Consider the following 113,360-nt stretch of genomic DNA (forward strand, 5'->3'; position numbering starts at 1 on the left):
CGGTGCCGTGCGCGCGCACCCGGCCGATCGCCTCGGCGTTGAGGCTGAGAATCCGGCGGGCATAACCGAGCAGCCCTTCGCCGGCCGCACTGAGGTCGACGCTGGAGGTGCTGCGGTGAAACAGCTCGGCCTGCAGCCGTTCTTCCAGCCGCTTCACCTGCATGCTGACGGCGGATTGGGTCCGGTCCAGCGCCGATGCCGCGCGGGTGAAGGAGCGATGGTCCGCCACCGCGACAAAGGCCTGCAGGAGATCCGGGTCCAGGGTGCTCATAACGATATGTGATTTGCTCGATCAAATATATTCCATTCCATGATTATGCCCTCGTCCCTAGATTGCGCAAGCAAAACAGGGGGATCGAGCGGGATGGGCGAAATCTGGGGGGTGCTGGCTGCGGTGCTGTCGAGTGCGATCGGTGGAACCTCGATCGGGGCGACGCGGTTCCTGGTCGGCGCGATCGATCCGCTGGCGATCGGCGCATTCCGTTTCGGCATCGGCGTGCTGCTGCTGCTGCCGCTGGCGCTGCTGCATCGTGGAAGCTGGCCGCCGCGGCGCGACTGGCCCGGCGTCGCCGGCCTCGGCCTGCTGTTCTTCGCGGCGTTTCCGATCCTGTTCAACGCCTCGCTGATCTTCACGACCGCGGCGCGCGGCGCACTCGCGCTCTCGACCCTGCCGCTGCTGACCATGCTGGTCGGCGCGGCGCTCGGCATCGAGCCGCTCACCGCGCGCAAGACCGTAGGCGTCCTGGTCACGATCCTCGGCGTCGCGATGGCGCTGCTCTCCGGCCTCGCCACGGCACCACCGGATGCCTGGCGCGGCGATCTGTTGATGGTCGCGGCCGCGCTGTGCATGGCGCTCTACAGCATCTGGTCGAAACCCTTCATCCGTCGCTCCGGCCCGATCCCGTTCACGACGCTCGCCATGGCGGCTGGTGCAGTGGTCCTGATAACGGCCTCGCTGCTGCGCGGCAGCTTTGCGCCGGTCGCGGAGTTCGGCGCGCCGCAATGGTTCGGCGCGACCTATCTCGGTGCTTTCGGCGCGGCGCTGACTTTCTATCTGTGGGCGTTCGCGCTGGAACGGACGACGCCGACCCGGGTGGCGATCTCGGTCACCGTCAATCCGATTGCAGCCTCGCTGGTCGGCGCAGCCCTGCTCGGCGAGCCGCTGAGCTGGAATCTGATGGCCGGCATCGTCACCGTGTTCGCCGGAATCTGGATCGCGACCACCCAGCCGCAACGGGCACACGCGACCGGACCCGCGGTCGCACCCGACGCGCACTGATCTGCGGGCAACGCTCGCCAGCCAAGACTTCAGCAAATCCGTGCTAGCCTGACCTCGGGTCCCTGCGAATCCGAGGCGGCACGCCATTGAACATTTCGCTTTACGACGTCTCCGTCTGGGTGCTGCCGCTGGTCATCGCCATCACGTTTCATGAGGCGGCGCACGGCTTTGTCGCGCACCGGCTCGGCGACGACACCGCCTGGAAGCTCGGCCGGGTCAGCTTCAACCCGCTGAAGCATATCGACCCATTCGGCACGCTGATCCTGCCGGCGATGCTGCTGTTCGCGCATTCGCCGTTCCTGTTCGGCTACGCCAAGCCGGTGCCGGTGAATTTCCGCAAGCTCAACCATCCCAAGCTCGACATGGTCTGGGTGGCGCTGGCCGGCCCGGTCACCAACATCCTGCTGGCGATGGCAGCGGCGCTGGCATTCCACGCGCTGCCATTGGTTCCCGCAGATGCGGCAAAATGGACCGCGGACAATTTGAAAAACGCGTTCCTGATCAACATCGTGCTCGCGATCTTCAACATGATGCCGATCCCGCCGCTGGACGGCGGAAGGGTCGCGGTCGGGCTGCTGCCGCGACCGCTGGCGATCCCGCTCGCCCGGCTGGAGCCTTACGGCATGCTGATTCTGATCGGACTCTTGATCCTGCTGCCGGTGATCGGCAGGCAGATCGGCCTAAATCTTGATGTTATTTCAACGATACTGCGAACTCTGACCGGCTATGTAATCAACGCCCTTCTCCTCATCACCGGAAACACATAGCTTTGATTTGCGCATGACCCGATCGGAAAACCGGAACCCAATCTTCCCGGGCGTGCGCAGGGACAGGAACGCTTCGAGGCCATGGTGATCAAAGCTGCCGATATGCTGATTGCACGACGCGCCGACACCCGCGCGCGAGCTGACTTTGCAACCTGGAAGATGATGGCCAAGCTGAACGGCGCCTCCGCCCTGCCGCCTGAGGCGCAGAATTTCCTGGCGATCCACAAGAAGCTGCTGGAACAGATGAGCGACGCCGAGGCCAGCGAGGCGACGATCCAGGAGATGTATCGCACCTACTATGCGGAGATGGGCGGCGCCGGCAAGGCGCCGGAGGTCCCGGCGCGCACGCGCGAACCGGTCGCCGACACCGGCAACGTCACCGCGTTCCGCCGCCTGCCCGCCAAGAAGACGACCACCTCCGGCCCGAACGCCAAGCGTCCGATGCCGGTGGCGCTGATCTTCGCCTGTCTCGTCGTGGTTTACGTCGCGATCCGCTACTACTGGAAATAGCGCCGTCCACGCTTCATCTCATTCCGGGCTTTCTTGAGCGACACGCCGATGCCGCGGCATCGCGCCGCGCACATCCGGCCATCCAATCGCCGCGGCGTGGAATATCACGCGCGATCGATCGAACCCGCGCCCTAGGCGATGCGCCCGATGCCGGGCATAATGCGGAACCAAAAGAACAAAATCATACTGGAGGGAAGATGAAGCGTTCCATTGCAGCCTTGGCTACGACAGCCTTGGTCATGACCACGAGCCTGGTTTTCGCCGGCGGTGCGTCGGCGCAGACGATGGACAAGGTCGCCAAGGTCGGCGCCCTCGGCGACCAGTCCGGTCTCTATCAGGACATCGGCGGACCCGGCTCGACGGTGGCGGCGCAGATGGCCATCGAGGACTCCGGGTTGCTGGCGAAAGGCTGGAAGATCGACCTGATCTCGGCCGACCACCAGAACAAGCCCGATGTCGCCGTCAACATCGGCAAGCAATGGATCGACGTCGAGAAGGTCGACGTGTTCGTCGATCTCGCAGCCTCCAATGTCGGCCTCGCGATCGCCAACCTCGCCAAGGACAAGAACGTCGTCAATTTGAACTCGGGCTCCGCCTCGTCCGACCTCACGGGCACGCAATGCTCGCCGAACACGGTGCACTGGGTCTACGACACCTACATGCTCGCCAACGGCACCGGCAAGGCGCTGGTGAAATCCGGCGGCGACACCTGGTTCTTCCTCACCGCGGACTATGCGTTCGGCCAGGCGCTCGAGCGCGACACTTCGGCGGTCGTCACCGCGAATGGCGGCAAGGTGCTCGGCAGCGTCAAGCATCCGCTCAACAACGCGGACTTCTCGTCCTTCCTGCTGCAGGCACAGAGCTCGAAGGCCAAGATTGTCGGCCTTGCCAATGCCGGCGGCGACACCACCAACGCGATCAAGCAGGCCGCCGAATTCGGCATCGTCTCGGGCGGCCAGCGGCTTGCCGGCATGCTGCTGTTCATCACCGACATCAACGCGCTCGGCCTCAACGTTGCGCAGGGCCTGAACTTCACCGAGACATTCTACTGGGACATGAATGATCAGACCCGCGCCTTCACCAAACGCTTCATGGAGCGGTTCAAGAAGAACCCGCCGACCATGGTGCAGGCCGGCGTCTATTCGTCACTGATCCACTATTTCAAGGCATTGGAGGCGCTCGGCGGCAATCCGCATGACGGCCGCGCTGTCGTCGCCAAGATGAAGGAGTTGCCGACCGACGATCCCTTGTTCGGCAAGGGTTCGATCCGCGTCGACGGCCGCAAGATCCATCCCGCCTATCTGTTCGAGGTGAAGAAGCCATCGGAGTCGAAATATCCGTGGGACTATTACAAGCTGATGGCGACGATCCCGGCGGATGAAGCCTTCCTGCCGCTCGAGAAGAGTGCCTGCCCGCTGGTGAAGAAGAGCTGAGGCGCCGTCATCCCCGTACAGGGCGGGTCAGCTTCGCTGGCCTGCCCTGTGCGGCTGTCTTGCCTTGGGGGCGAAGTCCAGCCGATAGCGCATCGGACTGGTGTCGAGGCGGGTCCGAAAATGGTGGCGCAGCGCATCCGCCGTGCCGAAACCAACCGCGGTCGCGACGTCCTCGACCGACATGGCGGTGGCTTCCAGCAGATCTCGTGCCTGTGTCATGCGCTCCTGCAGCACCCATTCGCCCGGTGACATGCCGGTTGCCGCCTCGAAGCGCCGAATGAAGGTTCGCCGGCTCATGCGGGCCCTGCCCGCCAGGCTCTCGATCGTCAGGTCGCGATCCAGATTCCTCCGCATCCATGCGCAGAGCTCGGCGAGAGGATCGCCCTCGGCAAGGACCACCGGATTTGGAATGAACTGCGCCTGCCCGCCCTCGCGATGCGCTGGGATCACCAGGCGCCGCGCGACATCATTGGCGATCTCGGGCCCGAAATCCTTGCGCACGATATGGATGCAGAGATCGAGTCCGGCGGCCCGCCCGGCCGAACTCATGATGTCCCCGTCATCGACGTAGAGAACCCTGGCATCGACCCGCAGCGAAGGATGCCGGCGCACCAGCGGCTCGGCATGAGCCCAATGCGCCGCGACGCGTCGTCCCTCCAGCAGTCCGGCGCCGGCGAGCACGAACACGCCGGAACAGATCGATGCGATGCGGACGCCGCGCGCATGCGCACGGCGAAGCGCAGCGAGCACCGCCTCGGGCGGTGATGCCTCGATATCCTGCCAACCCGGCACGATGATCGTGCCCGCTTGCGACAGGAACGAGAAGTCGGCATCGGCGACGATCTTGACGCCGGCCCCGGCCGTGAGCGGCACCCCGGGCCGCTCCGCGCAAACCGCGACCCGGTACCAGTCCGGTCTCATGTTCGGCAAGCCAAACACCTCGAGCGCCATGCCGAGCTCGAAGGCATTGACGCCGTCATAGGCCAGCACCGCGACCACCCTGTCGCGGGAACGATCCCGCCGGGCCCCGCCATCACCTGCCGGCTTCGTATGTCGCGATCTTGGCACGATATTCACGATATATGTCATTCGTGCCAATGGTCAAGAACGGCTTCCCGCACGCATGGTCGAGCCTCGCAATCGAACCGACATGCCTGGAGAAATCATGACCAACACTGCAACGTCGTCGCCGGGACCGTCGGCGTCCTCCCTCGAACACGGGAAGCACCGGGCCGCGCAAGGCGTGTATCTCAAGGGGACCTTGTATTGCCTCGCAGCGTCAGTCTCGTTCGGGTTGATGTTTCCCGTGATGGCAAGTGCGCTCACCCGCGTCGATCCCTTCACCTTCACATCCCTGCGTTATCTGATCGCGGCGGCCGTCTCGCTCGTGCTGCTCAGGATCACGGAGGGGCCAAATGCGCTGGACCTGCAAGGCGAGCCGATCGCGCTCGCCTGGCTGCTGGGCTCGGTCGGGTTCGCCGGCTTCGGCTTCCTGGTGTTTCTCGGCCAGCAACTGGCTGGACGCGACGGAGCGTTGACGACATCGATCATGGCCGCCACGCAGCCGTTGCTCGGCATCCTCATCATCTCAGTGGTCCGCCGGGTTCTTCCGCCGCTCGTGACGATGCTGCTGGTGCTGCTGTCGTTCGGCGGCGTCGCGCTCGTCATCACCAAGGGAGACGTCGGCGGGCTGCTGCGCGAACCGCAGAACTATTCGGCCAACGCGCTGATCGTGCTCGGAATGATCTTTTGGCTGATTTACACCTTCAGCGCGGCGCGCTTCGCAAGATGGTCGGCGCTCAAATACACCACCATGACGATGTCGCTCGGCCTGACCACGATCGTCGCGATCAACGCGATCCTCGCCCTGACGCGGGTGATCGCGCTGCCGGGCCCCGCCGATCTGCTCTTCATTGTTCCGCACCTGCTCTACATGAGCCTGATTGCCAGTGTCGTCGGCGTGCTGTGCTGGAATCTCGGCAACAAGATCCTGACGCCGCTCAACGGCGTGCTCTTCATGGACGTCGTGCCGATCACCGCATTCACCGTCTCGGCGATCGCCGGCGTCGTCCCGACGCGGATCCAGATCGCAGGCGCATGCATGACCGGCGTCGCCTTGATCCTGAACAATCTCTACCTGCGGCTCCGCGCGTGACGAAGTCGCCGGATTTGCGCAGCGATCGAACCCCGAAGGAGACGCTCAATGAGACTGCAACTGGTGCGTAACGCGACGTTGAAGCTCAGGGTCGCTGACCGGACGATACTGGTCGATCCCTTCCTTGCACCGAAGCACAGCCGGCCGTCGATCGGCGGGCGGTCACTCAATCCGCTGGTGGATCTGCCGATCCCCATCGACGACATCCTGGATGGCGTCGAGCTTGTCATCGTTTCGCACCTGCATTCCGATCATTTCGATCCCCTCGCCAAATCCTTGGTGCCGAAGCATCTGCCGCTGGTCTGCCAGCCCGGCGACGAGGACAAGATCCGATCGTTTGGGTTCGAGGACGTCATACCACTCGCAGACCGGATCGATTGGCGCGGCATCAGGCTGCTGCGGCGCGACGCCCGTCACGGCAATGGTCCGGTCGTCGAGAAGATGGGTTCGGTCATCGGCTTCAGCCTGGAAGCGCCTGGCGAGCCGACCCTGTACTGGTCGGGCGACACGGTCCTCTATCCGGCGGTCGAGGAAACGATCAGAAGCACCGCGCCCGATATCATTGTCATCCATCCTTGCGGCGCATTGTGGGAAGGCGATCCGATCGCGATGGATGCCGAGCAGGCGGTTGCCGTATGCGAGGCGGCTCCCCACGCCATCGTCGTCGCAACGCATCTCGATGCACTCGATCATGCGACCGTCAGTCGCGCCGATCTCCGGCAATACGCTCGATCACGCGGCATTCCGGCTGCCCGGTTGCGTATTCCCGACGACGGCGAGGTGCTCGCGTTCGATCGGTTCTGACCCGCGTACGAGATCCCCGGCTACCGCTGGTCGCGCGCCTTGGCTGGCTACTTCTTCGGCTTGCTGAACTTGAAGTCGAGGCTGAAGGAGAACTGATCGTCGCGCAGGTCCGCCGGCGGCGGTGGCACCGGATTGGAACGATGCACCGTCGAGACCGCCGCGTCGTCATAGGCGGCATCACCCGATGATTCCATCACGGCAACGGACAACACCTTGCCAACGCGGTTGATCACAAGGGCCAACTTCACCTTGGCATCCTTGGACCTGTTCTCCGGGAACTTCTTGTGCAGGTCGAAATAGGCGCTGATCTTCTTGCCCCATTTGGCCGTCAGCGCGAACTTGTCCTTGCCGATCCCGGGATTGGGCGCCTTGGTGGTCTCCGACTGACGCGTCGCGTCTTCTAGCTTGGTGGGCGATTGGTCGATGTGCTTCTCGGCGGCTTCGCTCGTCTCGGTCTGAACCTTGGCGACCTGCGCCTCGTCCTCCTTCGGCTTCTTGCTGTTGTCTTCCGTGACGAGGCGGTCGGCGTCCTCAGTCTCGGTCGGCTTGGCCTGCGGAAGGTCGGTCTCCTTGACCTCCGCCTTCTGCTGGGTCATTTCCGGCGACGCTTCCTGCGCTCGGTCCTCCGGTCCAGGGGGCGCCGGATTATCCTCGTCCGTCGCGGAGGCAAGCTCGACCGCGTACTCCGCGCCGGCGGCGCCAAGTCCCTCGTCGCCGTCATCGCTGCGCAAATTCGCCAGCGCCAGCGCCGCACCGCCGAGGTGCAGCCCGACCGCCGTCACCGCGGCGATCACCCAGAGCCGCTTCGACGTCCGCAGATCGAGATCGGGATTGGTGGACATCTCTGCTCGCCGTCAGGGTTTGGCCGGCTCGGCCTGCTGGGCCGCGGGCGCGCCCGGTACGCCCTCGAGCGTGACCAGCTTCACATGCGTGTAGCCGCCGGCGCGCAACAATTCCATGACGCCCATCAGCTCGCCATAGGGCACCATGCGATCGGCGCGAAGGAACACGTATTTGTCCCGGTTCATGTCGGGCACCGCATCCAGCGAATTGATCAGGTCGGCCCGCTTCACCGCGTTCTCCCCGATCGCTAGCGTCAGGTCCGGCTTGATGCTGAGATAGGTCGGTTTGTCAGGCTTCTTCTGCGGCGTCGCGCTGGAGGTCGGCAGATCGATCGGCAGATCGACGGTCGAGAGCGGAGCCGCCACCATGAAGATGATCAGCAGCACCAGCATCACGTCGATGAACGGCGTGACGTTGATCTCGTGGGATTCCGCGAAATCGTCGTCGCCGTCGTTCTCTGAGATCGAGACTGCCATCGCCTACTCCGCCGCGGCGGCGCGTGCATGCGCGTTGCGCGGAACGTCGCCGGGTATGCTGCCATGGGTGCGATCGAGATCACGCGACAGCAGCCGTCCCGCGGCGCCCGAGGCGCGGTTGACGAGCTCGAGATAGACCTTCGTGAGCCGCGAAAAATGGTTGTAGATGATGACCGCGGGGATCGCCGCGACGAGGCCGATCGCCGTTGCAAGCAGCGCCTCCGCGATACCCGGCGCCACCACGGCAAGGTTCGTCGTCTGCGACTTCGAGATGCCGATGAAGCTGTTCATGATGCCCCAGACCGTGCCGAACAGGCCGACGAAGGGTGACGTCGCGCCGATGCTCGCGAGCAGGCCCATGCCGACGCGGATCTTGCGCGCTTCGGCGCGCACGATCTCGGCAAAGCTCGACGCCGCGCGCTCCTTGATGCCGCTGTCGCTGGAGATGCCCGCCGACAGACGTCCTTCACGCATCGCGGCAGCAATGAACGCGGACAGCACGGTGCCCTTGGCGCCGAGCGCGAACTGCGCCTCGGCGAGCGACCGCGATTCAGCGATCTTGGCGAGCGCGCCGCGCAGCTTGCTCTGTGCGACGGTCAGCTCGATCGTCTTGGCGATGAACACCGTCCAGGTCACGAGCGATGCGAACGCGAGACCGAGCATCACCGCCTTCACGATGATGTCGGCGTTCATGAACATGTTCCACGGCGACAATTCGTGCAGGCCGGTGCTGGTCGATTTCAGCACCTTGCCGTCGCCGCCCGCGGGCGCGGCCGGCGACGCATCGAGCGCTGCCGGTGCTGGAGCCGGAGCCGCGGCGGGCGTCGGCGCCGCCTGCGCTTGCGGCGCCGCAACCGGCGCGGTCGGGACAGCCGCCACAGGCTGGGCCGCCTGCGGTTGAGCCGCGGCCGCAGGCTGGGCCCGGGTCACGGGCGCGGGCTGCGCGGCAGGCGCCGTTTGCTGCTGCGCCGAGCACGGCACGGCCAGCATCAGCACCGCCAGCGAGGCGACCAGGGCGGATGCAGCGGGGAACTTGAATGTCATCATCAGTTACACTTCAGCCCAGTGACGGATCAGGTTGTGATAAATCCCGGTCAATTTGACCGTTTCGGGGTCATCGCGGCCCAGCCGCTCAACCAGGGCCTGGATCGCAGTATCGAGATCAAAGATCAGGCTGCGCGCGTGGGCATCCCGTACCATGCTCTGCAGCCAGAAAAAAGACGCTACCCGCATTCCCCGCGTGACAGGCGTGACCAGATGCAAGCTGGAAGCAGGATAAACCACGAGATCGCCCGCCGGCAGCTTGATTTCATGCGATCCGTAGAGGTCTTCGATGACCAGCTCGCCGCCATCGTACTCTTCCGGCTCCGATAAAAACAGCGTGACCGACAAGTCGGTGCGGATCCGCAGGCCTGTCAGCCTGTCGCCCCGTACCGCATTGTCGACGTGTAGGCCGAAATGATGCCCGTCGCTTGCAGCGTAGCGGTTGAACAAGGGCGGAAAGATTCGGAGCGGGATCGCCGCCGAGATGAAACGCGGGCTCGCCGACAGCGCCGACAGGATGCGGTTGCCGAGCTGCCGCGCGACCTCGCTGTCGGGCGGCAACTGCTCGTTGCGCTTGACCATCGCGGAGGCAGCCCCCGCGGTCGAGCGGCCGTCTTCCCATTCGGCTTGCTCCATAATGCGGCGGAAATCCGCCACATCAGCCTTGCTCAATACGTTGGGAATGCAGACCAGCATCTTGTGCCGCGAGGCCTCCGTCAGTAACGCGCCGACACGACCAGATACGCGGCGCGCCCCGGTGCCTCGAGCACGAACGGTGCCGCGCTCTGGTACAACGCGTCGTAGTAGCGCTTGTCGAAGATGTTGTTGACGAACAGCTTCACGGTCCAATGCTTGTCGATCTTCGCCTCGGCAAAGGCGTCGAAGCGCCAATAGCTCGGGATCGAGGTGCCCTGGTTGGCGGCAAGGAAGGTGCCGCCATAGACCTTGGAGCGATACACCGCCTGCCCGCCAAGCTCCCAAATGTCGGTGAGCTGATACTTCGTCAGCATGCTGAACGACTGATGCGCCACGTTGGAAAGCGGCAAGCCGACATTCGTGGTGTACAGAGCTGTGTTCGCCGGCGGAATATTCGATTTGGTCACCTCCGACTGCATCAGCACCAGACCGCCGAACATGCTCCACTTGTCGGTGATCTTGCCACCCACTCCGAGATCGATGCCGCGGATGCGATAGGCCGCGCCGGCGCTGATGCAGGAGACGCTTCCGGTCGTACCGGCCGGATAAGGACATGCGGCGGTTGCGGTCGCCGCCGTGACGTTCATGGATTCGCGCGCGTTCTCCTTCTCGGTCTGGAACAGCGCAGCGGTCACCAGCAGATGGCGATCGAACAACTCCCACTTGGTGCCGACTTCAATCGCCTTGTTCTTTTCCGGCCCGAAGATCTGGCTTGGATTGCCATTGAGAACCGGCGCGAGGCCACCATACTGGATGCTCGAACCGTCAAACTCCGCGCCGACCGGGTTGGATGACGTGGCATAGGCGGCATAGACGCTCCCGTTCGGCAACGGCTTGAGTGTCAGACCGAGGTTGAAGTTCGGCATGCCGTAGTCTTGCTGCTGCTGACCGAAGACGCCGGCAACACCATTGACCGTGCCATAGCCGCTGGTCTTGATGTTGTAATCGTCATAGCGGACGCCGCCGTTGAGGATCACGAGATCGTTGTAATTGGCGCTGTCCATGACATAGACACTCTTGGTGTCGATGGTGAGTTTGGTTGGCAGCCCGGACAGTCCCGACGGAACCGAGAACGGAATGTTCGTGTATTGCGGATTGAACACGCTGACGCCGGCGAGCGATCCGCCGCCGCTGAACCCGCCCGGCAACGCTTCGGAGTTCAGACCAAGATACTTGTCGATCGAGGACCTTTCGTTGTCATACTCGAAGCCGGCCAGCGCTGTGTGCTTGAAGCCGGCGCCGTCGTTGAACTTGTAGGTCGCTTCGGTCTGATTGGCGAACACGTCGGTGACCTGGTAACGGCTCTGCGGATTCGCGGTCAATGTCGAGGCCGACAGCGGATTGGCCAACGCCGGCGATTCCGGCAGCGTGCCGATGTAGTTCTGGGTCGAGCGCGATTCCCGGATCTTGTTGCTGATCACGAGGTCCGGCGTGACCTGCACCTCGGCGTTGATCGTGCCGATGTCCTGCCCGGTCCTGAAGAAGTCGCGATTGACGAAGCCGTAGAAATTGTTGCGGTTGACGCCGAAATCCGGGAACGGGCCACCGGCCGTGCTCGCGGTGCTCGGCCGGTAGTAGGGCACGCCGAAGTCCGGGATGCCGGTGAGCTCGGTATGGATGTAGTTGCCGGTGATCTTCACCGCATCGACCGGCTTCCACGTTCCGGCGACGAACGCGCCATCGCGATTGTCGGTGACATAGCTGCGGCCGGCAACGCCGGCATCCTGGAACAAGCCGCCGGCGCGGATCGCCAGCGTCGGGCTGATCACCTGGTTGACATCGAGCGTCACCCGCTTGGTGCGATCGGTGCCGAACGAGGTGTCCATGTTGTAGAAGCTGTTCTCCGTCGTCGCCTGCTTGGTGACGATGTTGATCGCACCGCCGGTGGTGCCGCGGCCTGCAAACGTCGAGCCCGGGCCACGCAGGATCTCGACCTGCTCGGTGAAGAAGTTCTCGCGGACACTGACGCCGGCGTCGCGCACGCCGTCGATGAAGACATCATTGCGCGCATCGAAGCCGCGGATGAAGAAGCGGTCGCCGAACGCGTTGCCGCCCTCGCCCGTGCCGAGCGTAACGCCGGCCGTCGACAGGATCGCGGACTTCAGCGAGGTCGCGTTCTTGTCTTCGAGAATGTCCTTGGTCAGCACCGTGACCGTCTTCGGCGTGTTCAGGATCGGTTCGGGAAACTTGCCGGATGCCTGCAAACGGTCGCCCTTGTACGGCGCGGCCGGATCCGCGTAGCGATCGCGGTCGGCGGCAAGACCGCCGGCATTGGGAAACGGCACCGGCGCCTGCTGGGCCTGCTGGTTGCTGCGGCGCGCGGCGCGGCGCAGCGCGTCGCGGGCGCGGACCTGATCCGACGTGGGCTTCGAGCGAACGGGCCGCGGGCGAGCCACAGGTGCATCGACATTCACCGGCGGAAGGGTGGATTGCTGCGCCTCGGCTCCCGAAAACGACGCCACCGCGATCAAGCTCGCGACTGCGGAGACCTTCGTGGCTGAATATCCCGTACCATCGGCAGAACCGACCACCGCATCGAAGCGCAGCGATCTCGGCGCCCTCACATTGCTCATTTCTTCCACGCCCCCAAAAAGCACGTTCGTCGCGAAATCACGGTGCGACGAACTGTCTCTTTCGGTTATCGAGCGTGAGTTTTTTTATCAATGCGATCAGCGCCACAGTTTGCTTGAATCGCCCCAGTTCAAAGGGATTCTAATTTGTGGTTTGAAATCGTTCTAAACTCTAGTTTTTAAGCGTTCTAATAATCGTTCTAAACTGTTGCCGGCGCGCCGTCGGCGAGCTTTCGCGCTGCCGACGAATTCCACTCCGCGATCACTCGCCGCCTGGCGGCTTCATCAGCGAGAACAGCTCGTCGATGGTCCGCTGCGCGACCTGCCGCACGCGGTCGCTGTTCTCGAGGCCGGCGATATTGACACCGTCGACGACCGCTTTGATCTCGTCGCGGAAGTCGGAGAGAAAGCGCAGCGGATCACGCTGCTCGTTGGCGACGCGCGCGATCAATCCGGTGACCAGGATCTGGCATGCCATCATGCGCCCGTTCAACTCATCCATCGCTGCCCTCATCCTCTCGCATTGTCGCTGCGCGATATGAACGACATCCCGCGGCGATTCAACCGCGTCGCGCAAGCTGCGACAGCTGAACGAATCGAGGGCAGGTCCGCGAGCAACGAGACGCGCGCTATTTCGCGGCGATGTGCTCCGCGCCCTCACCGAGCGCCTTGATGCGATCCTTGACCTCGCGAAGCGTGGCGAGGCCACTCTCGATATGCCTGTCCGATACGTCGCGCAGTATGTCGCCTGCGATCGCGTCGCGCAGACTGTCGAGATCGTCGACCAGGCGGCGCCCGGTCCTGGTCAGGAACAGGCGATTGGCGCGGCGATCCCTGGGGTCGGGGCGGCGTTCGAGCAGGCCGTGCTCGACCAGGCGGTCAAGCAGCCGCACCAACGAGATCGGCTGCAATTCGAGGACGTCGGCGAGATCGACCTGGGAAAGCCCCTCCTGCTCGCGCAACCGGAACAGAACGATCCATTGGGCACGCGTGGTCCCTCGCGCCTTGGCGCGATGATCGATATAGTTGCGCAGCAGCCTCGAGCTCTCGACGAGCTGCGCGATGAACTGGCGTTTGAGATCGAGCGACATAGGGGTCCTCGGTGCGTTTCCCAGACGGAATATTTCTGCTCGTTTCTGACCTAAACCTTTCCAAATGTTTAGGATTCTCAAGCCTTGGTGTGTTTACACATTAAGTGCACGCATATTATATCCGCAAGCTCTGAGAGCCGTTTCGATCACCCTTTATCGTTTCGTCGAACCCAAGAGTCCGCATGTCCAAGTCACGCACCATCGGTTGGGTTCTTGTGATCGCTGCGGTTGGCGCCGCCGGTTATTTCGGCTGGCAAAAATATTCCGACAACAAGCTGGCCGCTGAGGCCTCGCAGAAGCGTGCCGCCCAGCAGCGCCCGGCTGTTCCGGTCAAGATCTCGCCGGTCGAAAAGGCAGACTTCCCGGTCTACCTGACCGGTCTCGGCACAGTGCAGGCGTTCAACACCGTCCAGGTCCGCACCCGGGTCGACGGCCAGATCACCAAGATCGCTTTCAAGGAAGGCCAGTTCGTCAAGGCTGGCGACACGCTGGTCGAGATCGACCCGCGGCCCTATCAGGCGACGCTCGACCAGGCCAAGGCCAAGAAGGCCCAAGACGAAGCCAACCTCGCCAACGCCAACCTCGATTTGCAGCGCTACACCAAGCTCGGCGAGTTCGCGACCCGCCAGCAGCTCGACACCCAGCGCTCCACCGTGGCCCAGCTCACGGCGCAGATCGCGGCCGACGAAGCCGCCATCTTCAACGCGCAGACCCAGGTCGACTACACCACCGTGAAGTCACCGATCGACGGCATCGTCGGCCTGCGGCTGGTCGATATCGGCAACATCGTCAATGCCTCGGCCCAGACCGGCATCGTGACGATCACCCAGATCGAGCCGATCACGGTGATCTTCACCGCGCCGGAGGACCAGCTGCCCGATATCAAGGCGGCGCTGGCCGTGGCGCCGCCCAAGACCATTGCCCTGACCACCGACGGCAAGCGGGTGCTCTCGACCGGAACCCTCGCGCTGATCAACAATCAGGTCGACACGACAAGCGGGACTGTCCGGCTGAAAGCGGTGTTTGATAATAAGGACCGTGCGCTGTGGCCCGGCCAGTCGGTCTCGACCCGGCTTCTGGTCCGCACATTGAAGGATGCCACCGTCGTGCCGGATGATGCGGTGCAACATGGCACCGAAGGCCTGTACGCATATTCTGTCAATCAGGAGAACAAGGCCGAGCTGCGCAAGATCAAGGTGACCCAATCGATCGACGGCAAATCGGTGATCGACGAGGGCCTGTCGCCGGGACAGCAGGTGATCACCGCGGGCCAGTACAAGGTCTCGCCGGGAACCCTGGTGACGACGGCGGTGGCGAGCTCTGACCAGTCCCAGTCGAAGGTTACGCAGGAATGAGCGCCGGAATTTCCGCACCATTCATTCGCTTTCCCATCGGCACCTCGCTGCTGATGGCGGGCATCCTGTTCGTCGGCCTCGTTGCCTACCCCCTGCTTCCGGTCGCGCCGCTGCCGCAAGTCGACTTCCCCACCATCCAGATCACCGCGTCCCTGCCCGGCGCAAGCCCGGAGACGATGGCGACCTCGGTGGCCCAGCCGCTGGAACGCCAGTTCGCGCAGATCCCCGGCATCGCGCAGATGACTTCGACGAGTTATCTCGGCACTGCGGCGGTCACCATCCAGTTCGACCTCAACCGCTCGATCGACGGCGCGGCCAACGACGTGCAGGCCGCGATCAACGCCGCCAGCGGCCAGCTGCCGAAGACCCTCCCCTCGCCGCCGACCTATCGCAAGGTCAACCCGGCCGACTCGCCGATCATGCTGCTGTCGGCGACCTCGGACACGCTGCCGCTGACGACCGTGAGCGATGCCGTCGACGCCCAGCTGGCCCAGCAGATCAGCCAGATCTCCGGCGTCGCGCAGGTCGTCATCGGCGGCCAGCAGAAGCCGTCGGTCCGCGTCCAGATCGACCCGGCCAAGCTGGTCGCGAAAGGCCTTTCGCTGGAGGACGTCCGCGCCGCGATCAACATCGCGACCGTCGACAGCCCGAAGGGCAATATCGACGGCGCCACCCGCGCCTACACCATCTACGCCAACGACCAGCTGCTCACCGCAGACCCCTGGAACGACGTCATCATCGCCTATCGCAACGGCGGGCCGCTGCGGATCCGCGACATCGGCCAGGCCGTCACCGGACCGGAGGATGCCAAGCAGGCTGCCTGGGCCAACGGCAAGCGCGGCGTGTTCCTCGTCGTCTTCAAGCAGCCCGGCGCCAACGTCATCGACACCGTCGACAAGATCAAGGCGACGCTGCCGCGACTGGTCGCGGCGATCCCGCCGGCGATCAAGATCGATGTCATCTCCGATCGCACCACCACGATCCGCGCCGCGGTAGAGGATGTCCAGTTCACCCTGCTCCTGACCATTTTCCTGGTCGTGATGGTGATCTTCGTCTTCCTGCGCAGCTTCTGGGCCACGGTGATCCCGACCGTCACGGTGCCATTGGCGTTGCTCGGCGCCTGCGCGCTGATGTGGGTGTTCGGCTACACGCTCGACAATCTGTCGCTGATGGCGCTGACGATCGCGGTCGGCTTCGTGGTCGACGACGCCATCGTGATGCTGGAGAACATCAGCCGCTACATCGAAGAGGGCGAGAAGCCGATGGCCGCCGCCTTCAAGGGGTCGCAGGAAATCGGCTTCACCATCGTGTCGATCAGCATCTCGCTGGTCGCGGTGCTGATCCCGTTGCTGCTGATGGGCGGCATCATCGGCCGCCTGTTCCGCGAATTCGCTGTCGTGCTGGCGATGACGATCTTCGTCTCGATGTTCGTGTCGCTGACGCTGACCCCGATGATGGCCTCGCGCTTCCTGCGCGCCCACGACGAGGAGAGGCACGGCCGCTTCTACCAGCTCAGCGAACGCGGCTTCGACGCGATGCTGCGCGGCTATCGGAGCGGGCTCGACCTCGCGCTGCGCTGGAAGTTCACCACGCTGATGATCTTCTTCGGCACGCTGGCGCTGTCGATCTACCTGTTCGTGGTCATTCCGAAGGGCTTCTTCCCGCAGCAGGACGTCGGCCTGATCTCCGCGACCTCGGAAGCCAACCAGGACATCTCCTTCGCCGACATGAAGCGGAAGCAGGAGGAGCTCGGCAAGATCGTGATGCAGGATCCCGCCGTCGCGACGGTGGCGATGGCGATCGGCGGCAGCGGCCGCGCCGGCAATAACGGCACGATGTTCATCACGCTCAAGCCGCTTAACGAGCGCGACGCCAATGCGCAGCAGATCATTGCCCGGCTGCGGCCGAAGCTGGAGAAGGTCCAGGGCGCCCGGCTGTTCATGCAGGCGGCGCAGGACGTCCGCCTCGGCGGCCGACCGACCCGGACCCAGTTCGAATTCACGCTGCAGGACGCCGATCTTGCCGAGCTGAATCAATGGGCGCCGAAAATCCTGGCCAAGATGCAGACGCTGCCGCAGCTGCGCGACGTCGCCACCGACCAGCAGACCAACGGCACCACGGTCGAGCTGAAGATCAACCGCGACACCGCCTCGCGCTACGGCATCCAGCCGCAGCTGATCGACGACACGCTCTATGACGCGTTCGGCCAGCGCCAGGTGACGCAGTACTTCACCCAGCTCAACAGCTACCACGTCATCCTCGAGGTGCTGCCGGAGCTGCAGGGCGCGATCGACACGCTGAACAACATCTACATCAAGTCGCCGCTGACCGGCGAACAGGTGCCGCTGTCGACCTTTGCGAAGTGGACCAGCACGCCGGTGCGGCCGCTGTCGATCAGCCATCAGGGTCAGTTCCCGGCGATCACCATTTCGTTCAACCTGGCGCAGGGTGTCGCGCTCGGCCAGGCGACCGATGCGGTGCAGAAGGCCATGGTCGACCTCGGCGCGCCGGCGACGCTGAGCTCGAGCTTCCAGGGCACCGCGCAGGCGTTCCAGCAATCGCTGTCGACCGTGCCGCTGCTGATCCTGGCGGCGCTCGTGGTCGTCTATCTGATCCTGGGTATCCTCTACGAGAGCTACATCCACCCGATCACCATCCTGTCGACGCTGCCGTCGGCCGGCGTCGGCGCGCTGGCGATCCTGATGGCCGCGGGCTTCGACTTCTCGCTGATCGCGCTGATCGGCATCATCCTCTTGATCGGCATCGTGAAGAAGAACGGCATCATGATGGTCGACTTCGCGATCGCCGCCGAGCGCGATCAGCACATGGAGCCGGTGGCGGCGATTCGTCAGGCCGCGCTGCTCCGCTTCCGCCCGATCATGATGACGACGATGGCCGCTATGCTCGGCGGCGTCCCGCTGATGCTCGGCACCGGCACCGGCTCCGAAATCCGCCAGCCGCTCGGCTACGCCATGGTCGGCGGCCTGATCGTCAGCCAGGCGCTGACGCTGTTCACGACGCCCGTCGTCTATCTCTATCTCGACCGGCTCTCCAACGCGTTTGCGAACTGGGGCCGCTCGCCGCGCGCCGGCCACGATGCCGACGATGGCGAGGACCGATCGGTCAAGCAGGCCGCCGAGTGACTTGACATTTGCCTCCATACCGGCACATCCGAAGATGTTCATTTCGGAGCCGGTATCGTGAAGATTGTCGCAAAGTCGCTTCTCGTCGTCCTGTTCACCGCGTTCGGCGCAGCCGGCCTTGGCCACGCCCAGACGCCCAAGGGCAAGACGGTGCCCGCCCCGGCTCCCGTAGCTGCGCCCGCCGCGCCGCAAGGCGATGCATCCGGCAACAATGCCGGCTGGGTCGCGCGCTGCACCAGCGCGAGCCGCGATGCGCCGCTCGAATGCGCGATGGAGCAGACCGCTGTTCTCAGCAAGACCGGCCAGCTCATCGTGCTGGTCAACATCCGCGTTCCCGGCGACACCCGTGCCCCGGTTGCGCTGATCCAGCTTCCGCTCGGCCTGAACCTGCCCGTCGGTGCCAAGCTGCAGGTCGACGACGGCAAGGCGGTCGACGTGCCGATCCAGACCTGCGAGGCGCGCGGCTGCTACATCAATGCGCCGATCGCCGCCGATGTCCTGACCCAGCTGAAATCGGGCAAGCAGCTCAAGGTCTCGTTCCAGAATCTCGGCAAGGAGACCATCTCGATCCCGATGCCGCTCGCCGACTTCGCGACGGTCTACGACAAGATCAAATAGCGCGGCGCGGATCGCCGCCTGCTATCGCTCGCGCTTGTAGAGAAACGCATTGTCGGGCTGCGGCATGCCGATGGTCTTGTAGAAGCCGATCGAGTCAGGCGCCGACAGCAACAGGCACATCGATTCAGGTCCGGCGAAGCGCCGCGTTTCCGCGATCAGGCGCTTGCCGATGCCATGCCCCTGATACTGGCGATCGACCGCAAGGTCGGACAAATAGCAGCAATAGGCGAAATCGGTCAGCGCGCGCGAGACGCCGACGAGTTGGTGCGCCTTGCGCGCCGTCACGATCAGGTTGGCATTGGCGATCATCCGCGCCATCCGCTCGGTATCCGCGAGCGGACGCCGCTCGCCGAGGCCCGATTGGCGCAACACCTCGATGAACTCGTCGACGCCGATCGACGCCTCGCGCGCATAAAGAATTTCGTCCATCACCCAAACCTCTGTCGCAACACCCAGGACCTCACGCGCGAGACCATGGTGGATTACGCCGGGCTAATCCAGCCTCGATGCCGTGGGCTGCTGTCTTGTCACGACCGGCGTCACCATCGGGAGCTGGTGGCCGCGGGCGATCATCGGAATTTTGGGGTATGGCTTCGCCGCTGTGGCAGATTGGCTGGGGAACCTGGATACTCTGCCAGAACGTCGCGGAAGCCCTAGAATGGCTTGTTTATAGATGTTTTCGCCAATAAGTCTAGGTGGGTCAGCTAGGTGGTTTGCCCAATGGACCGGAAGTATCTCGTCAAGCAGTACAACACATATTCGGTCGTGGTGGAGGTACCTAAGCCGCTACAGGCGAAGGCAGGCCGGAAGCGCTTCAAAAAGTCTCTGGGCACCGACAGCCTTGCTGAAGCGAACAAGCGCAAGCACTTCTATGTTGCTGACTTCCATCGGCGGATTGCTGAACTGGCTAAAGGCGCCAGCGATGAGGATGCGAAGCTGTCCCGGCTGGCGGCCGAGTTCCGCCAAGCGCTCGAAAGCTCCAAGAACGTGTGGCACGAGGACGAAGAGGACCACGAGTGGAACGAATACGAAGAAGAGCTTGACCGGCTGAAGGCTAAGGCGCGCGAGATACTCGACAAGGATGGCTCAGAGGCCGCTGCGCGCTTCTACAACGCTGCCACAGGTCAAGCCACGCTGCTGAAGGACCAGTACCCCCTCTGGCTGGCTGAGGTCCAGCACGCGGGCCAAACGAAGGCGCAGCACGAGAGCACCATTAAGCGCTTTATGGGCTGGGCCAGCGACAGCGTGTCCATTGAGGAGGTGACCCGGAAGAAGGCGGGGGAATACGTCACAGACCTTATGAACACCTCCGGCTTTGCCCGCGCTACCGCCAGACGGCACGTCTCCTCCCTCTCCTCTCTCTGGCGTTGGCTAAAAGGCCGTGGGGTGGCCGGGGACAATCCTTGGCTCGGCCAGCAACTTGGCAAGAAGCAGGAGCCTGACCGCAAGCGCCTCAGTGAGGACGCGCTTTTGAAGCTCCTCAAAGGCCGCTACAGCACACCCAAGTTCGCCCAGGTCCTTAGCGACCTTCTTAGGCTCGCCTTACTGCATGGCGCGCGCTTGGAGGAGTTGTGCGCCTTGAAGCGCTCTGACGTTCACAAGCGCGAGGATGGATATTGGTTGGTCATCACCAGCGGCAAAACGCGCGCGGCCAAACGTGAGATACCTGTCCATCCCCTAGCCGTGGGCATCATAGAGCGCCGCCAGAAGGACAAGGATGAGTATCTGTTCGCAGGTCTTGAGCCGGGCGGACCAGACGACAAACGCTCCTGGTACATCAGCAAGGCGTATGGCCGGTTCAGAGATCAGGCGGGGGTCACTGGAGATAAGCAGGACTTCCACGCCCTGCGGCATACCTTCATCACACGTATGGAAGGGCTGGAGGTGCCTGAGAGCACCGTCAAGCTACTCGTAGGACATAGCCGTAAGGGAAGCATGACCTATGGCCACTACTCCAAGGGAGACCTTGTGAACTTACGGAAGGCTATTGAAAAGGTGGACTACGGAACCGAAGTGATGAAAGCGATGGCTTCAGCTACGGTGCCTGACGCCGATTGAACGGGCAATCAAGGCGATTGCACCACTGGGCGTATGCAGCCCCGTCAAAGCCGTCTTCAGGAGGCCCGAACGCCTGCGCGCCGCTGGGGATGCCTTCGGGATCATCAACCCGCGCGGCTTCAGCGCCGTCAGCGAGCTTTATGACGCGCACGGCATCTGGCCACAGCGAAACGCCCCGCTTGGCCCCTTTCTCCCAAGCAGCGATGACGCCCGAAAGGCGAATAAGCGAGCCTCCATGGATGACAATGCCAGCCACAAGAGGATTGCCCTTGGCATCGCTAAGCTCCGGCCGCATCTTCGGAGACTTGAAGATGAAGGCAATCTCGCCCTCCCTCGTGTCCCTCCACGGAACGTGTACGTGCTTCTTACGAGGGAAGTTGGCCTCCGCGACCCTTTGGATTTCATCCTGCAAGCGCTCGGTGTAGTCGCTGCCAGCAGTCGCTTCCGTCTTGTACTTGCCGTCAGCGTACTCGCCCTGGGTGTCAGGCTCCGACAGCCTCGGATAGCGCGCGGTCATAACCTCCGTTACAAACGGGACGCATTTGAACTTCTTGTCAGCCATCGCGCTACCTCCGGAGCCTTCCACGGCTCTGTTGCGCACGTTCGCACGAGATGCAGACCTCGCCTAATGTAGGATTTTGCAGACTAAGTGCAGGAGCATTTGATTGCCTGATTAAGGAGCGGGTCGTCTAATCAGGTCCCGTACAATGTGCTCCAACGCGGCCAGCGCGGTTAAAGCCGTCGCGCGGTCGCAGCTCTCGCCCAACCGCTGCGCGCGCCCGGGATGCACAAGGTTTCGGAAATTCTTCGCCAATGTAGCCTGTTTCGCAGTATCGGCGTCGATGAGGGAAAGTGTTTCGGCTACGCCGATGTAGTCACCAAGACCCCACCGATCTGGCGCACCCTTCGGAGGTGATGGCAAGGTTTGTAGCTCGGACGAATCCGTGATTGCCCACAGAAGCAATGCTTCGGCGGCCGAGCCAGCCAACACTGTTGCGGCCTTCCACTCACCGTTGTGAAACGCGCTGGTGGCCGTGCTGATGTCTAGCCGTATGCTATCTTTGAGCTCTGCGTCTTCAATGAACGCCAAGTCTGCGGTAGAGGGCGACGGAATTTCATCCGGGCACTTGAGCAAGGCTGAGTGAATTAGATTCAGCGCTCTCCGATTAACTACCGTGGGTGCTCCGATAGAACCTACTCCCTTCTGCTGCCAGAAAGTGACGCTGCTTCGTATCGCCTCCATTCCGCAAATTAGATCATCGTAGTCGGATGCCCCCAAGGTGAGCAACTCTTGAGGAATCTCCTCAACCAGGCGCACAAGCGCTGAAAACATCCCTGCCGTGTTGTGACTGACGCCGACGGCATCGCTCTCGAACGCTTGATCGATAAAAGAAGCGACTTGCGAGGGAACTACGCGGGGCATGAATTGGCTCCTAACCGTCCTTAACCGCGTTTTCAGGTGCTACTTTCGCTAAGAACTCGTCCCAACTAGATGCGCGCGCGAGGACCCCTCGTGTCTCGAAAAGCTCCTTAAGTATGATCGGTTTCAAAGCGGGATTTTCCCGCGACTGCAAGACAAGCCCCAGCAATTGCGCTCCTGTTAGCGCGCAAATATCCGCCCGCTCTATCACTCGGACAACCGGCTCCGTGAAGCTTGGCGAGTCTCGTTCCGACAACGGAAGCTTACGATAGGTGCCCATAATCAGAAGGCCCTTGCAGTCACTTCCGTCTCGTTGGATCGGTAACTTAGCCAGTTGCGTTACGTACCGAGCCAAGTCAGGGTCGTTGTCGTCACCGTCGTCCGCCAGAGCGCTATCCACTTCGGCCATCCACTGGGCAACCTCTCGGACATCCTTCTCCTTCGTTGTGCCCTCGATACCCTTAGCCTCGACAGCCGCATATCGCGCTCCGTCCGATGCGAGGAGGTCTGCACGAGGGTGTGGGCCTTCAACAACGGACAATCCAAGTTCTTCTAGGGCGTCGGCAACGGCCTCAGCAAACCCAGTGCCGGTATCAAAAATCAGCTTCTTCAGGTCACGCGAACTCTGGATGAGGCCTTGCTGAACGTTCAACTGGCTCTGTAACTCTTCGAGACGGCTTGTTAAAGCTGCAACTTTGGCGAATAGCTCCTTATCGCCTGTTGATTGATATCGATCAATCCAGTGAGGAACTTCTGTCGGTGAGGGTGCGAGCATTCCAGGAAGCTGCGAAACATCGTCTATGAAGGCAGCGGTCTGAGCGCCCACGACTACTTTGGGCAAATAAACGATAAGTCCGCCTCCATAGCGACGATAGCCACGAACAATTTGCGGCTCTCCTCGCCCTCCAAGCGCCACTCGCAGAAGAGGCGCCAAGCCCTCTCCGCCAATTACCACATCGTACTTGAGGAGTGGTAAGTGGGGCTTGAACAGGTTCGAAGCGGACGCTGGACCACAATACTCGATGCGAGTACCGCCAGCGCTTTTGAATTCAATCTCATCAAGCGGAGGATGCCCTTCTAACGGCACAGGAACGACACGGCCTGACTGCGGGTCTTGAAAATTGTATTTGAGGGGAGCGTGTCCGATCAGTATGAGCGTGTGACCTTGCCTTATCCAATCAGCAAGGGAAGACAACCTATCTGAAAGAAGCATTGCAGTGTCCAAAGAGGCCACGGCGCGCCCGTGCTGCTGTGGATGAACTTCGCCGAACGCTGTCGAGGGCTGCCAAACGATCAGGCTTGCCTCATGGAAATTCTGGTTGCTTAAGAAATGAAGCGCGCTTTCGCCCGTACCAAAATCACTGCCGAACAATAAACGCTTGTCATTTGACACTTCGCGAGCCTCCCTGCTGCCATCGTCATCATCCGCCGTATTGATGCGCGCGCTAGCTGGGAGGCTGCACCTTCCTCCACGCTGTGGCTCGGCCTCGCTTTCCAGGAACTTGCTCCAGCACCCCCTTCTTTCTCAATAGGACGAAGATATCTTTCATCTGGACGTCTCGCCTCAAGCCCGTGATGCCGCGCCCGATTTCGTTGGTAATGGTCGGATTGGTCTCAAGATATTCCATGACCATCGAAGCAGGCGACGATAGGCGCTCATGGCGAATGAAGACTGTCACTGAGTTCGCGCCTTCAGCAATCTCTGGTTCCTTCAATCTTATGCGCCGCATAGCCGCGAAAGCAGTGTTTAGACCCTCCCCCACGTCCTTATTAGGAGGATCTGGGAATTTGTTGATCAGGCGCACCAGCTTCGGGTTGCGTGCGAATTGCTCTGTAAGGACATTGGCTGCTGTAATGTGTCCAGGAAAGCGGCCGGGGCTCTCAACCTCAATTCGATCATCATAGATGCGTATTTGAACATCGGTTTGGTGGCTGTAGTCCCGGTGGAGCACAGCGTTAGTTATGATCTCGTGCAGAGTCTCGTCTGGATAGCTGACTTCTTCCAACCCAGCTTCGCCCACGCGTTTGATGCCTTGAACGATCTCCTTCGTTGTAGAAACGGCCTTCGATATTAGATCGTAGATCGGACCTTCTATGCTGAGAGGATCAAATGCGAGCGTTTCTCGGTCTACTCCCTCCTCCCTGGTGGCATAGCGAAACACTTTGATGGCGCTTCGTTTCGGTAATGCGGCCTGCGGCTCGTCCGCAAACAACAGCACTCCAGCGACGGTGGGCTTATCATTCGTAAGAACGAACTGCGACTTCAGCCAAGCATCCGGCTCCGCACTCGGAACCTGTAACAGGACAAACTCAAGCGTCGTAACTGAATTGGTAATCGTGTCGCTAGGTACGTTAACGGTATCGTCCTCAAACGTCGAAAGCCCTTTGTCGAGATGGAGACGTTTCAGCGCATCCTCTCCTGTGACGGGCAAGTTTTGCGCGCCTCTCCTGACGTAGGCCGTGCCGTCGGTTGCGCTAATGACCTCGCGCGTCTTGCGGACAGCCAGATGAAGAACGAGTCCCTCCTTACCTGTCGCGCTCAAGAACTGCGCTGAATAGAGATTGCCCATTGGCGAAAGTGCCTCAAGCACTTGCACTAAGCCGTTTGCCGCTTCTATGTCCCCGAATCCGGCCCAGGTTCTCGTACCGTCGTCATGCTCCATAATGCCCACGAACAGTTCCCCGCCTGCGGTGTTGGCGAAAGCGGAAACGGCGCGCGAGAGCTTCGCAGGCGCAATTTCTTTTGCCTTCAAATCGCGGAAGTGGTTCTCATCGTAGGAAAGGATGATCTCCGCTTCGTCATTCGTAATTTGGCGCTTCTCCATTCAGAACCCCGACCGATTTCTACTTGCCCGCTGATTCGCTTGCGGTCCCCATTATAGTGATTCGACGTGCAAGGCGGGGTATTGCACACCCATTGCGAGTGCTCTCCCCAATTCCCACAGCCCGAACGGTTGAAGGCCAGCCATGCAAATCGGAATCCCTGGGATTCAAAAAGTCCTATGAGCGTTGTACACATTTTCATGTAACGTCGGTTACAGCAAAATGTGTTTCAGGGTGTTTGGACCATGGCCAGTGGAAAATTTATCTCCTACCTCCGGGTCAGCACCGATAGGCAGGGTCGTTCAGGACTTGGCATTGAAGCTCAGCGCGCCGCAGTCGATGCCTACCTCAATGGGGGACGTTGGACGCTGGTGGCGGAGTACGTGGAAACCGAGAGCGGCAAGAAGTCGGACCGGCCCAAGCTGGCGGCCGCCCTCTCCCACGCCAAGGCTATCGGGGCCAAGATCGTCTTCGCGAAGCTGGATCGCCTGACGCGCAACGTGGACCTCCTGCGGTCGCTTGTGAACTCTGGCGTCGATTTGGTTTTCTGCGACCTGCCCAGCGTCCCCCCTGGGCCGATGGGCCGCTTTCTGCTGACCCAGATGGCAGCGGTAGCGGAGTTGGAAGGCGGGATGATTAGCGAGCGAACCAAGAATGCTCTCGCCGCCGTAAAGGCCAGAGGGGTGAAGCTGGGCAACCCCAACGGCGCGCGCGCTCTCCGGGGCAAGCAGACCGGCAACGCTGAAGCAGTGGCGAGGATCAAAGAGAAGGCCGCACAGCGCGCAATGGACCTTCAGGGCATCGTTGAGGGCATCAAGCGCTCTGGCGTCACGAGCGTCCGTGGCATCACTGAGGAGCTAAACAACCAGGGCATCAATGCGCCTCGTGGGGGCTCTTGGCACGTTACGGCCGTGGCACGGCTGCTCAATCGCATTCCAGGGGCGGTGTGATTAGATGGTCCTCTATCATTGGATCACAGCGCACGGCGCTCAATGTCTCAGCTGGCTTAGTGCTGCCTTCGCATTGCTTGCTGCCATTCTTTGGGCTGCGTCAGCGCTCGTCAATCTCCCGGTCGTCAGATCGACTTACGAAGGCATCGACGGGCTTGAGCCTTTCCAAACCGCAATGAAGAAGGCTGCGCGCCTCAACATGTTCGCTGCGGCATTTGCGGCAGTGTCGGCTTTATGCCAAGCGCTCTCGCTTGCGGCATAGCTTGGCCCATTGTCGGGAAGCAACAGCCCGATTTCCGATAGCGTTAGCGAGAGCATGAAGACTTCATGCGTTCCGAAGCAGCGCTTGGCTCTCTCGCTGCCCTTCGCTTCCCTTGGCTGTCTCTTCGAGGCCTCTAGGGTCCCTGGCGACAGTCCGTACTGGCCCATTTCTTGCCAAATGCGACTTCAAAAATGGGACCTAAAGTCGCCGTTGTTGTTCGACCAAAGCGGCGCGTGAAAGCTCTGGGTCCCCCGGGGCCGTCGCGGAATGGCAAAGGGCCCCTCCTTCCGTCTGACAGTGAGAATGGGTCCCTCCGAACTGATACCGCTACCGGGGCGGGTAAGGTATCGGCTCCGCGAGCAACGCTGGAAGAAGCGCCTCAGCGGCGAGTGCAAACTGCTTCCAGTCTAGCCTACCTCCGATGTGGGTTCCCGCCGATGCACTGGCATCCGCTTTGAACTCCGGCGTCTCCTTCCACCAACGATGCTTGTCGCGGCCGACGCCCCTAAAGTAGTCCACGACGTGCTCCCTCATGTTCCTTAGATCGCGGATATCGGAAGCAGAGAATTGGTCAAGCATTGAGAAATCCACATTTGGGCACAGACCCAGGCCCCGAACCCATTCACGATGTTCGAGAACCTTGTAGGCGGCGATGGCAAAGTAGTGATGCTCTGTTCGCACTTGTGCCGCTAACAACCTGAAGTCTTCGCGTCTGTAGGGGCTCATAGTCGCGGTAGCGTCGGCAATGCGCTTGCCTTGCGCAATCGAGCTAGACACCCACTGAACAAGCCCCTCGAAGGCCATGTACCGCTGTTCATCATCGGTCATGATAGGCACGGGCGTTTGCCGTCTAGAAGCACTCATCTACTTTCTCTCTTGCTCAGCACCCATCGCAAGAAGCGCTCCGTGCGCTCTACATGAGCTTTGCTGGGTGGCGGTGAGAACTTCAAGGCTGACAGCGCCCCAACGGCTACAGGCACTCGCGGAGCCTTGTACGTGCCCGCATTGATCTTCGCACGCCTTCGCGCCCAAGCGCTCTTGGTGTTCCTGTTCTTAGGCAGCAGCGGTTCAATCCGCTGTCTAACGGTGGCACCGAAGAATGGAAGGGGACCTCTATAGCTCTCAACAGCCCCCAAGAGCTTCTGCACCATGTGCCACGCTGTCTTGTACGTCACACCTAACGCCTGCTCGATCTCTCGCGCTGTCACGACATGGGGCAATCTGTTGAGCATGTGTGCCGCCGAAACCCAGGCAGCAAGGGGAAGCTTAGAACCCTCTAGCGGTGTGCCCACGGTGACGGTGAATTGCCGTCTGCATTCTGAGCACAGGTAGAGGCCGGGACGATGGGATGCCCCGCCTATCAAGGTAATGGCGGTGCCCGATGCGGTGCAGTGCGGACACACGGGACCACTGGACCACCTAATTCCCTCCAGAGCAGCCCGGCAATCTTCCTCGCGCATAAGACCTCTAAGTGTTTCGTCTCGTATATACGAATGCGCCCAAAAGATCAACTTTCGGCAATGTTGTCAGGCGGTTCACCGTTTCAGAGTGTACCTATAGAGGGAGGGGGGCCTTCCCTGCCTGTGGGCCAAATCGTGGCACTTCGATGATTAAGGCCGTTATCCGCGCAAATTCAATTAGCACAGCGCGTTAGCGATTTAGTCGGACGCCTATACAGGGAGGCGCGCCGTCTACGGTGGAAATGGAAAGGGCGAAGCCTAGTGATAAGCCTCGCCCTCTACCTGATCTAATCGCCTAGCGCTCGTGGCGCGCTGTTCACAGCGGCGCGTCACACCCGAAAAGTAGGCGACGATAAGCACGAGGGCAAGGGGAGCTTACGCAGCCCCCTTCCGCGCACCGAAAGTGCTCCGCCATCCTTCAGCCCCCCACCACCATCAGAAATGAAGACCCCAACGCATACGACGATATCGCCCGAACGCGCTCTGGAGCTTCTTCCGCTCCTCAAAGCCTGCAAAGACGACGCAAAGCGCCGCCTGCTCCGAACAGTGATACGGGAAGGCAGAGCGCTCCACGAGTTCATTGAGGGCTTCGTGCCCCCTTACAACGTCACCGACCTCATCATGGTCGATGTTGCCAAGACCATGCGACGGCAACACTGAGGCAGAGCCATCGACACCTGCAAAGCCTTCAGGGCATTCTATGGGGCCTGTGAAAGCCCGGTAGAGCTTCAGAAGCTCACCAGCGTCATTGATGCAGGCTGGCGAGAAACCGACCTAGCTCTTTTCGCTCGCAAGCACTTCAAGAAGCCCTTCTACGCGATGAAGCCACGAGACCTCATCGCCATCATTAACTCGGCGCTCTACCACGACTTCTTCGCCCGTCGCTTCCTGAAGCAGCGAGCCCAAAGAGCCCCAGCGCAGATACCACCACTAATCTGAAATCGAGAGAGATGACTGCACTTATTGCGGCAGGCAGGCGTAAGGAGTTTGCATTCCTGCGTTCTGTGTGCCGCTCGCTCCAAGAGCGTTTTACGCTTGGCGAAGCTATCCGACAGGGATGGACCGCCAGCGCGATAGAAGCCGATGCACGCCGATACACAGGCAGAGGCGGCGACCTCAAGTACCGCATAGCCATTCAAGATGCCTCGCAACGGCGCTACTACAGTCCAGAGGAGCGAGCGGCTGATGAAGCGCGATGGAAGGCCAATGAGGGCGCACGGGCTGCACGAGCAGCCATAAAGCTCACTCGCTCCACAAAGCCGAACGTGCCTGCTGACTACAAGCCGATCCTCGCTGCGTGCCGAGACATGCTCGATATCGACCGCCTAACGGCAGTGCTCGAAGCTGGATGGAGCGCTGATGATATCCGCTACCTTGCTCGGCAATTCTGCTGGGTAGCAACTAACCATCGAGTGAAGATGAAGGAGACCCCAGCGGCCTTTCGCTTCACCCTCGAAATGGTCCAAGGCAGACCAGCCGGGACGTACTCCCCTTACCTTCCCAGGCCCAACCAATAAGAACACGAACGAATGCCAACCTACGCAATACAAATACCCGATGGCCGCCATATGGTCGTTGAAGCGCCCGATGAGCAATCAGCGCTAACCGGCGTGCAAGACTGGCACGCACAGAACATCGCCAAGACGACTGGCGATACAAAGCCTGACACGTCGATGCTGGGTGCTCTCTCGCAGGGCACTTCAGACGTTGTGTCGGGCGTGGGTAAGACCATCAAGGACTACCTGAGCCCGAGCACTGGCAAGGCTGTCCTCGACAGCACCGCCGCGAAGTCCAATCCGAAGTATAAGTCCGCTTCCGAAGCGTTCATGTATCCGGCTGACGGCGCTGACAACCACACGCTGGGCCTCGACTGGTCGCAGGCTCCCCGCGCCATGGTCGAACAGGCTCCCGGCCTCGCTCTCGACGTTGCGGGCCAGTTGCTCACGAAGCGCTTTGGACCCGTGGGGCAGTACCTCGCCAACGCAGTGACCTTCGGAGCCCGAACGGCTGGCAACGAAGCCGAGAAGCGTGCCCAGGCGCGCACAGGCGACGCGAACGCAGAGCCCACGGCCGAAGACAAGCTCACGGGCTTGCAGTCTACGCTCGTACAGGGTGCCCTCAACAAGATGGGCTCCAACGCCATCGTCAACCCAGCGAAGGTCGCCGGGACTGGCATCAAGGGCGCTGCTCAGGCCGCTGGCAACGTCGTCAAGGCTGCGGCGACCGAAGGCGGCACCAACGCCGCTCAGGACCTCGTGTCCCAAGGCTTCGCCAAGCGAGGCACTGACCAGCCGATGGATGCCCAGGAGACCAAGGGCGCTCTTGCGCTTGGTGCTCTGGGCGGTGGCCTATTCTCCGCGCCTCGTGCGGCGAAGGAGACCGTAACCTCCGCACGGATGCGTGGGCAGGCTTCGGACGAACATACGACGATGGCCGCCAACCGCATCATTGAGAATGCTGGTGGCTCAGACCTCGCAGACCCGAAGGTGTCATTCGACGCCACGTCTCGTGCTGTGTCGGACGTGAACCGCGAGTTGAGCGATGCTGCCAAGCGTGTGTCCAACGCCTCTACAGAGGCGGCGAACGCCATTGACGCAGCCAAGCGCGGTGAAGCGCTCAGCAAGAAGAACCTCGCAGCGGTAGACGCGGAAGGCAACGAACAACTCTCGTCCCTCGTCAGGCAGGCCACGGCGCTCAGCAAGCTCACTGACATGGGCAACTTCGACCAGAACAGCGGGACGTTCGTTGGTGGCACGCATCAAGCCGCTAAGCGGCTCGTTTGGCCGTTCGCCAAGGAGGCAGGAAAGCTTAGTGCCCTCGCTGGCGGTGGTGCGGTGGCGAGCGGTGGCGTGGGCTTGGATGCCGTTGTTGCACACGTCCCTGGAGCGCTTGGGGGCCTTGCTAGTGCTGTCGTGGCTTACAAAGGTCTCAAGACACTGGACAAGGCGCTTGGCCTCGCATCGCCTGCCAAGACGTTTGCGGAGAAGTTCGGTGACACCAGCGGCAATGTCCGTGTCCCGACCGCACTCAATCAGAGCCCGACCGGTCCGAAGGTCGAGCAGGCCAGCAGTCCGACGCCTACACAGCCTTGGGGGCCAACCCCGGAAGCCCCTCAGCCCTTCATGCCCGACGTGCTGGAGCCGGGTATTGGAAGGATCGTTGAGAAGCTACAGCGGCAGAAGCAACAGCAGACGACCAAGCACGCTATGCCCTTGCTCCGTCAACTGGCACAGGACGCCAAGCCTGCTCCTGCATCTTCCGGCATCGACGCCAGCGCTCTTAACGAGCAGGTAAAGTCCGCACTGCTGATGGCCTCTGCTCGTAGGAAGATCGTTGGACAGCAGCAAGCGGAAGCTGAAGCTGATGCTTCGCCAATGGTCCATGGTGTTGGCGGTCTGGACGCGGTGCGTAACCCTGCGATGGGCAAGAGGGCCAGCGAGCTTATCAGCGCCGCCAACGCTCTGAAGAAGCTCCGTGAGGTCCCTGAAGCCGACACGAGCGAGGCTCCGACCGGTCCAGCCATGGAGAGCCGGTCCAACAGTGCGGAGCCGTTCGCGCTGCCTGAGAGCCCCTACTGGCATCTGGACGCTGCCGAAGCGGCGGACAGCATCCTGGAGGACGCCAAGGCTGGACAGAAATCTATCCGCAACGAGCAAGCGTATCACGCTGGCACCGTTCGAAGGCTCAAGGCTGAGGAGGATATCTACCGCCGCATCTCAGACAGCATGGAGAGCGTCAGGGAGCGCGGTGCCTTCCACAAGTACCTCAGCGCACTTTGGGGCTCTGACACCCCCGAAGTCGTCATGAAGGTCCGCGATCAGATGATGACGGAGTTCCCACAGTACGGGGTGACCATCCTGAAGCATCTCCCTGACGACGTCATTAAGGGGCTGTGGAGCACCAAGCCCGCGAGAAAGTAAGGCGGGGCGTACACCCCGCTCCTCTCGTTTCCTGCTCAATCCAACATCAAGCACCAATCAGCGCACCAACGCTCTCGGAAGCAGCGCTGCAATCAAGAACCTAAGAAATCCAACCCGGAAATATGGCCCTAGAGACATTCAACTTCGTAGATAGCCTCTCCCCGACCAACCCAGCTCCAACCGACAGCGTCACCAACGGTGCCGACCACATGAGGGGCATCAAGCTCACCCTGAAGCAGACCTTCCCAGGCGCGACAGGCCCCCTTACGACGGCCAAGGGCGGCCATCTATCCATTGATGATGGTACCGCTACGGCTCCAGCCTTCACCTTCACCAGCGAGCCCTCGTTGGGCTTCTACCGTTCCGCCGCAGGCACCATCGCGTGCTCAGGGACTTTCCTTGGCGGGAAGTTCATCGGTGAGATTTTCGACTACGCTGGTGCCAATCCGCCTCCTGGCTGCTTGGCTTGCGACGGCCAAGCGCTGTCTCGTACCACCTACGCCGATCTCTTCAGCATCATAGGCACGACTTGGGGCGCTGGCGATGGAAGCACCACGTTTAATCTTCCAGGCCTAATGGCTCGCTTCCGCCGTCATCGTGACAACAGCACGCTTTCTGGAGCCGTTGGTAACAAGCAGAACCCCACGAACCTCACGCACACGCACGGTGTCTCTGGCACGACCGGCTCCGAGAGCAATGACCACTCGCACTATGTCTCGGGCTACACAGGGTCCATGAACCAGAACGCCACGCACACGCACAATTCGAACGCGGCGGCGAACGGTGGCGGCTCCGGGACTGGTGGCGGCGCCTTCGCCCTCAACGCTCCGGGCGCAGCTACGATCAGTGCGGTTAACACGGACCATCAGCATTACTTCGCTGCACAGAGCGGCGGCATCAGTGCGAACCACGTTCACGCCTTCTCGGTGACTTCGCAAGCGTCCGGCGATGCCAACGAAGCACGCCCCTATTCCGCAACGGTCCTAACCTGCATCAGAGTGCAATAAGCATCCCGAAACGCTTCGAGCTTCTTCAAGCTTCGTTAGACGCGAAGAGCCAAGATCATCGCAACTATTCCCTAGGAGGTCGTTCGGGCGGTCTGGCGACCCTCAGGGCTGCTGCCTTTTGGTGGAAGCAGCCTTAAGGCACTCATCCGCATGGCAACGCGACAGGCGGCTTGGCTCATCTCGGGTCCGGCCGCCTCCGTACCTTCTTCAGCCAGTATTTCGCGTACCGGACGTGCAAAACATGACACCTTTAGAATCCACGAGCGCTAGGTACACAGTTGGAGGAAATGGACCTCCCTTCAATCGTCCAATAATTGCATCGTAATAGCTATCGCAGGAGTCAACCTTTTCGGAAGGGATGTTCAAATATATACGAAGATCGGACTTGTCTTCAGGACTTTGAACTACTCGAACGATGGTCTTTGCTTGTTCGATTCCACCCCACAGCGCGGGTGGCAATTCCGGAAAGTGCTTAGCATCTAACTCGCCCCTTGAAGCGCCGCTCTTTGGAATCAGAAGGCTGATCTGCACCGTCTCGCCACCGATGACAACATCTGAAAGAACCCTCGCGTGGTAGCGCAACGTGAATTTACCAGATTTGTCGGAGGACAATCGAATTAGAAAATGATCCGTGGCGCCTGGCTTTATCTCCTGCGACACGGGCACAGATGCGACATATCCGCTTTTTCCTGAAGGCAAGAACAAGTCATAAGTCGCACTTGGTGGGGCTGGAGCGCCCGGTCCGGGATTGAACCGTGAAACAAGACTCCTGAAATGAAGCGTAATTCGCGCTTTGTTGCCAGCTGCTGTGTAGGTGAGCGTGCCTCTAAGGCAAATCAGAGGCTCTTCTTGTAGATCCTTCGGGACAAACCTTTCCACGTCGACATTCACTCTGTCATCAACATCTTGCAGGGCGATCGGAATGTTTGCCGTCATTGCGGGACTAGCACCATTGCAAGCATCTTGCACAAGGCCAAATCGCCAATTGAAAACGATATCGCGCGGGTCAACCTCGGGTTTCTTCCAGTCGACTATTTCAAGGGCAGGATCTAGCATCTTTCCCCAGCCCTCATTGACGATTTGCAGATGACCAATGTTGTAGAAGTTCTCGTGGATGACGGGAATGGGTGTAAGGTCAACCTCAGCAGCAACGACCTCAAAGAGGATTTCTGAAACCAGCAGAGTTGATTGCGAATTATTCGCTATCTTTATAGAGAGGCTGGGATACTCCCACTTAAATGGCTCGTACCAATATTGGATTCCGACCACCTCTTGATTTGCAGCAACTTTGTCGAGATACGGCATTGATGGTCGAATGTCTTTGGTTCCGTCGGCAAGTCGCGTAGCAACATATCGTAGACGATATTCTTCACGCCGGTCGATTTCTCGCGTCGCAGGCTCTGCGAACAAATCAATAGTCGAAGATGTTTTTGCCCTCAGGTTTTCGGGCGCCAGCACATAGGCAACTATGCCGATCATTGTGAGGCAAAAACAAAGCGCAAGAAACGCTAAGAAATAGTAGGTGTGGATTCGACTCTTAAGCCATTGTTCCGGTGTAAATCCGCTTGGAGGGTCGATGTTACCCATCTCAGCACGTAGCGCTGATAGTCGTTGATCCGACGGGATCTTTTCGAGGGCATCGAGCAGGTTCTTATTTCGCTGAACCCTCCAAGCGATCAATAGCCAAGCCAAGACGACCGTAACGTATCCAATGAATGCAAACGGACTAGTTGCAGCCGTAGGTAACGCTTTGAGAAGTCCTTCAATTTCCACAATCGCACCCAATAAGGAAATATATGATCTTCCTAAAATAGCATTTGGTAGTATGCACAACTTGGAACGAACCGGAAAGCAGAAAGAAGAATCCGAGTGCTCCTCAGGAGGCCGCATTGAGTCACCAGCAGGCATCCCTAATTGTGGGTCTCGTGCCGGTTTTGCCCTCCAAAGCGGGCAGATCACCCAAAATCAGCACCGCCCTGGGCCGTCAGCGCAAGTTACCGTGACATTCACGTTCTGAGGCTGGTTGGCGTCGATGCTCTGCGACGACCTCCCCATACCCTCAAGGGCCTCAGAAACCCTAAGGATGATGACTGAGGGTGCCGTACGGAATGCTGCTCAGGCTTGTAGCGGGACTCACTGGTGAGCTTTCAGGGCTGGAGGCTGGGTAGTAGCCTGAAGGGCTCAAAACGACTCCATGGAATCCTCAGAGGCTCCTGAAGCCATGTCGTCTCAGATCAAATAAACACACCCCTGAAACCTCTAAAGAGGATGGTGAAGAGCTTGAGGGATGCATTAGCCCCTTGAAGCCTCACCAGATCGCAATACCGCCGACCAAGGCCACCAACGGCACTCACGAGCCCTCGTGCCTTCAGTCGTCAACCCAAAACCTCAAGGTCAGTAACTCATGACTACCGTTATCGGTATGCACGAGCAGTATGCTCTCGTGCCACCGCTGGAGTTCGTGTCCGCCATGAACGATCACTGGACACAGACGCTCAACATGCCGTCCTCGGCGGCCTTACGCTCTCTTTGGGAGAGCATGGGCAGCGTCTTTGAATGGTCAATTGTAGATAACATCAGTGAACGTGATGCGCGCTGGAAGGTCCTTCAGCCCCCTACCGGGTCCGGTAAGACCCAGGGGGCGTGTCTGTACTCGGCAATGCAGGCGAAGCGCAATCGAGACGAGCAAGGCAAACTCAAGCCTGTTGGTGTGCTCCTCGTGACCCGTCTGATTAAGCAGGCCAATGACCTTGCTGCACAGGTCAACATGATGGCTGGTGCGGAGCTCGCGGTTGCTCACCATTCCAGTAGCGGAACGGATGCCAACGATATCGGCCACTTTGACGTGCTTGTGGTGACGCACCAAGCGTTCATCAACGCCGCTGAGAGCCTTGGCGGTGCCTCATGGTCACGCCTCGTTAACTGGCAGGGAGGCCAGCGCCTTCTCACTATCGTGGATGAGGCGTTAGCCAATGTGGTCGAGGAGACCAAGGTCACGCTGGAGAACCTTCAGTTCGTACTTGGTTGCGTGCCCTTTGACGTAGCAAAGGCCTACCCCGATCAAGTCAGGGTCATTGAAGCGCTCAAGGATGCGCTAGTGTGTCAGGCCCAAGCCGAAGCGGCCAACGACGGCACTGCGAAGCTCATGTGGAAAGATGGCGGGGCCAGTGAAGCATTGGGCGCTCCCCTAGCCGCCATGAAGCCCTTGAGAGAGGCCATGCGCAAGGTGAAGTACGATCGACGGATCAGGGAGGGCAACACGAAGCGAAACATCACCAAGCTGGTGGATGACACACTCATAAGCGCCCAGGCTCTAACGGATCGATGGGCTTACTATGCTCGCGTTGGCAAGGATCACTCGCTCAACTCCTCCACACTGACGGTCTCCTATGCTGTGCCCGGTGCCGTGGTGTTGGATGCGACGGCAAGCCAGAACTTCCTGTGGGAGCTTTTCCAAGGCAGAGCGCGAATCGAACCCGTCTGTGCGGGTACTCGCAACTACCGGAACGTGACGCTGCACGTCGCGAGGGCTAAGGGCGTCGGCAAGACGAAAATGGAGAAGACGTTTGCAACCCGCTATGCACGCCTACTGGAGACCCTTGAAGCTCAGTTAGGCGCTGACAGGTCCGTGTTTGTATGCGTCCACAAGGACTACGAGCACGCTGCGGAGAGGTTCAAGCACCCCTTCAAGCGTATCGGCTTCGGCCATTGGGGAGCAGTAGACGGACGCAATGATTGGAAGGACTACGACACGGCGGTGCTGTTCGGCCTGCCATATCGCGACCTGATATGGCCTACCAACGTGTTCTTTGCTCTTCAGGGGGTGCAGGACGATGCTTGGTTGAAGTCTCCAACGTGGAACGGATACACGAACGTCCGCCGACTGATGCAGCAGCGTCAAATGTCGGTGGAGATTATCCAGGCCATCAATCGCATCCGATGCCGCAAGGTAGTTGACCAGCATGGAGGGTGTGATCCGGCTGACGTGTTCATTGTGCTTCCAGCCGACAACATGGGTGACGCCATCCTGACCGATATTCTGGCAGACATGCCGGGTATCGACGTGGTGCCGTGGTCATTCGAGATGGATGGGCCGAAGGTGCAGCGGCCTCGTGAGGGTAGCTCCCACCAAACCTTGCTGACGCTCATGCGCAATGCTGACCCCGGTGACAGCATTCCTCTGAGCACCATACAGCGCGAGTTGGCGTTGAAGCCTGCTGGGTTCTCAAAGCTCCGTGCGGTGCTCCGTGACGGCACTCATGCCACCAGCAGGGCTCTCATGGAGCTTCGTGTGGAATATGTCTCAGGCAAAGGACGAGGGGCTAAGAGCTTCCTTGTGAAGCACCAAGCTGCCTAACGGAAGACTTGAGCCGGTGAAGCTCCTCTTAGCGAGGGCTTTGCCGGTTCTTTTCGGTCTAACCACGTCATGCATTGATGGTGTGCCACTTCACATAATAATGCACACTTCGCTGTGCATCGTAGTGTCGTGGTGACCATTATCGCCTTGCCTGGAGCGCGCTTCTCGAATGCCGCCCAAGTAAGGGCTTTTCCGGCTCTTTTCGGTCAAACAACGGCATCATAGGCGACTAGCCCCACGCCCAATTACATTCAGAGGTGCACTTAATCCTATCGGGCAAGAGGGAAGGCGGCACGGAAAACCCCGAGGACCCCATGCCGTCCGTAGCCTTTCAGCGGCTATTTGATGGTCGACTGTTGGCAGTCAGCGCTTGGCCCGTGGGCTCTTGGCGCTCTTGCGCTTCTTCGGAGCCTGTTGCTCCTGCGCATAGGCTTGGTGGACCTCAAAGAACGGCACCCCAAAGCGCTCGGCCAACTTCTCCACTGACCCACCGACTTGATTGGCCATGGTGTCGAGTTCCTGGCTGAGCTTGGAGGCTGTCTGCATCAAGCCGAGCAACGCCGCGAGGTCGGCTAGTTGCTGCTTGGAGGGGATTGAAACCGGGGTGGTTGAGCTAGGTGGGTAGAGATTCTTGGCCATTCGGTAAGCTCCTGATTTCACGATGGAAATGGGCTTTCCAATAAACTGGCTGGGGAACCTGGATTCGAACCAAGACAAACAGAGTCAGAGTCTGTTGTGCTACCGTTACACCATTCCCCAAGAATTGTCCGTGGTATCAACAGCTTAGCTGGATGACTGGACATCTCGGTGCAGCGGGTTCGCCTGCCAAATCAGCGCCCGCGCGAGAGCGACCTTCTACCCGCTTGGTCCCACGCTTGGCAAGCATTGATGGCGAAGGATCGGCGTAAAATCACGGTCAGTACAGCCCGCCCGTCCCAGACCGCATCACGGCCCGATCCGCGTCCGCCGGGATGGGCTGCTGCGTCCCATCGATCACATCGGTGCCGGCGACCAGCGTCGGATCATAGAACGGCGGCGCCTGGCCCGGCTTGAAGGCTTCGAGCACCACGCCCCGGTTCTGACCAGGCGTGGCGCGCAGGCCGGTCTTGGCATCGACCGTGACCAGCCGGATGCCGACCGGCTGCTTGAACGGGGTGGCGGGCTTGTCGGCCAGCGCGAGCTTCAGGAAGTCGCGCGCGATCGGCGCCGCGGTGTGGCCGGCCTGCGCGTTGCGGCCGAGCGAGCGCGGCTTGTCGTAGCCGACATAGAGACCGACCACGAGGTCCGGCGAGAAGCCGACGAACCAGAGGTCCTTGGCCTCGTTCGACGTGCCGGTCTTGCCGGCGAGCGGCTTGCCGACCTCCTTCAGCGCGGTGCCGGTACCGGCCTGAATCACGCCCTCCATCAGCGAAGTGATCTGGTAGGCGGTCATCGCGTCGAGCACCCGCTCGCGGCGGTCGACCAGCTGCGGCTCGGGCTGGCTCTTCCAGCCTTCCGGCGCGTCGCAGCCGCGGCATTCGCGCTGATCGTGCCGGAAGATGGTGTGGCCGTAGCGGTCCTGGATGCGGTCGATCAGGGTCGGCTTCACGCGGACGCCGCCATTGGCGATCATCGAATAGGCCGTTGCCATCCGCATCACCGTGGTCTCGCCGGCGCCGAGCGCATAGGCGAGATAGTTCGGCAGCTCGTCATAGACGCCAAAGCGTTTTGCATATTCGCCGATGACAGGCATGCCGATTTCCTGCGCGAGGCGCACGGTCACGGTGTTGAGCGACAGGCGGAGCGCGTTGCGCAGCGTGACCTGGCCCTGATACTTGCCGGTGGAGAAGTTCTCCGGCCGCCAGATGTTGCCCTGTCCCTGATCGATCTCGATCGGCCCGTCGATCATCATGGTCGATCCGGTATAGCCGTTGTCGAGCGCCGTCGAATAGACGATCGGCTTGAAGGTCGAGCCGGGCTGCCGGTAGGCCTGGGTCGCGCGGTTGAACTGGCTCTGGTCGAACGAGAAGCCGCCGACCATCGCCAGCACACGGCCGGTGTGCGGGTCCATCGCCACCATCGCGCCCGACAGTTCGGGGATCTGGCGCAGCCGGTACTGGCCCTCGACGGCCTTGCCGTCCTTGCTGAACAGCGGATCGGCATAGATCACGTCGCCGGGCTGCAGCACCTGCGCCACCGAGGTCGGCGTCCTGCCCTTGTACGGGCCGGACAACAGCCTCGCCCACTTCACGCCTTCCAGCGTGACGATGCCGGTCTCGCGCTGCTTGCTGATGGCGCCGCCGAGCTCGCGGCCGGGCTGGAAGCCGATCCGCGCCGACTGGTCGTTGCTCTCCAGCACCACCGCCATCCGCCACGGCGAGATGTCCGAGAGCGACTTGATCTCGGCGAGCGGCACGCCCCAGTCGCTGGCGAGGTCGAGCTTCTGGATCGCGCCGCGATAGCCCTGCTGCTCGTCATAGTTCACGAGCCCGGCCACCATGGCCTTGCGCGCCATCACCTGGACCTTGGGGTCGAGCGTGGTGCGCACCGACAGGCCGCCCTCATAAAGCTTCTTCTCGCCATAGCGCTCGAAGATGTCGCGACGGACCTCTTCCGAGAAATATTCGCCGGCGAAGGTGTGCGCGCCATTGCTGCGGTTGGTGACGGCGAGCGGGTCCTTGCGCGCCTTGTCGGCATCGGCCGCGGTGATCCAGCCGTTCTCCTGCAGACGATCGATCACGTAGTTGCGCCGCTCGATGGCGCGCGCACGGTTGCGCACCGGATGCAGGCTGGCCGGCATCTTCGGCAGCGCCGCGAGATAGGCCGCCTCCGCAACCGTCAATTCGTTCACCGACTTGTCGAAATAGACCAGCGAGGCGGCCGCGATGCCGTAGGCGCCGAGGCCGAGGTAGATTTCGTTGAGATAGAGCTCGAGGATCTTGTCCTTGGAATAGGCCCGCTCGATTCGCATCGCCAGCAGGGCTTCCTTGATCTTGCGGGTGAACGACACCTCGTTGGTCAGCAGGAAGTTCTTGGCGACCTGCTGGGTGATCGTGGAGGCCCCCTGCGGGCGGCGGTTGGAACCGAAGTTCTGGACATAGGAGACGCCGGCGCGCGCCATGCCGGTGTAGTCGATGCCGCCGTGCTCGTAGAAGTTCTTGTCCTCGGCTGCGAGGAACGCGTTGATCACGAGTTTCGGCACCGCCTGGATCGGCAGATAGAGCCGGCGCTCCTTGGCGAACTCGCCCAACAGCGACCCATCCGCCGCGTGCACGCGGGTCATCACCGGCGGCTCGTAGTTCTGGAGCTGCGAATAGTCGGGCAGGTCCTTGGAGAAATGCCAGAACAGCCCTGCGACCGCGGCCAGACCGGCCAGGAACATGATGGTTCCCGCGGTGAACAGGAACCCGAAGAACCGCAACAGAAATTTCATCGACCAGATTTTCCGTGGCGAATACGTCGCTCGTTCTGAGTGCGCTGCGTGCCACTTAGGCTGCCCGGTATATCGGTCGCTCCAACGACCTGCAATTCAACACGGGAGAATTAAAGCGGGCCAGGCGTCAAACTTATGCCATAGAGGGCCGCTCGCACACGCGGCCAAATCAGCGGACCTTGCCGCCCTCGCGGTACTCCGGAGGCTGCATCGATCCCGGCACCGGGCGCTGCTCGATTCGAGCCTGTCTCGTCCGACCTGCGCGGCCCCCCCCGATCGCGGCGCTTGCGCCGAGCGCACGCTGCGAAAGAAAAGCGCCGGCCCAGCCCGTCGCCCGCACTACCCGGCTGCCGTTCCGGGCACCGGGTCATCAGAAACCGGTGGACAGTGCCGGCGAGCCCATCCGATTAACCACCCATTAACTATAACTACCGCAGGTTGTCGATCTACACGCGACTCGCGAGGGGCTGACTTGCATGGCACTGCGCGGATTCAAGCGGCCTTTTACGGCCGACCCGAATGTCCTTGGATTTCCGAAACCACCCACATCGGCGATGGGCACCGAGGCCTTGGACCTCGTCTATCAGGCCGCGGATCTGTTCCGCAGCATCGAGGACAGGGCCCGCGCCGGCGAAGCCCGCGCTGAGGCCGCCGAACAGGCGCAGCTCGAAATCATCGCCGCCACCGAGCGCAAGCTGAGGGACGCGTCCCGGGCACTCGAGGAGGCGCGACGGCGTATCGAGTCCCAGCAGGAGCAGCTCGATGCGGCCGAATATCGTGCCCAGGCCGCCGAGGCCGAGGCACGCGAAGCCAAGCAATCGCTGGCCCTGGTCGAGGATGCGATCCGCCGGCGCCTGCTCTTGACCAGCGGTCATGACGACGGCAGGCCAAGCGCCGTCGCCTGAGGCAAGTTCGATCGGGGCGGCAGCCCTGCCCGGCCACCGCCGCGCGATTGCCCAACGGCAATCAGTAGCCGCCGGCCAGTCCCGAATTGCGGCGCGGATCGTTCGCCCCATAGAAGCGGTTACTGCCGACCGGCTTGCCGTCCAGCGACGGCGCTCCGATGATGATCACCGCGAGATGGTTGGCCGGCTGCGGCGGCCCGAACTTGTGACCCATGCCTTCCAGGATTTTTCGCGTATCCGGAGACAGCGTGAAGTCCTCGAGATTGGTCGCCTCCGGAAGCCATTGCTGGTGGAAGCGCGGCATGTCCACGGCCTCCTGCGCGTTCATGCCGTAGTCAATGGCGTTGATCATTGTCAGCAGCACCGCCGTGATAATGCGGCTGCCGCCCGGAGTGCCCACCACCATGACCGGCTTGCCGTCCCTCATGACGATGGTCGGGCTCATCGAGGACAGCGGCCTCTTGCCCGGGACGATCGAATTGGCCTCACCCTGCACCAGACCGTACAAATTCGGCACACCGATCTTGGCAGTGAAGTCGTCCATCTCGTCGTTCAGCAGCACGCCGGTCTTGGCCGCGGTCACCTTGGCGCCGAACCAATCGTTGAGGGTGTAGGTGACCGACACCGCGTTGCCGTCCTTGTCGGCGATCGAATAGTGCGTGGTGTTGCTGCCTTCGTGCGGCGGCACGCCCGGCTTGATGTCCTTGGACACGCCGGCCTTGGCCGGGTCGATCACGGCGCGAACCTTCGCGGCGTAGGTCTTGTCGAGCAGGCGCTCGAGCGGATTCTTCACGAAGTCGGGGTCGCCGAGGTAGCTGTTGCGATCGACGTAAGCATGGCGCATCGCCTCGATCTGGTAATGCACCGCCTGCGCGGAATGGTAGCCAAGCTCCTTCAGCGGATAGCCCTCGAGGATGTTCAGCACCTCACAGATCACGACGCCACCCGAGCTTGGCGGCGGCGCCGAGACCACGTGGTAGCCGCGATAATCGCATTCGACCGGCGCGAGCTCGCGAACCTTGTAATTGTCGAGATCTTCCTGGGTGAGCAGGCCCTTGCCGGCCTGGTTCGAGGCGACGATCGCTGCCCCCACCCAACCCCTGTAGAAGCCGTCGGTACCGCGCTTGCTGATCTCGCGCAGCGTCTCGGCGAGCTCGTGCTGCGCCAGCCGCTCGCCCACCTGGAACGGCTTGCCGTTGTTGAGAAAGATCGCGGCCGACGCCGGATCGTCCTCAAAATCCTTGGTCGCGGTCTGGAACATGCTGACGTCACCCTGATCCAGCACGAAGCCGTCCTCGGCGAGTTGCAGGGCCGGCGCAATCACGTCCGCGCGCTTCATCGTGCCGTATTTCTCGCGCGCATATTCCATGCCGGCCACCGAGCCCGGCACGCCGACGGCGAGATGTCCCTTGGTCGACAGCCCGGCGATGACGTTGCCGTCCTTGTCGAGATACATGTTGGCGGTGGCCCCCTTCGGCGCCGTCTCCCGGAAATCGAGGAAGGTCTTGCGGCCGTCGGCCAGCTGGATGGTCATGAACCCGCCACCACCGAGATTGCCGGCGGCGGGATAGACCACGGCCAGCGCGTAACCGACGGCAACCGCCGCGTCGACCGCGTTGCCGCCGCGCTTCAACACTTCGATGCCAACCTCCGTCGCGAGATGCTGCGCCGAGACCACCATGCCGTTCTCGGCGGCGACCGGGGCAACCGATGCCGCGCGAGCGGGAGCAGCGGCGATGACGCCGATCGAAACCACCGCGGCGACGATCCTCCGCGCGCGCAACGTTGAATTTTGCATGGAAGCCTCCCGGGACCTACGCCGACTCTCGCGGCCTTATGATGCGACCTTGGCGCGCGAACCTAGCAGGCCGCTCGCGTGCACACTATAGGCCCGCGCTGGCCTCACCGCCCACCCGCAGCCGGCTGTGGCGTCTGCCATAGGCCGCATAGATCACCAGTCCGATCGCAAGCCACACCGCGAGCCGTATCCAGGTGTCGAGCGGCAGGCCGAACATCAGGAACAGCGAGGTTCCCGCGGCAGCCGGCGCCACCAGCCAGATCGCCGGCGCCTTGAACGGGCGCGGCAACTCCGGATCGCGGACGCGCAGCACCAGCGTTCCGATCGACACCACGGTGAATGCGAACAGCGTGCCGATCGAGACGAGCTCGCCGACCAGCCCGATCGGCAGCAGCCCGCCGAGAATGGCCGCGACGGTGCCGGCGAAGATGGTCGAGACATAGGGGGTCTGGAAGCGCGGATGGATCTTCGCAGCAAAGCCCGGCAACAACCCGTCATGCGCCATGGCGCGGAAGATCCGCGGCTGCGCCAGCAGCATGATGAGGATCACCGACGTCAGCCCGAACAGGATGCCGAGCTTGATGAAGGGACCGAGCCAGCCGATGCCGACAGCATCGATGCCGACCGCGATCGGATCCGGCACGCTGAGCCGGTCATACGGCACGATGCCGGTCAGCACGAATCCAACCGCAACATAGAGCGCAGCGCAGATCACGAGCGAGCCGAGGATGCCGATCGGCATGTCGCGCTCCGGCCGCTTCGCCTCCTGCGCCGCGGTCGAGATCGCATCGAAGCCGATATAGGCGAAGAAAACCACCGCCGCGCCGCGGACCACGCCAGACCAGCCGAATACGCCCGGACCGGCATTCGGCGGGATCAGCGCGCCGTCGGGATTGCTCGCCGTCACCCAGTTCGCCAGCGAGACCGAGGACGCCGCAGTGGCGAGAAACAATGCGATCACGACAAGCTTCACCACGACAACGAATCCGGTGAAGCGCGCGGACTCGCGAATGCCGACCACCAGCAGCGTGGTGACGAAAGCAATGATTGCCATCGCCGGGATGTTGATGACCGACCCGGTCGACGACCAGGTGCCGGTGTTGACGTCGTAGGCGAGCGGCGCCGAGGTGAATTGCTGCGGCAGGTTGATGCCGAAATCGCGCATGAAGCTGACGAAATAGCCGGACCACCCGACCGAGACCGCGATCGCACCGACGGCATATTCGAGGATCAGGTCCCAGCCGATGATCCAGGCGATCAATTCGCCGAGCGTGGCATATGCGTAAGTATAGGCGCTGCCGCAGATCGGTACGGTCGACGACATCTCGGCGTAGCACAATCCGGCGAACGCGCAGGCGACGGCGCCAAGCATGAAGGAGAGCGTAACCGCGGGACCGGCATTCGCAGCAGCCGCGTGCCCCGTCAGCACGAAGATGCCGGCACCGATGATGCCGCCGATGCCAAGCGAAACCAGTTGCAGCGCCGAAAGCGAACGCTTGAAAACCGGCGTCTCCGCGTCGCCGTCGGCGCGCGCCGCCTCCCGCAACAGCTCGGAGGTCGATTTTCGATCCCAGAAGCCGGCCAGGGTCTCTGTCACGTCAAATAGCCCTCCGCCGCCCGGGTCCGGCGGGACCCGACACGATCGGCGGAACTATAACGCGCTCACGGCACCGTCGTTCGCATGCGAGGCAGCAGCCGGCACGCTTATCCACTGCCAAGCGTGGTGCGGCGCCCTATTGGCAGCGATGGCGGCGACCATCGCGTCCGAGGAAAGTGCCGGACGCCGGATCGAATGAACGGTAGCGCGTGCAAGAGGAGGCAACGGGCGGCTCCGCGGGCATGGCGCCATAGGCGTTCGCCGGGTTGCCGCCGTGTTGCGCGGCCCGCTGGGCTTCACCCCATGGCGTCAGGGCGCCCCCGTTCAGCGCGCTGCGTCCGGGGTATTGTGACTCGAGCAGGGCCGGCTCGGAAATCTGGGCAATGACAGGCGAGAACGTCATTCCTGCGAGCAATATGGCGGCTGCAACCGACCTCAATCGGGACATGCGACCACTCCCATCGATCAATCAAAACATGTCGAAGGCCGGCCGAGCCGCCCCAAGCCGATATGGTGGCGGCGCCTTGCCGGGCACAGGGGCCACCGCCTCACGATGCTGCGAGCCGGCCGTGGCTCGCAGCTCAGCGCACGTCGGGCCGCGGGTCGGACACGAACCCATCGCGGTTCGGCATCTTGACGGCGGCGAGCGACTTGGCGTCGAGCACGGCATTGGCGGGGACGACGCCGTTGAGGCTGAGGATGTAGGCGGAGACCGCGTAGACGTCCTCATTGCTCAGCGACTGCGGCGCATTCTGCGGCATCGCACGGCGAATGTAGTCGAACAACGTCGAGGCATACGGCCAGTAGCTGCCGACGGTGCGGATCGGTTTTGGGCTGGCCAGCGTGCCCTGTCCACCGACCAGACGGTCGCCGACACTGCCCTGCCCGTTGTCGCCGTGGCAAGCCGCACATTGCTCGGCGAACACGGTGCGGCCGCGCTCGACACTTCCGCTGCCGGGCGGCAGGTTGGAGCCGTCGCGGCCGATATCGATGTTCCAGCCGGCGATCTCGGCAGGCGTTGCCGGACGTCCGATGCCAAAGCGCTCCTCGGCCTGCGCAGCAGCCGCGAGCATCGCAAGCGCGCCGACCAGCAGCGCGGGACTGAGCTTACGCCTGGCCATTGGTCACCTCGCCATTTGCGTCGATGCGCCAGGGCCAGATCGCGTTGTTGTGGTAGAATGAGTTGAGGCCCCGCACCGCCACCAATTCCGCCAGCGTCGGCTGCACGTAGCCGGTCTCGTCGATGGCGCGGCTCTGGATCACCGCTGGTGTGCCGTCCCAGTGCCAGGGCAAGCGGAAGCGCGTGAGCGCGCGCGTCAGGACCGGTTCCTGGAGCTCCGCCTGCTGCCAGCTCTTGCCCTCGTCGAGCGAAATCTCGACGCTCTTGACCTTGCCGTGACCGCTCCAGGCGATCCCGGTGATCTCATGAAAACCCTTCGTGGTCAGCTTCTGCCCGCCGGATGGCCGCGTGATGATCGACTTGGCTTCCATATAGAAGGTGAATTCACGCGACGTGCCGTCGGGCATCGGGTCGGTGTATTTCGAGGTCTCCTCGCGCGAATAGGCCGGCTCGGCCGTGACCTTGAGCCGGCGCAGCCACTTCACATTCATGTTGCCCTCGAAGCCGGGCAGCAAGAGGCGCAGCGGATAGCCCTGCTGGGGACGCAGCCGCTCGCCGTTCTGGCTGTAGACCAGCATGGCGTCGTCGAGGCACTTCTCGATCGGGATCGAGCGCGTCAGCGCGGCGACATCGGCGCCTTCGGCGACGATCCACTTGGCGCCGGCCTGCAGGCCGGCCTCATCCAGCACCGTCTTCAGCGGCACGCCGGTCCATTCCGCGCAGCTCAAGAGGCCGACGAGGTCGGACGCCGTCTTCCCGTAGGGCTTGGTGTAGACCGGGTTGCCGGAGCATTCGAGGAAATGGATGCGCGACTGCGACGGAAAGCGGCGGATGTCCTCCATCGTGAACACCAGCGGGCGCTCGACCATGCCGTGCAGCATCAGCCGGTGTTCGGCCGGATCGATGGTCGGCACGCCGCCGTGGTGACGCTCATAGAACAGGCCGTTCGGCGTAATGATGCCGTCGAGCTCCTGCAACGGCGTCCGGCCCGAGGCGGAGATATATTGTGGCAGCGTCTTCGAGATGTTCTTGACGACGCCTTTCTCGTGAACCGAGGGCGTGCCGTAAGGCTGGCTTCCCATCGCCTCGCCGGGCGCTTTCATCCATTCCGGCACGTTGGGCGGAAGATTCTTTCCCTGTTCGGCAAGCGCAGGAGAACCGGCAACTCCCGCCATTGCGGAGCCTCCGGCCAGTGCCGCACCCGCCTGAAGGAATCGCCTGCGAGACGCCTCTCGCACGCGCTTGTCCGTCGTGTGTTCGCTCATCGACGTTTTCCTCTGACGTTACGAGGGACAGCCTAACACCAAACGCGACGAGCGAGGCAATAGCCCGGCACGCAGAGCTGCATCGACGGCGCGCGACGACAGACAACCGCTTCGAGCGAGCGGATGCGGGGACGAGCAGCATTGGTGACCAGGGCGGGGACATCGATGGAGATCGACCGCGCGTGGCGACCGATGCTCAGCGGCCTCTGCCTGCGCAGCCGCTCACATCCGTTCGCCGGGCAATCGACTGGCTTGCTTCACCCAGGCGGTGAATTGGGCCTCGTCGAGCTCGTCGTTCTCGTGAATGTCGAGATAGCGCGTATGCTGCTGCTTCGACTCGCCCGGCGGCACGGGACGCAGCGACGAGCCGCGGAAAAAAGCCACCTTGATGTAGCGCGTGAAGACATGGATGCCGAGAAACCAGCCTTCGCCTGCGATGCCGTAAAGCGGCGAATTCCACTTCACCGCCTTGTGCACGCCGGGGATCGTGCGCACGATGAGCGCGTCAAGCCTGCGCCCGACCTCGCTCTTCCACCCCGGCATCGCCGCGATATAGGCCTGCACGGGCGCGTCACCAACGCCCTTCGCGATCTGCGGATTGCCGCCTGCGAGCAGGCGCGGCTTTGCAGCCCCACGCGTCGCTGGCACCTTCTTTGCTTTCTTCGCCGATTTCCTGGGCGTCTTGCCAACCATGGTGCCTGCTCCCACCGGCTCACGCATCGCGTGCGACGCAGCGCGCGCCCTCTCGACCCGGATCATATGACCGCGCGTCCAAATTGTCGTCAGTGACCGTGCGTGTCGATCACCGGCGGCGTGCCGTGGGTGTGGAACGACTCGATCGTCTTCAACCCCCACGCCTGACCCTTCTTGCGCTCCTCCTCGGTCCACACGATCGGCTTCCAGTCCGGCGCGAGGATCAGGCGGGCTCCGGCATTGGCGACCTCGACACGGTTGCCGCCGGGCTCATAGACATAGAGGAAGAAGGTCTGCTGGATCGCGTGCTTGTGCGGCCCGGTCTCGATATGCACCCCGTGCTCGAGGAAAATATCCGCGGCGCGCAGGATCTCCTCGCGGCTGTCCAGGGCATACGTAACATGATGGAAGCGGCCGCGCTTGCCGTAGTGGTCGCGCGTATAGGCGAAGTCGTAGCTCTTGTTCGACATCGTCATCCACATCGCCGCTTCGGTGCCGTCGTTGAGCACGATCTGCTCGGTGGTGCGGCATCCGAGGTAGGTCTCGAAGAACAGGCGATTGGCCTTGATGTCGACCGCGAGGCAGTTGAGATGGTCGAGCCGGCGGACGTTGACACCGCGCGCCGGAAAACGCTGCGCCTGGTTCTTCAACGCAGGCTTTAGCCCGGCCGGTGCCTCGTACCATTCCGTCTCGTAATAGAGCTCGATGACGTGGCCATCGGGATCGCGGCAGCGGAAGGCCGGTCCCTGCCCCATGTCGCCGTCGATCCAGCCGATGTCGAAGCCCGAGCCTTTCAGCGCGGCGACGCGGCGCTCGAGCGCCTGCGGACTGCGGGTCCGGAACGCCATGTGTTCCATGCCAGAGGTTTTCGATGCAGTCAGCTTCAGCGAATAGCGCTCATAATCGTCCCAGCCGCGCAGATAGACCGAGTCGCCTTTTCGGCCGCTGACCGTCATGCCCATGACATCGACGAAGAACGTCAAGCTCTCGTCCGGTTTCGGCGTCAGCAGCTCCATGTGCCCGAGATGAGCAAGATCGAAGATCGGTTCCGGCTGCATGGGACGGTCTCCTCACACGAGGCCACCGACGTCGCTCCGCTCGGGTTCGCGCCGGCGCATCGATTTGTACTAGTGTACAAAGGATTAGGTCCCGTCAACAAATTAAGTTGGCGCCGACAATCGCGGCCCGCGTTGCGCGCCGGCATCCGTATCTAGCCCTTGGCCGCCATCACCGGCGTCGCGCCGCCGCGCGGCCGGGACATGGTCGCCGACACGGTCAGCGCGACGGCGAGCGCGCACACCATGCAGAGCTTCATCCGCGCCGTGCGGCGATCGGTCATCGGCAGGACGAAGAAGAACGCGATTGCCAGAACGAGAAGCGCATTCACGAGATAGTACATGGCCGAGCCCTCTTGTTGCGGTTCGACAAGATGGCGGGCACCCGCGCGGCATTCCGTGGCCGCAATCACATAGTGAAGCTGCGGTCAGGCCACCGAGACGGCCTTCTCGCGATGCGCGGACAGCAGCCTGCGGATTTCGACATCCGGCACCGGCCGGCTGAACAGGTAGCCCTGCATCTCGGTGCAGCCGAGAATGCGAAGCATGTTGCGTTGCTGCTCGGTCTCGACACCTTCCGCGGTCGTCGTCATGTCGCTCGCGGCGGCAATGTTCACGACGGCCTGGACGATCGTGGACGACGCGCCGGTTCCGGCAAGATCCTTGATGAAGGCGCGGTCGATCTTGATCTTGTCGAACGGAAAGCGCTGCAGATAGCTCAGCGACGAATAGCCGGTGCCGAAATCGTCGAGCGCGATGCGCACGCCGAGCTCGCGCAGCTGATGCAGGATATCGAGTGCGGCATCGTCGTCGCGGATCAGCACGGCCTCGGTGATCTCGAGCTCGAGCCGCGCGGGCGCGAGTCCCGACGCCGCCAGCGCGGCGGCGACGTTGAGCGCCAGCGTCTGGCTCTTGAACTGGATCGGCGACACGTTGACCGCAACATGGATATGATCCGGCCAGTTCACGGCTTCCCGGCACGCGGTGTTGAGCACCCAGTGCCCGAGATCGTTGATCAGGCCGGTATCCTCGGCGACCGGGACGAAGTCCGCGGGCGAGATGGTCCCGCGCTCGGGATGGCGCCAGCGCAGCAGCGCCTCGCAGCAGCTGACCCTGCCGTCCTCGAGGTGAAGCAGCGGCTGATAGTGCAGCTCGAAGCTGCCGTCGACGATGGCCTGGCGCAGCTCCAGCTCCAGACTGCGCCGCGCCTTGGCGCGCGCGTCCATGCCGGCCTCGAAGAACCGGTAGGTGCGGCGGCCGTCGCTCTTCGCGCCATAGAGCGCGAGGTCGGCGTTGCGCAGCAATTGATCGAGGTCGAGCCCATCGGTAGGCGCAACCGCGATGCCGATGCTGGCGTCGGTCGTGATCAGGTGCCCGCTGCAATCGATCGGCTGGCGAATGCTCTGGTAGATCGCGGCCAGCAGCTGCATGGTCTGGGTCTGATCACGGACCGCGGTCTGGATCACGGCAAACTCGTCGCCGCCGAGCCGCGCTGCGACATCGGTTTCCCCGAGGCAGGAGCGCAGACGATCGGCGATGGCCCTGAGCAGTTCGTCGCCGATCTGATGGCCGAGCGCGTCGTTGACGGCCTTGAACTCGTCGATATCGATATACATGACCGCGAGCTGGTCATCCGGCCTGATCGCTCTCAGCGCCTGCTCGAGGCGCTGGCGAAACAGCACACGATTGGGCAGATCGGTGAGCGCATCATAGTGCGCCATGTAGGCGATCTTGTTCTCGGTGCGCGTCCGTTCGGTGACATCCTCGATGGTCGCCACCCACCCGCCCCCCGGCAGCGGCTTGTTGACGATCTCGATCGCGCGCCCGCCCGGCGCCTCGGTCAGCTGACGGGTCGCCTTGCCGAGCTTCACAGTGCGGATGATGGCGTTGCAGAACTCGTCGACGTCGCCGTCGAACGAGCCGGTCTCCTGCCGGTGCGCGATCAGCCGCTGCATGGTGCAGCCCGGCTTCGCCACATCGGGCGAAAGCCCGAACATATCGATGTAGGGCCGGTTGCAGATGATAATGCGCGCCGATGCATCGTAGAGCACGAGCCCCTGCGGAATGTTGTTCACGGCGGTCATGAGATTGCGACGCTCGGTGGCGAGCCGCTCGTCCGAGATCTGATGTCGCTTCAGCAGCAGGAAGACGATCACGGCCATGATCGCAAACGCCGCCATCAGCAGGCCCTCGCGTTCGCTCCACTGCGCGGTCGCGCTTCCGAGCAGGCTGCCGACGAGCAGGCCGGCACAGAACGCCAGCCCCTTGGTCGAGCCGACATCGGCATTCCCTGAATTGCGGTGTTCGATGCGCACGCTGATCTCTCCCGGGCGCGGCATCGTTACGCAGCACAAATGGAAAGGTCGTTACAAGTCGCAGTTAGCAATCGGTTACACGATACCTGGAGCCACGACGCAGCACTTCGCGCCGAACCTCCGTAAACCTACGGAGCCGCCGATGCACTCCTCCGACATGGTGAATGCCGCATTAACGGATGAATCGTGAAACAAGCGCGGCTGTGCCGGAAAGCGACGATTTCGCCGCCGGTGCGCCCGACCGCGCACAATCTCACGGCACGATAGAAACAAATCGTCACCGGGAAGGTGTAGATTTAGCCGATGCCGAACCCCAGCGATTTAACGGTTTTTCCAATCCCGGGCGGGCATATTGGTCCGGACATTTGGATTTCGAGAACGAGCCAGGCTGCAACTGTGACACCTTTCGGACGTGTGATCTCTGTGCGCGGCTCGCAGGCTCGGGTGGGGCTGCTGGCGGGCGGCCAGATGCAACTTTCAGAAATGCGCGCGACCGTCGGCCGGTTCGTCAGCATCCGCTGTGCGAGCTCGGTCATCGTCGCCATGATCACCGAGGTGACCTGCGAGAACCTGCCGGCGTCCGACGAATACATGGCGACCGCCTCGGTCGATTTGCTCGGCGAAATCCTCGGCGGCGACCGTCCGAAATTCCAGCGCGGCGTCACCCACTATCCGACCATCGGCGACAGCACCGACCTGATCACCAACCAGGAGCTGCGTACGGTTTATGCGCCGAGCGGCTCGGACCAGATAAATGTCGGCACGTTGCAGCAGGATCGTTCGGTCATCGCCTATGTCGACGTCGAGGAAATGCTCTCCAAGCACTTCGCGGTGCTCGGCTCGACCGGCGTCGGCAAATCGACCGGCGTGTCGCTGCTGCTCAACGAAATCCTGAAGTCGCGGCCGAATTTGCGCATCTTCCTGCTCGACGTCCACAACGAATACGGCCGCTGCTTCGGCGAGCGCGCGCAGGTGCTCAATCCGCGTAACCTGAAGCTGCCGTTCTGGCTGTTCAACTTCGAGGAGATCGTCGACGTGCTGTTCGGCGGCCGGCCCGGCGTGCCCGAAGAGCTCGACATCCTCGCCGAAGTGATCCCGATGGCGAAGGGGATCTACACCCAGTACCAGAACTCCGACCGGGTTGGTCTCGGGCTGAAGCGCGTCGACCCGAAGCAGGTCGGCTACACCGTCGATACGCCGGTGCCCTATCGCCTCGTCGACCTGATCTCGCTGATCGACGAGCGCATGGGCAAGCTCGAGAACCGCTCCTCGCGCATCATCTATCACAAACTGATCTCGCGCATCGACGCGGTGCGCAACGATCCGCGCTACGCCTTCATGTTCGACAATGCCAATGTCGGCGGCGATACCATGGCCGAGGTGATCAGCCATCTGTTCCGCCTGCCCGCCAACGGCAAGCCGATGACCATCATGCAGCTCGCCGGCTTCCCGGCCGAGGTCGTCGATTCCGTGGTGTCGGTGTTGTGCCGCATGGCATTCGACTTCGGGCTGTGGAGCGATGGCGTCTCGCCGATGCTGTTCGTCTGCGAGGAAGCGCACCGCTATGCCTCCGCGGACCGCAATATCGGCTTCGGGCCGACCCGCAAGGCGGTGTCGCGCATCGCCAAGGAAGGCCGTAAATACGGCGTCTATCTCGGCCTGATCACCCAGCGTCCGGCCGAACTCGACGCCACCATCATCTCCCAATGCAACACGCTGTTCACGATGCGGCTTGCCAACGACCGCGACCAGGCGCTGCTGCGCTCGGCGGTGTCGGACGCCGCCGCCAATCTGCTGTCGTTCGTGCCCTCGCTCGGCACCCGCGAAGTGCTGGCGTTCGGCGAAGGCGTCGCGCTGCCGACCCGGCTGCGCTTCAAGGAGGTGCCGCCGCACCAGCTGCCGCGCGGCGAGGCCACCATCGCGACGGTGCCGTCGGTCGCCGCCGGCCATGACATGCATTTCGTGAGCGCCGTGCTGGAGCGCTGGCGAGGCGCCACCTCGCATCGCGACAGCCCGAGCGGCGATGCCAACTTCAATGCTCCGCCGCAGGCGCCGCGCACCATGGCGCCCGCCGAGGCGCCGATGCTGCAGCCGTCGCTGGGCCTCGATCCGGATCGCTTCTCGCTGCTAAAGAAGCCGCTGCGCTAGCATCATTCCGTCAGGGCGCCGATGCGTCTTGCGCCTAACCCGTCATCCTCTATGGTTTCCCGTGACGCCGCATCCATGCGGCATGCCGGAACCACCTCATGACGCAGCCGACCGCAAATCGCTTTCCGACGCCCGCTCTCGACAAGCTCCCCGAAGATATCCGCGCCCGCATCCTGGCGGTGCAGGAAAAATCCGGCTTCGTGCCGAACGTATTCCTCACTCTGGCCTACAGGCCCGACGAGTTTCGCGCCTTCTTTGCCTATCACGATGCGCTGATGGAAAAGGACTCCGGCCTCTCCAAGGCCGAGCGCGAGATGATCGTGGTCGCAACCAGCGCCGCCAACCAGTGCCAATATTGCGTGATCGCCCACGGCGCGATCCTGCGCATCCGCGCCAAGAGCCCGGAGATCGCCGACCAGATCGCGATCAACTACCGCAAGGCCGACATCACGCCGCGGCAGCGCGGCATGCTCGATTTCGCCATGAAGGTGAGCCGCGCCGCCGAGGAGGTCTCGGAGGCGGACTTCGCCGCGCTCGCCGCCCATGGCTTCAGCGACGACGACGTGTGGGACATCGCCGCGGTCGCAGCGTTCTTCGCGCTCTCCAACCGGCTTGCCAACGTCACCGGCATGCGGCCGAACCCCGAGTTCTACATGCTCGGCCGGCAACCGAAGTAGAGGGCGCCTTGGCAGACTGGAGCGAGATCATCCTGCGCCTCGGCGCGGCCACCCTTGCCGGCTGCGCGATCGGGCTCGACCGCGACCTGCGCGGCAAGCCGATCGGCCTGAAGACGCTCGGCCTCGTCAGCCTCTCGACCGCCACGGTGGTGCTGCTGGCCCTGCACGCCGTCCAGCCCGGACAATTTACCGATGCGGTCAGCCGCGTGATCCAGGGCGTGCTGACCGGCGTCGGCTTCCTCGGCGCCGGCGTGATCGTGCGTCAGGGCGACCGCTCTCAGGTCCACGGCCTGACCAGTGCCGCGTGCGCGTTCTTCGCCGCATGCGTCGGGATCGTCTGCGGCGCCGGGCACTGGCCGATCGCCCTCACCGCGCTTGCGCTGGCATTCCTGTTGCTGACATTCGGCAGGCGGACCGAGCGGTGGCTGCACCACGCGCTCGGCGGCAAGGACTATCCGCACAATTCGGAGGCCGTGCCGCCTCAGTCGTCGGAGGCCGGCCCGCACCAGCCCGGCAAATAGACCGCGTCCTTGCCGCGGCCGAGCGCCAGACCTTTCTCCAGCGCCTTGGCGAAATTGTTCTCCACCGTCTTGCGCGGGATATGGCGGCGCAGGAAATCGGCCCACAGGAATTCGCTGAACGGCGTCGTGTCCTTGGCGAAACCGCCGGCCCGGCGCATCTCGCCGGCGAGGCTGCGGAACGGATCGTCCTTGAGGTCCTTGATCGATTTCGGAATGTCGCGGAAGTGGCAGCGCTCGCCCTTCGAATTGTATGGATAGACCCAGCGCTTGTTGTCCATCACGCCCCAGAACACGTCGCGCTCGACCATCGTCAGGTCACCGATCACGGTGACCAGGATGTCCTTGACGCCCTCCTCGTGCAGCGCCCGCGCCATGTGATGGTGATCGACCACGTAGTAGCGATCGTCGGGCCCATGGACGACCGGGATCATGTGCTTGCCCAGCAGTTCGGCGCGTTTCTTGTCCGAGCTGTGCTCGCGCCAGCGCTTCCGCTTCTCCTTCACCTCCTGCATGCCGACCGTCATCTGGGTCGGTCGCAGCGACAGGATCGGGACCGGTTTGACGTAAGGCTCGCGCGTATGGGCCATGAATTGTACTCCAGTTTGACCGGCACTCCGGAATGGGTTCCATTATGACATGATGTCACAGGCAGGCGAAAGAGCCGGTTCGGCGGGATGGCTTTGAGAGCAAGCGAACGCGCGAAGGCACGCACGGTCCGACTCGGCAACCGCGAGGTCGTGACCGAGGGGCTGGAGCTCAGTTTCTGGGCGGACATCAGCCATCGCTGCATGACGGCATCCTGGCCCGCCTTTATTGGCGGTGCAGCATTGGTGTTCATCACCTTCAACGCCGTGTTCGCGCTGTTCTACTGGCTCGGCGATCATCCGATCGCCAACGTGCCTGACGGCCAATATATCGACTACCTCTATTTCAGCATCGAAACACTCTCGACCGCCGGCTACGGCGACATGCACCCGCAGACCCATTACGGGCACTTCATCGCCGCCATCGAGCTGTTCACCGGCATCTTTTCGATGTCGCTGATGACCGGGCTGATCTTCGCCCGCTTCTCGCGGCCGAGTGCGCGCCTGCTGTTCGCCGACAACCCGGTGATCTCGGATCATGAGGGCGAGCGGACGCTGATGATCCGTTTGGCCAACGAGCGGCACAACATCATCGCCAACGCCACCGCGCGGCTATGGTTGTTCAAGAACGACCTCAGCAAGGAAGGCATGGCCTATCGCCGGTTCTTCGAGCTGCCGCTCGCGCGCAGCGAGAGCCCGGCCCTGGCACTGAGCTGGACCCTGTTTCATGTGATCGACAAGGACAGTCCGCTGTACGGCCTCAACGCGGAAGACCTGGAAGCCATCAACGCGGGGCTGGGTCTCATCGTATCGGGCTATGACGACGTTGCAGCGCAAACCGTGCACGCGCGAAAATCCTACGAGCATTCCGACATCCGCTTCGGGCATCGCTATGCCGAGATCCTGCGCGCCACCGACGACGGCCGTCTCAAGATCGACTACAGCCGGTTCCACGAGACCATCGAAGCATGAATACCACCTCTGCGGGTATCAAGATTTTAGGTGTGAAACGCGCCGAACATGCTACACATGAGGGCGACGCGACCGGACTGACAGCAGTGAAGACGCAGCGGCCAATTTCCTCGGATGACGAGCACGTGGTGCTCAAATTCCGGCCGCGCACCTCGGCGCAGCCGCCCGGCAAGCGCGCGGACCCGATCCGATCGACCCGCCCGGCTTCCGTCGCTCCTGTTTCCGTCGCCAACGACCTCTCCCGCTACGAGAAGCCGCGCGAGGAGCCGGATGATTTCCGCCAGCGCATGCTCGCCAACATCGCCGCCTTTGCCTTCACCGTGGCGCTCACCGCGATCGGCATCTGGCTTGCCATGAGCATCGCCGATTTGCGCAAGACCCAGGATTGCGTGCTGATGGGCCGCCGGGATTGCGCCAAGATTACGGTGATGCCGCGCAGCTAGGCGGGCCGGAACCGTGCCCAAAAACCGTCCTCGCGCGGCCGGCCAAGCTCCATTGAACTAACGGCCCTGCTCCGATATACGGGCACACGACTCCTGGCAGCAGCAATAGGGCATTCCGGGGCAACGCGCCCGCCTCCTCCGAGCCGACCCGGAATTACCTTCAATATATCAAAGGCTTAATGATGTCCTCCACATTCGAGCAGATCGCCAACATTATCGCGGAGACCTGCGACATCCCGCGCGATACGATCAAGCCGGAGAGCCACGCGATCGACGACCTCGGGATCGACAGCCTCGACTTCCTGGACATCGCCTTTGCTATCGACAAGGCCTTCGGGATCAAGATGCCGCTCGAGAAGTGGACCCAGGAGGTCAACGACGGCAAGGCCACGACGGAGCAGTACTTCGTGTTGCAGAATCTCGCCGACCGCATCGACGAGCTGGTTGCGGCCAAGAACGCGGGCACGGGCTCAGCCTCGTAATCACCCGTCATGCAGCTTGAGACTTTTCAGCTGATCGATCGGATCGTCGACCTCAACCTCGACGCAAGGACCATTGTCGTCGAGGCGGATGTCCCGCCCGACAGCCATTCGGTGTTCGCGGGGCATTTCCCGGGCTATCCGATCATGCCCGGCGTGCTGCTCACCGAAGCGATGGCGCAGAGCTCGGGCTGGCTGATCCTCGGTCTGACCAAATTCGAGCGCATGCCCTTCCTTGCCATGGTCAAGGAAGCCAAGATGCGCGGCTTCGTCAGCCCCGGCTCGACCCTGACGATCGACGCCAAGATCGAGCATGAAGGTTCAGGCTTCACCGTGACCTCGGCGAAGGTCCGCGTCGGCAAGGAGCTCAAATGCAATGCCGAGCTGACCTTCCGTCATATCCCCTTCCCCAGCCCGCACTTGCGCGTGCACATGGATGCCATGGCCAGCAAGATCGGGTTTCCGCAGCAGGCGATGAGTAATGGCTGAAAAGGAAGTCTGGATCACCGGCGTCGGCCTGCTCTCCTCGCTCGGCGAGGGACTGGATGCACATTGGGAGGCGCTAGGCGCCAAGCGCGTCAATGCCGACGAGAAGCGCCTCGCGCCATACGTGATCCATCCGATCGCCCCCGTCAGCTTCGACGCCCAGATCCCGAAGAAGGGCGATCAGCGTCAGATGGAAATGTGGCAGCGCATCGGCACCTATGCCGCCGGCCTGGCGCTCGACTCCGCCGGCGTCAAAGGCAATCAGGAAATCCTGTCGCGGATGGACATGATCATCGCAGCCGGCGGCGGCGAGCGTGACCTCAATGTCGACCTGGCGATCATGAACGCCGATGCGCAGGGCAAGCTGCCGCCCGCCCTGCTCAACGAAAAACTGATGAACGAGCTGCGCCCGACGCTGTTCCTGGCGCAGCTCTCCAATCTGCTCGCCGGCAACATCGCGATCGTTCACGGCGTGTGCGGGACATCGCGCACCTTCATGGGCGAGGAGGCCTCGAGCATCGACGCCGCGCGGATCGCGGTCGCGCGGATCGGCGCCGGGCAGAGCGACATCGCGCTGGTCGGTGCCGCGCATAACGGCGATCGCGGCGACCTCTTGATGCTCTATTCGTTCGGCGACTTCGCCCTCAAGGATCAATACGCCCCGGTCTGGGCCCGCAGGAACCATCCGGGCTTCGCCATCGGCTCGGCCGGCGCATTCCTGGTGATGGAGTCGCGCGAGCACGCCGAGGCGCGCGGCGCCAAGCCGTACGCCAAGCTGACCAAGGTGGTCGCCGACCTTGCCAAGCGCAAGCAGCCCGGCGCAGTGACGCAATCGCTGCGGGCGATGTGGCCGCAGCTCGGCGTCAGCAACGACAACGCCATGCTGATCACGGGTGCGACCGGCGCTGAGCCTGCGACCAGCGAGGAGCGCGCGTTCCTGGGTCAGCATCCCGGCCTTGCGGTGCGCGCCACCGGAACGACGTTTGGGCACACGATGGAGGCCCAGTTCCCGCTCGGGCTCGCGCTGGCCGCCCTGTCGATCTCGCGCGGCGCGCTCTACCCGGCCAACGACCCGACCGGGCTGGAGGTTGAAAAGACCGAAGCGCCAACCCAGATTGTCGTATTGGGGGTCGGCCACTGGCAGGGCGAAGGCATGGCGCTGGTCGAGGCCGTCAGGTAGAGCATGCTCCGGAAAAGTGCGACGCGGTTTTCCGGAAATATCATGCTCAAATGAACAATTGAGGCGCGATGACTCTCATTGCGCTTTCAGTCCGGCGCAAGCACCGACGGGGACACCATGACAGCACCACGCGATAAATTCGGCCGACCGATCGTTGTCGTGACCGGCATGGGAATCGTGACGTCGCTCGGCGGCGGCAAGACCGACAATTGGAAGCGCCTCACCGCAGGTGAGTCCGGCATCAAGACCGTGACACGCTTCCCGCTCGACAGCATGAAGACGACGATGGCCGGCGCCGTCGATTTCGTCACCGTCGACCCCTTCTCCTCGACCAGCCTGTCGCAGCGTCTGGCCGAGATCGCGGCTGAAGAGGCACTGGAGCAGTCCGGCATCGGCAGCAAGGGCGACTTCCCCGGCCCGCTGTTCCTGGCGGTCGCGCCGATCGAGACCGAATGGCCGCAGCGGCTCGAGGTCGCGCGCGACGTTCCGACCAAGGACTTTGGCATCATCGAATATCTGGCGACCTGCAGCGGCGGCAAGTTTGCGCACTTCCACCGTCGCTTCACCTTCGGCTCGGTCGCGCTCAGCCTCGCCGAGACCTTCGGCACCAAGGGGTCGCCGATCTCGCTCTCGACGGCCTGCGCCTCCGGCGCGACCGCGATCCAGCTCGGCGTCGAGGCGATCCGCCGCGGCGAAACCGATGCGACGCTGTGCATCGCCACCGACGGCTCGGTCAATCCCGAAGCCATGGTGCGGTTCTCGTTGCTCTCGGCCCTCTCGACCCAGAACGACCCGCCGCAGGCCGCCTCCAAGCCGTTCTCGAAGAACCGCGACGGTTTCGTGATGGCCGAAGGCGCCGGCGCGCTGGTGCTGGAGAGCTACGATGCCGCGATCGCCCGCGGCGCGCGCATCCTGGGCGTCGTCGCCGGCTGCGGCGAGCTGACCGATTCATTCCACCGCACCCGCTCGGCGCCCGACGGCAAGCCGGCGATCGGCTGCGTGCGCAAGACGCTTGCCGACGCGGGCATGGAGCCTGAGCAGATCGACCACATCAACGCGCACGGCACCTCGACGCCGGAAAACGACAAGATGGAATATCTTGCCACTTCGGCAGTGTTCGGCGAACACACCAAAAACATTCCGGTGTCGTCGAACAAGTCGATGGTCGGCCACACCATCTCCGCCGCCGGTGCGGTCGAGGCGATCTTCTCGCTGCTCACGCTCGAGCATCAGCGGATCCCGCCGACGATCAATTACGAGGTGCCGGATCCCGCGATCCCGTTCGACGTGGTCGGCAACAAGGCGCGCGATGCCAAGGTGACCGCCGTGATGTCGAACTCGTTCGGGTTCGGCGGGCAGAACGCCTCGCTGATCCTGACGCGCGAGCCGGCGTAACGCCCTCGCCTCATCAGATGAAACGCCTGCTCCTTCGCACCAGGGCGCACCTGCGCGACGCCGCAAAGCCTGTGGCCAACGTTGCCATTGGCGCGCTGACGACCGGCCTCTTGCGCACCACGCGCTATTTCGATCCGGAGAAGACCGCAAAGTTCTTCGGCCACGCGGCGCATTTCATCGGCCGGCGGCTGCGCGAGGATCGCATCGGCCGCGAGAACCTCACGGCCGCCTTCCCGGAGAAGTCGCCGCAGGAAATCGAGGAGATCCTGACCGGCGTCTGGCACAACCTCGGACGCATCGGCGCCGAATTCGCGCATATCGACCGCATCTGGGACCATGATCCCCGGAATCCCGACAAGCCAGGCCGCGTCGAATTCTCGGCGCGCAGCAAGCAGTTGTTCGACCAACTGCGCGATGACGGTAAACCGGCACTGTTCTTCGCCGCGCATCTCGGAAACTGGGAGCTCTCGCCTATTGCTGCCGCCGCGCACGGCCTCGACGCCACCATCCTGTTCAGGCGGCCGAACATCGAAGCCGCCGACCGCGCCATCGAGCGCATCCGCGCCGTCAATTTGGGCACGCTGGTCCCGGCCGGCCGCGACGCCCCGCTCAAGCTGGCGCAGGCGCTGAAGAACGGCCAGCATGTCGCGATGCTGGTCGACCAGTATCTGACCAACGGCGTTCCCGTCACCTTCTTCGGCCGCAAGACCACCGCGAATCCGCTGTTGGCGCGGCTGCGCCGCCAGATCGACTGCCCGATCCACGGCACGCGGATCATCCGCCTGCCCGACGGCCGCTTCCGCGGCGAGGTCACCGAAGAAGTCAAACCGGTGTTCGATGCATCCGGTCAGATCGACATCCAGGGCACGATGCAGGCGATCACCGACATCGTCGAGGGCTGGGTCCGCGAATATCCGGATCAATGGCTCTGGCTGCACCGGCGCTGGCGGTAACGCCCTCGCATTGGAACGCGCGAAGGCGCGTCACTTCCCGGTCTTCACGCGCGTCCACAGCCGGTTGATGATTCGCTGCGTCGCCGGATCGCGTGCCGTGATCACGAACAACTTCTTCTGCATCGCCTCGTCGGGATAGATGTTCCTGTCGTTGAAGATCTTCGGATCGATCAGCTTCTGGCTCGCCAGATTGCCGTTGGCGTAGGACAGGAAGTTCGAATTCTTCGCCGCGACCTCTGGACGATAGAGGTAGTTGATCAGCTCATAGGCCTCCGCGACGTTCTTGGCATCTGCGGGGATCGCGAGATTGTCGAAGAACATCTGCGCGCCCTCTTTCGGGATCGTGTAGCCGATCTCGACGCCGGACTTGGCTTCCGCGGCCCGACTGCGCGCCTGCATGATGTCGCCGGACCATCCGACCACGAAGCAGATCTCGCCTGAGGCTAATGCGCTGAGATATTCGGACGAATGGAATTTGCGCACATAGGGCCGGATCTTGGTAACGAGATCGGCGGCCTTCTCGAGGTCAGCCTGCTTGGTCGAATTCGGGTCGAGGCCGAGATAGCTCAGCGCCGCCGGCAGGATGTCGTCGGCGGAGTCCAGCATGTGGATGCCGCAATCCTTGAACTTGGCGAGGTTCTCCGGCTTGAACACCATGTCCCAGCTGTCGATCTTCGCGTCAGGCCCGAGGATCTTCTCCGCCATCTTGACGTTGTAGCCGATGCCGGTGGTGCCCCACATGTAGTTGGCGCCGTAGTTGTTGCCGGGATCGTAGGTCGCGAGCTGCCCGGTCACGACAGGCCACGCATTGGCGAGGTTCGGCAGCTTCGACTTGTCGAGCTTGAGGAACACCTTCGCAGTGATCTGGCGCTGCAGGAAGTAGCCGGTCGGCACCACGACGTCGTAGCCCGACTTGCCCGCTAGCAGTCGCGTCTCCAGCGTCTCGTTGGCGTCGAACGTATCGTAGACCACCTTGATGCCGGTTTCCCTCGTGAAGTCCTCGAGGACTTCAGGCGCCATGTAGTTCGACCAGTTGTAGAAGTTGACCGTGCGCTCCTCCGCACTGGCGGACGCCGCGAACAACAGAGCCGAGGCGATCGTACCGACGAGGCCGACGAGACGACGGTTCTGCTTCTGCATTCTGGTCTACCTCTTGCGACGATGAACGGCGTCGGACAACCGCTCAAGCGCGGTGTCGAGTGTCGAATCCTTCTTGGCGAAACAGAACCGCACCACCGACGTCACCGCATCCTGCTCGTAAAACGCCGACACCGGAATAGCCGCGACCTTGTAATCCCTTACAATTCTCCAGCAGAATTCCGCATCGGTCTCGTTGAGCCCGAGCGGCGACAGATCGACGGTGAGGAAGTAGGTCCCCTGCGACTTCAGCACCGGAAAGCCGATGCGCTCGAGTCCTTTGGTGAGACGGTCGCGGCTCCGCGCCATGTCCTTGCGCATGTCGAGGAAATAGTCGTCCGGCTTGCCGAGGCCGTACGCCACCGCCGCCTGCAGATTGGGCGCCGTCGTGAAGGTGAGGAACTGGTGTACCTTCGCAGCGACGCGCAGCAGCGGCGGCGCGGCGCAGACGAAGCCGATCTTCCATCCGGTCAGCGAGAAGATCTTGCCGGCGCTGCCGACCTTGATGGTGCGATCGCGCATGCCCGGAATCGTGATCAGCGGGATGTGCTCGCGGCCGTCGAACACGACGTGCTCCCAGACCTCGTCGCAGATCGCGACGACGTCGAACTCCTGGCAGTACCGCGCCAGCAGTTCGAGGTCCTCGCGAGGATAGACCACCGCCGCCGGGTTGAGCGGATTGTTGAACAGCACCGCCTTGGTCTTGTGGTTGAAGACGCTGCGCAGCATCTCCTCGTTCAGCCGCCACTCCGGCGGCTCGAGCCGCAGCAGGCGCGGAATGCCGCCGGCCTGGCGGATGATCGGCAGATAGGAATCGTAGACCGGCTGGAAGCACACCACCTCGTCTCCTGGCTCGACCAAGGAGAGGATCGAGGAGGTCAGCGCCTCGGTGCCCCCCGAGGTGACCATCACCTCGGTCATCGGATCGAGCTTGAGCCCGTGCCAATGGCCGTAATGCGATGCGATCGCCTGACGGAGCTCGGGGATGCCCATCATCGACGGATACTGGTTGTAGCCGTTGATGGACGCGTCCGCGGCGGCCCGGCGGATGTCCTCCGGTCCGGGATCGTCAGGAAAGCCCTGGCCGAGATTGATGGCGTTGTTGTCGCGCGCAGCCTGCGACATCGCCTCGAAGATGGTGACGGGAAGGTCCGCGAAGACCTTGTTCATGGAGGTCATGTCGGGGATCAGCCGCCCGTTTTGGTCGGCAGGCCCGCCGCCTTCCAGCCGATGATGCCGCCCGCCAGATGCTTGTCATAGGGCAGACCTGCAGCCTGGGCAGCCAGCGAGGCGGTCACCGAGCGCTTGCCGGAGCGGCATGCGAACACCACCTGCTTGCCTTGCGGATCGGGAATCGCCGCCGGATCGAACGTCGACAGCGGCACCACGGCGCCATCGGGATAGGCCTCGACGGCAACCTCATTGGGCTCGCGGACGTCGACCAGGAGATAGCGGCCCTCCGCTATGCCCTTCGACACCTCGTCCGGAAACAAATCTTCCACCTTGTGGTCCGCCACGGAAATATCCTCCCGACTATCCGATTGGCGAGCGTCGCGCGGCTCGCCGGTCCGGGCCGCAAACTCGCCCCTTGCGTCGAGAAAATCAAGCGCCCGAAACGGGTTAGATGTCGCGCGGAAATGCCGGGTCGTGCCCCCTAGATCGTGACTTGCGTACCGACCTCGACCACCCGCCCGGTCGGGATCTGGAAATAGTCGGTGGCGTCGTTCGAGGACCGGCTCAGCGCGATGAACAGATGATCCTGCCAGCTTGGCATGCCCGAATGCGCCGCCGGCTTCAGGGCACGGCGGGACAGGAAGAACGAGGTCGACATGATGTCGAACTGCCAGCCGAGCTTGCGGGCGATCGCCAGCGTCTTCGGCACGTTGGGTTGCTCCATGAAGCCGAATTTCAGCGTCACCTTGGAGAAGGTTTCGGTCAGCTGCTCCATCCGCACCCGCTCGGACGGATCGATGCGCGGCGTCGGCGCGGTCTCGATGGTGAGGATGACGTTCTTCTCGTGCAGCACCTTGTAGTGCTTGAGGCTGTGCATCAGCGCGGTCGGCGCGCTGACGGGATCGCTGGTCAGGAACACCGCGGTGCCGGACACGCGCTGCGGCGGCCGCTTCTCGAGCATCGCGACGAGATCGGCGAGCGGAAATTCAAGCTTGCGCGACTTCTCGAACAACAGCCGGCTGCCGCGCCGCCAGGTGTACATCACCACGATCATCGCCCCGCCGAGCGCCAGCGGTACCCAACCGCCCTCGAACACCTTGAGCAGGTTGGCGGCCAGGAAGGTGATGTCGAGGAAGAGGAACGGCGCAACCAGCGCGGCGGCGGCGATCGGTGACCATTTCCAGACCCGCCAGATCACCACGAAGCCCATCATCGCCGTCACCACCATGGTGCCGGTCACCGAGATGCCGTAGGCCGACGCCAGCGCGCTCGACGAGCGGAACATCAGCACCAGCACGATGACCGCGATGAACAGGAAGCGGTTGATGCGCGGCATGTAGATCTGGCCGGAATGCGCTTCCGAGGTGTGGCGGATTTCGAACCGCGGCAACAGGCCGAGCTGGATCGCCTGGCGGGTCAGCGAATAGGCGCCGGTGATGACCGCCTGGCTCGCGATCACGGTCGCCATGGTCGCGAGCGCAACCATCGGGATCAGCGCCCAATCCGGGAACATCAGGAAGAACGGATTCTCGATCCCCTTGGGATCGCCGATCAAGAGCGCACCCTGCCCGAGATAGTTGAGCGCCAGCGACGGGAGCACGATGAACAGCCAAGCGGTCTGGATCGGGCGTTTGCCGAAATGGCCGAGGTCGGCATAGAGCGCCTCCGCACCGGTCACCGCGAGGAACACGGCACCGAGCGTGATGAAACCGATCACGCCGTGATGCAGCATGAACGACACCGCAAGGATCGGGTTGAGCGCGTGGAGCACCTCGGGATGCCGCACGATCTGCGGCAGCGCCGCGATCGCGATCACGGCGAACCAGACGCACATCACCGGGCCGAAGAAGGCCGCGACGCGTGCGGTGCCGCGCGACTGCACCGCGAACAGGGCGACCAGGATCACGACCGTGAGCGGGACGACATAGGGATCGAATGTCGAGGTGACGAGCTTGATGCCTTCGATTGCGGACAGCACCGAGAGCGCCGGCGTGATCACGGCATCGCCGTAGAACAGCGCGCCGCTGATGATGCCGAGCAGCACGATGGCAGCGCCCCCTCTAGTGGCCGCGCGCTGCGCCAGCGCCATCAGCGCCAGCGTCCCGCCCTCGCCATTATTGTCGGCGCGCAGGAGGATCACGACGTATTTCAGCGTCACCACCACGACCAGCGCCCACAGGATCAGCGACACCACGCCGAGCACCGCATGAATCGTCACACCGCCCTCGCCGCCGGCCGCCGCGACGACGGCTTCGCGCAGCGCGTACAGCGGGCTGGTGCCGATGTCGCCATAGACGACGCCGATGCTGCCGAGCATCAGCGCCTTGAAGGTGGCGGTTGAATGCGCCTCGCCATGGCCATTTGCCGCGGGCGTTTCCGCCGCGGTGATCGCACTCTCGGATGACATGGGAAGCTGCGCCTCTGTCTTTTGCCGCACCGCACAATGCCCGGATGCAGGCCTATACTCCCGGCAGGAATGCATAGGTTAGCACGGATTCAGGCCTCCACTATGCGTATCACGCATAGATCACGGCTTTTCAACGCCGGAATTCGCTGTTTGCTCAAATAGTTACCTGGGTACCGACTTCAACCACCCGGCCGGTCGGGATCTGGAAATAGTCGGTCGCATCGTTGGCGGAGCGGCTCATCGCGATGAACAGGTGGTCCTGCCACTGCGGCATGCCGGACTGCGCCGACGGCTTCAGCGAACGGCGCGACACGAAGAAGGAGGTCGACATGATGTCGAACTGCCAGCCGAGCTTGCGCGCGACCGCGAGCGCCTTCGGTACGTTCGGCGATTCCATGTAGCCGAAGCGCAGCCGCACCGCGGTGAACTTGTCGCTGACCTTCTCCATGTTGACGCGCTCGGAAATGTCGACGCGCGGCGTCGGCGCGGTCTCGATGGTCAGGATCACGTTGTGCTCGTGCAGCACCTTGTTGTGCTTGAGATTGTGCAGCAGCGCGGTCGGCACGAAGCTGGGGTCGCTGGTCAGGAACACCGCGGTGCCCTTGACGATATGCGGCGGCCGCTTCTCCAGACTGTGGATCAGGTCGCGCAGCGGCACCTCGATGCGCCGGGTCTTGGCGATCAGGATCGCAGCGCCCCGGCGCCAGGTCCAGATCATCGTCGCCATCACGACGCCGAACAATAGCGGCACCCAGGCGCCCTCGAACAGCTTCAGCAGATTGGCGCTGAAGAAGGTCATGTCGACGATCACGAACGGCAGGATCAAAGCCGCGGCCGACGCCACGCGCCAGTTCCACAGCTTCCAGATCACGATGAAGCCCATGATGCCGTCGGCGACCATCGTGGTCGAGACCGCGATCCCGTAGGCCGAGGCGAGCCCGCTCGAGGTGCGGAACAGCAGCACCAGCAGCAGCACGCCGATCAGCAGCAGCCGGTTGACGCGCGGCAGATAGATCTGCCCGGCATGGGTCTCCGAGGTGTAGCGGACCTCGAAGCGCGGCAGCAGCCCGAGCTGCACCGCTTGGCTGATCAGCGAATAGGCGCCGGTGATGACCGCCTGGCTCGCGATCACCGTCGCCGCAGTGGCAAGCCCGACCAGCGGCAGCAGCAGCACCTCCGGCACCATGCGGTAGAACGAGTTCTCGATCGCGGCGGGATCGGACAGCACCAGCGCGCCCTGCCCGAAATAGTTCAGCAACAGCGAGGGCAGCACGAAGAACAGCCAGCCGGACTGGATCGGCTTGCGGCCGAAATGCCCGAGATCGGCGTACAGCGCCTCGCCGCCGGTCACAGCGAGGAACACCGCGCCCAGCGTCACCAGGCCGACGGTGCCGTGGGTCAGCAGGAACTGGAGCGCGTAATAGGGATTGATCGCCGCCAGCACCGAGGGCTCGTCCATGATGTGGGCCAGCCCCATCGTCGCGAGCGAGGCGAACCACAGCACCATCACAGGTCCGAACGCGGAGGCGACGCGGGCGGTGCCGGTGCGCTGCACCGAGAACAACACGACCAGGATCAGGATCGTCAGCGGCACCACATAGTGCTCGAGATGCGGCGTGGCGAGCTTGAGGCCTTCGACCGCCGACAGCACCGAGATCGCCGGCGTGATCATGGAATCGCCGATGAACATCGAGGCGCCGACCACACCGAGCGCGAGCAGCGGCCAGCTGCGCCGCCCGATCGCGCGCTGACCGAGCGCCATCAGCGAGAGCGTGCCGCCTTCGCCGTTGTTGTCGGCGCGTAGCAACAGCAGCACGTATTTGGCGGTGACGACGGTGAACAGCGCCCACAGGATCAGGCTGAGCACCCCCAACACCATGATGCGGGTGACCGGCTGGCCGTGCGCGGCGCCACCGACCGCCTCGCGGAATGCATAGAGCGGCGAAGTTCCGATGTCGCCGAACACCACCCCGATGCTGCCCAGCGTCAGAGCCCAGAAGCTGGAGGTGGCTCTGCCGCGCCCCTCCTGGGCCTCGGTGGATGAGACGCTGACAGCCATAGCGAGGTTGGAACGCCCGGTCGGTTGATTTTGATCCGCGCGGCTATCGACGCTTCCGTACCGCCTGTCAACCAACCAACACGGCTAGCTTGACGGTAGCATCGTATTTGCGGCTACGGCTTCAGATCCGGCGGCAGTGGCGGATTTTCCCGCATCAACGTGATGGTCACGCGACGGTTCGCCGGCAGCGTCGGATCGTCGGGAAACAGCGGCTGGCCGTCTGCCTTGCCGGAAACCGCGAAGACGTGCGACGGCGGCAGGCCTTCCCGCTCCAGGATCTGCCGCACCGCGTTGGCGCGGTCGGCGGACAGGTCGAAGGCGTCGTAATCGCTGCGCGCCGGCACGAAGCCTGCGGCTGTATGCCCCACGATCGCGACCCGCAGCGGCGTCGCCTTCAACGGCGCGGCAAGCTTCTGGATCAGCCGGCGGGTGCGCTCATACGGCTCCCTGGAACCGTCGGCGAACATCGAGCGGCCGTCCTGATCGACGATCTCGAGGTTGAGGCCCTCCTTGGTCTCCTCGAACATGATGTTCTTGGAGATCTCGGTCAGCTCCGGCATGTCCTGCAGCGCCTGCCGCAACGAAGCGGAGGCGAGCGCGAATTCGCGGTCGATCTTCAGCCGCGCGCCGTTGAGCTGGCTGCGCTCCTTTTCGTCCGGCGTCGGATTGGCCGAGGAATCTTCCGGCGAGATGTGCTCGACATTCTTCAGCTTCGGCCGGGTCGGCAGGCCGTCGGACTCGACGATGCCGGAGTAGCGCACAGTGGTCTGCACGCCGAAGGCGTCGCGCATCGAGCCCGCGACGATCTTCAGCTTGTTGTTGTCCATGGTCGAGAACGCGACGAGCATCACGAAGAAGCTCATCATCAGGCCCATCAGGTCCGCGAAGGTCACGAACCAGCCGTGACCTCCACCGTGAGCGTCGCCGCGTTTTTTCTTGGCCATTGTCGCGTTTTTTTCCGGCTGCGTTTCCCGAAAGCGCCGGCCGATCAGGCCGGAACCGGCTCGCCTTCCTCGTGGCGATGCTTCTCCGGCAGATAGGCCAGCAGCATCTCGCGCACCAGCGCCGGGCTCTTGGAATCGCGGATCATCAGGATGCCGTCGATGATCAGCGTGCGGTTGGTCTCCTCGTCGAGCAGCTTGCCGTGCAGCTTGTCGGCGATCGGCAGGCAGAACAGGTTGGCGACCAGCGCGCCGTACAGCGTCGCGAGCAACGCGGTCGCCATGAACGGGCCGAGCTTGGAGGGGTCGGTCATGTTGGCGAACATCTGCACCATGCCGATCAGCGTGCCGATCATGCCGAACGCGGGCGCGCAGTCGCCGATCGCGCGATAGATCTTGCTGCCCTCGTCGAGGTGCATCAGGAAATTGTCGCGGTCGCGTTCCAGATTGTCGCGGATGAATTCGAGATCGTAGCCGTCGGCGACATAGCGGATGCCCTTGGCGAGGAACGGCTCGTCGGTCTCGACCTTTTCCAGGCCGACCGGGCCCTGCTTGCGGGCGATCTCGGCGATGCGGGCGAGCTCCTCGACGAGGTCGCGCGCCGACAGCCGGCTCATCGTGAAGGCGAACTTGGCGCCGAGCGGCAGACCATGCAGCATCACGCCGAGCGGAAAGCGGATCATCGTCGCCGCGATCGAACCGCCGAAGATGATGATCATGGCATGCTCGGAAATGAACATGTGCAGGTCGCCGCCCATGAACATCATCACCGCGATGACGATGATGCCGGCCAGCAGCCCGGCGCCTGTCATGATATCCATGAAAAACTCCAACGCGAACGCAACCCGCCTGTCCTGGACGGCGCGCAGCCCCGGGGCGGGCCGCGTGGAAAAACCCTAACGTTAATGCGCTTAAGGACGCGTTACCGAATTTGGTAGGGATAACAACGGGTAAACGCCGGCAATTTCGCGATGTCGTTGAAGATGTTGGCTTTCTGCCCGGACCGCCGCCGCGCCATGCGCAAAAGGCCTCCCCGTAGAACAACGGACATGAGATAGCTTCTGCCAGAGGAAACCAACCAGCGAGCAGGACAGGATGAAGGCGGTCGTCGTCGAGCAATATGCACCCATCGATCGGATCGGGCTGAAGGAGATCGCAACCCCTGACCCCGCCGCCGGACAGATCCGAGTCCGGGTCCACGCCGCGAGCATCGGCTTCGTCGATGGGCTGAAGGTCGAGGGCCGCTACCAGACCAAGGATGCCCTGCCCTTCACACCCGGCGCTGAATTCGCAGGCGTGGTCGATGCGGTCGCGAGCGATGTCACCGGTATCGCGCCGGGCATGCGGGTGATGGGCGCGGCGCGCTCGGGCGCGCTGGCCGAACACATCGTGGTGCCGCCCGCCGCCGTCGAGATCATGCCGGACGGATTGTCGATGGAAGCCGCGGCTGCCTTCCGCACCAACTATCTCACAGCATTGTATGCGCTCGCCGAGCGCGGCGCGCTCAAAGCCGGCGAGCAGCTGCTGGTGCTGGGCGCCGCCGGCGGCACCGGTGTCGCCGCGATCCAGGTCGGCAAGCTGCTCGGCGCGCGCGTCGTCGCCGCGGCCTCGACCGAGGAGAAGCGCAACTTCGCCGCAAGCTTCGGCGCCGACGCCGTGGTCGACTACACCAAGCCCGAATGGCGCGACGCGCTGAAGGACGCAACCGGCGGCCATGGCCCCGACGTGATCTTCGATCCGGTCGGCGGCGAGGTCTCGCTGCAGGCGTTCCGCTCGATCGCCTGGAATGGGCGCCATGTCGTGGTCGGCTTTGCCGCCGGCCAGATCCCCGCTCTGCCGTTCAATCTGCCGCTCCTGAAAGGCGGTATCCTTATCGGCGTCGACGCCGCCCAGATCGCGCGCCGTGAGCCCGAAGCGCAGGCGCGCGTGATGACGCAATTGTCGGCGTGGCTGAACGAGGGCCGATTGCCCCCCGTTGTCGGCAAGGTGTTCGCGTTCGACGATTTCCGCGCGGCATTCACGACGATGCAGACCCGTGCCGCGCTCGGCAAGATGGTGGTGCGGATCGGCTAGACGAACCACGGCAGGCATTGCGTCTGGTCAGTCGAACGATGAGAGAAACGCATCCTGCCCGCTCAAGGCCAACTCCTCGAGGCGCGCAGCAAGCTGGCCGCGGATTTGCCGCTTCACCGTACGAAATCCCGGCTGAGCGGCAAGGCTCCTTGCCGCAGCGATCGATCCGGCTTGCAGGTCTGCCCCCGCGCAAACCGCATCAATGATCCGCTGATCGAGGCACTGGCGCGTGTCGAGCACGGCGCTCGTCAGCGTCAGACGGCGCAACAATTCCGGCGAAAGCTCATGGCGCATCACTTCGAGGGGCCCCACCGGGAACGGGATGCCGGCCTGCGCCTCGGTCATGCCGAGCTTTGCGGCCGCGCTGTCGACCGCGAGACGATAGTCGCATCCCAGCATGAGCACGAAGCCGCCGCCTAGCGCATGGCCATTGACTGCCGCCACGACGGGAACAGGAATCGCCAGCAGGCGCGCGAGCATGCGCGTGATCGCGCGCACCATGGCATGGCGCTGCTCGCGCGCGTAGCGCGCAAATGCCCGCGTATCGACCCCCGCCGAGAACACCTGACCGGCGCCGGTGAGCACTACGCCGTTCGCCGGGCCGTCCGCGGCAGCCGCGGCAAATGCCTGCTCAAGCGACGCGATCGCGTCGAGATCGAGCGCGTTGACCGGCGGCCGATCGATGGTCAAGAGCAGCGTTTCGCCGGTCCTTGATGTGACGACAGTCATTTCATCTCCGATTGGCCATCATGACTTATGATAGACTATCATGGGAAAGCTCACGCGACCGAACGTCGAGTAGAAAGGGAGACACATGCAGCTGCTTCGAACACCGGACGAGCGCTTCGCCGAACTTCCCGGATTTGCCTTCGCGCCGCGCTACGTGGAGATCGGCGCGCTGCGTATGCACTATCTCGACGAGGGACCGAAGACCGCCCCGGTGGCGCTCTGTCTGCACGGCCAGCCGACCTGGGCCTACCTCTATCGCAACATGATCCCGGCGTTTCTGGCCGCGGGCTTGCGCGTCCTGGCGCCGGACTTGTTCGGCTTCGGCCGCTCCGACAAGCCCGTCGACGAAGACGTCTACACCTTCGATTTCCATCGATCCTCGGTGATGTCCTTGATCGAGGCGCTCGACCTGCGCCGCGTCATGCTGGTGTGCCAGGATTGGGGAGGGCTGATCGGACTAACGATACCGATGGACATGGCGGATCGCTTCGATCGACTGCTGGTGATGAATACGATGCTCGGCACCGGCGACGCGCCGCTCGGCGAGGGCTTTCTTGCGTGGCGGGCCTTCTCCAATCGCAGCCCGGACATGGACATCGCGGCGTTGATGCAGCGCGCAGTCCCCGGTCTCGCAGACAAGCAGGCCGCCGCCTATGCCGCCCCCTATCCGGACCAGCGGTACAAGGCCGGCGTCCGACGCTTTCCCAACCTGGTGCCGGACCGGCCCGATGCCGGCGGCGCGGCGCTGTCCCGGCGCGCGCGGGACTTCTGGTCGCAGCAGTGGAGCGGACAGAGCTTCATGGCGGTCGGTATGAAGGACCCGGTGCTCGGGCCGCCGGTGATGAACGGGCTGCGGCAGGTGATCCGAAACTGTCCGCCGCCGCTCGAACTGCCCGATGCCGGACATTTCGTGCAGGAAGCTGGCGAAGTCATCGTCGTGGAGGCGCTGAAGAGCTTTGGTCCGATGCGCTGAAGCGCACAAATATCCGCGTTCTCGCGACATGATTTGCCCGAGGTTTTGCTCGTCGTTTCGCCCTCAATTGAGCAGAGGGCGCAGGGAAAGCCGGGTGCCGATCGCACCCATGGGCCCCGAGCAAATGGGTAGAAGCTCGGGGGTAGGACCACAGGTGTAACCGGAAACAACCCGGCTTTCCCTGCGCGATGGGCTGCGGCTTATACGTGCTCTCCCCGGCGAGACCAGGCTTTGTTGTCACCGTCTTCGCCACGCGCACCGCGCGATGTGAAGAGACACCTGCCATGAGGGCGTCAGGACCACACGACTTCACCGTCCGCCTCATGCGCACTCGTCAGTTGCGCATTCGGCGTCCACCGCATCTCGACCCGCGTTCGTGACGATCGCGAAGCGCCCCTCGATCGGGTGAGACGAGCAGACCGTACACTAAGTTGCACTTCTGATAAAGCGAAATATTTTACGCGTGGGGACTTGACGCGTTTCCACTCAATTGCCTCGTCGGGCAACTCAGCGGCAGGAGGCCAATCCATTCCTTCGTCATTCCGGGGCGCACCTCCTGGCGCGAGCCCGGAATCCATTCATCCACAGAACCTGCGTCCCAACGGATTCCGGGTTCTCGCCTACGGCGAGCCCCGGAATGACGAAGGCGGGATCTGCTTCGTCGGATGCCGGCGGCAAATATCACACGTTATTGTCGGCGGGCTTCGTGCTCCCTACCGTTTGCCGAAAACGGTGGCGGGTGGAAAATGCAGGACATGCTGACGCATCTTGAAAAGCTTCGCACCGATGCTGCGGAGTGCGCCCTGATCCGCGACCTCACCACGGACATCCAGAAGCGCGAACTGTTCGCCAAGCTCGCCGAGCATCTCGCGGCGCTCGCGGCGGAGGTTGAAAAGGCCATCGCCGCGGCACGCCAGGACGGCTTGCGCGACGGCACATGAAAGCCGCAGCGGGTCGCGGGAACCAACGGCACCGCGGCGCATTGTCATTTCGCCCGTCGGTTGAGCCATCGCGTCCGGCTTCGTGTTGGTATACTTCTCCGCCGGGTGCTATTTGGGCGGCATCTGTTACGCTTCAGGACCCTTTCGTTTGGCACAATTTGCACAACCAGCATTCAGCAACGCGTCCCGCTCGCGCGGGCGGACCAGCGCCGCCAGAGACGCGCAATGAAGACGGACAAGGCCATCTGGTACGTCTCGTTCGCGATGAGGAATCCCGACGCCGGGCACCATCGCTTCGCGCGCCAGACCCGCACCTTCGCATCCGAGCAGGATGCCAAGGCATTCGCGCGCAGCCTGCTGGTTCAGACGCAGGACATCAGCGCCGGCACGATCAACCCGCATATGCCAAGGCGTGTGATCGCGCCGGCGGCGATCACCGCCTGGGCCGGCGACAGCTGAGGTTTCCTCTTACAGAAATCGCGCAGGCGCGAACGGTGCTAGCGGAATCTCCGGCGGCTGGCCGCTCAGCAGCTGCGCGACCAGCCGGCCGGTGCGGGCCGAGCCGACCAGGCCGACATGGCCGTGGCCGAAGGCGTAGACCACGTCGCGCGTCGCACTGGCATGGCCAATGCAAGGACGCCCGTCGGGCATGCTCGGGCGGTGGCCGAACCAGGTCTTGATCCGCGATGGCGGGATATCCCGCGGCAGCTTCGGGAACATGCTGAACAGATGCTCGCGCAGGATCTCGGCGCGCTGCCAGTTCGGCTCGGCGTCGAGCCCGGCGATCTCGACCGTGCCGGCGGCGCGCAGGCCCTTGTCGGTCCAGTTGACGACCATCTTTGCATCCGAGGCCATCATCGAATTGCGCGGTCCGGATTCCGGATTCTCGATCATGACGTGATAGCCGCGCTCGGTTTCCAGCGGCAGCCGATCGCCGATCGATGCGGTCAGCTGCTTGGAGCGCGCGCCGGCGGCAACGACTGCCGCATCGCAGGCGATCTCGCCGCTCTCGCTGACCACGGCGACCAGCCTGTCGCCCGCAAGCCTGAGGCCGGTTGCCTTGGCAGCCACGCGCGCGGCACCGTGCGCGATCGCGTGCGCAGCGAGCGCCGCGACATAGGCGCCGGGATCGCGGCAGCGGCCCGCCTCCTCGACCACGACCCCGAACTTGTAGCGCGGATGCAGATCGGGCTCGCGCTGGCGCATCTCGTTTTCGTCGAGCTCCAGCCATTCGATGCCGACGCGCTTGCGGATGCGCCAGCCGAGATCCTTGTCGAAAGGCGCGCGCGACGGAAACACATGCATCACGCCGCGCCGTTCGATCAACTCGGGGACGCCGGCTTCCTCGGCGAGCTGCCGGTGCAGCAGCGGAGCGTCCTTCAGCAGATTGCGCATCGCCCGCGCGGTGGCCTCGACCTGCGCCTCGGTCCAGCTCGACAGCAGATATTTGACCAGCCACGGCAAAGCCTTCGGCAGATACGACCAGCGGATCGCGAGCGGCCCGAGCGGGTCCATCAAATAACCCGGCACCTTCTTCCAGGTGCCGGGTTCGGCCGGCGGGATCACCGAATGCGACGACAGCCAGCCGGCATTGCCATAGCTCGCGGCCTGCTGACCGCCGGGCTCGCCGGGATCAATCAGCGTGACGCGATGGCCCGTGCGCAGCGCTTCGATGGCACTGATCACGCCGACCGCACCGGCGCCGATGATCGCGACGTGACGGCCGGTGGACGGAGCCATTAGCGCGAGGCCTTTCTCTTGGGCATGATCTTGCTCGGAAAACCGCTACGCACTTTTCCGGATCATGCCTGTGGCACAAAATCCTTGCCGACCGACAGCGCGCGCTGGTCGACCAGGCAGTGCAGGATCGCGGGCTTGCCGGAGGCCAGCGCGCGCTCGAAGGCGGGCGCGAAATCCTCGGTGCGCTCGACCCGCTCGCCATGGCCGCCGAACGCCTTGGCGTAGAGTGCAAAATCCGGATTCTTGAGCTGGGTGCCGACGACGCGGCCGGGATAGTCGCGCTCCTGATGCATGCGGATGGTGCCATATTGCGCGTTATCGATGACGACGACGATCAGCGGCGCGTCGTACTGCACGGCGGTGGCGAACTCCTGCCCGTTCATCAGGAAGCAACCGTCGCCGGCGAACGCGACGACGACGCGATCCGGATGCTGCCGCTTGGCCATCACAGCCGCCGGCACGCCATAGCCCATCGAGCCCGAGGTCGGCGCGAGCTGGGCCGCGAAACTGTGGAAGCGATGGTGGCGATGGATCCAGCCCGCATAATTGCCGGCGCCGTTGCAGACAATCGCATCCTTCGGCAAACGATCGCGCAGCCAGGTCACGACCTCGCCGTATTGGAAATTGCCCGGCAGCTCGCGCGGCTTGTCGGTCCAGGCCAGATAATCCGTGTGCGCCTTCGCCGCCTCGCCCTTCCAGGCCGGCGTGGCCGATGGCTTCATGGTCTCGACAGCGGAGGCGAAGGCTGCGGGCGTCGCCTGGATCGCCAGCGCCGGCTGGTAGACCCGACCGAGCTCCTCGGAGCCGGGATGGACATGGACCAGCTGCTGGCTCGGTGTGGGAATGTCGAGCAGCGTATAGGACGATGACGGCATCTCCGACATGCGGCCGCCGATCAGGAGAATGACGTCGGCACCGGTGATGCGATCCCTGAGCTTCGGGCTCGGGCCGATGCCGAGATCGCCGGCATAGCGCGAGTGGTCGGCGTCGATCAGCGAAGCGCGACGGAACGAGGTCGCGACCGGGAGATCAAAACGCTCGGCAAAGCGCGCAATGCCTTTCGCCGCCTCTGCGGTCCAGGCAGAACCGCCGAGCACCACGATCGGCGCCTTGGCCGATGCGAGCAGCGCGCCGAGACGCTCGAGATCGGCCGGCGCCGGCCAGGTGGCCGCGGGCACGACCTTCGGCGCGTCGGCGACGGCTGCGGTTTCGGTCAGCATGTTCTCCGGCAGCGAGATCACCACCGGACCGGGCCGCCCCTGCAACGCGACGCGGAAGGCACGTGCGACCAACTCGGGAATGCGGTCGGGACGATCGATCTCGACGGCCCATTTCGCCATGGTGCCGAACACCGCCTTGTAGTCGAGCTCCTGGAACGCCTCGCGCTCGCGCATCCCGGTATCGACCTGGCCGACGAACAGGATCATCGGGGTGGAATCCTGCATCGCGATGTGCACGCCATGCGCGGCATTGGTCGAGCCGGGGCCGCGGGTGACGAAGCAGATGCCCGGACGTCCGGTGAGCTTGCCGTAGGCTTCCGCCATCATCGCCGCGCCACCCTCGGCGCGGCAGATCATGACGTCGATCGCGCTGTCATGCAGCGCATCGAGCGCCGCCAGATAGCTCTCGCCCGGCACGCAGGTGACGCGCTCCACGCCCTGCGCGACCAGCTGGTCGATCAGGATCTGGCCTCCGGTGCGGGCATTGCTTCTGGTCATGAGGGCTCCCTGCGGGCATTGGCGCGCCTTGGCGTCGCGCGGATCGTCGTCCCACGGGGGTATGATAGACCGAAATTTGGTGCAAGGCCGAAGCCGCGTCGCGAGGCCGCAGCGACGTCAAGCCATGCGATAGGCAATGGGCAACGCTATTCCATCGTCGATTTCCGCAGAGCAGACGATCGCCGCAGGGATCGCCGCGGCACGGCCGGAGCGCAGGACCACCGCGTCCGGTTGCCGAGCCCCGCCGCCGACCTCATACGGACGGATATCACGCTGCGGGCCACCGGCTCCATCGCGCAACGCGCCCTGCCCGACAACAACCTCCCGGTGCATTCTGAAGCCGGCCCATCGTCGGTGGACACAGCGTCGTGGTGATCGCGCGGCGGCGCCAGCCTGACAGGGCGTGCGCGGTGAAGTGATCCGCCGATCGATGTCGTCAACATCGAACACGCGCTCGGCGGCCGCGCCATGCCGACGTCTTGCAACGCGCGTGTGGCTGCTTCCATATGCAGAAAATGCCAATGTGCACGCTGACGAACATAGTGCGGGTCACGCGCACTACCGTACGATTACGGTGCGGCAAGCAACCGCTCGGCAGCTGCGGGGCTGGTTCGCGCGAATTTCGCCGCAGATCGTCGCCTTTCTCGCAGAATTCGACTGCGCTCGTCGCGTGCATCGCGCAATCAGCCTTGTGCCATCGCGCACGGCACATTGCATACGCTTCTTGATCGAACTCGAATCACATACGGTTCCATCGAAAATCAGCACATGCATTGCGCACATTGCACACCCTGCCGCGGCGGGACGTGCGGCTTCGTGCGACCTGTCGTAACCCCATTCAACTTGCGGAGGACTCGATGCTGGGAATCAAGAGCGTTGCAAGTGCAGTTACATCAGACAATTCTTACCGCCTGTTCGACGACATGCCGATCAGCATCATGCTCTGCGAGCTGGGCGATTTCAGGATCACCTACATCAACGAGTCGACGCGGCAGAATCTGAAGAAGATCGAGCATGTGCTGCCGGTGAAGGTCGACGCGCTGATCGGTCAGTCGATCGATATCTTTCACAAGAACCCGCAGCATCAGCGCCGGTTATTGTCCGATCCGAAGAACCTGCCGCACAAGGCCCGCATCACCATCGGCGGCGAGACGCTCGATCTCACTGTGACGGCGATGACCAATTCGCGCGGCCGCTACTCGGGGCCGATGCTGACCTGGGAGCTCGCGACCGAGAAGGCGCGGCTCGAAACCCAGACCGAACGGCTGTTGCAGATGCTCGACAACATGCCGATCAACATCATGATGTGCGACACCGACTTCAACATCACCTACATCAACCAGACCAGCCTCAAGACGCTCGACACCGTGAAGCATCTGCTTCCGGTGCGGCCGGACCAGATCCTCGGCAACTCGTTCGATATCTTCCACAAGAACCCGGCGCATCAGCGCCGCATCATCGGCGATCCCAAGAACCTGCCGCATGCGGCCAAGATCAAGCTCGGCCCGGAAACGCTCGACCTCAGGGTCTCCGGGCTGATGGACAAGCGCGGCAACTACACCGGCGCGATGCTGAGCTGGTCGGTGGTGACCGGCAATATCAAGCTGGCCGACGATTTCGAGAGGGACGTGAAGGGTCTTGCCGGGATGCTGTCATCGGCCTCGACGCAGATGCAGGGCACCGCCCGATCACTGACCACGACCGCCGAATTCGTCAATCAGCGTTCGGCGAGTGCAGCGTCCGCCTCCGAAGAGCTCTCCTCATCCGTCAACGAAATCAGCCGCCAGGTGACCGAGGCGAGCCGCATCGCCCGCATGGCGGTCGAGGAAGCGGAGAAATCCGACAAGTTAGTCGCAGGCCTCGTGACCATGGCGCAGAAGATCGGCGACGTCGTCGCGCTGATCAACCAGATCGCCGGTCAGACCAATCTGCTCGCGCTCAACGCAACGATCGAGTCCGCGCGCGCCGGCGAGGCCGGACGCGGCTTTGCCGTGGTCGCATCCGAGGTCAAGGCGCTGGCCAACCAGACCGGCAAGGCCACCGAGGACATCTCGGCACAGATCAACGAGATGCAGACCGCAACCGGCAACACCGCCACGGCGCTGAAGGCGATCTCGCAGGTCATCGTCCAGATCAGCGAGATCTCAACCGTGATCGCCAGCGCCGTCGAGGAGCAGGCCGCGGCCACCAAGGAGGTCACCGCGAACATCAACGGAACCACCAAGGCGATCGACGATGCCAGCAAGGCCGCCGAGAACGTGCTCGCGGCCTCCGGAGAAGTCGCCAGCAACGCCTCCGAGCTGGAAGTCCAGGTCGACAAGTTCCTCAAGAACGTGCGGGCGATGTAACGCCGCCGAGATCGCGCGCTTGCCTACAGCGAGCGCGCGATCAGGACCTTCATGATCTCGTTGGTGCCGCCATAGATCTTCTGGATGCGGGAATCGATGAACATCCGCGAGATCGGGTATTCCTGCATGTAGCCGTAGCCGCCGTGCAGCTGCAGGCATTCGTCGGCGGTCTCGACCTGCTTCTGCGAGCACCACCATTTCGCCATCGAAGCGGTGACCGTGTCGAGGTCGCCGGCGATCAGCCGCTCGACGCACCAGTCGACGAAGACCCGGGCGATCATCGCCTCGGTCTTGCGCTCGGCGAGCGTGAAGGCGGTGTTCTGGAACTCGATCAGCGGCTTGCCGAACGCGGTGCGCGCCTTGGTGTAGTCGGCGGTGATCTTGACCGCGCGCTCCATCGAGGCGACCGCGCCGATCGCGAGCGACAGCCGCTCCTGCGGCAATTGCTGCATCAGCTGCGCGAAGCCGTTGCCCTCCTCATTGCCGAGCAGGTTCTCCGGCGGCACCGTGACATTGTCGAAGAACAGCTCCGAGGTGTCGGAGGCGTGCAGGCCGATCTTGTCGAGGTTGCGGCCGCGGCGATAGCCCTCCGCGCCGGCTGTTTCGACGACGATCAATGAGATGCCCTTGGCGCCGGGTGCGCCGGTGCGCGCCACCACGATCACGAGATCGGCGGCCTGGCCGTTGGTGATGAACGTCTTCTGGCCATTGATGACGTAAGCATTGCCCTGCTTCTTCGCCGTGGTCTTGACGGCCTGCAGGTCTGAGCCGGTGCCGGGCTCGGTCATCGCGATGGCGCCGACCATCTCGCCCGACGCCATCTTGGGCAGCCAGCGCCGCTTCTGCTCTTCCGAGCCGTAGTTGAGGATGTAGTGCGCGACGATCGCGCTGTGCACGGAGACGCCGGTGGTCAGTTCCGGCACGGTGCTCTCGAGGTCATCGAGCACCGCCGCGTCATAGGCGAAGGTGGTCCCGAGGCCGCCATAGGCCTCGGGCACGCTCGGCAGCAATGCACCCATCTCGCCGAGCGCGCGCCAGGCCGAGCGGTCGACCAGCTTCTGCGCGCGCCATTTTTCGGCATGCGGCGCCAGGTCCTTGGCGAGGAATTTGCGGAACTGGTCACGGAAGGTGTCCAGCTCCTCGGTCATCCAGGACGATCGGTAGTGCATGTTATCCCCGTATCAGATGAGCAGACCGCCGCCGGCGACGATCACCTGACCGCTGATGTAGTTCGATTCCGGGCTGCAGAACAGATAGACCGCGTCCGCCGCCTCTTCCGGCGTGCCGCCGCGGCCGAGCGGGATCATCCGGCCCATCGCCTCCAGCATCTGCGGCTGCACCCCGACCTTGATGTCGCGGCCCGCGACGTCGATGGTCTTCTGCTGGGTCTCGATCGGCTGGGTCAGGCGGGTGTTGATCAGGCCGAACGCCACGCAATTGACGTTGACCTTGTAGCGGCCCCACTCCTTGCACATGGTGCGGGTCAGCCCGATCAGCGACGCCTTTGCGGATGAATAGCTCGCCTGACCGGCATTGCCGTAGAGACCGGCGATCGAGGAGATGTTGACGACCTTGCGGAACACCTCGCGGCCCGCTTCCGCCTCCTTCTTCGCCAGCACCCGGATCGGCTCGGATGCCGCGCGCATGATGCGGAACGGGGCGACCAGATGGACGTCGAGCATCGCCTGGAACTGCTCGTCGGTCATCTTCTGGATCGTCGAGTCCCAGGTGTAGCCGGCATTGTTGACGATGATGTCGAGGCCGCCGAACTGCTCGATGGCGCGGCCTACGAAACGATCGGCGAAGCCGGCCTCGGTCACGCTGCCATTGACCGCGATCGCTTCGCCGCCCATGGCCTTGATCTCGGCGACGACCGCGTTGCCCGGCTCGGCATCGAGGTCATTGACCACGACGCGCGCGCCCTCGCTCGCAAGCTTCAGCGCAATCGCCCGCCCGATGCCACGGCCAGAGCCGGAGACGAGCGCGACCTTTCCTTGCAGTTTCGACATGATCTCTCCTAAAGCGCGATGATCGCTTCGCCGGCGAGCTTGATCTCGCCGTGCTGGTCCTTGGTGGTGAGCGCGAGTTTCGCGCGCTGCTCACCGCCCTGCTCGATCAACTCGGTCACCATGCCTTCGCAGGTCAGCTGCGCGCCGAGCTGGGTGATCGCGGCAAAGCGGGTCGAGAACGAGCGGATCCGCGAGGGGGCGACCGCATCGGTCAGCGCCTGGCCGAGATAACCCATCACGAGCATGCCGTGCGCGAACACGTCGGGAAACCCGGCCGCCTTGGCGAAGTCGATGTCGACATGGATCGGGTTGTGGTCGCCGGAAGCGCCGCAATACAGCGCGAGGCGATGCCGGGTGATCGGCGGAAACTCCTTGTGGACGATGACATCGCCGACCGCGGGAACGCTGCTGCTCATGACGGCCTCGCATTGCGCACCACGATGGTGCGCGAGACATCGGCGACATGGACGCCGTTCTGGTTGGTGACCGGTGTATCGACCACGATCAGCGTCATCGCCCCGCCCTTCTTGTCGGTCACGCTCGTGACGCTTGGGCGGAACGTCAGGGTGTCGCCGACCACGACGGGCGCGTGATAATCGAAGCGCTGCTCGCCATGCAGCACCCGGGCGAGATCGATGCCGAGTGCGGTCAGGAACTCGAACGGGTCAGGCGCGTCCATCATCTCGAGGCAGAACAGATAGGTCGGCGGCACCGGCGCCGCCGCCCCATTACGGTAGACCGGGTTGGTCTCGCCGAGCGTATCGAGGAAGAAGCGCAGGCGTCCCGGCTCGACGCGCGCGGTCACCGGCTTGAATGCACGCCCGACGGCGGATTGATCGACCATGGGCGGCCTCAGGCACGTTCGTAGAGCGTGACGACGCAGGCGCCGCCGAGACCGAGATTGTGCTGCAGGCCGAGCCGCGCGCCCTCCACCTGCGTCGCCGCCGCGGTGCCGCGCAGCTGCCGGGTCAGCTCGTAGCATTGCGCAAGCCCGGTGGCGCCGAGCGGATGGCCCTTCGACAGCAGGCCGCCGGACGGATTGGTGACGATCCGGCCGCCATAGCTGTTGTCGCCATCGTCGATGAACTTGGCGGCCTCGCCCTCGCCGCACAGGCCGAGCCCTTCATAGGTGATCAGCTCGTTATGCGCGAAGCAGTCGTGCAGCTCGACCACGTCGAGGTCCGCAGGTCCGATGCCGGCGGCTTCATAGACCTTACTCGCGGCATCGCGCGCCATGTCGTAGCCGACCACCTGCATCATGTCGGAGGCGCCGAAGGTCGACGGCGTGTCGGTCGTCATCGCCTGCGCCGCGATGCGCACCTGCTTGTTGAGGCCGTGCTGGTCGGCGAATTTCTCCGAGACCAGGATCGCGGCGGCGCCGCCGCAGGTCGGCGGGCATGCCATCAGCCGCGTCATCACGCCCGGCCAGATCACCTGGTCGTTCATCACGTCGTCGGCGGTGACCTCCTTGCGGAACAACGCCAGCGGATTGTTCCTGGCATGGCGGCTCGCCTTGGCGCGGACTTTCGCGAACGCCGAGAGCGGCGTGCCGTATTTCTTCATGTGGCTGAGACCCGCGCCGCCGAAATAGCGCAGCGCCAGCGGCACGCCGGGCGCATCGACCAGTCTGTCGGCCGCAGCGTCGAAATCGTCGAACGCGCTGGGGCGGTCGGTGAACACGGCGCCGAGCGCGCCGGGCTTCATCTGCTCGAAGCCGAGCGCCATCACGCAATCGGCCGCACCGGACTCGATCGCCTGCCGCGCCAGGAACAGCGCGGTCGAGCCGGTCGAGCAATTGTTGTTGACGTTGACGATCGGGATGCCGGTCATGCCGACCGGATAGAGCGCGCGCTGGCCGCAGGTGGAGTCGCCGTAGACGTAGCCGACATACGCCTGCTGCACCTTGCCGTAGTCGAGGCCGGCGTCGGCGAGCGCGAGCTTCGCGGCCTCGGCGCCCATCACATGATACGGCGCATTGGCGCCGGGCTTGACGAACGGGATCATGCCGACCCCGGCAACATAGGTGCGTGACGCCATCACGTGTCCTCCCTAAAATTACCCACTGGACTATTTATTACCCATGGGTAATATACGGGACATCACGCAAAGTCAATGCGGCATCGGCTTCACGACACCGGCTTCAAGAGATGGACGACGGTCACATCCCCTCCTCCAGCCAGTCCCCCTGGCTGCCCTTCGAGAGCCGGCGCCGCGCCCGCGATGAGAAGCGCGAGGCGGTGCTGCGCACGGCCGTCGCGCTGTTCCTGGAACAGGGCTACCATCGCGCCACGCTGAACGAGGTCGCCAGACGGCTCAACATCACCAAGCCGGCGCTCTACAATTACTTCCGCAGCAAGGACGAGATCCTCTACGAATGCTGGTCGATCGGCAATGAGCTGGTCGACGACTGCATCGCCGAGACCTCGGCCGCCGGCGGCTCGGGGCTCGACAAGCTGCGCAAGCTGATCGTCCGCTATGCCGAGCTGATGACCGAGGACTACGGCAAGAGCCTGGTCAGGTTCGACCTCCGCGATCTCAGCGAGAACAACCGCAAGATCGTGCAGACCGCCAAGCGGCGGATCGATCGCGCCTTCCGCGACTATATCGCTGGTGGCGTCGAGGACGGTTCGGTGAAACACTGCGATCCGAAGCTCGCGGCGTTCGCGATTGCGGGCTCGCTGAACTGGATCGGACACTGGTTCCAGCCCGGCGGCGCGATGACCGGACGCGCCGTCGCCGAGGAATTCGCGATCCGCCTCACCGAGGGGATTGCCACGACGGCAACGCGCAAGACAGCGCAGAAAGCAGCCGTTCCGGCTGCAGAGAAGGCGGACAAACCGCCTCGCAAGGGAAACACACCAAGGGAGAATCAGAGTGAACATCACACACGGGCTGCGGCGCGCGCTGCAGGTCAATCCAAACGGCCTCGCGGTCGTCTGCGGTGAGCGACGCCGCAACTGGCGCGAGGTCGGCACCCGCGTCGCCCGCCTCGCCTCCGGCATCCGCGCGCTCGGCGCAGCGAATGGCGACCGCGTCGCAATCCTGTCGCTGAACTCCGACCGCTATCTCGAGCTCTATCTGGCAGTCGGCTGGGCCGGCGCCGTGATCGTGCCGCTCAACATCCGCTGGTCTCCGATCGAGAACGAGGACGCGCTGCGCGACTGCCGCGCCACGATCCTGTTCGTCGACAAGGCGTTCGCGGCGGTCGGCGCGACGCTCGCGGACGCGATCCCCGGTCTGACGCTGATCTATGCCGACGAGGGCGAAACGCCTGAAGGCATGGAGAACTATGAGACGCTGATCACGCGCAGCGAACCGATTCCGGATGCGATGCGCACCCGCGACGATCTCGCCGGCATCTTCTACACCGGCGGCACCACCGGCCGCTCCAAGGGCGTGATGCTGAGCCACGGCAACCTGATGGCCAATGCGCTCAACGCCCTCGGCGAAGGCCTGTGGCCCAGCAGCACGATCTACCTGCACGCGGCGCCGATGTTCCATCTCGCCAACGGCGCGGCGATGTATTCAGTGCTGTTGTCGGGCGGCTCCAATGTCGTGATCCAGGGCTTTACGCCCGACGGCGTCGCCGCTGCCGTGCAGAAGGAGCGCGTCACCGACGTGCTGCTGGTGCCGACCATGATCCAGATGTTCGTCGATCACCCGACACTCGCGAATTACGACCTGTCGTCGCTGAAGCGGATCGCCTACGGCGCCTCGGTGATCAGCGACGCGGTGCTGATGCGCGCGATGAAGGCGTTGCCGCATGTCGAGTTCACGCAAGCCTACGGCATGACCGAGCTGTCGCCGATCGCAACCCTGCTGCACTGGAAGGAGCATATCGGCGACGGCCGCGCCAAGGGCCGGCATCGCGGCGCCGGCCGTGCCACGCTCGGCGCCGAGGTCAAGATCGTCGATGCGGAGGACAAGGTCGTGCCGACGGGCACCGTCGGCGAGATCGCGGTGCGCGGTGACATGGTGATGATGGGCTATCGGGAACGGCCGGAGGAGACCGCGCGCGCCGTGATCGACGGCTGGATGCACACCGGGGACGGCGGCTACATGGATGCGGACGGCTTCGTTTACGTCGTCGACCGGGTCAAGGACATGATCATCTCCGGCGGCGAGAACGTCTATTCGGCCGAAGTCGAGAACGCTCTCGCCCAGCACCCGAGCGTGGCGCAGTGCGCCGTGATCGGCATTCCGAGCGAGCGCTGGGGCGAGCAGGTTCACGCCGTCGTGGTGATGAAGAGCGGCGCCAGCGCCACGCCGGAAGAGCTGATGGCGCACTGCCACACGTTGATCGCCGGCTACAAATGCCCGCGTAGCGTCGACATCACCGCAACGGCGCTGCCGCTCTCCGGCGCCGGCAAGATCCTGAAGCGCGAGCTGCGCAAGCCGTATTGGGAGAACCGCGAGCGGCGGGTGAGCTGACGCCTGACCCGCCCTACGCACTGCATAGGGCCGCGCCGACAGCATGCGTTGACATCGAGGCACGCGGCCGATTGGATCGTTTCTAGATCCAATCCAGCGAGTTCCGATGTCCGCACCTGATACCAACGCCGACGGCAAGCCCCGCCGCCTGATGCACCGCCGCTCCGTCGAATGTCTCGGCTATCTCCGCGACGACGGGCTGTGGGAAGTCGAGGCGCGGCTGGTCGACACCAAGCCCTATGCACGACAGGACAGGCATCGCGGCCTGCAACAACCCGACGATCCCGTGCACGACATCAGGCTGCGTCTCGCGGTCGACGACAGTTTCACGATCCGTGAGACCGGCACCAATATGGCCTCGACGCCCTACCCGTCCTGCCTCGACGTCGAAGGGATTTTGCAGCGGCTGGTCGGCGAACGCATAGGCAAGGGCTGGCGCGAGCTGGTGCGCCGCAAGATCGGCAGACTGGAGACCTGCACCCATCTCGCCGAGCTGCTGGGTCCCGCGGTGACGACGCTGTTCCAGACCGCGACCGCAGGCAAGAACCCGAAGGGCCGCGACTCGCTCGATCATCAGCGCGATGCCACCGAGCCGCCATTCTTCGTCGGCGGCTGCTATTCGTGGCGGCTGGACGGCCCCGTCGTGGCCGAGACATTTCCGCAGTTCGCGACGAAGCCCATCGAGGTGAAGCAGGGGTCCTGAGCGAAGCATCGCCGCCGCCCGGGTGATAGTCTGCGAGAAGGACGATCAGGAGGTGAGCGTGGAGAAGTACGGCGCCGGGTCGATCGTCGTCTCCGACTATGACCCCAGCTGGCCCGCACTGTTCGCGCAGGAGCGCGCGCGGATCGCGCAGGCACTCGCGCCATTCGCGTTGGCCATTGAGCATGTCGGCAGCACTGCCGTTCCAGGCCTCCCGTCGAAGCCGATCATCGACCTCTTGGTTGGTGTCCCTAACCTTGAACAGGCCCGGCAGCGCTGCATGACACCGCTCGAGGCACTCGGCTATATCTGCATGCCGGAATACGCGTCATGGCTCCCCCGCGAGTTGTTCTTCCGCAAGGGGCCGCCAGGTCCCTGGACGCACCACATGCATGTGATGGAGCTATCGCATCCGCGATGGGAGGCACTGGTGGTGTTTCGCGACTATCTTCGCGCACACCCCGAGGCAGCCCGCGCCTACGCAGATATCAAGCGCGAGCTTGCCGCTTCGTCAAAGGACGACATCGGGGCATATCGAAACGGAAAAACCGCGTTCGTCGAGGAGACGACGGCAAAAGCTCGGGCGTGGCACCGAGCGGTACGCGATTGAAGCACAAGTGGTCCCCCGCACGGGTGCACGCTCATCACCGGACATGGGTCCTCGCGATCAGCCGCCGTGCCATGCAGCCATGCATCGCAATGGGTTGATCCGCGTCGCGCTCACGTAGTCGTCCGCATGAGCGAACATACGGCCGGCGCCAAGCTGCAGGCGGCCGGGCTGGTGACCGTGTTGGCCGGGCTCTCCCTCTTGCAACGCCCTTGCAATTTATAGACCAATTAGTCTATATATCAACAATGAGCCGCCAGATCGCTGTACCGCCGCCCCGTGGCCGCCCCCGGAGTTTCGACGTCGAAGCCGCCGTCGAACGCGCAATGAATGTGTTCTGGTCGCGCGGCTATCACGCCACGGCGCTGCCGGACCTGCTTCGTGCGACGAAGCTCTCGCGCGGCAGTCTCTACGCCGCATTCGGCGACAAGCACTCGCTGTTCCTGCGCGCGCTCGATCGCTACATTGCCGATGCCCTGACACGGATGGACGCCGAATTCGACCCGCGCAGGGAGCCGGTCGCCGGCCTGCGGGCCTACCTTGCCGGCTATGTCGAGCGCAACAGCGGTGCCAATGGCCGACGCGGATGCCTGTTGGTAGCCACCACCATGGAACTGGCTGGCCGTGATGCCGACGTTGATCGTCGCATCGCGGGCTTTTTCAGAGACATGGAGGCCAGGGTGGCAGATGCGCTTTCCCGGGCAAAAATGGCGGGCAAGCTGGCCGACGGCGTCGAACCTTCAAGTGCCGCCCGAATTCTCGTCTGTTTCGTCGAGGGGCTGCGGGTGGTTGGTAAAACGGCGCCGACACGGATCATTTCGCAAGCCACCGTTGACGCTTTTCTCGAGCGCTTCATCAGGTAAGTCGACACATCGACGCCTCTTATTGGCGCGCCGATATATAGACCGATCGGTCGTGAAAGAAGGAAGCTATGTCTGCGATCCAGATCGTCTGCGCTGTGCTCGTTCCCCTGCTCTGGGGCTATCAGTTCGTGGCCATCAAGGTGGGCGTCATGGAATTTCCGCCTCTCTTCTTCCTCGCACTGCGCTTCCTGGCTATCGCGCTACTGCTTATTCCATTCGTCAAAAGGCCGACACGTCAACAGTTCGGCCCTGTCGCAGCTATTTCGGTTTTCCTTGGCGGGCTAAACTTCGGGCTGTTCTATGTCGGCCTTGGGCTCGGCTCGGGAAGCCTATCGGCCGTCGCGTATCAACTCGCTCCGCCGTTCACCGTCCTGTTGGCTTGGCCACTGCTTGCGGAGAGGCCGTCTCTGACTGCTTCCGCCGGCGTGGTGCTTGCATTCGTCGGTGTGGTCGTGCTGGCAGCAGGGCCTGGGCTCTCGGCAAACGCCCTTCCGTTGCTGCTCGTGGTCGGGGCAGCCTTCGCGTTCGCGGTGTCGAACGTCCTGACGAAACGCTACGGCCCTTTTGATCCCCTGATGTTGATGGGGTGGTTCTCGCTGCTCACGGTACCGCAGGTCACGTTGATGTCGTTGCTCCTTGAACATGGACAAGCGGCGAGCCTTGTCACGGCGGATCATCGTGGCTGGCTGGCACTCGCCTATACAATTTTCGTCGGAGGAATTGCCGGGTTTGGCCTCTGGTTCTGGCTGATCGCCCGTTGCTCGATGGGCCGCGTCGCGCCGTTCGGCCTGCTGCTTCCGGTGTTCGCACTGATTTCGAGCGTCATGTTCCTTGGCGACAGCATGACCCCGAAGCTGATCGTCGGGGGGCTGCTCGCGATTTCCGGCGTTGCCCTCACGCAATTCAGGCCGAGCGCAAGGCCGGTTTGAATCCGGAAGCCGCACTGTCGCGACTGCCGGATTCGGCCCCGGTCGGCATTCACGCCGCGGCGGAATGCTCGACGACGGCTTGCGGCGGGTTACGGAAACCGATCGCGATCCGGTTGTAGGTGTTCATCAGGCCGATCGCGATGGTCAGGTCGACCAGCTGCTTTTCGTTGAACACGGCACGCGCCGCCTGATAGTCCTGGTCCGGGATCGCGGTCTGCGCCACCCGGGTGACGGTTTCGGCCCAGGCCAGCGCCGCGCGCTCCTCGGCGTCGAACAGCGCCTCCGCCTCGTGCCAGACCTGCAGCAGCGCGAGCTTCTCGATCTTGACGCCCATCTTCCGCAGCGAGCGCGTATGCATGTCGAGGCAATAGGCGCAGCCGTTGATCTGCGAGATGCGCAGATAGACCAGCTCGATCAGCTGCGCGGACAGTCCGCATTGGGTGAGATAGCCATAGACGCCACCGAGCGCCTTGATGCCCGCAGGGGCCGCCTTGTTGTAGTCGATGCGCATGCTCACTGCTTGTGCCCTTGCTTTTGCTCTGCCTGGTCGTAGACGGTCAGCGCCTTGTCGTTGCTGTCGACGACGAAGACGGCAAGCAGCTTCGCGGGCTCGGTGCTGCTGGCATTGCGTCCGATCACGTGATGCGCGCCGGGCGCCTCGAAGAAGCTGTCGCCGGCGCGATAGACATGCGGCGCGGCCTCGCCCTCGACCTGGCTCTCGATCGCGCCCTGCAGGACATAGACATACAGGAAGGCGGATTTGGCATGACGGTGCGGCGCCGACGGATCGCCAGGCGGGAAGTCGACCTCGGCCGTGACCAGCGACTTGCCGGGAATGTTCGTGATCACGTGCTCGAACTTCGGCGTCACCGTTTCCGCTCTCGCCGCGGTCGCAAGCACCGCGCAGGCCAGAATAACCGGCAGTAGGATCTTCATCTGATCGCCTCCATTGCTGCCGGATAGATGCGGGCATGGAGGCCTGAAAAGAAGCACCAAGAATGAACCGAATTGGTGTACCACGGGCCATGCCAAAGCCGCTTCCCATCGCGCTCGACCGCTCGGCCAAAACGCCGCTCTCCGAGCAGATCCGCAAGGCGATCGTGACGGCGATCGACAATGGCGTGCTGGTGCCGGGCGCACGGTTGCCGTCGTGGCTCGACCTCGCCGCGCAGCTCGGCGTCGCCCGCGGTACGGTGCGGGCGGCCTACGACAGATTGTCGGACACCCAGCACATCGTGTCGTCGAAGGCGAATGGCACCAGCGTCGCGAGGCGTCCAGGAAAGGCCGCCAAGCCCGACGCGCCGGTCGCTCCCGGATCGGTCGTGGAGATGTTTCATGACCTGACCGGCCAGGGACACTTCCGGATGGGCGTTCCCGCGCAGGACTCCCTCCCCGCAAAGCTGCTGGCACGAATCCGCGCGCGCGCCGTGCGAGCAGAGCTGAGCGCGGTGAGCCGCTATGGCGATCCGCGCGGCGAGCTCGAACTGCGGCGTGAGATCGCGGCGCATCTTGCGATCGCGCGCGGCGTGGAATGCTCGCCGGCGCAGATCGTCGTCACGTCAGGCTTCAGCGGCGGACTTGGCCTCGCGCTGCGCGTGCTCGGCCTCGAAGGCCGCCGCGCATGGATGGAAGACCCGGGATTTCCATTGACCCGAAAGGGGCTCGAGCTCGCCCGGCTGGAGCTGGTCGCAGTCCCCGTCGACGGCAACGGCATCGACGTCGACCATGGCCTCAAACACGCCCCCGATGCGGCGCTCGCAGTCGTGACGCCGGGACAGCAGGCGCCGCTCGGCCCGCCATTGTCGGCGGCGCGCCGCGCGCAGCTGCTCGACTGGGCCACGCAGACCGGCGGCTGGATCATCGAGGACGACTATCTCGGCGAGTTGCAGCTCGACGGCCGCGCCGCGCCGGCGCTCGCCTCGCTCGATCGCACCGGCCGCGTGATCCATCTCGGCTCATTCAGCAAGACCATCTCGCCGACGCTGCGGCTCGGCTTCCTGGTTGCGCCCGAGCCATTGGCCGCGGAGTTCGCCGATGTCGCGACCTGCCTCGTCCCGGCCCCCGGACCGGCCGTGCAGCTTTCGACCGCGGAGTTCATGCGCGATGGCCACTACATCCGCCACCTCCGACGCACCAAGCAAGCCTATTGCGACAACCGCGACGCCCTGACATCTGCGCTGCGTCCGTGGAGCAACGACGTGCGGGTCGCGGGACTTGCTGTGATGCTGACGCTGCCGGACCAGGCCGGGGATGTCGAAATCGCGCGGCAGGTGCTGGCGCACGGGCTGGCGCCTGCCCCGCTCTCGCCCTGGTATCTCTCACCGAAGCGCGCGCAACCCGGCCTGCTGCTCGGCATTGCGACCGTGCCCGATCGCGGCGTTCCTGCTGCCTGCAAGCGTCTGTTCGAGGCGATCCACGCCGAAGCCGCGCCAGCCCCGCGCCAGGTCAGGAAGTCCGCAGGCCCGTGAGCGCGAGGCTCAGCGCCCGCAGCCGCTGGCGCGCCTCGGCATCATAGGCCTGCGCATGGGCGCGGGCCTCGCGCTTGCCGTCGAAGAACAGCCCGCTCTTGTCGGCGACGTCGTCGTCCTGGACCAGGCGCAGGATGGCGTCGCCGCCCTGCTCCACGGTCGAGATCGGCGTCGCGCCGCTGGCGCGCACCATCGTGGTGTTCATGTAGGTCGCCGGATGCAGCGAATTGACGGTGACGCCGGAGCCCTGCAACTGCTCGGCGAGATCGATGGTGAACATGATCTGCGACAGCTTGCTCTGCGCATAGGCGCGGCCGCCGCTGTAGTTCCTGGTGATCATCACGTCGCCGAAATCGATCGGGTGCTGGCCGAGCGAGGCGACGTTGACGATGCGCGCCGGGGCACTCGCCTTCAGCCGCGGCAACAGCAGATGCGCAAGCAGGAAGCCGGCGAGGTAATTCACCGCGAAGCGCAGCTCGTGGCCATCCTTGCTGGTCTGCCGCGCCGGGCCCTCGTTCTGCGAGCCGATACCGGCATTGCTGACCAGCACGTCGAGGCGCTCCTGGTCGTCGAGCACCAGCTGGGCAAACTCGCGGACCTCGGCGAGCGAGGACAGATCGGCCTGATAGAACATCGGCTCGCGGCCACTGACCCGCTTGATCTCGTCGGCAAGGGCCTGCGCCCGCTTGGTATCGCGGCCATGGATCAGGACCCGGGCGCCGGCAGCCGCCAGCTTCATCGCCACGTACCGGCCGACGCCATCGGTGGAACCGGTGATCAGCACGGTCTTGCCTGCCATATTCATCGCAATCGCCCTTCGATCGTTCGCCCAGTGCTGCCAGCAAAGATAAATGCGCGGCACGGACTTTGCCATGGCGCCGCCAGCGCCGGAACGGCCGAAATGGACCGCCCACAGCGCTGCCATGGCCGCCCGGCGTACAGCCTGTCGCGCGGCCTGCCGTCGCGCGGCGCCGCGCCGCGCGTCAACGTGAATGCATTCTGATAGTCTCGACACGAACGACCAAGTCAGGATCGGAATGTCCTCGACCATTCCAGACCGGATCGTGCGGAAAACTCCCTCGCGGGAGCCGTTCGGCATGCTCCTGCTGTTCGCGGTGCTGTCAGCGCTGCCGATCGTCCTGACGCTGCGTCTGGTTGAGCCCGCACTCGTGCTGCCCGCGCTCAGCCTCGTGTTGTTCGCTGAGGCAGCCATGGCCGCGCTTGCGGCGCGCGTGATCCGCGTGCGCGCAAGCGCGGCGAACCTCACGCTGTGGGATTCGCCGGTGCGTTCACCTTTATGGGGTGTGCAGCGGCGATCCTCGGCGAGCCGGACCAAGCGGCGCTGTTCTTCGAAGAACAGGCGGCGTTTCGTCCAGCATCACGACCGTAATCCCAGGCCGGGCCCCTCTGGCAGCCACAAGCTGCGATGTCGGACTGGAACTCAGTTGGAGTGGCCCTGCCTCGACCCGCGACGCGACACCGTCGCGGCGGATTTGCCGTCGGATGACGAACGCATCCGGCTTCGTCGAACGGTCCACTCCCCGACCTCAGGGGGATGATCCATGTCCGAACTATTCTCACTCGACGCGCTCAGCGCTTTGCTGCAAGTCGTCGTCATCGACCTCGTGCTGGCCGGCGACAATGCCGTGGTGATCGGCCTTGCCGCGGCCGGCCTGCAGGCAAAGCAACGCGGCAAGGCGATCCTGATCGGCATCGGCGCCGCGACGCTGTTGCGCATCGTGTTCGCGCTGCTCACAACGCAGTTGATGCAGATCGTCGGCCTGCTGTTGGCCGGCGGCATCCTCTTGCTGTGGGTGTGCTGGAAGATGTGGCGGGAGCTGCGCGCCAGCGCGCACAGGACCGCGGCCGAACACACAGCCGACGGCGCGGCCGGCCAGCGCAAGACGCTCTGGCAGGCCACGACCCAGATCATCGTCGCCGACGTCTCGATGTCGCTCGACAACGTGCTGGCGGTTGCCGGCGCGGCGCGCGAGCAGCCGATCGTGCTGGTGTTCGGCCTTGCGCTCTCGATCGCGATGATGGGCGCGGCCGCCACCTTCATCGCGCGGCTCCTGCAGAACCACCGCTGGATCGCCTATCTCGGCCTCGCCGTGATCCTCTATGTCGCCGTCGACATGACCATTCGCGGCGCCAACGAGATCGCCAAGGTCGCGCCGGCCTGACGAAAGCAAAACGGCGGGTCTTCAGGCCCGCCGCTCCGCATATCGATAACGCGCGATGCGTCAGTGGATTTCCGACGAACGCTTCAGCGCGTCCTTCAGCTTCTCGAGGGAAAAGTCCTTGCTGCGCGCGATGTCGAGGATCGGGGTCTCGCGGCGGCCGCACAGCTCGGCGGCCTCCGGCAGCTTGGCCGCGACGTCATAGGGGATCACGATCGCGCCGTGGCTGTCGGCGTGGATCAGGTCGTCGGAGCGCACCGTCATGCCGGCGACGCGGACCTCGCCGCCAAAACTCTCGGCGTGCACCCAGGCGTGCGACGGGCCGATCGAACCGGCCAGCGCCTGGAAGCCCGGCGCCCATTGCGGGATGTCGCGGATCGAGCCGTCGGTGATGACGCCGAGGCAGCCGAGCGCCTTGTGCACGGCGCTCTGCACCTCGCCCCAGAACGCGCCGTAGCCGACGTCGGGCCCGTCGATGTCCTGGATGACGGAGATACGCGGTCCGAAGCCGGTGCCGACATATTCGTAATAGTCGATGCGGCGCTTCGACTGCTCCTCGGCCGAGAGCCCGGATTTCAGCACCGAGCGGATCGCAACCGTGCGCGCATAGCCGACGATCGGCGGCAGCGTCGGGAACGGGCAGACCAGCGGCTTCACGGTGTAGCCGATCAGACGCCGCTCGGGCGCCACGATCTCCATCGCGTTGCAGATCGTCGGCGTGTCGTAGCGCGCCAACGCCTCGAGGACGGAAGCAGGCAGCGGGGCGGAAGCGGATGTCGTCACGGCGTTTCTCTCCTGATTATTGGCGTCGGATTTCTTTGTTTGAGCATGATCTCTTCGGAAAACCGGTTTCCACTTTTCCGGATCATGCTCGAGCGGGCCGTCCCAGCCTATAGCCGAGATCAGAGGCGAACCCAACCGAGGCACGCTCATGGCTGATATTTGCGGGAGTGAAGCCCACTCTATCACCGTCACCCTGACAGCTTGTGAAGCTTTCGGGTTTTGCCTTTTACGTCTGTAGGTCGGGTGGGTTTGGTTTTTTGCGCAGCTGCGGCCGGGTGGCCGATGTGGTGTTTAAGCGCTGTAGAGCCGATGCCCTTGTAAGACGTTGTTGGTGAGGACGAACCAGAGCGCGACGGCACGGACCTTTTCAAGGCCGCGTACGGTGAGTTGCCGCAGGCCCCAGTTGCGCCATCGAGCGTGGATGCACTCGCAGATCGATCGGAGCTTGTACTGGGCCTTGCCCGGCTCGCTTGCCATCCGTGCCCGCCAAGCCAACACGCCCGGGCCGTCGCCGCGCCGCGGCAGGTAGGGATCGGTACCGTGCTTGGATTGCGTGGGCGGACAATAGACCTCAACCCCTTGATCATGCGCCCACTCGATGTCCTCGGCACTGCCAAAGCCGCCATCAACGAGATGGCGGCCCGGAAGGCGGCCGGTCCGCGCGCGCAAGCGATCTAGCATTGGCTGCATGAGGCCGCGATCGGAACCAATATTGGTCACGTCGAGCCCGGCCACGATCTGCTCGCCGGCCGCGCTCGCCACCTGCACATTGTATCCTGGCCGGAAGCCGCCGCCGGCCATCTTCATGACGCGGGCGTCGGGGTCCGTCGTAGAGGCGCGCGGCTCCTTCGGCGTCTTGCCGTTGTTGCGCTTGTCTTCGCGCGCCTGGCGCTGCCGCTTGATCTCGGCGAGCGCGGCCTGCGCTGCCTTCAGGCGTTCGGTGCGCTCACGCGCCGCTCGCTCCTTGGCCGCCTTGATGCGCTGGTTGCTGGCATCGGAGCGCGCCTCGACCTCGCGTTTGAGCTCCGCCACGATCGTCTGCGCGGTCTCCAAATGGTGATCGAGTGTCTGTTCTCGCCGGAACGAGGCGGCCCCGGCGCTCGCCCGGATCCGCACGCCGTCCTGCGCCAGCTGGCTGAGGTCGACCAGGCCCACCTCCGCCAAGGCCGCAAGATGTTCGGCGAGCAGCCGATCGAGCAGATCGGCGCATCCGACCCGGAAGTCCGCCAGCGTATGGTAGTTCACCGAGACCCCGCCACACAGCCAGCGATAGACATCGTGGCTCTCGCACAGCCGCTCCAGGGCGCGAGCGCTTCCTACCCCGTCGCTGGTCGCATAGAGCCACAGTGCCAGCAAAAGCCGTGGCGACGTCGCCGGATGACCCGGCCTCTCGCCCCGCGCCTTGATCCGATCTTCAAGCTCGCGCAGCTCGAGCCCGTCGACATAGCACCAGATCACCCGCGCCGGATGATCTTCCCCGATCAGGCTATCGATATCCACCGCCCGCAGTTCAATCTGATCGCGCTGCGGCTCGCGCAGACGCGGCAAACCCGCTGGCGCCGCATCAGTTTGCGGCTTCGGCTGCTCCGGCAGTTCTCCAAACAGCTGGTCTTCAGCCATCTCCCGCTCTCCCGCAATTCAGCGATTGCAGGGAATCACATCCCCCATCCCTCCCGCTACATCTTTCGCCCAAGCCACAAAAATTCACACGCTCTGAGGTGGCCGCTTCTTCAGCCGCCTTCGAAGGGTCGACGGCCCCGCTGGTGACCGTGCATCCTTCGAGGCTCGCTGCGCTCGCACGTCCAGCGACAAAGGCGAAGCCTTTGCGCGGGGATGACGGGTCAATCAATGGGCGCGCTTTAATGCAGATGGGTCGGACGGTCGTCATGGTCGTCGCTATCCGCGACCGGCGCTACGTAAGGAGCAGCAGCGGCAGGTGCCGGCGCGCCGGCACCTCGCGTCTGCGCCGCAAGCTGGCGCTCCTGGTCGCGGTAGGACTTCCAGCCCCAGGGCAGGCTGATTAGATAGGCCACCGAGCCCGCCGACAGGATGTGCCAGGGATACCCGATCAGCAGCGCGACGAAGAACACCACCGACACGAACACCGGCAACACCATCTCCGGCGGCACGCGCATCTTCACGGTCTTGCCGGAGAACACCGGCAGCCGCGACACCATCAGGAAGGCGATCAGCAGCGTGTAGAATGCCGTCAACGTCGACGGCGGCATCGGCACGCCGAGGAAGGCGAGATAGATCGGCAGCAGCACGGTGATCGCACCGGCCGGCGCCGGCACGCCGGTGAAATAATTGGCAGCGAAGGCCGGCTTGTTCGGGTCGTCGATCGAGGCATTGAAGCGCGCCAGGCGCAGGCCGCCGGAGATCGCAAACACCATCGCGGCGATCCAGCCGCCGTTGTTGAGTTCATGCAGCTGCCAGAAATACAGGATCAGGCCCGGCGCTACGCCGAAATTGACGAAGTCGGCGAGGCTGTCGAGCTCGGCGCCGAATTTCGACTGGCCCTTGATCATGCGGGCGACGCGGCCGTCGATGCCGTCGAGGATGGCGGCGAACACGATGGCGGCGACCGCCAGCTCCATCCGCCCTTCCGTCGACAGCCGGATCGCGGTGAGGCCGGCGCAGATCGCCAGCAGCGTGATCATGTTCGGCACCAGCATCCGCACCGGGATCGGGCGGAACCGGCGGCGGCGAAGCTCGCTGGAATTGTTATCGAATGGCGTCATGGTCCGATAAATATAGCAAGCATGGCCCCGCTCCGCCATCGGCACGGGAACCGGCTGATCAACCGGCCGAAACAGCGTTAATCGGCGCGGTAGGTGCGGCCCGGATCGGCGCCGCGGAAATCCGCCAGGATCGTCTCGCCCGCCACCGCGGTCTGGCCTTCGGAGACCAGCGCCTTGGTGCCCTCGGGCAAATAGACGTCGAGACGCGAGCCGAAGCGGATCAGGCCGAAACGCTCGCCGGCACCGATCGACTGCCCCTCCTTGACGAAACAGACGATGCGGCGCGCCACGAGGCCCGCGATCTGGACCACGCCGATCCGCCCGTTTGAGCTGGAGATGACCAGCGAATTGCGCTCATTGTCCTCGCTCGCCTTGTCGAGCTCGGCATTGATGAAGGCCCCCGGCCGGTAGGCGATGCGGTCGATGCGGCCGGCCACCGGGCTGCGGTTCACATGGCAGTTGAACACGCTCATGAACACCGAAACCCGCGGCAGCGGCTTGTCGCCAAGGCCGAGCTCGGCCGGCGGCAGCGCCTGTACCACCATGGAGACGCGGCCATCGGCCGGCGACACCACGATGCCGTCGCGCAGCGGCGTCACCCGCACGGGATCGCGGAAGAACAGCGCGCACCACACCGTGAGCAGCGTCCCGATCCAGCCGAGCGGGGTCCAGATCCAGAACAGGATCAGGCTCGCAAGGGCGAACCCGCCAATGAAGGGGTAGCCCTCGGGGTGGATCGGCGGGATCTGCGCGCGGATGGAATTGGCGATCGACATCAGAACTCGCTTGGGTTTCCCCGCCCCGGTTGGCGGGAGACGCCCTAGATCGACTATTCCGCGGCGGTCGGCAAGGGCTTCTCACCCGCAACGGGGCTGGAATCCTGTGAGGATTCAGTGACCGCCGGCGGCAGGCGATTCGGCGCCGTGCCGTCGTCATCGACCTGGGCGAGCCGTTCGCGGGCCTCCTCGGCCTCGCGCTGCCGGTTCCACATGCTGGCGTAGAGGCCGTCGGCGGCCAAAAGCCGCGCGTGGGTGCCGCGCTCGGCGATCCGGCCCTGGTCCAGCACGATGATCTCATCGGCGCCGACGATGGTCGACAGCCGGTGCGCGATCACCAGCGAGGTGCGGTTGCGCGACACCCGCTCCAGCGCGCCCTGGATTTCGGCCTCGGTGTGGCTGTCGAGCGCGGAGGTCGCCTCGTCCAGCACCAGGATCGGCGGTGCCTTCAAGACGGTGCGCGCGATCGCGACGCGCTGCTTCTCGCCGCCGGAGAGCTTCAGGCCGCGCTCGCCGACCTGGGTCTCGTAACCCTGCGGCGACATCCGGATGAAGCCGTCGATCTGCGCAAGGCGCGCCGCCTCCTCCACCTCGTCGTCACCGGCATCCCAGCGGCCGTAGCGGATGTTGTAGCGGATGGTGTCGTTGAACAGCACGGTGTCCTGCGGCACCATGCCGATCGCCTGTCGCAGCGAGGCCTGGGTCACGGTCTTGATGTCCTGGCCATCGATCAGGATGCGGCCGCTCGATACGTCGTAGAGCCGGAACAAGAGCCGGGAGATCGTCGACTTGCCGGCACCGGACGGACCGACGATCGCAACCGTCTTGCCGGCCGGCACCTCGAAACTCAAGCCTTTCAAGATTTGCCGATCGGGCTCGTAGGCGAACCGGACATCCTCGAAGCGCACGCTGCCGGCGGACACCGCGAGCGGCTTGGCGCCCGGCACGTCCTTCACCTCGGGATCGCGCGCCAGCACGTCGAACATCTTCTCGATGTCGATGATCGCCTGCTTGATCTCGCGATACACCATGCCCATGAAGTTCAGCGGCTGATAGAGCTGGATCATCATCGAGTTGATCAGCACGAAATCGCCGACCGTGTGGGTGCCGTTGCGGATGCCGAACGCGCACATCAGCATGGTCGCGGTGAGGCCGGCGGTGAAGATGATCGCCTGCCCGGTGTTGAGCACGGCGAGCGAAGTATAGGTCTTCACGCTGGCTTGCTCGTAGCGCTCCATCGAGCGGTCGTAGCGCCTCGCCTCGCGCTCCTCGGCGCCGAAATACTTCACCGTCTCGTAGTTGAGCAGCGAGTCGATCGCCTTGGTGTTCGCCTCGGTGTCGGAATCGTTCATCTTGCGGCGGATCTCGATCCGCCACTCGGTCGCGACGTAGGTGTAGTGCATGAACACCACGACCGTGATCAGCACCGCGAGCACGTAGCGCCAGTCGAACTGCCAGAGCAAGACCGCCGCCAGCAGCGTGACCTCGACGATGGTCGGGATCAGCTGCAGGATCACCATCCGCACGATGGTCTCGATGCCGGAGCGGCCGCGCTCCAGCACGCGAGTCAGGCCGCCGGTCTTGCGCTCCAGATGGAAGCGCAGCGACAGCTCGTGCATGTGGACGAAGGTGATGTAGGCGAGCCGCCGCACCGCATGCATCGCAACGCGGGCGAAGATGCCGTCGCGCCACTGCGTCAGCACAGCCATGATGACGCGCACCGCGCCATAGCTGATCGTCATCAGCACCGGCGAGGCGATCAGCCACAGCACCCAGTTCGACGACTCGACCGGAGCCGAGCCCGCGCCGTTCAGCGCATCGATCGCCCATTTGAAGGTGAACGGCACCGACAGCGTCGCGAGCTTGGCGAACAGCAGCAGCACCACCGACCAGATCACGCGCATCTTCAGATCGGCGCGATCGCCCGGCCAGATGTAGGGCCAGAGATGAACCAGGGTCCCGACCAGCGTGCCCTTCTCGGCGGGCGTCGTCGCGGCCGTGGGCTCTCCGCCAGCGGTCATCCTCTGTTGCGGCGGCACCATCAGGATCCCGCTCTCGCCGTCATGGCGCGCCGGCGCGCTGCCACATCTTTTCCACGATTTGCCATTGTGCCCGTCATATAGATCGTTTGAACGCGGCGTACAGGCTTATGACGAAAATTGTTCGCGATTCGCGGGAATTTACGGGATTTTTTGGCTCTCAATCCCCATATGGGAGTCTTGACCCTGTTTACGCTGCAGTGCCACAAGGAACGTATGAACCAAATCAAGACCGTCTGTGTTTATTGCGGCTCCGGCCCCGGTAACAATCCCCGCTTCGTTGAAGCTGCCGTCGCGCTCGGCAAGGCCTTTGCCGAAAACAACGTGCGCCTGGTCTATGGCGGCGGCTCGATCGGCCTGATGGGCGCGGTCGCAAAGTCCACGCTCGACCATGGCGGCTCGGTGACCGGCATCATCCCGGAGTTCCTGCGGGCGCGCGAGAATGCGCTGACCTCGGTCCAGGAGATGATCGTCACGCCCGACATGCACGAGCGCAAGCGCCTGATGTTCGAGCACTCTGATGCGTTCGTTGCGCTGCCCGGCGGCATCGGCACGCTGGAGGAACTGGTCGAGCAGCTGACCTGGCAGCAGCTCGGCCGTCACTCCAAGCCGATCCTGCTCGCCAATATCGACAACTTCTGGGAGCCCCTGCTCTCGCTCTTGAGCCATATGCGCACGACGGAGTTCATCCGCCCGACATTGCCGATCAACGTCCTGATGGCCGACCGTGTCGACGACATCCTGCCGCGGCTGCGTTCCGCAGTAGCCGGCAAGCCGGCCGCCGCGAAGGAGCTGGCCCCCGAAGTGGCACGGCGGCTGTGATCGCTCGAACGCGCTAAATTGTTCCCGTCATGCTGAGGAGCGCGGAACGCGCGTCTCGAAGCATGCACGGCCCGGCTGGCGGCCGTTCGCCCTTCGAGGCTCGCCCAGCGGCGCAATTGCGCCGCAAGGCTCGCACCTCAGGACGACGGGTTCAGCCTCGCTCACGCGCTCGGAAACGTCACCGCCTCGATCCGGTTGCCGTCGGGGTCGAGCACGAAAGCCGCATAGTAGCGCACGCGGTCGTGCGGACGCAGGCCGGGCGGGCCATCGGACAGGCCGCCGGAGGCCAGCGCGGCGGCGTGGAAGGCATCGACTTCAGTGGTGGTCTTCGCACGCAGGCAGATATGGGTGCCGCTCTCATGTGCGACGTGCGCCATCGTGGCGCGCAGATTGATCCAGAATTCGGGATAGGCCTTGCCGAAGCCGATCGTCGCCGGCCGCGTGACGAGACGGTTCAGGCCGAGCGCGGCCAGCGTCGGCTCGTAGAACCGCGCCGCGCGCTCGAGATCGCGGACGCCGACGGAGACGTGGTCGATCATGTGCCGTTCTCCCTCGTCATTGCGAACGAGACGAAGCAATCCATCGCGCCGCACGTGGAGGCATGGATTACTTCGCCGCTATCGCTCCTCGCAATGACGGCTGTGCGTTGTTTGTCGTTCACTCACGCCGGCGCGCCCGACTTCACCAGCTTGTAGAACACCGAATCCATCAGCGCCTGGAACGAGGCGTCGATGATATTGGGCGAGACGCCGACCGTGGTCCAGCTCTCGCCGGTCTCGTCCTCGCTTTCGATCAGAACCCGCGTGACCGCCTCGGTGCCGCCATTGAGGATACGCACGCGGTAGTCGATCAGCTTCAGGCCATCGATGTACTTCTGGTACTTGCCGAGGTCCTTGCGCAGCGCGACGTCGAGCGCATTGACCGGGCCATTGCCTTCGGCGGCCGAGATCAGATGCTCGCCGTCGACATCGACCTTCACCACCGCGAGCGCCACGGTCACACGCTGGCCGTTGGCGTTGTAGCGCTGCTCGACATTGACGTCGAACTGCTCGACCTTAAAATATTCCGGTACCTTGCCGAGCGTGCGGCGCGCCAGCAAATCGAAGGATGCGTTGGCGGATTCATAGGCGAACCCCGCGGCCTCGCGCTCCTTCAACTCCTCGACCAGCCGCGTCAGCCGCGGGTCGGTCTTGTCGTAAACGATGCCGGCGCGGTCGAGCTCGGCCATCACGTTGGAACGACCGGCCTGATCCGAGACCAGCACCTTGCGGTGGTTGCCGACAGTCTCCGGAAGCACATGCTCATAGGTCTGCGGATCCTTCATGACAGCCGAGGCATGGATTCCGGTCTTGGTCACGAAAGCGCTCTCGCCGACATAGGCCGCGTGACGGTTCGGCGCGCGGTTCAGCATGTCGTCGAGCGTGCGCGACACCTTCATCAGCGTCGCCATCTTCTCGGTGGTGACGCCGATCTCGAACTTCTCGGCGAACTCCTGCTTCAGCTTCAGGGTCGGGATCAGCGAGCAGAGATTGGCATTGCCGCAGCGCTCACCAAGGCCATTGAGCGTGCCCTGGATCTGCCGCGCGCCGGCACGCACCGCGGCGAGCGAGTTGGCGACCGCCTGCTCGGTGTCGTTATGGGCGTGGATGCCGACGTGAGCGCCGGGCACCTGCGTGACGACATCAGCAACGATGGTTTCGATCTCATGCGGCATGGTGCCGCCATTGGTGTCGCACAGCACCACCCAGCGCGCGCCGGCCTGATAGGCCGCCGTCGCGCAGGCGAGCGCATAGTCGCGGTTCTCCTTGTAGCCGTCGAAGAAATGCTCGCAGTCGACCATCACCTCGCGGCCGATCGCCTTGGCGGCCGCGACGCTGTCGCGGATCGAGGCGAGATTCTCCTCATTGGTGGTCTCGAGCGCAACCCGGACCTGGTAGGCGGAGGATTTTGCGACGAAGCAGATCGCGTCCGCCTTGGCCTCGAGGATGCCGGCGAGCCCCGGATCGTTCGAGGCCGAGCGGCCCGGCCGCCGCGTCATGCCGAACGCGGTGAAGCGCGCATGATCGAACGCGGGCTTCCTGCTGAAGAACTCGGTATCGGTCGGATTGGCGCCGGGATAACCGCCCTCGACATAGTCGATGCCGAGCGCGTCGAGCATGCCCGCGATCACCTGCTTGTCCTGCAGCGTGAAGTCGACGCCGTTGGTCTGCGCGCCGTCGCGCAGCGTGGTGTCGAACAGATAGAGGCGCTCGCGGCTCATGCGTGCCCTCCGGGCGCGGCGACGCCGTCGAGCGTCTTCTGCATCGTGGTGTTGGCGAGCCACTCGTCGCCGATGGTGACCGAATTGCGCTGCTGTGCGACATAGCCGCGCTTGCGGAAGAATTCGAGCGCGGTGTCGCTGACATCGACCTTCAGGATCTTGGTGCCGCGGGCGCTTGCGATCTTTTCCAATGCATCGCACAGCGCGGCACCGACACCCTGCCCGACCGCACTCGGATGCACATAGAGCATGTCGATGTGATCGGCGCCCTTCAGCGAGGCGAAGCCGACAGGCGCGCCCTGCAACGTCGCAATCAGCGTCAGCTGGCCGGCAAGCTTCTTGCCGAACGCTGCCTCGTCGTCGGCAGCCGCCGCCCAAGCTTCCTGCTGCGCCTCGCTGTAATCGTCGCCGGTCAGGTCCATGATCGAGGCCGCGAAGATCGCCGCCAGCAACGGCGCGTCATCAGGCAGATAGGGGCGCAACGCGGGTGCGGAGCGGCTCATCGCGCGACCTCCCAGGTGGTCACTGGTTTGCCGTCGGCGTCCTTGCCATCCTTGATCGCCACCCCCATCGCGGCGAGCTGATCACGGATCCGGTCCGACTCCTTGAAATCCTTCCGCGCCCGCGCCGCCGTGCGCTCGGCGATCAGCGCCTCGACGGCCGCCGCATCGACGCCGCTCGCTTGCCGCTTGCGGCCCTCCCAGGCCGCCGCGCTCTCGGACAGGAAACCGAGCAACCGCAGCGAGCCGGCAAATTCCCTGCGACTCTGCTCGCTGCTCGACGATGCGCTGCGCAGGCCATGCAGCACGGCCATCGCCTGCGCCGTGTTGAGATCGTCGTAGAGCGCCTCGACCATGGCCTGCGACGGCGCGCCGGGCTCGGCATCGGCCGCAACCGCGTACCAGTCGTCGAGCGTCTTCGCGCTCTCTTCCGCGCTCTTCAGCGTCCAGTCGAGCGGCGAACGATAATGCGTCTTGAGCATGCTGAGCCGCAGCACCTCGCCGGGCCAATCGGCCAGGAGATCGCGGATCGTGAAGAAGTTGCCGAGCGACTTCGACATCTTCTCGCTCTCGATCTGCAGGAAGCCGTTGTGCATCCAGACATTGGCCATACGGTCGGTGTGGAACGCGCAGCAAGTCTGGGCGAGCTCGTTCTCATGGTGCGGGAACACCAGATCGATGCCGCCGCCATGAATGTCGAACTTCTCGCCGAGATGCTTCCAGGCCATCGCCGAGCACTCGATGTGCCAGCCTGGCCGGCCCTCGACCGCAATGCCGGCCGGCGACGGCCAGGACGGCTCGCCCGGCTTCGACGGCTTCCAGAGCACGAAGTCGGTGTTGTCGCGCTTGTAGGGCGCGACGTCGACGCGGGCGCCGGCGATCATCTCGTCGAGCGAGCGCTTCGACAGCGAGCCGTAGCGCGGCAGCACCGAATTGGCCGCGTTCATCGCCTGCGGCGAGAACAGCACATGATCCTCGGCGACATAGGCGAAGCCGCCGGCGACCAGCTTCTCGATGATCGCGCGCATCTCCGGGATGTGCTCGGTCGCGCGCGGCTGCACCGTCGGGGCCAAGCAGCCGAGCGCCGTGACGTCGTCCTGGTACTGCTGATAGGTCAGCTCGGTAACCTTGCGGATCGCCTCGTTCAGCGGCACGCCGGGATAGTCCCGCGCGGCGCGGACGTTGATCTTGTCGTCGACGTCGGTGATGTTGCGGACATAGGTGACGTGATCGGCGCCATAGCGATGGCCCAGCACGCGGAACAGCACGTCGAAGACAATGGCCGCGCGGCCGTTGCCGATATGGGCGAAGTCGTAGACCGTCGGTCCGCAGGCATACATGCGGACATTGTTGGCATCGAGCGGCACGAGGGGCCGCTTCTCCCGGGTCAGCGTATCGTAGAGGCGCAAATCCATGGATCACCTGTTCCTCGCGGCGAGGCGTCCGGTGATTCTCAGGCGATTGAGAAAAGACGGCCTCAGCCAGCGAATCGCTAGCTCATAATCTCGCGGCAAATGCTGCAGATGGCGAGGTGGCCGTTCATGGTTCCACCATCTCTCACGGCCCCCTTATCGCGTCAAGGGGCTGTTTTCGGGTGATTTGCGGCCCGCCCTCTACCGAAATCACGCCAACGCCTTCATGGTTAATCATTATTAAGGAATTGAGCGTACGGGAGGGCCAGCGGATTCCCCGCCATATCATCGGTGCACCATGCGGCCCATTTCAGCATTGATTGCCTGCACGTTTGTCCTTGTCGCCTCGGCCGCGCTGGCCGACAGCCGGGTTTTCATCATCGCTAACGAGGCCGACGGCTACGGCATCGACCAGTGCATCGCCCGCGGCGACCGTTGCGGCGCCTCCGCCGCCCGCGCCTACTGCCGCTCACGCGATTTTGCGCAGGCGAGCAATTACCGCCGCGTCGATCCCGACGAGATCACCGGCGCGGTTCCGCATGCCGCGAACGCCAAATGCACCGGCAATAGCTGCGGCGAATACGTCGCCATCACCTGCCAGCGCTGAGCCAAGCCGCTGGATAAACGGGGTTATTGCCACACCGGCGCCCCGGAAACGACGTGACGCTGCCCCGAGAAAAGGCTATTGCACGGCCTTGCCTGCGCTTGGCGTTGCTCGCCGCGCGGCGTCGTTCTAATGGCCGGATATGCCCAATAGCTCCCGTTCTCGCTTCTTCCGCTGGTTTTTGACTTGCGCCCTGCTGGCCGGCATCGCCCTGCCCGCGACGCATGCCTTGGCGCAGGTCCCCCCGGGTCCGCCCGGCCCGGCTCCGCAAGGCGCGCCGCAGGCCAACCCGATGTGCGCGCGGCTCGAGGGCCAGCTGGCGGCGATCGATCGCGGCGGCGGCAGCGGCGATCCGGCACGGGACGAGCAGATCCGCCGCTACCAGGATGCGGCAACCCGGCAGCAGGGCGAGCTCGATCGGGTGACGGCGCAGGCGCGGCGCATGGGCTGCGACAGCTCCGGGTTCTTGTCTCTGTTCAACAACAATTCGGCGCAGTGCGGTCCGGTCAACAACCAGATCCAGCAGATGCGCGCCAATCTCGACCAGATGACCGCCAATCTCGAGCGGCTGCGCACCGGCGGCCTCGGCGGCGCCGACCGCGAGAACCAGCGCCGCTCGGTCTTGACCGCGCTGGCGCAGAACAATTGCGGCCCGCAATACGCCGCGGCGGCTGCGCGCGGCCCCGGCAATTTCATCGAGAACCTGTTCGGCGGCGGCGGTGGCGGCAATCCCGGCAATCCGCTGCCCCCGCCCGACGCGCAATATGCCGGACAGTCCGGCACCTTCCGCACCGTCTGCGTCCGCACCTGCGACGGCGCCTATTTCCCGATCTCGTTCGCAACCACGCAGGCGCGCTTTGCCGCCGACGAGCAGGTCTGCAAGGCGCAGTGCCCGGCCGCGGAGGCCAGCCTGTTCGCCTACCGTAATCCCGGCGAAGACATCAACCAGGCGGTCTCGATCAGCGGCCAGTCCTACTCGTCGCTGCCGAACGCCTTCAAGTACCGCACCGAGTTCAATCCGTCCTGCTCGTGCAGGGCGGCCGGCCAGAGCTGGGCCGAGGCGTTGAAGGCGGTCGACGACCAGTCGGCGGCTGCGCAGCAGGGCGACATCATCGTCACCGAGGAGAGCGCGCGGAAGATGCAGCAGCGCGCCCAGACCAAGGCTGCCGCCGGCAAGAAGGGCGTGCCGGCAGCGACAGCTCAACAGCAGCCTGCCGCCGCTGACGCCACCACGGCGCCGGCCGCGCCCGCGAGCGACGGCCAGATCCGCACGGTCGGCCCGACCTTCATCCAGCAGAAGAAGCAGTAGGATTTACCCCTCGAACGCCTCCGCCGACGCACGCGAGGTGCGCGTCACCAGCTTCTCGTCGGGCTCCGGCAAGGCCTTGCCGAAATCGCGGAAGCGGTTGGTGATCGGATAGCGGCGGTCGCGGCCGAAGTTCTTCCGCGTCACCTTCACCCCGGGCGCGGCCTGCCGCCTCTTGTATTCGGCGATGTTGAGCAGGCGATCGACGCGGGTCACCACATCGCGGTCGAAGCCGGCTGCGATGATGGTCGCAAGCGGCTCCTCGCGCTCCACGAGACGTTCGAGGATCGCATCCAGCACGTCGTAGGGCGGCAGCGAATCCTGATCGGTCTGGTTCTCGCGCAACTCCGCGGTCGGCGGCCGGATGATGATGTTGACCGGGATCACCTCACCCGACGGGCCGAGCGCACCATCCGGCTTCCAGCCATTACGCAGGCTGGACAGGCGGAACACCTCGGTCTTGTAGATGTCCTTGATCGGGTTGAAGCCGCCATTCATGTCGCCGTACAGCGTGGCGTAGCCGACCGACATCTCCGACTTGTTGCCGGTGGTCACCACCATGGCGCCGGTCTTGTTGGAGATCGCCATCAACAGCGTGCCGCGGGCGCGCGCCTGCAGATTCTCCTCGGTGATGTCGCGCTCCATGCCGGCAAACACCGGCGCCAGGATCTTCTCGAAGCCGTTCACGGCGTCGGCGATCGGCAGGATCTCGTAGCGGATGCCGAGCGCGGCGGCGAGCTTGGCGGCATCGTCGAGCGAGACCTGCGCGGTGTAGCGGAACGGCAGCATCACGCCGCGCACCTTGTCGGCGCCGAGAGCATCGACCGCGATCGCCGCGCACAGCGCCGAATCGATGCCGCCAGAAACGCCGAGCAGCACGCCGGGAAATCCGTTCTTGCGGACATAATCGCGCAGGCCGAGCACGCAGGCAGCGTAATCGGCCTTGTCGCCCTCGAGTTGCGCCGTGCTCGGCCCGGAGCAGCGCCAGCCGTCCGCGGTCTTACGCCAGGTCAGCGTCGTGATGTTCTCCTCGAACGCCGGCAGCTGCGCCGCCACCGACAGATCGGCATTCAGCGCGAACGAGGCGCCATCGAAGATCAACTCGTCCTGGCCGCCGACTTCGTTCAAATAGATCAGCGGCAGCCCGCTCTCGGTGACCCGCGCCACGACGATCGACAGACGGAGATCGGCCTTGTCACGGGCATAGGGCGAGCCGTTCGGCACCACGAGAATCTCGGCGCCGGTCTCGGCCAGACATTCGACGACGTTCTCGTAGTCCTCGGACTCCTCGAGCCAGATATCCTCGCAGATCGGCACGCCGATGCGCACGCCGCGCACCGTCACCGGGCCCGGCGCGGGGCCGCGCGCGAACAGCCGCTTCTCGTCGAACACGCCGTAATTCGGCAGATTGGCCTTGAAGCGCAGCGCGGCGATGCGTCCGCCGTCGAGCAGCGCGCAGGCATTGTAGAGCTTGCCGTCCTCGACCCACGGCGTGCCGATCAGCATGGCCGGGCCGCCGTCTTTGGTCTCGCGCGCCAACTCCTCGACCGCCGCGCGGCAGGCCGACTGGAACGCCGGCTTGAGCACCAGGTCCTCCGGCGGATAGCCGGCGAGGAACAGCTCCGACAACACCACGAGGTCGGCGCCGTCGGCCTTGGCTTTCTCGCGCGCGGCACGCGCTTTCGCGGCGTTGCCGGTGACGTCACCGACCGTCGGATTGAGTTGCGCCAGGGTGATCTTGATCTGTTGTTCGCTCATAGCTTTATGTTGTCCCGCACAAGGGCAAACTTCAATGGTCGTCCGGTCATGGTGCGATTGCAGAAATCGCACTGGCATCCCTCGTCAGGGTGCAAGCTCCGCCCTCACCTCGCCGAGCAGCGCCAGAGCACCCAACCGGCCCAGTTCATCCGAACATTTCGCGCTCTTGCCGTAGCAGCAGAATGCGACGGTGACCCGCTCCGACAGCGGTCCGATCAGCGGCAAGCCGGTGTCGCCGAAGCTGGTCATGCAGGGCACGACGCGGCGCTCCTCGAACTCGAGGTCGCGAATGCGATCGAGGATCTGTGCTTGCAGGTGATCCGCGACGTCGACCGAACCGCCCGACCGGAACCAGTCCTTGATGTCGGCCTCGCTGCCGAGCGGACGATCGACCGGATCGCCGCCGAGCTTCAACCAGGTCTGGCCGTCCGGATACGGGATCGGCGGCAGGATATAGGGGTTATCGCCCTTCGGCCCGAGACAGCGCATCGACGGCATGCCGGCCAGGCGTTCGACTTCCGCCCGATCGAGCCGGAACAGCGCCGCGGTACGCGCATAGACCGTAACACCCAACGATCGGCCCAGCAGCGATTGGGTATGCCCGCCGGCGGCAACCAGCACACGCTCGGCCTCGAGGTTGCCCGATCGCGTCCGGATCGTCACACCGGAAGCGGTTTCCGAAATCCCGAGCGCAGCTTCGTCGATGATCCGCGCGCCCGCGTGCTCCGCCGCGATCGCCTGCGCCCGCACCAGGCGCCGCGGGCTGATATATCCGGCATTGCGCGGCTCGAAATAGCCCAGCATGCCGGAGGTTGATTGCAGAAACGGAAACCGCTCGGCGAGCGCCGCATCCCGATAGGCCTCACACCCGATCGCCTCGTCGGCGCAGACCTGGCCAACCGACGCGACATCGGTGGTTTCGCTGTTGCCGACGTGAAGCGCGCCGGCTTCCCGGTAGAAATCGACACCGCTTTCCGCAGCAATCTCGCCGTAGCGCGCAATCGCCGCGCGGTTCATCTGCCGCCAGAAGGCTTGCGGATCGTAGGTCCGCGTGATGCGGCCTTCATCATAGTGACTGCCGAACACGCCGTCATGGCGCGGAAAATCGGCCGGCTCACCGGGCCCGATCAGCGCAACCTCGTGGCCCATCTTGCTCAGATGTCGCGCAGCCGCCGACCCGATCAGACCTCGTCCGATCACCGCAAGCTTGATCGGCTTATTCACGGTCACGGTTAAAACGCACCCATGCGCTCGGCGAGGGCGAACAGCCAGAACAGGCCGGCCATGGCGAGCGCGACGCCGACGGCGGCGGAGCCCATATCCTTGACCCGCCCGATCTGCGGATCGTGATCCATGGTCAGGCGGTCGGCGAGCTTCTCGATCGCGGTGTTGAGCAGCTCGATGACCAGCACCAGCACCACGGTCGCGACCAGTTCGACCCGACGCATCACGGTGGCGCCGACCAGCCAGGCCAGCGGCACCGACAGCGCCAGCGCCACGACCTCCTCGCGGATCGCCTGCTCCGAGCGGATGGCGAATGCCAGCCCGTTGCGCGAGTTGATGGTGGCTCGCCAGAACCTCAGCAAGTCACTGCCCTCAAGTCAGCTACCCAAGTCACCTGCCCCAAGTCACAACCCCGCGGCGGCCGGCATCGGCTTGACCTTGCCGGCGCGCTCCTGCTTCAGGAGCTCGGCGATCAGGAAGGCCATGTCGATCGACTGTTCGGCGTTGAGACGGGGATCGCAGACCGTGTGATAGCGGTCGTTGAGATCCTCATCAGTGATGGCGCGCGCGCCGCCGATGCATTCGGTGACATCCTGCCCGGTCATCTCCAGATGCACGCCGCCGGCATGGGTGCCCTCGGCCGCATGGATCTGGAAGAACGATTTCACCTCCGACAGCACGCGGTCGAACGGCCGCGTCTTGTAGCCCGAGGTCGAGGTGATGGTGTTGCCGTGCATCGGATCGCACGACCAGACCACGACGCGGCCCTCGCGCTGCACGGCGCGGATCAGGCCGGGCAGATGATCGCCGACCTTGTCGGCGCCGAACCGGTTGATCAGCGTCAGGCGTCCCGGCTCGTTGTCGGGATTGAGCACGTCGATCAGCTTCAAGAGCTCGTCCGGCTTCAGCGACGGGCCGCATTTCAGGCCGATCGGGTTCTTGATGCCGCGGAAATATTCGACATGGCCGTGGTCGAGCTGCCGGGTGCGGTCGCCGATCCAGATCATGTGGCCTGATGTCGCGTACCAGTCGCCGGTGGTGGAATCGATCCGCGTCATCGCCTGCTCGTAGCCGAGCAGCAACGCCTCGTGGCTGGTGTAGAAATCGGTGGCGCGGAGCTCCGGATGGCTCTCGAGGTCGAGGCCGCAGGCGCGCATGAAGTTCAGCGCGTCCGAGATGCGGTCGGCGAGCTCCTTGTAGCGGCGGGACTGCGGCGAGTCCTTCAGGAAGCCGAGCATCCATTGATGAACGCTGCCGAGATTGGCGAAGCCACCGGTCGCAAACGCGCGCAGCAGGTTCAGCGTCGCCGCCGATTGCCGATAGGCCATCAGCTGGCGCTGCGGATCGGGAACACGCGCTTCCGGCGTGAAGGCGATGTCGTTGACGATGTCGCCGCGATAGCTCGGCAGCTCGACGTCGCCCTGCTTCTCGGTCGGCGACGAACGCGGTTTGGCGAACTGCCCGGCGATGCGGCCGACCTTCACCACCGGCAGCGCGCCGGCATAGGTCATGACCACGGCCATCTGCAGCAGCACACGGAAGAAGTCGCGGATGTTGTTGGCGCCGTGCTCGGCAAAGCTCTCGGCGCAGTCGCCGCCCTGCAGCAGGAAGGCCTCGCCGCCCGCGACCCGGCCCAGCGCCTTCTTCAGGCTGCGCGCCTCGCCCGCGAACACCAGCGGCGGAAAGGTCGCCAGCTGGGCCTCGACATCGGCCAATGCCTTGGCATCGGGATAATCGGGCACCTGCAGCACCTTCTTGGCGCGCCAGCTATCGGGTGTCCACCGCTCGGACATGAGGTCAACTCCTGAGCAAAAACCGCGACTTAATCGCGGGCATACGAAAGCCCGGCTTATACACAGGGCGCCGGTCTCCCGCTAGAAGGATTCCTGCAATTCCGTCAAGCCCTTGCAAGAAAATCCGAATTCGCATTTGGTAGAGCATAGCATGAATGCCGGGGAAATCGCCGTGGCCGCCGCCGCGCTGGACGACGTTTTTAGCGACGACATCGTCGTGCCGGCGGCGGACGGCTATCCGCTCGCCGCGACGCTGTTCCTGCCCCGGGCCAAGAAGCGCCACGCCGTCCTGATCAACTCGGCGACCGCGGTGCCGCGCAAGGTCTATCGCGGTTTTGCCGGCTACCTGGCCCGCCGCGGCGCGGCGGTCCTCACCTACGACTACCGCGGCACCGGCGATAGCAGGCCGATGGCCGCGACCGGCCTGAACAAGCCGAAGTCGCTGGCCGGCTTCAAGGCCACGATGGCGGACTGGGCCGCGCTCGACGCAACCGCCGCCGTGCGCTGGATGCGCGAGCGCTACCGCGACCTGCCGTTTGCCTATGTCGGCCACTCCTTCGGCGGCCAGGCACTCGGGCTGTTGCCCAACAACGCCGAGATCCCGCGCGCGCTGCTGATCGCTTCGCAGGCCGCGCATTGGAAGCTGGTGGCCTCGCCCGAGCGCTACCGCGTCGTCGCCTTCATGAACGGCATCGGCCTGCCATTGGCGCGCACACTCGGCTATGTGCCCGCCTGGGCCGGCCTCGGCATGGACCTGCCGCGCGGCGTGTTCGAGCAATGGCGCAGCTGGGTGATGCGCGAGCGCTATCTGCTCGACGACCCTGCGCTTGCCGCGCGCGAAAATTTTCCGAAGTTCAAGGGCAAGCTCCGCGCCCTCACCATCACCGACGACACCTGGGCGACGCGTCCCGCGGTCGAACTGCTGTGCTCCGCCTTCACGTCGATCACGCCCGAGATCATCGCGATCAGCCCCGCGGACGCCGGCGTGCCGAAGATCGGTCATTTCGGCTTCTTCCGCAGCGAACACCGCGACGCGCTGTGGCGCGGCGCCGCGGAGTGGCTCGAGGCGGAGGGGTAAGCGCCACACGCTCCGCTGTCGTTCCAGCGATGTGATCGATTTGAGTACGCCCGCAATTGTCGTCCCGGCGCAGGCCGGGACCCATACGCCGCAGCAGACATTGTTGAAGGGACTCGTCGTTCCGACATCGTGTGACAACAGCCATTCGTGGTTGTGGGTCCCGGCCTGCGCCGGGACGACAGTCGGTATGTGGCGCGATTGGTGAGCCACGCATCCGCGTTCTCGCGACATCTTTGCCCGAGCCTTGCTCTTCGTTCCGCCGCTCTGAATCAGAGGGCGCAGGGAAAGCCGGGTGCCGATCGCACCCATGGGTCCCGCGTAGTGAAAAACGCGGGAGGTAGGACCACAGGTGTAACCGGGAACAACCCGGCTTTCCCTGCGCGATGGGTTACGGCTTACTTCGTGCTCTCCCCGGCGAGACTTGGCTTGTTTGTCACCGCCTTCGCAACGCGCACCGCGCAATGCGACGAGACACCTGCCACTTGGGCGTCAGGACCACACGACTTCACCGTCCGCTTCCGTCACGCGTCGTCTCTCGTGACCTCGGCGTCCACCGCATCCCACCGCAACACTCCTGACGATGCGCAGCGCCCCTCGATCGGGTGAGACGCGCACATTGAACATCTGAGTTGGGTCAAACGCCAAGCGGAATATTTTCCGCGTCCGGACTGGACAGGGGTGATCGCTTTGTTTGGGTTAGGGAATTTGGTGCTTTGGTGCAAAAAGATGATAAGTCGCACTTCAGAATCTGCACAATTCTATTTTGTCGAACTGGCGTCGTCCTGATTTCCACGCATGT

At 63.8% G+C, this 113,360-nt stretch carries 103 protein-coding genes, 1 tRNA gene and 1 pseudogene (1 of these 105 running past the window's edge); 44 read left to right on the forward strand and 61 right to left on the reverse strand.

All coding sequences use genetic code 11. The annotated features are described in order from the left end of the window. Nucleotides 1–271 carry the 5' end (the start) of a LysR substrate-binding domain-containing protein gene (locus tag ACTUWL_RS01680; protein ID WP_021081090.1) on the reverse strand. It extends 593 nt beyond the left edge of the window, so 271 of the gene's 864 nt are visible here — the first part of the coding sequence; its start codon is at nucleotides 269–271; its stop codon lies beyond the left edge, outside the window. 93 nt (nucleotides 272–364) lie between these two features. Here ACTUWL_RS01680 and ACTUWL_RS01685 point away from each other — a divergent pair, with 93 nt between their 5' ends. The 4 genes from ACTUWL_RS01685 (at nucleotide 365) to ACTUWL_RS01700 (ending at nucleotide 3,989) form a co-directional block, all read left to right on the forward strand. Beyond that, complete coding sequence (locus ACTUWL_RS01685; protein WP_021081091.1) at nucleotides 365–1,279, forward strand: DMT family transporter; 915 nt, start codon at nucleotides 365–367, stop codon at nucleotides 1,277–1,279. Nucleotides 1,280–1,365: 86 nt separating this feature from the next. Next, nucleotides 1,366–2,046, forward strand: a complete 681-nt coding sequence (locus ACTUWL_RS01690; protein WP_021081092.1) for a site-2 protease family protein — start codon at nucleotides 1,366–1,368, stop codon at nucleotides 2,044–2,046. A gap of 102 nt (nucleotides 2,047–2,148) precedes the next feature. After that, on the forward strand, nucleotides 2,149–2,556 hold the full coding sequence (locus ACTUWL_RS01695; RefSeq protein ID WP_035652728.1) for a hypothetical protein: 408 nt from the start codon (nucleotides 2,149–2,151) through the stop codon (nucleotides 2,554–2,556). 197 nt (nucleotides 2,557–2,753) lie between these two features. Continuing rightward, nucleotides 2,754–3,989, forward strand: a complete 1,236-nt coding sequence (locus ACTUWL_RS01700; RefSeq protein ID WP_106940452.1) for an ABC transporter substrate-binding protein — start codon at nucleotides 2,754–2,756, stop codon at nucleotides 3,987–3,989. Between the two features lie 27 nt (nucleotides 3,990–4,016). Here ACTUWL_RS01700 and ftrA read toward each other — a convergent pair whose 3' ends face one another. After that, entirely contained in the window at nucleotides 4,017–5,078 is a 1,062-nt protein-coding gene (gene ftrA / locus ACTUWL_RS01705; protein ID WP_106940453.1) for a transcriptional regulator FtrA, read from the reverse strand. Nucleotides 5,079–5,154: 76 nt separating this feature from the next. On the opposite strand from ftrA, the gene ACTUWL_RS01710 reads away from it, so the two are divergent. Further along, a complete protein-coding gene (locus ACTUWL_RS01710) occupies nucleotides 5,155–6,144 on the forward strand; it encodes a DMT family transporter (protein ID WP_021082480.1) in 990 nt (329 codons plus the stop codon). Between the two features lie 48 nt (nucleotides 6,145–6,192). Beyond that, nucleotides 6,193–6,948, forward strand: coding sequence for an MBL fold metallo-hydrolase (locus ACTUWL_RS01715; protein WP_021082481.1), 756 nt, complete (start codon nucleotides 6,193–6,195; stop codon nucleotides 6,946–6,948). A 47-nt stretch (nucleotides 6,949–6,995) separates the two neighbouring features. Here the strand turns inward: ACTUWL_RS01715 and ACTUWL_RS01720 are convergent, their stop codons facing one another. From ACTUWL_RS01720 to ACTUWL_RS01740, 5 genes are read right to left on the reverse strand one after another with little or no spacing between them, the layout of a single operon-like run. Next, nucleotides 6,996–7,790, reverse strand: a complete 795-nt coding sequence (locus ACTUWL_RS01720; RefSeq protein WP_021082482.1) for a TonB family protein — start codon at nucleotides 7,788–7,790, stop codon at nucleotides 6,996–6,998. Between the two features lie 12 nt (nucleotides 7,791–7,802). Then, nucleotides 7,803–8,267: a TonB system transport protein ExbD gene (exbD, locus tag ACTUWL_RS01725; protein WP_106940454.1), complete on the reverse strand. Its 465-nt coding sequence runs from the start codon at nucleotides 8,265–8,267 to the stop codon at nucleotides 7,803–7,805. Between the two features lie 3 nt (nucleotides 8,268–8,270). Next, nucleotides 8,271–9,314 (reverse strand): tonB-system energizer ExbB, encoded by a 1,044-nt coding sequence (gene exbB, locus ACTUWL_RS01730; protein ID WP_106940455.1) that lies wholly within the window; start codon nucleotides 9,312–9,314, stop codon nucleotides 8,271–8,273. 3 nt (nucleotides 9,315–9,317) lie between these two features. Beyond that, nucleotides 9,318–10,007: a Fe2+-dependent dioxygenase gene (locus tag ACTUWL_RS01735; protein WP_021081612.1), complete on the reverse strand. Its 690-nt coding sequence runs from the start codon at nucleotides 10,005–10,007 to the stop codon at nucleotides 9,318–9,320. A gap of 20 nt (nucleotides 10,008–10,027) precedes the next feature. Further along, nucleotides 10,028–12,580, reverse strand: coding sequence for a TonB-dependent receptor (locus ACTUWL_RS01740; RefSeq protein WP_021081611.1), 2,553 nt, complete (start codon nucleotides 12,578–12,580; stop codon nucleotides 10,028–10,030). Between ACTUWL_RS01740 and ACTUWL_RS01745 the strand changes: the two genes are divergently transcribed. After that, on the forward strand, nucleotides 12,501–12,746 hold the full coding sequence (locus tag ACTUWL_RS01745) for a hypothetical protein (protein WP_168471088.1): 246 nt from the start codon (nucleotides 12,501–12,503) through the stop codon (nucleotides 12,744–12,746). The two genes, ACTUWL_RS01740 and ACTUWL_RS01745, sit on opposite strands and share 80 nt — an antisense overlap. 93 nt (nucleotides 12,747–12,839) lie before the next feature. Here the strand turns inward: ACTUWL_RS01745 and ACTUWL_RS01750 are convergent, their stop codons facing one another. Beyond that, nucleotides 12,840–13,079, reverse strand: coding sequence for a hypothetical protein (locus tag ACTUWL_RS01750; protein ID WP_021081610.1), 240 nt, complete (start codon nucleotides 13,077–13,079; stop codon nucleotides 12,840–12,842). Nucleotides 13,080–13,206: 127 nt separating this feature from the next. Beyond that, a complete protein-coding gene (locus tag ACTUWL_RS01755) occupies nucleotides 13,207–13,668 on the reverse strand; it encodes a MarR family winged helix-turn-helix transcriptional regulator (RefSeq protein WP_021081609.1) in 462 nt (153 codons plus the stop codon). A gap of 182 nt (nucleotides 13,669–13,850) precedes the next feature. Here ACTUWL_RS01755 and ACTUWL_RS01760 point away from each other — a divergent pair, with 182 nt between their 5' ends. From ACTUWL_RS01760 to ACTUWL_RS01770, 3 genes are read left to right on the forward strand one after another with little or no spacing between them, the layout of a single operon-like run. Continuing rightward, nucleotides 13,851–15,023: an efflux RND transporter periplasmic adaptor subunit gene (locus ACTUWL_RS01760; RefSeq protein WP_021081608.1), complete on the forward strand. Its 1,173-nt coding sequence runs from the start codon at nucleotides 13,851–13,853 to the stop codon at nucleotides 15,021–15,023. After that, nucleotides 15,020–18,166 (forward strand): multidrug efflux RND transporter permease subunit, encoded by a 3,147-nt coding sequence (locus ACTUWL_RS01765; RefSeq protein WP_021081607.1) that lies wholly within the window; start codon nucleotides 15,020–15,022, stop codon nucleotides 18,164–18,166. The genes ACTUWL_RS01760 and ACTUWL_RS01765 overlap by 4 nt, the downstream gene beginning before the upstream one ends. Nucleotides 18,167–18,223: 57 nt before the next feature. Beyond that, nucleotides 18,224–18,784, forward strand: a complete 561-nt coding sequence (locus tag ACTUWL_RS01770) for an invasion associated locus B family protein (protein ID WP_021081606.1) — start codon at nucleotides 18,224–18,226, stop codon at nucleotides 18,782–18,784. Between the two features lie 21 nt (nucleotides 18,785–18,805). On the opposite strand, the gene ACTUWL_RS01775 is transcribed toward ACTUWL_RS01770, so the two are convergent. Further along, on the reverse strand, nucleotides 18,806–19,213 hold the full coding sequence (locus tag ACTUWL_RS01775; RefSeq protein ID WP_021081605.1) for a GNAT family N-acetyltransferase: 408 nt from the start codon (nucleotides 19,211–19,213) through the stop codon (nucleotides 18,806–18,808). 291 nt (nucleotides 19,214–19,504) lie between these two features. On the opposite strand from ACTUWL_RS01775, the gene ACTUWL_RS01780 reads away from it, so the two are divergent. Further along, nucleotides 19,505–20,842: a site-specific integrase gene (locus ACTUWL_RS01780; RefSeq protein ID WP_021081604.1), complete on the forward strand. Its 1,338-nt coding sequence runs from the start codon at nucleotides 19,505–19,507 to the stop codon at nucleotides 20,840–20,842. Here the strand turns inward: ACTUWL_RS01780 and ACTUWL_RS01785 are convergent. From ACTUWL_RS01785 to ACTUWL_RS01800, 4 genes are all read right to left on the reverse strand, one after another. After that, nucleotides 20,820–21,404, reverse strand: a complete 585-nt coding sequence (locus tag ACTUWL_RS01785) for a hypothetical protein (protein ID WP_021081603.1) — start codon at nucleotides 21,402–21,404, stop codon at nucleotides 20,820–20,822. The two genes, ACTUWL_RS01780 and ACTUWL_RS01785, sit on opposite strands and share 23 nt — an antisense overlap. A 111-nt stretch (nucleotides 21,405–21,515) precedes the next feature. Continuing rightward, on the reverse strand, nucleotides 21,516–22,265 hold the full coding sequence (locus ACTUWL_RS01790) for a hypothetical protein (protein WP_021081602.1): 750 nt from the start codon (nucleotides 22,263–22,265) through the stop codon (nucleotides 21,516–21,518). A gap of 10 nt (nucleotides 22,266–22,275) precedes the next feature. Beyond that, nucleotides 22,276–23,655 carry a hypothetical protein gene (locus tag ACTUWL_RS01795; RefSeq protein WP_021081601.1) on the reverse strand — a complete coding sequence of 460 codons (1,380 nt, stop codon included), beginning with the start codon at nucleotides 23,653–23,655 and terminating at the stop codon, nucleotides 22,276–22,278. Between the two features lie 52 nt (nucleotides 23,656–23,707). Then, nucleotides 23,708–25,087: an ATP-binding protein gene (locus ACTUWL_RS01800; protein WP_021081600.1), complete on the reverse strand. Its 1,380-nt coding sequence runs from the start codon at nucleotides 25,085–25,087 to the stop codon at nucleotides 23,708–23,710. 243 nt (nucleotides 25,088–25,330) lie between these two features. Between ACTUWL_RS01800 and ACTUWL_RS01805 the strand changes: the two genes are divergently transcribed. Then, a complete protein-coding gene (locus tag ACTUWL_RS01805; protein WP_021081599.1) occupies nucleotides 25,331–26,035 on the forward strand; it encodes a recombinase family protein in 705 nt (234 codons plus the stop codon). Nucleotides 26,036–26,624: 589 nt separating this feature from the next. Here the strand turns inward: ACTUWL_RS01805 and ACTUWL_RS01810 are convergent. After that, on the reverse strand, nucleotides 26,625–27,125 hold the full coding sequence (locus ACTUWL_RS01810; RefSeq protein WP_021081597.1) for a hypothetical protein: 501 nt from the start codon (nucleotides 27,123–27,125) through the stop codon (nucleotides 26,625–26,627). A gap of 32 nt (nucleotides 27,126–27,157) precedes the next feature. Beyond that, nucleotides 27,158–27,757, reverse strand: coding sequence for a transposase (locus ACTUWL_RS01815; protein WP_106940456.1), 600 nt, complete (start codon nucleotides 27,755–27,757; stop codon nucleotides 27,158–27,160). 1,529 nt (nucleotides 27,758–29,286) lie between these two features. Between ACTUWL_RS01815 and ACTUWL_RS01820 the strand changes: the two genes are divergently transcribed. Together ACTUWL_RS01820 and ACTUWL_RS01825 are read left to right on the forward strand one after the other, a co-directional pair. Then, a complete protein-coding gene (locus ACTUWL_RS01820; protein WP_146160392.1) occupies nucleotides 29,287–31,677 on the forward strand; it encodes a hypothetical protein in 2,391 nt (796 codons plus the stop codon). A gap of 209 nt (nucleotides 31,678–31,886) precedes the next feature. Further along, a complete protein-coding gene (locus ACTUWL_RS01825) occupies nucleotides 31,887–32,684 on the forward strand; it encodes a phage tail protein (RefSeq protein ID WP_299110452.1) in 798 nt (265 codons plus the stop codon). 207 nt (nucleotides 32,685–32,891) lie between these two features. Here the strand turns inward: ACTUWL_RS01825 and ACTUWL_RS01830 are convergent, their stop codons facing one another. After that, nucleotides 32,892–34,457, reverse strand: coding sequence for a hypothetical protein (locus ACTUWL_RS01830; protein WP_168471090.1), 1,566 nt, complete (start codon nucleotides 34,455–34,457; stop codon nucleotides 32,892–32,894). A gap of 631 nt (nucleotides 34,458–35,088) precedes the next feature. On the opposite strand from ACTUWL_RS01830, the gene ACTUWL_RS01835 reads away from it, so the two are divergent. Continuing rightward, nucleotides 35,089–37,041 carry a type IV secretion system protein TrbL gene (locus tag ACTUWL_RS01835; protein WP_021081018.1) on the forward strand — a complete coding sequence of 651 codons (1,953 nt, stop codon included), beginning with the start codon at nucleotides 35,089–35,091 and terminating at the stop codon, nucleotides 37,039–37,041. A 363-nt stretch (nucleotides 37,042–37,404) separates the two neighbouring features. Here ACTUWL_RS01835 and ACTUWL_RS01840 read toward each other — a convergent pair whose 3' ends face one another. The 3 genes from ACTUWL_RS01840 to ACTUWL_RS01850 form a co-directional block, all read right to left on the reverse strand. After that, nucleotides 37,405–37,680, reverse strand: coding sequence for a hypothetical protein (locus tag ACTUWL_RS01840; RefSeq protein ID WP_021081019.1), 276 nt, complete (start codon nucleotides 37,678–37,680; stop codon nucleotides 37,405–37,407). A 46-nt stretch (nucleotides 37,681–37,726) separates the two neighbouring features. After that, nucleotides 37,727–37,800, reverse strand: a tRNA-Gln gene (locus tag ACTUWL_RS01845). 157 nt (nucleotides 37,801–37,957) lie between these two features. Then, entirely contained in the window at nucleotides 37,958–40,453 is a 2,496-nt protein-coding gene (locus ACTUWL_RS01850; protein WP_106940458.1) for a penicillin-binding protein 1A, read from the reverse strand. A 569-nt stretch (nucleotides 40,454–41,022) separates the two neighbouring features. Between ACTUWL_RS01850 and ACTUWL_RS01855 the strand changes: the two genes are divergently transcribed. Continuing rightward, on the forward strand, nucleotides 41,023–41,358 hold the full coding sequence (locus ACTUWL_RS01855) for a hypothetical protein (protein WP_291738621.1): 336 nt from the start codon (nucleotides 41,023–41,025) through the stop codon (nucleotides 41,356–41,358). Between the two features lie 61 nt (nucleotides 41,359–41,419). On the opposite strand, the gene ggt is transcribed toward ACTUWL_RS01855, so the two are convergent. From ggt to ACTUWL_RS01900, 9 genes and pseudogenes are all read right to left on the reverse strand, one after another. Further along, nucleotides 41,420–43,156, reverse strand: coding sequence for a gamma-glutamyltransferase (ggt, locus tag ACTUWL_RS01860; RefSeq protein ID WP_021081023.1), 1,737 nt, complete (start codon nucleotides 43,154–43,156; stop codon nucleotides 41,420–41,422). 85 nt (nucleotides 43,157–43,241) lie between these two features. Next, nucleotides 43,242–44,753 carry an amino acid permease gene (locus ACTUWL_RS01865; protein WP_021081024.1) on the reverse strand — a complete coding sequence of 504 codons (1,512 nt, stop codon included), beginning with the start codon at nucleotides 44,751–44,753 and terminating at the stop codon, nucleotides 43,242–43,244. A gap of 136 nt (nucleotides 44,754–44,889) precedes the next feature. Then, entirely contained in the window at nucleotides 44,890–45,201 is a 312-nt protein-coding gene (locus ACTUWL_RS01870) for a BA14K family protein (RefSeq protein WP_021081025.1), read from the reverse strand. A gap of 133 nt (nucleotides 45,202–45,334) precedes the next feature. Further along, complete coding sequence (locus ACTUWL_RS01875) at nucleotides 45,335–45,826, reverse strand: c-type cytochrome (RefSeq protein ID WP_373010526.1); 492 nt, start codon at nucleotides 45,824–45,826, stop codon at nucleotides 45,335–45,337. A gap of 34 nt (nucleotides 45,827–45,860) precedes the next feature. Beyond that, nucleotides 45,861–47,138 (reverse strand): sulfite dehydrogenase, encoded by a 1,278-nt coding sequence (soxC, locus tag ACTUWL_RS01880; protein WP_035652699.1) that lies wholly within the window; start codon nucleotides 47,136–47,138, stop codon nucleotides 45,861–45,863. 222 nt (nucleotides 47,139–47,360) lie between these two features. Beyond that, nucleotides 47,361–47,831, reverse strand: coding sequence for a DUF1801 domain-containing protein (locus ACTUWL_RS01885; RefSeq protein ID WP_021081028.1), 471 nt, complete (start codon nucleotides 47,829–47,831; stop codon nucleotides 47,361–47,363). Nucleotides 47,832–47,920: 89 nt separating this feature from the next. Next, complete coding sequence (locus ACTUWL_RS01890; RefSeq protein ID WP_021081029.1) at nucleotides 47,921–48,889, reverse strand: catechol 2,3-dioxygenase; 969 nt, start codon at nucleotides 48,887–48,889, stop codon at nucleotides 47,921–47,923. 152 nt (nucleotides 48,890–49,041) lie between these two features. Continuing rightward, the gene (locus ACTUWL_RS01895; RefSeq protein WP_021081030.1) at nucleotides 49,042–49,230 is read right to left on the reverse strand and encodes a hypothetical protein; all 189 of its coding nucleotides are present in this window, start codon (nucleotides 49,228–49,230) and stop codon (nucleotides 49,042–49,044) included. Nucleotides 49,231–49,314: 84 nt separating this feature from the next. Next, nucleotides 49,315–51,105: pseudogene (locus ACTUWL_RS01900) on the reverse strand (putative bifunctional diguanylate cyclase/phosphodiesterase); the annotation flags it as partial. A 492-nt stretch (nucleotides 51,106–51,597) separates the two neighbouring features. On the opposite strand from ACTUWL_RS01900, the gene ACTUWL_RS01905 reads away from it, so the two are divergent. The 3 genes from ACTUWL_RS01905 to ACTUWL_RS01915 all read left to right on the forward strand — a co-directional run bounded on the left by ACTUWL_RS01905 (nucleotide 51,598) and on the right by ACTUWL_RS01915 (nucleotide 54,547). Further along, nucleotides 51,598–53,349, forward strand: coding sequence for an ATP-binding protein (locus tag ACTUWL_RS01905; protein WP_021081032.1), 1,752 nt, complete (start codon nucleotides 51,598–51,600; stop codon nucleotides 53,347–53,349). A 98-nt stretch (nucleotides 53,350–53,447) separates the two neighbouring features. Further along, entirely contained in the window at nucleotides 53,448–54,026 is a 579-nt protein-coding gene (locus ACTUWL_RS01910) for a peroxidase-related enzyme (protein ID WP_021081033.1), read from the forward strand. An 8-nt stretch (nucleotides 54,027–54,034) separates the two neighbouring features. Beyond that, nucleotides 54,035–54,547, forward strand: coding sequence for an MgtC/SapB family protein (locus ACTUWL_RS01915; RefSeq protein ID WP_021081034.1), 513 nt, complete (start codon nucleotides 54,035–54,037; stop codon nucleotides 54,545–54,547). Here the strand turns inward: ACTUWL_RS01915 and ACTUWL_RS01920 are convergent. After that, the gene (locus tag ACTUWL_RS01920) at nucleotides 54,508–55,134 is read right to left on the reverse strand and encodes a ParB-like protein (RefSeq protein WP_021081035.1); all 627 of its coding nucleotides are present in this window, start codon (nucleotides 55,132–55,134) and stop codon (nucleotides 54,508–54,510) included. The two genes, ACTUWL_RS01915 and ACTUWL_RS01920, sit on opposite strands and share 40 nt — an antisense overlap. 87 nt (nucleotides 55,135–55,221) lie before the next feature. On the opposite strand from ACTUWL_RS01920, the gene ACTUWL_RS01925 reads away from it, so the two are divergent. The 7 genes from ACTUWL_RS01925 to ACTUWL_RS01955 all read left to right on the forward strand — a co-directional run bounded on the left by ACTUWL_RS01925 (nucleotide 55,222) and on the right by ACTUWL_RS01955 (nucleotide 61,039). Further along, a complete protein-coding gene (locus ACTUWL_RS01925) occupies nucleotides 55,222–56,103 on the forward strand; it encodes an ion channel (protein WP_021081036.1) in 882 nt (293 codons plus the stop codon). An 86-nt stretch (nucleotides 56,104–56,189) separates the two neighbouring features. Then, nucleotides 56,190–56,546, forward strand: a complete 357-nt coding sequence (locus tag ACTUWL_RS01930; RefSeq protein WP_035652714.1) for a hypothetical protein — start codon at nucleotides 56,190–56,192, stop codon at nucleotides 56,544–56,546. 182 nt (nucleotides 56,547–56,728) lie between these two features. Then, a complete protein-coding gene (locus ACTUWL_RS01935) occupies nucleotides 56,729–57,028 on the forward strand; it encodes an acyl carrier protein (protein ID WP_021081038.1) in 300 nt (99 codons plus the stop codon). Between the two features lie 9 nt (nucleotides 57,029–57,037). Then, the gene (locus ACTUWL_RS01940) at nucleotides 57,038–57,514 is read left to right on the forward strand and encodes a 3-hydroxyacyl-ACP dehydratase FabZ family protein (RefSeq protein ID WP_021081039.1); all 477 of its coding nucleotides are present in this window, start codon (nucleotides 57,038–57,040) and stop codon (nucleotides 57,512–57,514) included. Then, nucleotides 57,507–58,691, forward strand: a complete 1,185-nt coding sequence (locus ACTUWL_RS01945; RefSeq protein ID WP_021081040.1) for a beta-ketoacyl-ACP synthase — start codon at nucleotides 57,507–57,509, stop codon at nucleotides 58,689–58,691. The genes ACTUWL_RS01940 and ACTUWL_RS01945 overlap by 8 nt, the downstream gene beginning before the upstream one ends. A gap of 117 nt (nucleotides 58,692–58,808) precedes the next feature. Beyond that, on the forward strand, nucleotides 58,809–60,086 hold the full coding sequence (locus tag ACTUWL_RS01950; protein WP_021081041.1) for a beta-ketoacyl-ACP synthase: 1,278 nt from the start codon (nucleotides 58,809–58,811) through the stop codon (nucleotides 60,084–60,086). 17 nt (nucleotides 60,087–60,103) lie between these two features. Continuing rightward, nucleotides 60,104–61,039, forward strand: coding sequence for a lipid A biosynthesis lauroyl acyltransferase (locus ACTUWL_RS01955; RefSeq protein WP_021081042.1), 936 nt, complete (start codon nucleotides 60,104–60,106; stop codon nucleotides 61,037–61,039). A 30-nt stretch (nucleotides 61,040–61,069) separates the two neighbouring features. On the opposite strand, the gene ACTUWL_RS01960 is transcribed toward ACTUWL_RS01955, so the two are convergent. The 7 genes from ACTUWL_RS01960 to ACTUWL_RS01990 form a co-directional block, all read right to left on the reverse strand. Continuing rightward, nucleotides 61,070–62,179 carry a polyamine ABC transporter substrate-binding protein gene (locus ACTUWL_RS01960; protein ID WP_021081043.1) on the reverse strand — a complete coding sequence of 370 codons (1,110 nt, stop codon included), beginning with the start codon at nucleotides 62,177–62,179 and terminating at the stop codon, nucleotides 61,070–61,072. A 6-nt stretch (nucleotides 62,180–62,185) separates the two neighbouring features. Continuing rightward, nucleotides 62,186–63,355 (reverse strand): aminotransferase, encoded by a 1,170-nt coding sequence (locus ACTUWL_RS01965; RefSeq protein ID WP_021081044.1) that lies wholly within the window; start codon nucleotides 63,353–63,355, stop codon nucleotides 62,186–62,188. Between the two features lie 8 nt (nucleotides 63,356–63,363). Next, nucleotides 63,364–63,693 carry a rhodanese-like domain-containing protein gene (locus ACTUWL_RS01970; RefSeq protein WP_021081045.1) on the reverse strand — a complete coding sequence of 110 codons (330 nt, stop codon included), beginning with the start codon at nucleotides 63,691–63,693 and terminating at the stop codon, nucleotides 63,364–63,366. A gap of 137 nt (nucleotides 63,694–63,830) precedes the next feature. Beyond that, the gene (locus ACTUWL_RS01975) at nucleotides 63,831–65,756 is read right to left on the reverse strand and encodes a potassium transporter Kup (protein ID WP_021081046.1); all 1,926 of its coding nucleotides are present in this window, start codon (nucleotides 65,754–65,756) and stop codon (nucleotides 63,831–63,833) included. Between the two features lie 154 nt (nucleotides 65,757–65,910). Beyond that, nucleotides 65,911–67,815 (reverse strand): potassium transporter Kup, encoded by a 1,905-nt coding sequence (locus ACTUWL_RS01980; RefSeq protein ID WP_021081047.1) that lies wholly within the window; start codon nucleotides 67,813–67,815, stop codon nucleotides 65,911–65,913. Between the two features lie 113 nt (nucleotides 67,816–67,928). Continuing rightward, nucleotides 67,929–68,759: an OmpA/MotB family protein gene (locus ACTUWL_RS01985; protein WP_021081048.1), complete on the reverse strand. Its 831-nt coding sequence runs from the start codon at nucleotides 68,757–68,759 to the stop codon at nucleotides 67,929–67,931. Nucleotides 68,760–68,803: 44 nt separating this feature from the next. Continuing rightward, nucleotides 68,804–69,577 carry a motility protein A gene (locus ACTUWL_RS01990; RefSeq protein ID WP_021081049.1) on the reverse strand — a complete coding sequence of 258 codons (774 nt, stop codon included), beginning with the start codon at nucleotides 69,575–69,577 and terminating at the stop codon, nucleotides 68,804–68,806. Nucleotides 69,578–69,851: 274 nt separating this feature from the next. On the opposite strand from ACTUWL_RS01990, the gene ACTUWL_RS01995 reads away from it, so the two are divergent. Next, on the forward strand, nucleotides 69,852–70,829 hold the full coding sequence (locus tag ACTUWL_RS01995; RefSeq protein ID WP_021081051.1) for an NADPH:quinone oxidoreductase family protein: 978 nt from the start codon (nucleotides 69,852–69,854) through the stop codon (nucleotides 70,827–70,829). A gap of 27 nt (nucleotides 70,830–70,856) precedes the next feature. Here the strand turns inward: ACTUWL_RS01995 and ACTUWL_RS02000 are convergent, their stop codons facing one another. Next, complete coding sequence (locus ACTUWL_RS02000; RefSeq protein WP_158267781.1) at nucleotides 70,857–71,519, reverse strand: enoyl-CoA hydratase/isomerase family protein; 663 nt, start codon at nucleotides 71,517–71,519, stop codon at nucleotides 70,857–70,859. Nucleotides 71,520–71,643: 124 nt separating this feature from the next. On the opposite strand from ACTUWL_RS02000, the gene ACTUWL_RS02005 reads away from it, so the two are divergent. The 3 genes from ACTUWL_RS02005 to ACTUWL_RS02015 all read left to right on the forward strand — a co-directional run bounded on the left by ACTUWL_RS02005 (nucleotide 71,644) and on the right by ACTUWL_RS02015 (nucleotide 73,931). Then, on the forward strand, nucleotides 71,644–72,531 hold the full coding sequence (locus ACTUWL_RS02005; protein WP_021081053.1) for a haloalkane dehalogenase: 888 nt from the start codon (nucleotides 71,644–71,646) through the stop codon (nucleotides 72,529–72,531). A 746-nt stretch (nucleotides 72,532–73,277) separates the two neighbouring features. Then, a complete protein-coding gene (locus tag ACTUWL_RS02010) occupies nucleotides 73,278–73,472 on the forward strand; it encodes a hypothetical protein (protein ID WP_021081824.1) in 195 nt (64 codons plus the stop codon). A gap of 225 nt (nucleotides 73,473–73,697) precedes the next feature. Next, nucleotides 73,698–73,931, forward strand: coding sequence for a hypothetical protein (locus tag ACTUWL_RS02015; RefSeq protein ID WP_021081825.1), 234 nt, complete (start codon nucleotides 73,698–73,700; stop codon nucleotides 73,929–73,931). 9 nt (nucleotides 73,932–73,940) lie between these two features. On the opposite strand, the gene ACTUWL_RS02020 is transcribed toward ACTUWL_RS02015, so the two are convergent. Both ACTUWL_RS02020 and ACTUWL_RS02025 read right to left on the reverse strand, forming a co-directional pair. Next, on the reverse strand, nucleotides 73,941–75,212 hold the full coding sequence (locus ACTUWL_RS02020) for an NAD(P)/FAD-dependent oxidoreductase (protein ID WP_106940461.1): 1,272 nt from the start codon (nucleotides 75,210–75,212) through the stop codon (nucleotides 73,941–73,943). Between the two features lie 62 nt (nucleotides 75,213–75,274). Then, nucleotides 75,275–76,930, reverse strand: a complete 1,656-nt coding sequence (locus tag ACTUWL_RS02025; RefSeq protein ID WP_021081827.1) for a thiamine pyrophosphate-binding protein — start codon at nucleotides 76,928–76,930, stop codon at nucleotides 75,275–75,277. An 857-nt stretch (nucleotides 76,931–77,787) separates the two neighbouring features. Between ACTUWL_RS02025 and ACTUWL_RS02030 the strand changes: the two genes are divergently transcribed. After that, entirely contained in the window at nucleotides 77,788–79,278 is a 1,491-nt protein-coding gene (locus ACTUWL_RS02030; protein WP_021081828.1) for a methyl-accepting chemotaxis protein, read from the forward strand. Nucleotides 79,279–79,301: 23 nt separating this feature from the next. Here ACTUWL_RS02030 and ACTUWL_RS02035 read toward each other — a convergent pair whose 3' ends face one another. The 5 genes from ACTUWL_RS02035 to ACTUWL_RS02055 are packed head-to-tail and all read right to left on the reverse strand — an operon-like array spanning nucleotide 79,302 to nucleotide 83,324. Continuing rightward, nucleotides 79,302–80,447, reverse strand: coding sequence for an acyl-CoA dehydrogenase family protein (locus ACTUWL_RS02035; RefSeq protein ID WP_021081829.1), 1,146 nt, complete (start codon nucleotides 80,445–80,447; stop codon nucleotides 79,302–79,304). Between the two features lie 12 nt (nucleotides 80,448–80,459). Continuing rightward, nucleotides 80,460–81,287 carry an SDR family NAD(P)-dependent oxidoreductase gene (locus tag ACTUWL_RS02040; RefSeq protein ID WP_021081830.1) on the reverse strand — a complete coding sequence of 276 codons (828 nt, stop codon included), beginning with the start codon at nucleotides 81,285–81,287 and terminating at the stop codon, nucleotides 80,460–80,462. An 8-nt stretch (nucleotides 81,288–81,295) separates the two neighbouring features. Beyond that, complete coding sequence (locus tag ACTUWL_RS02045; RefSeq protein ID WP_021081831.1) at nucleotides 81,296–81,703, reverse strand: MaoC family dehydratase; 408 nt, start codon at nucleotides 81,701–81,703, stop codon at nucleotides 81,296–81,298. After that, nucleotides 81,700–82,131: a MaoC family dehydratase N-terminal domain-containing protein gene (locus ACTUWL_RS02050; RefSeq protein WP_021081832.1), complete on the reverse strand. Its 432-nt coding sequence runs from the start codon at nucleotides 82,129–82,131 to the stop codon at nucleotides 81,700–81,702. The genes ACTUWL_RS02045 and ACTUWL_RS02050 overlap by 4 nt, the downstream gene beginning before the upstream one ends. Nucleotides 82,132–82,139: 8 nt before the next feature. After that, on the reverse strand, nucleotides 82,140–83,324 hold the full coding sequence (locus tag ACTUWL_RS02055) for a lipid-transfer protein (RefSeq protein WP_021081833.1): 1,185 nt from the start codon (nucleotides 83,322–83,324) through the stop codon (nucleotides 82,140–82,142). Nucleotides 83,325–83,434: 110 nt separating this feature from the next. Between ACTUWL_RS02055 and ACTUWL_RS02060 the strand changes: the two genes are divergently transcribed. The 6 genes from ACTUWL_RS02060 to ACTUWL_RS02085 all read left to right on the forward strand — a co-directional run bounded on the left by ACTUWL_RS02060 (nucleotide 83,435) and on the right by ACTUWL_RS02085 (nucleotide 88,817). Next, nucleotides 83,435–84,232, forward strand: coding sequence for a TetR/AcrR family transcriptional regulator (locus ACTUWL_RS02060; protein WP_021081834.1), 798 nt, complete (start codon nucleotides 83,435–83,437; stop codon nucleotides 84,230–84,232). Continuing rightward, a complete protein-coding gene (locus ACTUWL_RS02065) occupies nucleotides 84,162–85,718 on the forward strand; it encodes an acyl-CoA synthetase (RefSeq protein WP_035653288.1) in 1,557 nt (518 codons plus the stop codon). The genes ACTUWL_RS02060 and ACTUWL_RS02065 overlap by 71 nt, the downstream gene beginning before the upstream one ends. A 106-nt stretch (nucleotides 85,719–85,824) precedes the next feature. Beyond that, the gene (locus ACTUWL_RS02070; RefSeq protein ID WP_021081836.1) at nucleotides 85,825–86,421 is read left to right on the forward strand and encodes a DUF2889 domain-containing protein; all 597 of its coding nucleotides are present in this window, start codon (nucleotides 85,825–85,827) and stop codon (nucleotides 86,419–86,421) included. A gap of 58 nt (nucleotides 86,422–86,479) precedes the next feature. Further along, the gene (locus tag ACTUWL_RS02075; protein WP_021081837.1) at nucleotides 86,480–87,028 is read left to right on the forward strand and encodes a GrpB family protein; all 549 of its coding nucleotides are present in this window, start codon (nucleotides 86,480–86,482) and stop codon (nucleotides 87,026–87,028) included. A gap of 323 nt (nucleotides 87,029–87,351) precedes the next feature. After that, entirely contained in the window at nucleotides 87,352–87,888 is a 537-nt protein-coding gene (locus tag ACTUWL_RS02080; RefSeq protein ID WP_291734788.1) for a TetR/AcrR family transcriptional regulator, read from the forward strand. Between the two features lie 68 nt (nucleotides 87,889–87,956). Then, nucleotides 87,957–88,817, forward strand: a complete 861-nt coding sequence (locus ACTUWL_RS02085; RefSeq protein ID WP_021081839.1) for a DMT family transporter — start codon at nucleotides 87,957–87,959, stop codon at nucleotides 88,815–88,817. A 49-nt stretch (nucleotides 88,818–88,866) separates the two neighbouring features. Here the strand turns inward: ACTUWL_RS02085 and ACTUWL_RS02090 are convergent, their stop codons facing one another. Together ACTUWL_RS02090 and ACTUWL_RS02095 are read right to left on the reverse strand one after the other, a co-directional pair. Beyond that, nucleotides 88,867–89,334: a carboxymuconolactone decarboxylase family protein gene (locus ACTUWL_RS02090; protein ID WP_035653290.1), complete on the reverse strand. Its 468-nt coding sequence runs from the start codon at nucleotides 89,332–89,334 to the stop codon at nucleotides 88,867–88,869. Continuing rightward, nucleotides 89,331–89,753: a cupin domain-containing protein gene (locus ACTUWL_RS02095; protein WP_021081841.1), complete on the reverse strand. Its 423-nt coding sequence runs from the start codon at nucleotides 89,751–89,753 to the stop codon at nucleotides 89,331–89,333. The genes ACTUWL_RS02090 and ACTUWL_RS02095 overlap by 4 nt, the downstream gene beginning before the upstream one ends. An 89-nt stretch (nucleotides 89,754–89,842) precedes the next feature. On the opposite strand from ACTUWL_RS02095, the gene pdxR reads away from it, so the two are divergent. After that, nucleotides 89,843–91,285 (forward strand): MocR-like pyridoxine biosynthesis transcription factor PdxR, encoded by a 1,443-nt coding sequence (gene pdxR, locus ACTUWL_RS02100; RefSeq protein ID WP_021081842.1) that lies wholly within the window; start codon nucleotides 89,843–89,845, stop codon nucleotides 91,283–91,285. Here pdxR and ACTUWL_RS02105 read toward each other — a convergent pair. Next, entirely contained in the window at nucleotides 91,263–92,090 is an 828-nt protein-coding gene (locus ACTUWL_RS02105; RefSeq protein ID WP_021081843.1) for an SDR family NAD(P)-dependent oxidoreductase, read from the reverse strand. The two genes, pdxR and ACTUWL_RS02105, sit on opposite strands and share 23 nt — an antisense overlap. Before the next feature lie 292 nt (nucleotides 92,091–92,382). Here ACTUWL_RS02105 and ACTUWL_RS02110 point away from each other — a divergent pair, with 292 nt between their 5' ends. Beyond that, entirely contained in the window at nucleotides 92,383–92,844 is a 462-nt protein-coding gene (locus ACTUWL_RS02110; protein WP_291734782.1) for a hypothetical protein, read from the forward strand. 3 nt (nucleotides 92,845–92,847) lie between these two features. Beyond that, on the forward strand, nucleotides 92,848–93,468 hold the full coding sequence (locus ACTUWL_RS02115) for a TerC family protein (protein WP_021081845.1): 621 nt from the start codon (nucleotides 92,848–92,850) through the stop codon (nucleotides 93,466–93,468). A gap of 60 nt (nucleotides 93,469–93,528) precedes the next feature. Here the strand turns inward: ACTUWL_RS02115 and ACTUWL_RS02120 are convergent, their stop codons facing one another. From ACTUWL_RS02120 to ACTUWL_RS02140, 5 genes are all read right to left on the reverse strand, one after another. Then, nucleotides 93,529–94,248, reverse strand: a complete 720-nt coding sequence (locus ACTUWL_RS02120; protein ID WP_021081846.1) for an RraA family protein — start codon at nucleotides 94,246–94,248, stop codon at nucleotides 93,529–93,531. 291 nt (nucleotides 94,249–94,539) lie between these two features. After that, entirely contained in the window at nucleotides 94,540–95,868 is a 1,329-nt protein-coding gene (locus tag ACTUWL_RS02125; RefSeq protein WP_203369013.1) for an IS1182 family transposase, read from the reverse strand. A gap of 239 nt (nucleotides 95,869–96,107) precedes the next feature. Beyond that, on the reverse strand, nucleotides 96,108–96,989 hold the full coding sequence (pssA, locus tag ACTUWL_RS02130; RefSeq protein ID WP_106940253.1) for a CDP-diacylglycerol--serine O-phosphatidyltransferase: 882 nt from the start codon (nucleotides 96,987–96,989) through the stop codon (nucleotides 96,108–96,110). Nucleotides 96,990–97,066: 77 nt separating this feature from the next. Beyond that, nucleotides 97,067–97,765 carry a phosphatidylserine decarboxylase gene (locus ACTUWL_RS02135; RefSeq protein WP_021081990.1) on the reverse strand — a complete coding sequence of 233 codons (699 nt, stop codon included), beginning with the start codon at nucleotides 97,763–97,765 and terminating at the stop codon, nucleotides 97,067–97,069. A gap of 53 nt (nucleotides 97,766–97,818) precedes the next feature. After that, the gene (locus tag ACTUWL_RS02140; protein WP_035653389.1) at nucleotides 97,819–99,786 is read right to left on the reverse strand and encodes an ABCB family ABC transporter ATP-binding protein/permease; all 1,968 of its coding nucleotides are present in this window, start codon (nucleotides 99,784–99,786) and stop codon (nucleotides 97,819–97,821) included. Between the two features lie 234 nt (nucleotides 99,787–100,020). On the opposite strand from ACTUWL_RS02140, the gene ACTUWL_RS02145 reads away from it, so the two are divergent. Next, a complete protein-coding gene (locus tag ACTUWL_RS02145; protein WP_035653381.1) occupies nucleotides 100,021–100,626 on the forward strand; it encodes an LOG family protein in 606 nt (201 codons plus the stop codon). A gap of 161 nt (nucleotides 100,627–100,787) precedes the next feature. Here ACTUWL_RS02145 and ACTUWL_RS02150 read toward each other — a convergent pair whose 3' ends face one another. From ACTUWL_RS02150 to cysS, 4 genes are all read right to left on the reverse strand, one after another. Further along, nucleotides 100,788–101,165, reverse strand: coding sequence for a VOC family protein (locus ACTUWL_RS02150; RefSeq protein ID WP_021081987.1), 378 nt, complete (start codon nucleotides 101,163–101,165; stop codon nucleotides 100,788–100,790). A 122-nt stretch (nucleotides 101,166–101,287) separates the two neighbouring features. Continuing rightward, nucleotides 101,288–102,886, reverse strand: coding sequence for a citramalate synthase (cimA, locus tag ACTUWL_RS02155; protein ID WP_021081986.1), 1,599 nt, complete (start codon nucleotides 102,884–102,886; stop codon nucleotides 101,288–101,290). Next, the gene (locus tag ACTUWL_RS02160) at nucleotides 102,883–103,389 is read right to left on the reverse strand and encodes a GNAT family N-acetyltransferase (RefSeq protein ID WP_021081985.1); all 507 of its coding nucleotides are present in this window, start codon (nucleotides 103,387–103,389) and stop codon (nucleotides 102,883–102,885) included. Before ACTUWL_RS02160 ends, cimA begins: the two co-directional genes overlap by 4 nt. Continuing rightward, nucleotides 103,386–104,801: a cysteine--tRNA ligase gene (gene cysS, locus ACTUWL_RS02165; protein ID WP_021081984.1), complete on the reverse strand. Its 1,416-nt coding sequence runs from the start codon at nucleotides 104,799–104,801 to the stop codon at nucleotides 103,386–103,388. The genes ACTUWL_RS02160 and cysS overlap by 4 nt, the downstream gene beginning before the upstream one ends. A 295-nt stretch (nucleotides 104,802–105,096) precedes the next feature. Here cysS and ACTUWL_RS02170 point away from each other — a divergent pair, with 295 nt between their 5' ends. Together ACTUWL_RS02170 and ACTUWL_RS02175 are read left to right on the forward strand one after the other, a co-directional pair. Next, a complete protein-coding gene (locus ACTUWL_RS02170) occupies nucleotides 105,097–105,405 on the forward strand; it encodes a hypothetical protein (RefSeq protein ID WP_021081983.1) in 309 nt (102 codons plus the stop codon). Nucleotides 105,406–105,544: 139 nt separating this feature from the next. Further along, nucleotides 105,545–106,711: a DUF2865 domain-containing protein gene (locus ACTUWL_RS02175; RefSeq protein ID WP_021081982.1), complete on the forward strand. Its 1,167-nt coding sequence runs from the start codon at nucleotides 105,545–105,547 to the stop codon at nucleotides 106,709–106,711. A 3-nt stretch (nucleotides 106,712–106,714) separates the two neighbouring features. On the opposite strand, the gene ACTUWL_RS02180 is transcribed toward ACTUWL_RS02175, so the two are convergent. The 4 genes from ACTUWL_RS02180 to ACTUWL_RS02195 all read right to left on the reverse strand — a co-directional run bounded on the left by ACTUWL_RS02180 (nucleotide 106,715) and on the right by ACTUWL_RS02195 (nucleotide 111,483). After that, entirely contained in the window at nucleotides 106,715–108,466 is a 1,752-nt protein-coding gene (locus ACTUWL_RS02180; RefSeq protein ID WP_021081981.1) for an NAD+ synthase, read from the reverse strand. Between the two features lie 84 nt (nucleotides 108,467–108,550). Further along, nucleotides 108,551–109,696 carry an NAD(P)/FAD-dependent oxidoreductase gene (locus ACTUWL_RS02185; protein WP_021081980.1) on the reverse strand — a complete coding sequence of 382 codons (1,146 nt, stop codon included), beginning with the start codon at nucleotides 109,694–109,696 and terminating at the stop codon, nucleotides 108,551–108,553. Nucleotides 109,697–109,698: 2 nt separating this feature from the next. After that, nucleotides 109,699–110,052 (reverse strand): diacylglycerol kinase, encoded by a 354-nt coding sequence (locus tag ACTUWL_RS02190; protein ID WP_021081979.1) that lies wholly within the window; start codon nucleotides 110,050–110,052, stop codon nucleotides 109,699–109,701. A 42-nt stretch (nucleotides 110,053–110,094) separates the two neighbouring features. Further along, nucleotides 110,095–111,483 carry a class II 3-deoxy-7-phosphoheptulonate synthase gene (locus ACTUWL_RS02195; protein WP_021081978.1) on the reverse strand — a complete coding sequence of 463 codons (1,389 nt, stop codon included), beginning with the start codon at nucleotides 111,481–111,483 and terminating at the stop codon, nucleotides 110,095–110,097. Nucleotides 111,484–111,634: 151 nt separating this feature from the next. On the opposite strand from ACTUWL_RS02195, the gene ACTUWL_RS02200 reads away from it, so the two are divergent. Then, nucleotides 111,635–112,561, forward strand: a complete 927-nt coding sequence (locus ACTUWL_RS02200; protein WP_021081977.1) for an alpha/beta hydrolase family protein — start codon at nucleotides 111,635–111,637, stop codon at nucleotides 112,559–112,561. Nucleotides 112,562–113,360: the final 799 nt, after the last annotated feature.

Source organism: Bradyrhizobium sp. WCU1 (genome assembly GCF_053474805.1).

Bases quoted from the DNA above. Each gene is read 5' to 3' on its own strand.
- ACTUWL_RS01815 (WP_106940456.1), bottom strand. From the start codon at position 27,757: ATGCGCGAGGAAGATTGCCGGGCTGCTCTGGAGGGAATTAGGTGGTCC.
- ACTUWL_RS02145 (WP_035653381.1), top strand. From the start codon at position 100,021: ATGAACCAAATCAAGACCGTCTGTGTTTATTGCGGCTCCGGCCCCGGT.
- ACTUWL_RS02040 (WP_021081830.1), bottom strand. From the start codon at position 81,287: ATGTCGAAACTGCAAGGAAAGGTCGCGCTCGTCTCCGGCTCTGGCCGT.
- ACTUWL_RS01780 (WP_021081604.1), top strand. From the start codon at position 19,505: ATGGACCGGAAGTATCTCGTCAAGCAGTACAACACATATTCGGTCGTG.
- ACTUWL_RS01925 (WP_021081036.1), top strand. From the start codon at position 55,222: ATGGCTTTGAGAGCAAGCGAACGCGCGAAGGCACGCACGGTCCGACTC.
- ACTUWL_RS01765 (WP_021081607.1), top strand. From the start codon at position 15,020: ATGAGCGCCGGAATTTCCGCACCATTCATTCGCTTTCCCATCGGCACC.
- ACTUWL_RS01805 (WP_021081599.1), top strand. From the start codon at position 25,331: ATGGCCAGTGGAAAATTTATCTCCTACCTCCGGGTCAGCACCGATAGG.
- ACTUWL_RS02020 (WP_106940461.1), bottom strand. From the start codon at position 75,212: ATGGCTCCGTCCACCGGCCGTCACGTCGCGATCATCGGCGCCGGTGCG.
- ACTUWL_RS01785 (WP_021081603.1), bottom strand. From the start codon at position 21,404: ATGGCTGACAAGAAGTTCAAATGCGTCCCGTTTGTAACGGAGGTTATG.
- ACTUWL_RS01850 (WP_106940458.1), bottom strand. From the start codon at position 40,453: ATGAAATTTCTGTTGCGGTTCTTCGGGTTCCTGTTCACCGCGGGAACC.
- ACTUWL_RS02025 (WP_021081827.1), bottom strand. From the start codon at position 76,930: ATGACCAGAAGCAATGCCCGCACCGGAGGCCAGATCCTGATCGACCAG.
- ACTUWL_RS01940 (WP_021081039.1), top strand. From the start codon at position 57,038: ATGCAGCTTGAGACTTTTCAGCTGATCGATCGGATCGTCGACCTCAAC.
- ACTUWL_RS01775 (WP_021081605.1), bottom strand. From the start codon at position 19,213: ATGGACGAAATTCTTTATGCGCGCGAGGCGTCGATCGGCGTCGACGAG.
- ACTUWL_RS02085 (WP_021081839.1), top strand. From the start codon at position 87,957: ATGTCTGCGATCCAGATCGTCTGCGCTGTGCTCGTTCCCCTGCTCTGG.
- ACTUWL_RS02005 (WP_021081053.1), top strand. From the start codon at position 71,644: ATGCAGCTGCTTCGAACACCGGACGAGCGCTTCGCCGAACTTCCCGGA.
- ACTUWL_RS02175 (WP_021081982.1), top strand. From the start codon at position 105,545: ATGCCCAATAGCTCCCGTTCTCGCTTCTTCCGCTGGTTTTTGACTTGC.
- pdxR (WP_021081842.1), top strand. From the start codon at position 89,843: ATGCCAAAGCCGCTTCCCATCGCGCTCGACCGCTCGGCCAAAACGCCG.
- ACTUWL_RS01870 (WP_021081025.1), bottom strand. From the start codon at position 45,201: ATGTCCCGATTGAGGTCGGTTGCAGCCGCCATATTGCTCGCAGGAATG.
- ACTUWL_RS01885 (WP_021081028.1), bottom strand. From the start codon at position 47,831: ATGGTTGGCAAGACGCCCAGGAAATCGGCGAAGAAAGCAAAGAAGGTG.
- ACTUWL_RS02150 (WP_021081987.1), bottom strand. From the start codon at position 101,165: ATGATCGACCACGTCTCCGTCGGCGTCCGCGATCTCGAGCGCGCGGCG.
- ACTUWL_RS02110 (WP_291734782.1), top strand. From the start codon at position 92,383: ATGCTCCTGCTGTTCGCGGTGCTGTCAGCGCTGCCGATCGTCCTGACG.
- ACTUWL_RS01965 (WP_021081044.1), bottom strand. From the start codon at position 63,355: ATGACCTCCATGAACAAGGTCTTCGCGGACCTTCCCGTCACCATCTTC.
- ACTUWL_RS01715 (WP_021082481.1), top strand. From the start codon at position 6,193: ATGAGACTGCAACTGGTGCGTAACGCGACGTTGAAGCTCAGGGTCGCT.
- ACTUWL_RS02060 (WP_021081834.1), top strand. From the start codon at position 83,435: ATGGACGACGGTCACATCCCCTCCTCCAGCCAGTCCCCCTGGCTGCCC.
- ACTUWL_RS01695 (WP_035652728.1), top strand. From the start codon at position 2,149: ATGCTGATTGCACGACGCGCCGACACCCGCGCGCGAGCTGACTTTGCA.
- ACTUWL_RS01875 (WP_373010526.1), bottom strand. From the start codon at position 45,826: ATGCTCGCGGCTGCTGCGCAGGCCGAGGAGCGCTTTGGCATCGGACGT.
- ACTUWL_RS01840 (WP_021081019.1), bottom strand. From the start codon at position 37,680: ATGGCCAAGAATCTCTACCCACCTAGCTCAACCACCCCGGTTTCAATC.
- ACTUWL_RS01820 (WP_146160392.1), top strand. From the start codon at position 29,287: ATGCCAACCTACGCAATACAAATACCCGATGGCCGCCATATGGTCGTT.
- ACTUWL_RS01700 (WP_106940452.1), top strand. From the start codon at position 2,754: ATGAAGCGTTCCATTGCAGCCTTGGCTACGACAGCCTTGGTCATGACC.
- ACTUWL_RS02055 (WP_021081833.1), bottom strand. From the start codon at position 83,324: ATGGCGTCACGCACCTATGTTGCCGGGGTCGGCATGATCCCGTTCGTC.
- ACTUWL_RS01720 (WP_021082482.1), bottom strand. From the start codon at position 7,790: ATGTCCACCAATCCCGATCTCGATCTGCGGACGTCGAAGCGGCTCTGG.
- ACTUWL_RS01710 (WP_021082480.1), top strand. From the start codon at position 5,155: ATGACCAACACTGCAACGTCGTCGCCGGGACCGTCGGCGTCCTCCCTC.
- ACTUWL_RS01810 (WP_021081597.1), bottom strand. From the start codon at position 27,125: ATGACCGATGATGAACAGCGGTACATGGCCTTCGAGGGGCTTGTTCAG.
- ACTUWL_RS02200 (WP_021081977.1), top strand. From the start codon at position 111,635: ATGAATGCCGGGGAAATCGCCGTGGCCGCCGCCGCGCTGGACGACGTT.
- exbB (WP_106940455.1), bottom strand. From the start codon at position 9,314: ATGATGACATTCAAGTTCCCCGCTGCATCCGCCCTGGTCGCCTCGCTG.
- ACTUWL_RS01895 (WP_021081030.1), bottom strand. From the start codon at position 49,230: ATGTACTATCTCGTGAATGCGCTTCTCGTTCTGGCAATCGCGTTCTTC.
- ACTUWL_RS02035 (WP_021081829.1), bottom strand. From the start codon at position 80,447: ATGCACTACCGATCGTCCTGGATGACCGAGGAGCTGGACACCTTCCGT.
- ACTUWL_RS01835 (WP_021081018.1), top strand. From the start codon at position 35,089: ATGACTACCGTTATCGGTATGCACGAGCAGTATGCTCTCGTGCCACCG.
- ACTUWL_RS02070 (WP_021081836.1), top strand. From the start codon at position 85,825: ATGTCCGCACCTGATACCAACGCCGACGGCAAGCCCCGCCGCCTGATG.
- ACTUWL_RS02195 (WP_021081978.1), bottom strand. From the start codon at position 111,483: ATGTCCGAGCGGTGGACACCCGATAGCTGGCGCGCCAAGAAGGTGCTG.
- cysS (WP_021081984.1), bottom strand. From the start codon at position 104,801: ATGGATTTGCGCCTCTACGATACGCTGACCCGGGAGAAGCGGCCCCTC.
- ACTUWL_RS02095 (WP_021081841.1), bottom strand. From the start codon at position 89,753: ATGAAGATCCTACTGCCGGTTATTCTGGCCTGCGCGGTGCTTGCGACC.
- ACTUWL_RS01935 (WP_021081038.1), top strand. From the start codon at position 56,729: ATGTCCTCCACATTCGAGCAGATCGCCAACATTATCGCGGAGACCTGC.
- ACTUWL_RS01995 (WP_021081051.1), top strand. From the start codon at position 69,852: ATGAAGGCGGTCGTCGTCGAGCAATATGCACCCATCGATCGGATCGGG.
- ACTUWL_RS01920 (WP_021081035.1), bottom strand. From the start codon at position 55,134: ATGGCCCATACGCGCGAGCCTTACGTCAAACCGGTCCCGATCCTGTCG.
- ftrA (WP_106940453.1), bottom strand. From the start codon at position 5,078: ATGACATATATCGTGAATATCGTGCCAAGATCGCGACATACGAAGCCG.
- ACTUWL_RS01890 (WP_021081029.1), bottom strand. From the start codon at position 48,889: ATGCAGCCGGAACCGATCTTCGATCTTGCTCATCTCGGGCACATGGAG.
- ACTUWL_RS01790 (WP_021081602.1), bottom strand. From the start codon at position 22,265: ATGCCCCGCGTAGTTCCCTCGCAAGTCGCTTCTTTTATCGATCAAGCG.
- ACTUWL_RS01825 (WP_299110452.1), top strand. From the start codon at position 31,887: ATGAGGGGCATCAAGCTCACCCTGAAGCAGACCTTCCCAGGCGCGACA.
- ACTUWL_RS02115 (WP_021081845.1), top strand. From the start codon at position 92,848: ATGTCCGAACTATTCTCACTCGACGCGCTCAGCGCTTTGCTGCAAGTC.
- ACTUWL_RS01755 (WP_021081609.1), bottom strand. From the start codon at position 13,668: ATGTCGCTCGATCTCAAACGCCAGTTCATCGCGCAGCTCGTCGAGAGC.
- ACTUWL_RS01985 (WP_021081048.1), bottom strand. From the start codon at position 68,759: ATGGCCAAGAAAAAACGCGGCGACGCTCACGGTGGAGGTCACGGCTGG.
- cimA (WP_021081986.1), bottom strand. From the start codon at position 102,886: ATGAGCCGCGAGCGCCTCTATCTGTTCGACACCACGCTGCGCGACGGC.
- ACTUWL_RS02105 (WP_021081843.1), bottom strand. From the start codon at position 92,090: ATGAATATGGCAGGCAAGACCGTGCTGATCACCGGTTCCACCGATGGC.
- ACTUWL_RS02140 (WP_035653389.1), bottom strand. From the start codon at position 99,786: ATGACCGCTGGCGGAGAGCCCACGGCCGCGACGACGCCCGCCGAGAAG.
- ACTUWL_RS01990 (WP_021081049.1), bottom strand. From the start codon at position 69,577: ATGGATATCATGACAGGCGCCGGGCTGCTGGCCGGCATCATCGTCATC.
- ACTUWL_RS02050 (WP_021081832.1), bottom strand. From the start codon at position 82,131: ATGGTCGATCAATCCGCCGTCGGGCGTGCATTCAAGCCGGTGACCGCG.
- ACTUWL_RS01740 (WP_021081611.1), bottom strand. From the start codon at position 12,580: ATGAGCAATGTGAGGGCGCCGAGATCGCTGCGCTTCGATGCGGTGGTC.
- ACTUWL_RS01980 (WP_021081047.1), bottom strand. From the start codon at position 67,815: ATGGCTGTCAGCGTCTCATCCACCGAGGCCCAGGAGGGGCGCGGCAGA.
- ggt (WP_021081023.1), bottom strand. From the start codon at position 43,156: ATGCAAAATTCAACGTTGCGCGCGCGGAGGATCGTCGCCGCGGTGGTT.
- ACTUWL_RS02030 (WP_021081828.1), top strand. From the start codon at position 77,788: ATGCTGGGAATCAAGAGCGTTGCAAGTGCAGTTACATCAGACAATTCT.
- ACTUWL_RS02015 (WP_021081825.1), top strand. From the start codon at position 73,698: ATGAAGACGGACAAGGCCATCTGGTACGTCTCGTTCGCGATGAGGAAT.
- ACTUWL_RS02010 (WP_021081824.1), top strand. From the start codon at position 73,278: ATGCAGGACATGCTGACGCATCTTGAAAAGCTTCGCACCGATGCTGCG.
- ACTUWL_RS01945 (WP_021081040.1), top strand. From the start codon at position 57,507: ATGGCTGAAAAGGAAGTCTGGATCACCGGCGTCGGCCTGCTCTCCTCG.
- soxC (WP_035652699.1), bottom strand. From the start codon at position 47,138: ATGAGCGAACACACGACGGACAAGCGCGTGCGAGAGGCGTCTCGCAGG.
- ACTUWL_RS02125 (WP_203369013.1), bottom strand. From the start codon at position 95,868: ATGGCTGAAGACCAGCTGTTTGGAGAACTGCCGGAGCAGCCGAAGCCG.
- ACTUWL_RS02080 (WP_291734788.1), top strand. From the start codon at position 87,352: ATGAATGTGTTCTGGTCGCGCGGCTATCACGCCACGGCGCTGCCGGAC.
- ACTUWL_RS01800 (WP_021081600.1), bottom strand. From the start codon at position 25,087: ATGGAGAAGCGCCAAATTACGAATGACGAAGCGGAGATCATCCTTTCC.
- ACTUWL_RS01950 (WP_021081041.1), top strand. From the start codon at position 58,809: ATGACAGCACCACGCGATAAATTCGGCCGACCGATCGTTGTCGTGACC.
- ACTUWL_RS02135 (WP_021081990.1), bottom strand. From the start codon at position 97,765: ATGTCGATCGCCAATTCCATCCGCGCGCAGATCCCGCCGATCCACCCC.
- ACTUWL_RS01910 (WP_021081033.1), top strand. From the start codon at position 53,448: ATGACGCAGCCGACCGCAAATCGCTTTCCGACGCCCGCTCTCGACAAG.
- ACTUWL_RS01975 (WP_021081046.1), bottom strand. From the start codon at position 65,756: ATGTCATCCGAGAGTGCGATCACCGCGGCGGAAACGCCCGCGGCAAAT.
- ACTUWL_RS01955 (WP_021081042.1), top strand. From the start codon at position 60,104: ATGAAACGCCTGCTCCTTCGCACCAGGGCGCACCTGCGCGACGCCGCA.
- ACTUWL_RS02160 (WP_021081985.1), bottom strand. From the start codon at position 103,389: ATGAGCCGCTCCGCACCCGCGTTGCGCCCCTATCTGCCTGATGACGCG.
- ACTUWL_RS02045 (WP_021081831.1), bottom strand. From the start codon at position 81,703: ATGAGCAGCAGCGTTCCCGCGGTCGGCGATGTCATCGTCCACAAGGAG.
- ACTUWL_RS02170 (WP_021081983.1), top strand. From the start codon at position 105,097: ATGCGGCCCATTTCAGCATTGATTGCCTGCACGTTTGTCCTTGTCGCC.
- ACTUWL_RS01960 (WP_021081043.1), bottom strand. From the start codon at position 62,179: ATGCAGAAGCAGAACCGTCGTCTCGTCGGCCTCGTCGGTACGATCGCC.
- ACTUWL_RS01750 (WP_021081610.1), bottom strand. From the start codon at position 13,079: ATGGATGAGTTGAACGGGCGCATGATGGCATGCCAGATCCTGGTCACC.
- ACTUWL_RS01735 (WP_021081612.1), bottom strand. From the start codon at position 10,007: ATGCTGGTCTGCATTCCCAACGTATTGAGCAAGGCTGATGTGGCGGAT.
- exbD (WP_106940454.1), bottom strand. From the start codon at position 8,267: ATGGCAGTCTCGATCTCAGAGAACGACGGCGACGACGATTTCGCGGAA.
- ACTUWL_RS01760 (WP_021081608.1), top strand. From the start codon at position 13,851: ATGTCCAAGTCACGCACCATCGGTTGGGTTCTTGTGATCGCTGCGGTT.
- ACTUWL_RS02180 (WP_021081981.1), bottom strand. From the start codon at position 108,466: ATGAGCGAACAACAGATCAAGATCACCCTGGCGCAACTCAATCCGACG.
- pssA (WP_106940253.1), bottom strand. From the start codon at position 96,989: ATGACGCCATTCGATAACAATTCCAGCGAGCTTCGCCGCCGCCGGTTC.
- ACTUWL_RS01685 (WP_021081091.1), top strand. From the start codon at position 365: ATGGGCGAAATCTGGGGGGTGCTGGCTGCGGTGCTGTCGAGTGCGATC.